The sequence below is a fragment of the Leifsonia sp. PS1209 genome, assembly GCF_012317045.1.
Classification (GTDB): Bacteria; Actinomycetota; Actinomycetes; order Actinomycetales; family Microbacteriaceae; genus Leifsonia.
The window spans coordinates 2,103,156-2,217,093 of the sequence record NZ_CP051154.1 but is presented as its reverse complement, the minus strand read 5'-3'; the positions used below and the strand labels follow the sequence as shown (position 1 = coordinate 2,217,093).

General features: G+C 69.1%; 109 protein-coding genes and 2 tRNA genes (2 of these 111 only partly in view). 68 read left to right on the top strand and 43 right to left on the bottom strand.

Going from position 1 to position 113,938, the window contains the following annotated elements; genetic code table 11:
• Positions 1–141, top strand: the 3' end of a protein-coding gene (locus tag HF024_RS10585; protein WP_168689533.1) for an ABC transporter permease. The gene continues 765 nt to the left of window position 1, outside the view; the window shows 141 of its 906 coding nt (coding positions 766–906); its start codon lies off the left edge, out of view; it ends in the stop codon at positions 139–141.
• An 8-nt stretch (positions 142–149) separates the two neighbouring features.
• Here the strand turns inward: HF024_RS10585 and HF024_RS10580 are convergent, their stop codons facing one another.
• The 3 genes from HF024_RS10580 to HF024_RS10570 are packed head-to-tail and all read right to left on the bottom strand — an operon-like array spanning position 150 to position 2,491.
• Positions 150–1,034, bottom strand: a complete 885-nt coding sequence (locus tag HF024_RS10580) for an EamA family transporter (protein ID WP_247597074.1) — start codon at positions 1,032–1,034, stop codon at positions 150–152.
• 17 nt (positions 1,035–1,051) lie between these two features.
• On the bottom strand, positions 1,052–1,633 hold the full coding sequence (locus HF024_RS10575; RefSeq protein WP_168689532.1) for a GNAT family N-acetyltransferase: 582 nt from the start codon (positions 1,631–1,633) through the stop codon (positions 1,052–1,054).
• A 9-nt stretch (positions 1,634–1,642) separates the two neighbouring features.
• The gene (locus tag HF024_RS10570) at positions 1,643–2,491 is read right to left on the bottom strand and encodes an alpha/beta hydrolase (RefSeq protein WP_168689531.1); all 849 of its coding nucleotides are present in this window, start codon (positions 2,489–2,491) and stop codon (positions 1,643–1,645) included.
• 55 nt (positions 2,492–2,546) lie between these two features.
• Here HF024_RS10570 and HF024_RS10565 point away from each other — a divergent pair, with 55 nt between their 5' ends.
• Complete coding sequence (locus HF024_RS10565) at positions 2,547–4,976, top strand: phosphoketolase family protein (protein ID WP_168689530.1); 2,430 nt, start codon at positions 2,547–2,549, stop codon at positions 4,974–4,976.
• A 22-nt stretch (positions 4,977–4,998) separates the two neighbouring features.
• On the opposite strand, the gene HF024_RS10560 is transcribed toward HF024_RS10565, so the two are convergent.
• Entirely contained in the window at positions 4,999–5,784 is a 786-nt protein-coding gene (locus tag HF024_RS10560) for an SGNH/GDSL hydrolase family protein (RefSeq protein WP_168689529.1), read from the bottom strand.
• Between the two features lie 72 nt (positions 5,785–5,856).
• On the opposite strand from HF024_RS10560, the gene HF024_RS10555 reads away from it, so the two are divergent.
• Positions 5,857–6,330: a VOC family protein gene (locus HF024_RS10555; protein ID WP_168689528.1), complete on the top strand. Its 474-nt coding sequence runs from the start codon at positions 5,857–5,859 to the stop codon at positions 6,328–6,330.
• A 25-nt stretch (positions 6,331–6,355) separates the two neighbouring features.
• On the opposite strand, the gene HF024_RS10550 is transcribed toward HF024_RS10555, so the two are convergent.
• Entirely contained in the window at positions 6,356–7,288 is a 933-nt protein-coding gene (locus tag HF024_RS10550) for a hypothetical protein (RefSeq protein ID WP_168689527.1), read from the bottom strand.
• Between the two features lie 89 nt (positions 7,289–7,377).
• A complete protein-coding gene (locus tag HF024_RS10545) occupies positions 7,378–7,920 on the bottom strand; it encodes a helix-turn-helix domain-containing protein (protein WP_168689526.1) in 543 nt (180 codons plus the stop codon).
• A gap of 75 nt (positions 7,921–7,995) precedes the next feature.
• Between HF024_RS10545 and HF024_RS10540 the strand changes: the two genes are divergently transcribed.
• From HF024_RS10540 to HF024_RS10530, 3 genes are read left to right on the top strand one after another with little or no spacing between them, the layout of a single operon-like run.
• Positions 7,996–8,343: a PLDc N-terminal domain-containing protein gene (locus tag HF024_RS10540; protein ID WP_210723941.1), complete on the top strand. Its 348-nt coding sequence runs from the start codon at positions 7,996–7,998 to the stop codon at positions 8,341–8,343.
• A complete protein-coding gene (locus HF024_RS10535; RefSeq protein ID WP_168689524.1) occupies positions 8,340–9,266 on the top strand; it encodes an ABC transporter ATP-binding protein in 927 nt (308 codons plus the stop codon). The genes HF024_RS10540 and HF024_RS10535 overlap by 4 nt, the downstream gene beginning before the upstream one ends.
• Positions 9,266–10,036, top strand: coding sequence for an ABC transporter permease subunit (locus HF024_RS10530; protein ID WP_247597430.1), 771 nt, complete (start codon positions 9,266–9,268; stop codon positions 10,034–10,036). Before HF024_RS10535 ends, HF024_RS10530 begins: the two co-directional genes overlap by 1 nt.
• A 16-nt stretch (positions 10,037–10,052) precedes the next feature.
• Here HF024_RS10530 and HF024_RS19975 read toward each other — a convergent pair whose 3' ends face one another.
• Complete coding sequence (locus tag HF024_RS19975) at positions 10,053–10,595, bottom strand: sugar O-acetyltransferase (protein ID WP_168689522.1); 543 nt, start codon at positions 10,593–10,595, stop codon at positions 10,053–10,055.
• A gap of 10 nt (positions 10,596–10,605) precedes the next feature.
• Positions 10,606–11,640 carry an LLM class flavin-dependent oxidoreductase gene (locus HF024_RS10520; protein WP_168689521.1) on the bottom strand — a complete coding sequence of 345 codons (1,035 nt, stop codon included), beginning with the start codon at positions 11,638–11,640 and terminating at the stop codon, positions 10,606–10,608.
• A 52-nt stretch (positions 11,641–11,692) separates the two neighbouring features.
• Here HF024_RS10520 and HF024_RS10515 point away from each other — a divergent pair, with 52 nt between their 5' ends.
• A complete protein-coding gene (locus tag HF024_RS10515) occupies positions 11,693–12,502 on the top strand; it encodes an MBL fold metallo-hydrolase (protein WP_168689520.1) in 810 nt (269 codons plus the stop codon).
• An 8-nt stretch (positions 12,503–12,510) separates the two neighbouring features.
• On the opposite strand, the gene trxA is transcribed toward HF024_RS10515, so the two are convergent.
• The gene (gene trxA / locus HF024_RS10510; protein ID WP_085367690.1) at positions 12,511–12,837 is read right to left on the bottom strand and encodes a thioredoxin; all 327 of its coding nucleotides are present in this window, start codon (positions 12,835–12,837) and stop codon (positions 12,511–12,513) included.
• A gap of 68 nt (positions 12,838–12,905) precedes the next feature.
• On the opposite strand from trxA, the gene HF024_RS10505 reads away from it, so the two are divergent.
• Positions 12,906–13,406 (top strand): FBP domain-containing protein, encoded by a 501-nt coding sequence (locus tag HF024_RS10505; RefSeq protein ID WP_085367689.1) that lies wholly within the window; start codon positions 12,906–12,908, stop codon positions 13,404–13,406.
• 127 nt (positions 13,407–13,533) lie between these two features.
• On the opposite strand, the gene HF024_RS10500 is transcribed toward HF024_RS10505, so the two are convergent.
• Both HF024_RS10500 and HF024_RS10495 read right to left on the bottom strand, forming a co-directional pair.
• Positions 13,534–15,537: a cell wall-binding repeat-containing protein gene (locus tag HF024_RS10500; protein WP_168689519.1), complete on the bottom strand. Its 2,004-nt coding sequence runs from the start codon at positions 15,535–15,537 to the stop codon at positions 13,534–13,536.
• A 127-nt stretch (positions 15,538–15,664) separates the two neighbouring features.
• A tRNA-Leu gene (locus HF024_RS10495) sits at positions 15,665–15,747 on the bottom strand.
• 38 nt (positions 15,748–15,785) lie between these two features.
• Between HF024_RS10495 and HF024_RS10490 the strand changes: the two genes are divergently transcribed.
• Complete coding sequence (locus tag HF024_RS10490) at positions 15,786–16,391, top strand: response regulator (RefSeq protein ID WP_055894059.1); 606 nt, start codon at positions 15,786–15,788, stop codon at positions 16,389–16,391.
• 79 nt (positions 16,392–16,470) lie between these two features.
• Here HF024_RS10490 and HF024_RS10485 read toward each other — a convergent pair whose 3' ends face one another.
• Positions 16,471–16,875 (bottom strand): hotdog fold thioesterase, encoded by a 405-nt coding sequence (locus HF024_RS10485; RefSeq protein ID WP_085367686.1) that lies wholly within the window; start codon positions 16,873–16,875, stop codon positions 16,471–16,473.
• 67 nt (positions 16,876–16,942) lie between these two features.
• Here HF024_RS10485 and polA point away from each other — a divergent pair, with 67 nt between their 5' ends.
• From polA to HF024_RS10370, 22 genes are all read left to right on the top strand, one after another.
• Positions 16,943–19,615 carry a DNA polymerase I gene (gene polA, locus HF024_RS10480; protein ID WP_168689518.1) on the top strand — a complete coding sequence of 891 codons (2,673 nt, stop codon included), beginning with the start codon at positions 16,943–16,945 and terminating at the stop codon, positions 19,613–19,615.
• A 147-nt stretch (positions 19,616–19,762) separates the two neighbouring features.
• On the top strand, positions 19,763–21,433 hold the full coding sequence (locus HF024_RS10475; protein WP_168689517.1) for a DUF885 domain-containing protein: 1,671 nt from the start codon (positions 19,763–19,765) through the stop codon (positions 21,431–21,433).
• Positions 21,434–21,440: 7 nt separating this feature from the next.
• A complete protein-coding gene (locus HF024_RS10470; protein WP_085367683.1) occupies positions 21,441–22,070 on the top strand; it encodes a DUF4166 domain-containing protein in 630 nt (209 codons plus the stop codon).
• A complete protein-coding gene (locus tag HF024_RS10465) occupies positions 22,067–23,050 on the top strand; it encodes a DUF1731 domain-containing protein (protein ID WP_168689516.1) in 984 nt (327 codons plus the stop codon). Before HF024_RS10470 ends, HF024_RS10465 begins: the two co-directional genes overlap by 4 nt.
• Positions 23,051–23,158: 108 nt before the next feature.
• Complete coding sequence (gene rpsA, locus HF024_RS10460; RefSeq protein WP_085367681.1) at positions 23,159–24,613, top strand: 30S ribosomal protein S1; 1,455 nt, start codon at positions 23,159–23,161, stop codon at positions 24,611–24,613.
• A gap of 96 nt (positions 24,614–24,709) precedes the next feature.
• Complete coding sequence (gene coaE, locus HF024_RS10455) at positions 24,710–25,306, top strand: dephospho-CoA kinase (RefSeq protein WP_168689515.1); 597 nt, start codon at positions 24,710–24,712, stop codon at positions 25,304–25,306.
• Between the two features lie 62 nt (positions 25,307–25,368).
• A complete protein-coding gene (uvrB, locus tag HF024_RS10450) occupies positions 25,369–27,435 on the top strand; it encodes an excinuclease ABC subunit UvrB (protein ID WP_085367679.1) in 2,067 nt (688 codons plus the stop codon).
• A 71-nt stretch (positions 27,436–27,506) separates the two neighbouring features.
• The gene (locus HF024_RS10445; protein ID WP_247597073.1) at positions 27,507–28,226 is read left to right on the top strand and encodes a DUF4129 domain-containing protein; all 720 of its coding nucleotides are present in this window, start codon (positions 27,507–27,509) and stop codon (positions 28,224–28,226) included.
• Positions 28,223–28,978 (top strand): hypothetical protein, encoded by a 756-nt coding sequence (locus tag HF024_RS10440; RefSeq protein WP_168689514.1) that lies wholly within the window; start codon positions 28,223–28,225, stop codon positions 28,976–28,978. The genes HF024_RS10445 and HF024_RS10440 overlap by 4 nt, the downstream gene beginning before the upstream one ends.
• Positions 28,975–30,057: a MoxR family ATPase gene (locus tag HF024_RS10435; protein WP_168689513.1), complete on the top strand. Its 1,083-nt coding sequence runs from the start codon at positions 28,975–28,977 to the stop codon at positions 30,055–30,057. The genes HF024_RS10440 and HF024_RS10435 overlap by 4 nt, the downstream gene beginning before the upstream one ends.
• The gene (locus HF024_RS10425) at positions 30,054–31,613 is read left to right on the top strand and encodes a DUF58 domain-containing protein (protein ID WP_247597072.1); all 1,560 of its coding nucleotides are present in this window, start codon (positions 30,054–30,056) and stop codon (positions 31,611–31,613) included. The genes HF024_RS10435 and HF024_RS10425 overlap by 4 nt, the downstream gene beginning before the upstream one ends.
• The gene (locus HF024_RS10420; protein WP_168689512.1) at positions 31,610–32,167 is read left to right on the top strand and encodes a hypothetical protein; all 558 of its coding nucleotides are present in this window, start codon (positions 31,610–31,612) and stop codon (positions 32,165–32,167) included. Before HF024_RS10425 ends, HF024_RS10420 begins: the two co-directional genes overlap by 4 nt.
• Before the next feature lie 179 nt (positions 32,168–32,346).
• Complete coding sequence (uvrA, locus tag HF024_RS10415; RefSeq protein ID WP_168690865.1) at positions 32,347–35,223, top strand: excinuclease ABC subunit UvrA; 2,877 nt, start codon at positions 32,347–32,349, stop codon at positions 35,221–35,223.
• A gap of 9 nt (positions 35,224–35,232) precedes the next feature.
• Entirely contained in the window at positions 35,233–37,239 is a 2,007-nt protein-coding gene (gene uvrC, locus HF024_RS10410) for an excinuclease ABC subunit UvrC (RefSeq protein WP_168689511.1), read from the top strand.
• Positions 37,240–37,275: 36 nt separating this feature from the next.
• On the top strand, positions 37,276–38,151 hold the full coding sequence (rapZ, locus tag HF024_RS10405) for an RNase adapter RapZ (RefSeq protein ID WP_085371156.1): 876 nt from the start codon (positions 37,276–37,278) through the stop codon (positions 38,149–38,151).
• A 58-nt stretch (positions 38,152–38,209) separates the two neighbouring features.
• Complete coding sequence (whiA, locus tag HF024_RS10400) at positions 38,210–39,190, top strand: DNA-binding protein WhiA (RefSeq protein ID WP_085371157.1); 981 nt, start codon at positions 38,210–38,212, stop codon at positions 39,188–39,190.
• A gap of 116 nt (positions 39,191–39,306) precedes the next feature.
• Positions 39,307–39,933 (top strand): superoxide dismutase, encoded by a 627-nt coding sequence (locus HF024_RS10395; protein WP_055894023.1) that lies wholly within the window; start codon positions 39,307–39,309, stop codon positions 39,931–39,933.
• A 103-nt stretch (positions 39,934–40,036) separates the two neighbouring features.
• Positions 40,037–41,047 carry a type I glyceraldehyde-3-phosphate dehydrogenase gene (gene gap / locus HF024_RS10390; protein ID WP_085371158.1) on the top strand — a complete coding sequence of 337 codons (1,011 nt, stop codon included), beginning with the start codon at positions 40,037–40,039 and terminating at the stop codon, positions 41,045–41,047.
• 15 nt (positions 41,048–41,062) lie between these two features.
• A complete protein-coding gene (locus tag HF024_RS10385; protein WP_168689510.1) occupies positions 41,063–42,280 on the top strand; it encodes a phosphoglycerate kinase in 1,218 nt (405 codons plus the stop codon).
• The gene (gene tpiA, locus HF024_RS10380; RefSeq protein ID WP_281727762.1) at positions 42,277–43,071 is read left to right on the top strand and encodes a triose-phosphate isomerase; all 795 of its coding nucleotides are present in this window, start codon (positions 42,277–42,279) and stop codon (positions 43,069–43,071) included. The genes HF024_RS10385 and tpiA overlap by 4 nt, the downstream gene beginning before the upstream one ends.
• A gap of 69 nt (positions 43,072–43,140) precedes the next feature.
• A complete protein-coding gene (secG, locus tag HF024_RS10375; protein ID WP_055894015.1) occupies positions 43,141–43,392 on the top strand; it encodes a preprotein translocase subunit SecG in 252 nt (83 codons plus the stop codon).
• 28 nt (positions 43,393–43,420) lie between these two features.
• Complete coding sequence (locus HF024_RS10370; protein WP_168689508.1) at positions 43,421–43,789, top strand: RNA polymerase-binding protein RbpA; 369 nt, start codon at positions 43,421–43,423, stop codon at positions 43,787–43,789.
• 78 nt (positions 43,790–43,867) lie between these two features.
• Here HF024_RS10370 and pgl read toward each other — a convergent pair whose 3' ends face one another.
• From pgl to tkt, 6 genes are read right to left on the bottom strand one after another with little or no spacing between them, the layout of a single operon-like run.
• A complete protein-coding gene (pgl, locus tag HF024_RS10365; RefSeq protein ID WP_085371162.1) occupies positions 43,868–44,638 on the bottom strand; it encodes a 6-phosphogluconolactonase in 771 nt (256 codons plus the stop codon).
• Positions 44,635–45,597, bottom strand: a complete 963-nt coding sequence (locus tag HF024_RS10360; protein WP_085371163.1) for a glucose-6-phosphate dehydrogenase assembly protein OpcA — start codon at positions 45,595–45,597, stop codon at positions 44,635–44,637. The genes pgl and HF024_RS10360 overlap by 4 nt, the downstream gene beginning before the upstream one ends.
• A complete protein-coding gene (gene zwf / locus HF024_RS10355) occupies positions 45,594–47,135 on the bottom strand; it encodes a glucose-6-phosphate dehydrogenase (RefSeq protein ID WP_085371164.1) in 1,542 nt (513 codons plus the stop codon). The genes HF024_RS10360 and zwf overlap by 4 nt, the downstream gene beginning before the upstream one ends.
• A 28-nt stretch (positions 47,136–47,163) precedes the next feature.
• The gene (locus HF024_RS10350; protein WP_168689507.1) at positions 47,164–48,774 is read right to left on the bottom strand and encodes a glucose-6-phosphate isomerase; all 1,611 of its coding nucleotides are present in this window, start codon (positions 48,772–48,774) and stop codon (positions 47,164–47,166) included.
• Positions 48,771–49,883: a transaldolase gene (tal, locus tag HF024_RS10345; protein ID WP_168689506.1), complete on the bottom strand. Its 1,113-nt coding sequence runs from the start codon at positions 49,881–49,883 to the stop codon at positions 48,771–48,773. Before tal ends, HF024_RS10350 begins: the two co-directional genes overlap by 4 nt.
• A gap of 26 nt (positions 49,884–49,909) precedes the next feature.
• Entirely contained in the window at positions 49,910–52,003 is a 2,094-nt protein-coding gene (tkt, locus tag HF024_RS10340; protein ID WP_168689505.1) for a transketolase, read from the bottom strand.
• A gap of 295 nt (positions 52,004–52,298) precedes the next feature.
• On the opposite strand from tkt, the gene HF024_RS10335 reads away from it, so the two are divergent.
• Positions 52,299–53,219 (top strand): heme o synthase, encoded by a 921-nt coding sequence (locus tag HF024_RS10335; RefSeq protein WP_168689504.1) that lies wholly within the window; start codon positions 52,299–52,301, stop codon positions 53,217–53,219.
• A 2-nt stretch (positions 53,220–53,221) separates the two neighbouring features.
• Positions 53,222–53,779 carry a GNAT family N-acetyltransferase gene (locus HF024_RS10330; protein ID WP_085371169.1) on the top strand — a complete coding sequence of 186 codons (558 nt, stop codon included), beginning with the start codon at positions 53,222–53,224 and terminating at the stop codon, positions 53,777–53,779.
• Here the strand turns inward: HF024_RS10330 and HF024_RS10325 are convergent.
• On the bottom strand, positions 53,750–54,697 hold the full coding sequence (locus tag HF024_RS10325; protein WP_168689503.1) for a COX15/CtaA family protein: 948 nt from the start codon (positions 54,695–54,697) through the stop codon (positions 53,750–53,752). The two genes, HF024_RS10330 and HF024_RS10325, sit on opposite strands and share 30 nt — an antisense overlap.
• Positions 54,698–54,989: 292 nt before the next feature.
• On the opposite strand from HF024_RS10325, the gene sufB reads away from it, so the two are divergent.
• The 6 genes from sufB to HF024_RS10295 all read left to right on the top strand — a co-directional run bounded on the left by sufB (position 54,990) and on the right by HF024_RS10295 (position 60,776).
• Complete coding sequence (sufB, locus tag HF024_RS10320) at positions 54,990–56,408, top strand: Fe-S cluster assembly protein SufB (RefSeq protein ID WP_168689502.1); 1,419 nt, start codon at positions 54,990–54,992, stop codon at positions 56,406–56,408.
• Positions 56,409–56,465: 57 nt separating this feature from the next.
• Positions 56,466–57,596: a Fe-S cluster assembly protein SufD gene (gene sufD / locus HF024_RS10315; protein ID WP_247597428.1), complete on the top strand. Its 1,131-nt coding sequence runs from the start codon at positions 56,466–56,468 to the stop codon at positions 57,594–57,596.
• Complete coding sequence (locus HF024_RS10310) at positions 57,593–57,919, top strand: non-heme iron oxygenase ferredoxin subunit (RefSeq protein ID WP_085371173.1); 327 nt, start codon at positions 57,593–57,595, stop codon at positions 57,917–57,919. Before sufD ends, HF024_RS10310 begins: the two co-directional genes overlap by 4 nt.
• Positions 57,920–57,922: 3 nt before the next feature.
• The gene (gene sufC / locus HF024_RS10305) at positions 57,923–58,717 is read left to right on the top strand and encodes a Fe-S cluster assembly ATPase SufC (RefSeq protein ID WP_085371174.1); all 795 of its coding nucleotides are present in this window, start codon (positions 57,923–57,925) and stop codon (positions 58,715–58,717) included.
• 9 nt (positions 58,718–58,726) lie between these two features.
• Positions 58,727–59,056 (top strand): metal-sulfur cluster assembly factor, encoded by a 330-nt coding sequence (locus tag HF024_RS10300; RefSeq protein ID WP_168689500.1) that lies wholly within the window; start codon positions 58,727–58,729, stop codon positions 59,054–59,056.
• Positions 59,057–59,177: 121 nt separating this feature from the next.
• Positions 59,178–60,776, top strand: coding sequence for an ABC-F family ATP-binding cassette domain-containing protein (locus HF024_RS10295; protein WP_168689499.1), 1,599 nt, complete (start codon positions 59,178–59,180; stop codon positions 60,774–60,776).
• 10 nt (positions 60,777–60,786) lie between these two features.
• Here the strand turns inward: HF024_RS10295 and HF024_RS10290 are convergent, their stop codons facing one another.
• The 3 genes from HF024_RS10290 to HF024_RS10285 are packed head-to-tail and all read right to left on the bottom strand — an operon-like array spanning position 60,787 to position 62,185.
• Positions 60,787–61,644, bottom strand: a complete 858-nt coding sequence (locus HF024_RS10290) for an SURF1 family protein (protein WP_210723940.1) — start codon at positions 61,642–61,644, stop codon at positions 60,787–60,789.
• Positions 61,641–61,874: a hypothetical protein gene (locus tag HF024_RS19665; protein WP_210723939.1), complete on the bottom strand. Its 234-nt coding sequence runs from the start codon at positions 61,872–61,874 to the stop codon at positions 61,641–61,643. Before HF024_RS19665 ends, HF024_RS10290 begins: the two co-directional genes overlap by 4 nt.
• Positions 61,871–62,185 carry a DUF3099 domain-containing protein gene (locus HF024_RS10285; RefSeq protein ID WP_168689497.1) on the bottom strand — a complete coding sequence of 105 codons (315 nt, stop codon included), beginning with the start codon at positions 62,183–62,185 and terminating at the stop codon, positions 61,871–61,873. Before HF024_RS10285 ends, HF024_RS19665 begins: the two co-directional genes overlap by 4 nt.
• Positions 62,186–62,245: 60 nt before the next feature.
• Here HF024_RS10285 and fabG point away from each other — a divergent pair, with 60 nt between their 5' ends.
• The 5 genes from fabG to HF024_RS10260 all read left to right on the top strand — a co-directional run bounded on the left by fabG (position 62,246) and on the right by HF024_RS10260 (position 66,063).
• On the top strand, positions 62,246–62,956 hold the full coding sequence (gene fabG, locus HF024_RS10280) for a 3-oxoacyl-ACP reductase FabG (RefSeq protein WP_168689496.1): 711 nt from the start codon (positions 62,246–62,248) through the stop codon (positions 62,954–62,956).
• Between the two features lie 160 nt (positions 62,957–63,116).
• On the top strand, positions 63,117–63,671 hold the full coding sequence (locus HF024_RS10275) for a TasA family protein (protein ID WP_085371180.1): 555 nt from the start codon (positions 63,117–63,119) through the stop codon (positions 63,669–63,671).
• A 30-nt stretch (positions 63,672–63,701) separates the two neighbouring features.
• The gene (locus tag HF024_RS10270; RefSeq protein WP_168689495.1) at positions 63,702–64,259 is read left to right on the top strand and encodes an LPXTG cell wall anchor domain-containing protein; all 558 of its coding nucleotides are present in this window, start codon (positions 63,702–63,704) and stop codon (positions 64,257–64,259) included.
• The gene (locus tag HF024_RS10265) at positions 64,259–65,428 is read left to right on the top strand and encodes a hypothetical protein (RefSeq protein ID WP_168689494.1); all 1,170 of its coding nucleotides are present in this window, start codon (positions 64,259–64,261) and stop codon (positions 65,426–65,428) included. Before HF024_RS10270 ends, HF024_RS10265 begins: the two co-directional genes overlap by 1 nt.
• Entirely contained in the window at positions 65,428–66,063 is a 636-nt protein-coding gene (locus HF024_RS10260) for a S26 family signal peptidase (protein ID WP_168689493.1), read from the top strand. The genes HF024_RS10265 and HF024_RS10260 overlap by 1 nt, the downstream gene beginning before the upstream one ends.
• Here the strand turns inward: HF024_RS10260 and serB are convergent.
• Together serB and HF024_RS10250 are read right to left on the bottom strand one after the other, a co-directional pair.
• Entirely contained in the window at positions 65,969–66,637 is a 669-nt protein-coding gene (gene serB, locus HF024_RS10255; RefSeq protein ID WP_168689492.1) for a phosphoserine phosphatase SerB, read from the bottom strand. The two genes, HF024_RS10260 and serB, sit on opposite strands and share 95 nt — an antisense overlap.
• A complete protein-coding gene (locus HF024_RS10250; protein ID WP_085370640.1) occupies positions 66,634–67,875 on the bottom strand; it encodes a glucose-1-phosphate adenylyltransferase in 1,242 nt (413 codons plus the stop codon). The genes serB and HF024_RS10250 overlap by 4 nt, the downstream gene beginning before the upstream one ends.
• Positions 67,876–67,921: 46 nt before the next feature.
• Between HF024_RS10250 and glgA the strand changes: the two genes are divergently transcribed.
• From glgA to HF024_RS10235, 3 genes are all read left to right on the top strand, one after another.
• A complete protein-coding gene (gene glgA, locus HF024_RS10245) occupies positions 67,922–69,106 on the top strand; it encodes a glycogen synthase (RefSeq protein ID WP_168689491.1) in 1,185 nt (394 codons plus the stop codon).
• A 22-nt stretch (positions 69,107–69,128) separates the two neighbouring features.
• Positions 69,129–69,926 (top strand): ABC transporter ATP-binding protein, encoded by a 798-nt coding sequence (locus tag HF024_RS10240; RefSeq protein ID WP_168689490.1) that lies wholly within the window; start codon positions 69,129–69,131, stop codon positions 69,924–69,926.
• Between the two features lie 118 nt (positions 69,927–70,044).
• The gene (locus HF024_RS10235) at positions 70,045–70,296 is read left to right on the top strand and encodes a type B 50S ribosomal protein L31 (protein WP_085370637.1); all 252 of its coding nucleotides are present in this window, start codon (positions 70,045–70,047) and stop codon (positions 70,294–70,296) included.
• A 63-nt stretch (positions 70,297–70,359) separates the two neighbouring features.
• On the opposite strand, the gene HF024_RS10230 is transcribed toward HF024_RS10235, so the two are convergent.
• The 3 genes from HF024_RS10230 to treS all read right to left on the bottom strand — a co-directional run bounded on the left by HF024_RS10230 (position 70,360) and on the right by treS (position 73,216).
• Positions 70,360–70,692, bottom strand: coding sequence for a DUF4190 domain-containing protein (locus tag HF024_RS10230; protein ID WP_085370636.1), 333 nt, complete (start codon positions 70,690–70,692; stop codon positions 70,360–70,362).
• 66 nt (positions 70,693–70,758) lie between these two features.
• The gene (locus tag HF024_RS10225; protein WP_168689489.1) at positions 70,759–71,445 is read right to left on the bottom strand and encodes a 3'-5' exonuclease; all 687 of its coding nucleotides are present in this window, start codon (positions 71,443–71,445) and stop codon (positions 70,759–70,761) included.
• A gap of 61 nt (positions 71,446–71,506) precedes the next feature.
• Positions 71,507–73,216, bottom strand: coding sequence for a maltose alpha-D-glucosyltransferase (gene treS / locus HF024_RS10220; protein ID WP_085370634.1), 1,710 nt, complete (start codon positions 73,214–73,216; stop codon positions 71,507–71,509).
• Between the two features lie 134 nt (positions 73,217–73,350).
• On the opposite strand from treS, the gene HF024_RS10215 reads away from it, so the two are divergent.
• Genes HF024_RS10215 through HF024_RS10205 form a run of 3 tightly spaced genes read left to right on the top strand, consistent with a single transcriptional unit; the run spans position 73,351 to position 77,460 of the window.
• Positions 73,351–74,265, top strand: coding sequence for an alpha/beta hydrolase (locus HF024_RS10215; RefSeq protein WP_168689488.1), 915 nt, complete (start codon positions 73,351–73,353; stop codon positions 74,263–74,265).
• Entirely contained in the window at positions 74,262–75,353 is a 1,092-nt protein-coding gene (locus HF024_RS10210; RefSeq protein WP_168689487.1) for a glycosyltransferase family 1 protein, read from the top strand. The genes HF024_RS10215 and HF024_RS10210 overlap by 4 nt, the downstream gene beginning before the upstream one ends.
• 55 nt (positions 75,354–75,408) lie before the next feature.
• Positions 75,409–77,460 (top strand): cell wall-binding repeat-containing protein, encoded by a 2,052-nt coding sequence (locus tag HF024_RS10205; protein WP_168689486.1) that lies wholly within the window; start codon positions 75,409–75,411, stop codon positions 77,458–77,460.
• Positions 77,461–79,284: 1,824 nt separating this feature from the next.
• Here the strand turns inward: HF024_RS10205 and HF024_RS10195 are convergent.
• Together HF024_RS10195 and HF024_RS10190 are read right to left on the bottom strand one after the other, a co-directional pair.
• On the bottom strand, positions 79,285–79,884 hold the full coding sequence (locus HF024_RS10195; RefSeq protein ID WP_168689485.1) for a histidine phosphatase family protein: 600 nt from the start codon (positions 79,882–79,884) through the stop codon (positions 79,285–79,287).
• A gap of 38 nt (positions 79,885–79,922) precedes the next feature.
• Positions 79,923–80,768 (bottom strand): Sir2 family NAD-dependent protein deacetylase, encoded by an 846-nt coding sequence (locus HF024_RS10190; protein WP_085370629.1) that lies wholly within the window; start codon positions 80,766–80,768, stop codon positions 79,923–79,925.
• Positions 80,769–80,889: 121 nt separating this feature from the next.
• Between HF024_RS10190 and HF024_RS10185 the strand changes: the two genes are divergently transcribed.
• Both HF024_RS10185 and HF024_RS10180 read left to right on the top strand, forming a co-directional pair.
• Positions 80,890–81,693: an RNA methyltransferase gene (locus HF024_RS10185; protein WP_168689483.1), complete on the top strand. Its 804-nt coding sequence runs from the start codon at positions 80,890–80,892 to the stop codon at positions 81,691–81,693.
• A gap of 48 nt (positions 81,694–81,741) precedes the next feature.
• Complete coding sequence (locus tag HF024_RS10180) at positions 81,742–82,983, top strand: D-alanyl-D-alanine carboxypeptidase (RefSeq protein ID WP_247597071.1); 1,242 nt, start codon at positions 81,742–81,744, stop codon at positions 82,981–82,983.
• 30 nt (positions 82,984–83,013) lie between these two features.
• Here HF024_RS10180 and HF024_RS10175 read toward each other — a convergent pair whose 3' ends face one another.
• Positions 83,014–83,796: an SGNH/GDSL hydrolase family protein gene (locus HF024_RS10175; RefSeq protein WP_168689482.1), complete on the bottom strand. Its 783-nt coding sequence runs from the start codon at positions 83,794–83,796 to the stop codon at positions 83,014–83,016.
• Between the two features lie 138 nt (positions 83,797–83,934).
• Between HF024_RS10175 and HF024_RS10170 the strand changes: the two genes are divergently transcribed.
• Positions 83,935–85,752, top strand: coding sequence for a DEAD/DEAH box helicase (locus tag HF024_RS10170; protein WP_168689481.1), 1,818 nt, complete (start codon positions 83,935–83,937; stop codon positions 85,750–85,752).
• A gap of 10 nt (positions 85,753–85,762) precedes the next feature.
• On the opposite strand, the gene HF024_RS10165 is transcribed toward HF024_RS10170, so the two are convergent.
• The gene (locus tag HF024_RS10165; protein WP_168689480.1) at positions 85,763–86,350 is read right to left on the bottom strand and encodes a dihydrofolate reductase family protein; all 588 of its coding nucleotides are present in this window, start codon (positions 86,348–86,350) and stop codon (positions 85,763–85,765) included.
• A 93-nt stretch (positions 86,351–86,443) separates the two neighbouring features.
• On the bottom strand, positions 86,444–87,796 hold the full coding sequence (gene gdhA, locus HF024_RS10160; protein WP_168689479.1) for an NADP-specific glutamate dehydrogenase: 1,353 nt from the start codon (positions 87,794–87,796) through the stop codon (positions 86,444–86,446).
• A gap of 177 nt (positions 87,797–87,973) precedes the next feature.
• Between gdhA and HF024_RS10155 the strand changes: the two genes are divergently transcribed.
• Positions 87,974–88,702 (top strand): VIT family protein, encoded by a 729-nt coding sequence (locus HF024_RS10155; protein WP_085370622.1) that lies wholly within the window; start codon positions 87,974–87,976, stop codon positions 88,700–88,702.
• Positions 88,703–88,719: 17 nt separating this feature from the next.
• A complete protein-coding gene (locus HF024_RS10150; protein WP_247597070.1) occupies positions 88,720–89,508 on the top strand; it encodes an AMP nucleosidase in 789 nt (262 codons plus the stop codon).
• A gap of 5 nt (positions 89,509–89,513) precedes the next feature.
• On the opposite strand, the gene HF024_RS10145 is transcribed toward HF024_RS10150, so the two are convergent.
• The 6 genes from HF024_RS10145 to HF024_RS10120 all read right to left on the bottom strand — a co-directional run bounded on the left by HF024_RS10145 (position 89,514) and on the right by HF024_RS10120 (position 97,182).
• Positions 89,514–92,906 carry an error-prone DNA polymerase gene (locus HF024_RS10145; RefSeq protein ID WP_168689477.1) on the bottom strand — a complete coding sequence of 1,131 codons (3,393 nt, stop codon included), beginning with the start codon at positions 92,904–92,906 and terminating at the stop codon, positions 89,514–89,516.
• A gap of 90 nt (positions 92,907–92,996) precedes the next feature.
• Positions 92,997–94,547: a DNA polymerase Y family protein gene (locus HF024_RS10140; protein ID WP_168689476.1), complete on the bottom strand. Its 1,551-nt coding sequence runs from the start codon at positions 94,545–94,547 to the stop codon at positions 92,997–92,999.
• Position 94,548: 1 nt separating this feature from the next.
• Positions 94,549–95,244: a hypothetical protein gene (locus tag HF024_RS10135; RefSeq protein ID WP_168689475.1), complete on the bottom strand. Its 696-nt coding sequence runs from the start codon at positions 95,242–95,244 to the stop codon at positions 94,549–94,551.
• Between the two features lie 364 nt (positions 95,245–95,608).
• On the bottom strand, positions 95,609–95,812 hold the full coding sequence (locus HF024_RS10130; RefSeq protein WP_055893908.1) for a cold-shock protein: 204 nt from the start codon (positions 95,810–95,812) through the stop codon (positions 95,609–95,611).
• 195 nt (positions 95,813–96,007) lie between these two features.
• The gene (locus HF024_RS10125; protein ID WP_210723938.1) at positions 96,008–96,844 is read right to left on the bottom strand and encodes a DUF3097 domain-containing protein; all 837 of its coding nucleotides are present in this window, start codon (positions 96,842–96,844) and stop codon (positions 96,008–96,010) included.
• 47 nt (positions 96,845–96,891) lie between these two features.
• On the bottom strand, positions 96,892–97,182 hold the full coding sequence (locus HF024_RS10120) for a DUF6504 family protein (protein WP_085370615.1): 291 nt from the start codon (positions 97,180–97,182) through the stop codon (positions 96,892–96,894).
• 87 nt (positions 97,183–97,269) lie between these two features.
• Between HF024_RS10120 and HF024_RS10115 the strand changes: the two genes are divergently transcribed.
• Positions 97,270–97,782 carry a DUF1707 domain-containing protein gene (locus tag HF024_RS10115; protein ID WP_168689474.1) on the top strand — a complete coding sequence of 171 codons (513 nt, stop codon included), beginning with the start codon at positions 97,270–97,272 and terminating at the stop codon, positions 97,780–97,782.
• Between the two features lie 10 nt (positions 97,783–97,792).
• Here the strand turns inward: HF024_RS10115 and HF024_RS10110 are convergent, their stop codons facing one another.
• The 4 genes from HF024_RS10110 to HF024_RS10095 all read right to left on the bottom strand — a co-directional run bounded on the left by HF024_RS10110 (position 97,793) and on the right by HF024_RS10095 (position 101,020).
• Positions 97,793–98,893 carry a VIT1/CCC1 transporter family protein gene (locus HF024_RS10110; protein ID WP_168689473.1) on the bottom strand — a complete coding sequence of 367 codons (1,101 nt, stop codon included), beginning with the start codon at positions 98,891–98,893 and terminating at the stop codon, positions 97,793–97,795.
• A 14-nt stretch (positions 98,894–98,907) separates the two neighbouring features.
• Positions 98,908–99,864 carry a YafY family protein gene (locus HF024_RS10105; protein WP_168689472.1) on the bottom strand — a complete coding sequence of 319 codons (957 nt, stop codon included), beginning with the start codon at positions 99,862–99,864 and terminating at the stop codon, positions 98,908–98,910.
• A 46-nt stretch (positions 99,865–99,910) separates the two neighbouring features.
• Positions 99,911–100,852 (bottom strand): cation transporter, encoded by a 942-nt coding sequence (locus tag HF024_RS10100; RefSeq protein ID WP_168689471.1) that lies wholly within the window; start codon positions 100,850–100,852, stop codon positions 99,911–99,913.
• Positions 100,853–100,935: 83 nt separating this feature from the next.
• Positions 100,936–101,020 (bottom strand) — tRNA-Leu (locus tag HF024_RS10095).
• A gap of 145 nt (positions 101,021–101,165) precedes the next feature.
• Between HF024_RS10095 and HF024_RS10090 the strand changes: the two genes are divergently transcribed.
• Positions 101,166–102,479 (top strand): M20/M25/M40 family metallo-hydrolase, encoded by a 1,314-nt coding sequence (locus tag HF024_RS10090; protein WP_168689470.1) that lies wholly within the window; start codon positions 101,166–101,168, stop codon positions 102,477–102,479.
• A 36-nt stretch (positions 102,480–102,515) separates the two neighbouring features.
• A complete protein-coding gene (locus tag HF024_RS10085; protein WP_085370609.1) occupies positions 102,516–103,379 on the top strand; it encodes an undecaprenyl-diphosphate phosphatase in 864 nt (287 codons plus the stop codon).
• 108 nt (positions 103,380–103,487) lie between these two features.
• On the opposite strand, the gene HF024_RS10080 is transcribed toward HF024_RS10085, so the two are convergent.
• On the bottom strand, positions 103,488–104,429 hold the full coding sequence (locus HF024_RS10080) for a PAC2 family protein (protein WP_085370608.1): 942 nt from the start codon (positions 104,427–104,429) through the stop codon (positions 103,488–103,490).
• A gap of 136 nt (positions 104,430–104,565) precedes the next feature.
• Here HF024_RS10080 and HF024_RS10075 point away from each other — a divergent pair, with 136 nt between their 5' ends.
• The 10 genes from HF024_RS10075 to lnt form a co-directional block, all read left to right on the top strand.
• A complete protein-coding gene (locus tag HF024_RS10075) occupies positions 104,566–105,204 on the top strand; it encodes an HAD family phosphatase (RefSeq protein ID WP_168690862.1) in 639 nt (212 codons plus the stop codon).
• On the top strand, positions 105,201–106,262 hold the full coding sequence (locus HF024_RS10070) for a tRNA (adenine-N1)-methyltransferase (protein ID WP_168689469.1): 1,062 nt from the start codon (positions 105,201–105,203) through the stop codon (positions 106,260–106,262). The genes HF024_RS10075 and HF024_RS10070 overlap by 4 nt, the downstream gene beginning before the upstream one ends.
• Positions 106,263–106,325: 63 nt before the next feature.
• Complete coding sequence (locus HF024_RS10065; protein WP_085370605.1) at positions 106,326–107,231, top strand: peptidylprolyl isomerase; 906 nt, start codon at positions 106,326–106,328, stop codon at positions 107,229–107,231.
• A gap of 17 nt (positions 107,232–107,248) precedes the next feature.
• The gene (locus HF024_RS10060; protein ID WP_168689468.1) at positions 107,249–108,277 is read left to right on the top strand and encodes a WYL domain-containing protein; all 1,029 of its coding nucleotides are present in this window, start codon (positions 107,249–107,251) and stop codon (positions 108,275–108,277) included.
• Positions 108,270–109,244 carry a WYL domain-containing protein gene (locus tag HF024_RS10055; RefSeq protein WP_168689467.1) on the top strand — a complete coding sequence of 325 codons (975 nt, stop codon included), beginning with the start codon at positions 108,270–108,272 and terminating at the stop codon, positions 109,242–109,244. The genes HF024_RS10060 and HF024_RS10055 overlap by 8 nt, the downstream gene beginning before the upstream one ends.
• Positions 109,245–109,273: 29 nt before the next feature.
• Complete coding sequence (locus HF024_RS10050; protein ID WP_085370602.1) at positions 109,274–109,624, top strand: hypothetical protein; 351 nt, start codon at positions 109,274–109,276, stop codon at positions 109,622–109,624.
• Positions 109,625–109,627: 3 nt separating this feature from the next.
• Positions 109,628–109,858, top strand: a complete 231-nt coding sequence (gene tatA, locus HF024_RS10045; protein ID WP_168689466.1) for a Sec-independent protein translocase subunit TatA — start codon at positions 109,628–109,630, stop codon at positions 109,856–109,858.
• A gap of 42 nt (positions 109,859–109,900) precedes the next feature.
• Positions 109,901–110,653, top strand: coding sequence for a twin-arginine translocase subunit TatC (gene tatC, locus HF024_RS10040; RefSeq protein WP_085370600.1), 753 nt, complete (start codon positions 109,901–109,903; stop codon positions 110,651–110,653).
• Positions 110,654–110,663: 10 nt separating this feature from the next.
• On the top strand, positions 110,664–113,093 hold the full coding sequence (locus HF024_RS10035) for a DEAD/DEAH box helicase (RefSeq protein ID WP_168689465.1): 2,430 nt from the start codon (positions 110,664–110,666) through the stop codon (positions 113,091–113,093).
• A 46-nt stretch (positions 113,094–113,139) separates the two neighbouring features.
• Positions 113,140–113,938, top strand: partial view of an apolipoprotein N-acyltransferase gene (lnt, locus tag HF024_RS10030; protein WP_168689464.1) — the 5' portion only. Its footprint extends 731 nt past the window's final position; the window shows 799 of its 1,530 coding nt (coding positions 1–799); the start codon lies at positions 113,140–113,142; the stop codon falls past the right edge of the window.

Genomic DNA, 113,938 nt, shown 5'->3' with positions numbered 1-113,938 from the left:
TGGTTCGGCTTCGCCGACTTCCTGCGCGACCCGGTGAGCTGGGACGCGTTCGGCAGCAACGCTCTACTGCAGCTCGGCTACGTCGCGGTGTTCGGCGCGCTGGCGGTCGGCCGGTTCACGACGAAGGACATCCTCTCCTAGGGCTCGCCCTACGGAATGGCTTCCGCGGCCGATTCGAGGTCGGACTTCGGGTGGTCGCGCTGCGTGGCGATGGTGACGCCCGCCGCGACGCAGACCACCGCGATCCCGAGCAGCTGGATTCCGCTGAACGACTCGTGCAGCACGAGCACGCCGAACAGGGTTGCGATGGCGGGCCCGAGGCTCGTGATGACCGCGTAGAGCCGCGGGGTGATCCTGCGCAGGATGAACGTGTCGAGGCTGTACGGGATGGCGGAGGACAGCACGCCCGCTGCCACGAGCATCCCGAGCACCGGCCAGTTGAGACGGCTGTAGTCGACCACGAACAGGGCGATCGGCAGCAGGATGATCGTGGCGACCACGCTCGCGACGCTCAGCCCTTCCAGCCCCGGCAGGCGTGTGGCGACGCGGCGCGTGAGCAGGATGTACGCCGCCCAGCTCGCGGCGGCCGTCAGGGCGAGCACGACCCCGAGCGGGTCGATCGCACCCTCCGTGCCGGTGAGCAGCACGACGCCGCCCGCCGCGAAGAGCGCGCACACCACATCCACGACCCGGCGGGAGCCGGCCAGCGCGAGCGCGAACGGTCCGAGGAACTCGATGGTGGCGGCGATGCCGAGCCCGAGCCTGCCGACCGCCTCGTAGAAGCTGAGGTTCATGGTCGCCAGCACCACGCCGAGCGCGATGGCCGGCCAGAGGCGCCGCCAGGTGAGTTCCGCCCGCTTCGGGCGGTAGAACGGGAGGACCGCGATGGCGGTGATGACCTGCCTGACCGCCACGACCACCACGGACCCGACGATCGGGATGAGCAGCCCGGCCACCGACGATCCGAAGTTGATGCTGACCTCGGTCGCGACCTGGGTGCCTGCGCCGATCAGGCGGTCGCGTCTGGGTGTCACCAGACGAGCTTATGGGGTCACGGCACCAGCTCACGCCGCATGATCGCGCGCGTGGCCGAGGGCCGCCGCACCACCGCGAACCCGGCGGACTCGAACAGCGAGACCGTGCCGTGGTAGCGCTCCGCAGCGCTGAGCGACGGCCGGACGCCCGGGTCGACCGGGTAGCCCTCGATCACCTCCGCGCCGCGCTCCGCCGCGTGCTCGACCGCTCCGGCGAGCAGCGCGCGGGCGACCCCGCGCTTGCGGTGGTCGACGCGCACGACGAAGCAGGTGACCGCCCACGGGTCGTCGGGATCGCCCGCCAGCCGTTTGGTGATCGGCGAGCGCCGCAGTCCCGGATACGCGGTGTACGGCTCCACGGCGGACCAACCGACCGGCTCGCCGTCGATGCGCGCGATGACGCCGGGGGATCCCTGCTCGACGGACGTGTGCAGCAGCGCGGTCTTCTCGTCGGTGGACGTCGCGCGGAACTCTCCGCCGCTCAGCTTGAACCACTGGCACCAGCATCCGGAGGGGTCCCCGCGCTCCCCGAACACGGTGCGCAGCTCGTCCCAGGTGTCCGCTCCGACGGATTCGACGGTGATCGACGGCTGTGTCATGCCGCCACGCTACCGCGCGTGCAGCGCCCCGGCGAGGATCGTGGGGTGCTCGACGTGCCCGAAGTGCCCGGTCGCCGGAATCACCACAGCGCGGAAGTCCGGGATGATCGCCGCCAGCCGGTCGTCGTCGTCCGCACCGACGAACACGTCCCTGTCGCCGTGCAGTGCCAGCACGGGGCACCGGATGCGCGCCCAGCGGGCAGCCGCGGGGTACGTCGTCGCGCAGTGCAGCGCCCGGAGGAACGCGCCGGGGCGCAGGTCGTGCGCGAGGTCGTGCACGGCCTGGCGGTCGACCACGGTGAACAGGGGAGCGGCCAGCAGTGTCAGGATCCCGCTGCCGTCGAGCGCGCGGACGAACCGCGCGGCGTACGGTCCGAGCCCCGCGAGCATCCGGATGCCCACGGCGAGCAGCATCAGCGGCGCGTAGTTCAGGAGGCGGCCGAGCGGGCCGAGGCGGTCGCCGCGGCCGCCGAACGTGGTCGCGGAGACCAGCAGCACGGACTCGGTGGCTGCCGGTTCGCGCACGGCCAGTTCGAGCGCGACGAAGCCGCCGAGGGAGTGGCCGACGAGACGCCAGCGGGTGTATCCGAGGGAGCGGGCGACCTGGGCCACCGCGTCGGCCAGGCCGGTCGCGTCGAGCGCCGACAGGTCGTCGACGGGGGAGTCTCCCCAGCCGGGCAGGTCGGGCACGACCAGGTCGGCCACGGAGCCTCCCGTCTCCGCGGCGCCGATGGCCGCGCGCCAGGTGGTCCAGGAGCCGGCGGCACCGTGCAGCAGGATCGTGGCGGTGTGCGACTCCCGGGGCGTGTGGCGCACGGTCACGGGTCCGAGCGCTGTGTCGACGGTGGAGACATCCATACCTGTTGTTCGGAGCGGTCCCCCCGTAGGATGCCGAGCGAGGGGAAGGAATCCTGTGACGACACCGACCACCACGCTCACTCCCGAGACTCTCGACCGATTGGATGCGTGGTGGCGAGCCGCCAACTACCTCTCGGTCGGCCAGATCTACCTGCTGGACAATCCGTTGCTGCGCGAGCCGTTGACCCGCGACCACATCAAGCCGCGGCTGCTCGGCCACTGGGGCACGACGCCCGGCCTGAACTTCATCTACGCGCACCTCAACCGGGTGATCCAGGAGCGTGACCTGGACACGATCTTCGTCGCCGGCCCCGGCCACGGCGGCCCAGGAGTGGTGGCGAGCGCCTACCTCGACGGCACGTACAGCGAGATCTACAGCGCGATCGACAGGAGCACGGACGGGCTCCGCCGCCTGTTCCGGCAGTTCTCGTTCCCCGGCGGCATCCCGAGCCACGCCGCTCCGGAGACGCCGGGGTCGATCCACGAGGGCGGCGAGCTCGGCTACGCGCTCTCGCACGCGTACGGTGCGGCGTTCGACAACCCGGACCTGCTGGTCGCCGCCGTCGTCGGCGACGGGGAGGCGGAGACCGGCCCGCTCGCGACCGCCTGGCACTCGAACAAGTTCCTCGACCCCGTCACAGACGGCGTCGTGCTGCCGATCCTGCACCTCAACGGCTACAAGATCGCCAACCCGACCGTGCTGGCGCGCATCCCGGAGAGCGAGCTGTTCGACCTGATGCGGGGATACGGCCACACGCCGTACCTCGTCTCCGGCGGCTTCGACGGGGAGGACCCGCGCGCCGTGCACGAGCGGATGGCGGAGACGATGGACCGCATCGTGGACCAGATCGCGGGCATCAAGGCGGCCGCCGCGGCGGGTGAGCTGACCGAGCGGCCGGCCTGGCCGATGCTCATCCTGCGCACGCCGAAAGGCTGGACCTGCCCGAAGGAGATCGACGGGCATCCGGCGGAGAACAACTGGCGGTCCCACCAGGTGCCGCTCGCCGATGCCCGCGACACCGAGGCGCACACGCGCCTGCTGGAGAGCTGGATGGCGTCGTACCGGCCGGAGGAACTGTTCGACGAGTCGGGAGCCCCGGTCGAACTCGTCACCGCGCTCGCGCCGGACGGCGACAGGCGGATGAGCGCCAACCCCGTCGCCAACGGCGGACTGCTGCGACGCGACCTGCGGCTGCCCGACTTCCGGGAGTACGCGGTGGATGTCCCGTCGCCGGGCGAGACCGTCGCAGAGGCGACGAAGGTGCTGGGCGAGTGGTTCAGGGACGTGATGGAGGCGAACCCGCGCGACTTCCGCCTGTTCGGGCCGGACGAGACGGCCTCCAACCGGCTGCAGGCCGTCTACGACGTGACCGCCAAGCAGTGGAACGCCGAGTTCTGGCCGATCGACGAGGACAACCACCTCGCCCGCTCCGGACGGGTGATGGAGATGCTCAGCGAGCACCAGTGCCAGGGCTGGCTGGAGGGCTACCTGCTCACCGGCAGGCACGGGGTGGTCAACTCGTACGAGGCGTTCATCCACATCGTCGACTCGATGTTCAACCAGCACGCCAAGTGGCTGAAGTCGTCCAGGGAGATCGAGTGGCGGCGGCCGGTGGCATCGCTCAACTATCTGCTCAGCTCGCACGTCTGGCGGCAGGACCACAACGGGGCGTCCCACCAGGATCCCGGCTTCATCGACCACGTGGTCAACAAGAAGGCCGACATCGTGCGGGTGTACCTGCCGTTCGACGCGAACACGCTGCTGTCGACGTACGACCACTGCCTGCGCTCCGTCGACTACGTGAACGTGGTGGTCGCCGGCAAGCAGCCGGCGCCGAACTGGCTGACGATGGAGGAGGCGATCGCCCACTGCACCCGCGGCATCGGCATCTTCGACTGGGCGGGCACCGAGGTGGACGGCGAGGAACCGGATGTGGTCCTCGGCTGCGCGGGCGACATCCCGACCCTGGAGGTGCTGGCCGCCGCGTCCATCCTGCGGGAGCGCATCCCGTCGCTGAAGGTGCGCGTGGTCAACGTGGTCGACCTGATGCGGCTGCAGAGCGAGGGCGAGCATCCGCACGGTCTCAACGACCACGCGTACAACGCCCTGTTCACCACCGACAAGCCGGTGATCTTCGCCTATCACGGCTACCCGTGGCTGATCCACCGCCTGACCTACCGGCGGGCCGGCCACGACAACCTGCACGTGCGCGGCTACAAGGAGGAGGGCACCACCACGACGCCGTTCGACATGGTGATGCTCAACGACCTGGACCGGTACCACCTGGTGATCGACGTGCTCGACCGGGTGCCGGGCCTCGCCGCCCGCGAGGGCGCGTTCCGCCAGGAGATGCAGGATGCGCGCATCGCCGCCCGCGAGTACACGCGGGCACACGGCGAGGACATCCCCGAGGTCGCGGAGTGGACCTGGGCGGGCGGCACGCGGACGACGCGCTTCGACACGACGGGTGGCGACAACGACTGAGGGCTGAGGACGACCTGCGCGGTCAGAGCGGGGAGGCCGCCGTCGGATCGACGACGGTGAGCTCGGCGATCTTCGCCGCCCGGCCGTCTCCGGAGGAGCGGCCGGTGAGCCTGCGGCCGATCCACGGCAGCACGTAGCGCCGGTAGTAGTCCGCGGTGCGGCGGGACCGCTCTCCCGGCGAAGCGGCGGCGACCTCCTCCACGCCCCACTCCGCGGGAACGGGGACGCCGAACGCGGTGAGCACATTGCTCGCGACGCGCGCGTGGCCGAGCGGGTTGAGGTGCAGGCGGTCCGGCGACCAGTAGCGCAGGTCCCAGAGGGTCTCGTCGGCCCAGTTGTCGACGAAGGTGACGTTCTCGAGCGGGAGGTGGCTGCGCACCGCATCGGCGAGCTCGTTGCCCCGGCGGCGCACCAGGCCGCCCATCGGCAGGTGCGCCGACGGGTTCGCGCCGCTCAGCAGCAGCAGGTGGATGCCCTCCGCGGTGACGCGCTTCGCCGCATCCACCAGCTGGGTCGCGACGCCGTCGATGGAGACGCGGGGCCGCATGATGTCGTTGCCTCCGCCGTTCAGGCTGATCAGCTGCGGGTGCTGGGCGATGGCGGGCGGCAGCTGCTCCTCGATCAGCGGGCTCAGCTTGCGCCCCCGGATGGCGAGGTTGGCGTAGCGCACGTCCTCGCCGTCCCTGCCGGCCGCGATGGCCAGCCCCAGCGCGACGAAGTCGGCCCAGCCGCGCGTGCGGCCGTCCGGCAGTTCGTCTCCGACACCCTCCGTGAAACTGTCGCCGACGGCGATATAGCTCGTGAACACATCGCTACGTTACCCGCCCGCTAGTAGCATGGGCGCCAGTTCAGCCAGTGCAGACGAGCAGAGGAGCCCACGATGTCCCGAGTCAGTCCCTTCCTGTGGTTCGACGACCAGGCGGAGCAGGCGGCGGAGTTCTACGTCTCGGTCATCCCGAACTCGCGGATGCTGGACGTCAGCAGGTTCGCACCGGATGCGCCCGGTCAGGCGGCCGGGGTGTCCAGGGTGCGGTTCGAGCTCGACGGCGTGGGGGTGATGGCGCTGAACGGCGGCCCGCTCTTCCCGTTCACCGAGGCGTTCTCGTTCTCGGTGACCGTCGACGACCAGGCGGAGGTCGACCGGCTGTGGGATGCGCTCACCTCCGACGGGGGAGAGCCAGGGCAGTGCGGCTGGCTGAAAGACCGGTGGGGCCTCAGCTGGCAGATCGTGCCGTCCGTTCTGGACGAGCTGATCAGCGATCCGGATCCGGCGAGGTCGAACCGCGCCGTGCAGGCGATGCTGAGCATGGGCAAGCTGGACATCGCCGCCCTGCGCGCCGCAGCGGATGGCTGATCCGGGCTGAGCCGGCCGGGCGCCGCTACTGCGCGATCAGCGCCTGCCAGGCGAGCAGGTGCTCCGCGGTGACCCCGCGGTATCCCGCGATCCCGGAGAGCTGCTGCCGCGCCAGCGCGGTCTGGGCTTCGAGGGCGACGGCGGTGTCGTCGCCGAACGTGTACTGCGGCCCTCCCGCGACGGCGGGCGTGTCCGTCTCGACGCCGACGGTGAACGGTACGGATCGCGCTGCGGCAGCGGTGGCGGCCGGCTGGGCGAGCGCGACGATCCCGTCGGCGACCGCCGCGTGATCGGAGAACGCGACGATCGCGACCGTGTCGAGGTGGGGGAGCAGGCTGTCGAACGCCGTGGAGGCTCCGTACGGCTTCGCTTCCAGCCACCACGGCAGGTCGGCGCCGATCGGCGTGCCGTTCGCGACGGCGGCCGCCGCGTCGAACATCGTGCTCAGCTGCGGCACGATGACGCCGAGGTCGGGTTCGCCTGCCGCAGACGCCCACGGCTCGACGTCGAACTGGATCGCGTCGAAGTCGGCCGTGGCGAGCGCATCGTGGGTCCACTGTGCGGCGAGCTGCGGCTGCCTGGCCCACTCCGGATCCCCGCCGAGCGCGGCGACGGTCGTCACGCCTGCACCGTGCAGCGCCTCGACGGCCTGGGGCAGCCAGGTGGCGAACGCGCCCTCCTGCGGCGCCCACGGCACGGACAGGTAGACGCTGGTCAGGTGATGCTCAGCGGCGAAGGCGGCGAGTGCATCCGGCTGGAACTGCTGCTGGCCGAGGCCACGGGCGTCGGTCGCCGGGTCGATGGGGTTGCCCCACGCCCACACGCTGGTGATCGCGGACGGCGACGAGCCCTCGGAGACGTTGGCGACCGCGTTCGCGGCGGCGGGTGCCAGCACGGCGGCCGCCAGAACGACGAAGCCTGCGCCGGCGATGGCCGACCTGATGCCTCGGATACGCATGCACACCCCTCTCCTGTTTCGTCAAGCGAATAAGGCGCTGTCATTTCGGGTGTGCAGCAGTCCCATTGTGGCAGGAGGTGCGGGGGACGTTAACCCTCATTCCGGGGTACATCCTGCGGGATGACCACGCTCGCGAACATCCGGAGCCGCCGGTCGTCGGTCGGGGTGTTTCCGATCCGGGAGGCGAAGACCTGTCCGAGCTCCGCGCCGAGTTCGGCGAACTCGGCGTCGCTCAGCCAGAGCCCGGACATGCTGTACCCAGCGCCGTCGGCGACCAGGTCGGGCGCCCCGGCGGCCAGGTACTCGTCGAACGCGGTGAGGAGGTGGGCGATGTACGCCCGGAACATCGCGGCGTGCTGCTCGGTGCTCAGGGTCGCCAGCTCGTCCGGCGTGACGCGTGCGGCATCCACGCGGAGGGCGAGGGTGCGCTCGACCCCGCCGCGGACCCGCCGCTCGGAGACCACCTCGAGGACGCCCGCGTTACTGAGAAGTGAGACGTGGCGGTAGAGCGTCGCGGTCGGCACGTCGGAGAGTTCCTCGGCGAGCTGGGCGGTCGTGAGCGTCCTGTCGCCGAGGAACGCCTGCACGATGCGCAGCCGCACGGGGTGGAGGAGGAGCTCCGAGCTGTTCATCCGCCCAGTCTAGAGGTTTTGTTCTCGCTCGTGATAATGTTCTCGCATTCGAGAACAATCGTGGAGGGATCGACGGTGCATGTGAATCTGGACCTCGGCTCGCTGCCCGTGGCCGTGCTCGTGATCCTGGGCATCGTCCTGGCCGCGCAACTGGTGCTGCTGGTGTGGGCGCTGGTCGATCTGGTGCGGAGGCCGACTGCCGCCGTGGCGTTCGGCAACAAGTGGGTGTGGGTGGCAATCATCGTTGTCGTCAACCTGATCGGGCCCATCCTGTACTTCATCGTCGGGCGCCTGCGGGTGGTGCAGGAGCAGCCGGTGCAGGCTCCGGTGGCCAGGGTGACGATGGCCGAGGTCGCCGACGCCCTCTACGGCAGGCGAGACGGCACACGGGACGACAGCCGAAACGATGGGGGAGACGCATGAGCGCCGCGCTGGAGCTGGTGGGGCTGACCAAGGAGTTCCGCGGGAAGCGCGCGCTCGACGCCGTGGACCTGAGCGTCGCCGACGGCTCGATCTTCGGCTTCCTCGGTCCGAACGGTGCGGGCAAGACGACGGCGCTGCGCATCGTCACCGGGCTTGCCCGGCCGACCAGCGGGACGGTGCGGGTGCTCGGCCAGGACGTCGCCACGGCGGGCAACGCCGTGCGCGCGCAGCTCGGATTCCTGCCGGATGTCCCCGCCTTCTACGAGTGGATGACGGCGCCGGAGTTCATGCGGTTCGTCGGCGGCCTGTTCGGGCTGGAGCACCGCATCCTGAACCAGCGGACGGCGATGCTGCTCGACATCGCCGGGCTCGCCGGGTTGACCACCAGGATCGGCGGATACTCGCGAGGGATGAAGCAGCGGCTCGGGATCGCGCAGGCGCTGATCAACGCGCCCCGTCTGCTGCTGCTCGACGAGCCGACGAGCGCCCTCGACCCGATCGGCCGCAAAGACGTTCTCGACATGCTCGACGCGCTGCGCGGCCGGGCGACGATCTTCTTCTCCTCGCACATCCTGGGCGATGTGGCGCGCGTCTGCGACACCGTCGCGATCCTGAACCACGGGCGCGTGCTCACCCAGTCGAGCATGCACGAGCTGAAGGAACGCCACAGCGGCCACCGGATCGTGCTCGAGGTCACGGACGGCGCGGATGCGCTGGCCGCCGCCATCACGGCGCAGCCGTGGGCCACGTCGGTCTCCCGTGGCGGCCACGGCACCATCGAGGTGCTGGTTGCCGACCAGGATGCCGCACAGCGCGAACTGCCGGCGCTCGTCGCCGCGCAGCACGCCGGGCTGGTGCGGCTGGAGGCGGTCGAACCCGGTCTGGAAGACGTGTTCGTCGAGCTGGTCGGGGAGGTGGCGTGATGCGCTCCGCCCTCGTGTTCGCCCGCAAGGAGGCGTTCGAGATCCTCCGCACCTGGCGCGTCTTCGTGCTCCCGGCCATTCTGCTGCTCTTCGCACTCACCGGCCCGCTGCTCGCCAAGTACACCCCGGAGATGCTCGCCGCGGTCGCCGGAAACCAGTTCTCCTCCCTGAAGCTGCCGCCTCCGACCGTGCTCGACGCATACGGCCAGTGGATCAAGAACCTCGGCCAGATCGGGATCTTCGCCCTGGTCATCATCTACGGCGGGATCGTGTCGGGCGAGCGACGCGGCGGCACGGCGATCCTCGTGCTCACCAAGCCGGTGTCGCGGGTGGCGTTCGTGGTGGTGAAGGCCATCGTCAACGCGGTCTACCTCGCGGTGCTGCTGGTGGCCGGGACCCTCGTGACCTGGGCGGTGACCGCCGCCGTGTTCGGCGAAGCTCCCGGGGGCGCCCTGTGGTCGTCCGCGCTGGTCTGGCTCGTGCTCGCGGTGTTCTACCTCGCCGTGATGACCCTGTTCTCGGTGCTCATCCCATCGGCGGCGGGCGCGGCGGGCGCTGGACTCGGTCTGTTCGCGGTGATCTCGGTCGCCGGCGTGTGGAAGCCGCTCGCCGACTGGTCGCCCGCGGGACTACTCGGCCAGGCCACGTCGCTGGCGGCCGGGGCGCCCACGGACGGCGACGCCGTGCTGTGGTCGGTGCTCATCTCGCTGGCCGTCGCCGTGCTGGCGGTGCTGGGCGCCGCCGCGCTGTTCCGGCGGCAGGAGCTGTGACGCGCACGGCGGGCCGCTAGAGGACCTTCCGCACCACCTGGCTGCCCGCCGTGACGACGGTCCGCGGTGCGACATCCTTCGCGATCACCGCGCCGGCCCCGATCACGGCGCCGTCACCGATGGTCACCCCGGGGGTCACGGTCACGTTCGCGCCGATCCAGACCTCTGCGCCGATCACGATGGGCGCGGCGGTGATGCCGTCGTAGCGCTCGGACGGCGCGACGGGATGCCCGGCCGTGCTGAGCGTGACGCCGGGGCCGATCATCGTGCCGTCGCCGATGGTGATGCCGCCGATGTCGTAGAACGAGCAGTTCTGGTTCACGAACACCCGCTCACCGAGGGTGAGCCCGAGTCCGTGGTCGCAGTAGAACGGGGGATAGACGGTCAGCCCGGCGGGGAGCGGGCCGCCGATGATCTCGCTCAGCAGCGCCGCCCGCCCGGGCTCGTCCGTGAACGGAAGAGCGTTGAGCCGCGACGTGAGACCGAGCACGGTCTGCACCCGCTCCGTCACCGCCCGCGACTCGGGGGTGCGCCGCGGGATGAGCCGCTCGCCGCTCATCGCCGACCGCTCATCGCCACCCGGCTGCCGGCGCGACATCCCGCACGATCGACTCCAGGATGCGCGCGTTGAACTCGACGCCCAGCTGGTTCGGCACCGTCACCAGTACCGTGTCCGCCGCCTGCACGGCCTCGTCCGCCGCGAGCGCGGCCGCGATCACGTCCGGTTCGCCGACGAAGCTGCGGCCGAATCGGGCGAGTCCTCCGTCGAGGTGACCGACCTGGTCGCTCGACTCCGCCACGGCGCTCGCTCCGAAGTAGCGGCGGGTCTCGTCGTCGATGATCGGGATGATGCTGCGGCTGACCGAGACGCGGGGCTCGCGCTCGTGACCTGCGTCGCGCCAGGCATCCCGGAACATCCGGATCTGCTCGGCCTGCAGCTGGTCGAACGGCACCCCGGTGTCTTCCGTGAGCAGGGTGGAGCTCATCAGGTTCATGCCCTGCTCGGCCGTCCACACCGCCGTGGCGCGGCTGCCGGCACCCCACCAGATGCGCTCGTCCAGGCCGGGAGAGCGCGGCTCGATGGCGAGCGGCTGCGAGACGCCGGTCATCTGCGGGTTGGACATCGCGATCCCGGCCCCGGCGATCGCGGCGCGGAACACCTCGGTGTGGCGGCGCGCCATGTCGGCGTCGGACTCGTCCTCCGCCGGCACGTAGCCGAACGACTCGTAGCCGTGCAGCGCCGTCTCCGGTGACCCCCTGCTGATGCCGAGCTGCAGTCTCCCGCCGCTGATCAGGTCGGCCGCCGCTGCGGACTCCGCGGCGTAGAGCGGGTTCTCGTAGCGCATGTCGATCACGCCCGTGCCGATCTCGATGGTGCTCGTGCGGGCGCCGATCGCCGCGAGCAGCGGGAACGGAGACGCCAGCTGCCTGGCGAAGTGGTGCACGCGCACGTACGCGCCGTCGACGCCGACCTCCTCGGCGGCGACCGCCAGCTCGATGGTCTGCTGCAGAGCGTCCGCCGCCGTGCGCGACACCGAGCCGGGGATCGGCTGCCAGTGGCCGAAGGAGAGGAATCCGATGCGTTTCACAGTGAACACAATCATGCCCCCGATCCGGGTATTCCGCAGGTCGCCTGCCGCGGCGTATCGTCGCAGGGTGGTCGACTGGTTGTGCGCTGCGTGCGCCGTGGAGTTCCCCGCGGGAGACGAACCTCCCGCTTCGTGCCCGATCTGCGAGGACGAGCGGCAGTACGTGCCGCCCGGCGGGCAGGAGTGGACGTCGCTGCAGGCGCTGCAGCGTGCGGGGGAGCGGGTGACCGTCACCGAGCTCGAGCCCGACCTGTACGCGCTGCGGTCCGAGCCGAAGATCGGCATCGGCCAGCAGAGCATGCTGCTGCGCACGCCCGAGGGCAACCTGCTCTGGGACCCGACGGGCTACGTCGACGAAGCCGCGGCCGCTGCCGTGCAGGATCTCGGCGGCGTCGCGGTCATCGCCACCAGTCACCCGCACATGTTCGGTGCGCAGACCTCCTGGTCCAGGATGCTCGGCGACCCGCCCGTGCTGGTTCACACTGCCGACCGCGACTGGGTGCAGCGGGACGAGCCGAGCATCCGGACCTGGAGCGGAGACGAGGAGGTGCTGCCCGGCGTGACGCTGCGCACGATCGGCGGCCATTTCCCCGGCAGCGCGATCGTGCACTGGGACCGCGGGGTGGTGCTCGCAGGAGACACGGTGTTCCCCGGCCCGTCGCAGCGCTGGGTGACGTTCATGCGCAGCTTCCCGAATGCGATCCCGCTGTCGGCCGCCGTCGTGCGGCGGACGGCCGACAGGGTCTGCGAACGGCCGTTCGCCCGGCTGTACGGCAACCTGGGCAACGTGGTGCCCGTGGATGCGCGCGCGGCGGTGCTGCGCTCGGCCGAGCGCTACATCGGCTGGGTGAGCGGCGTGTTCGACGAACTCACCTGAGCGGCGACCTACGCGAGATACGGGGCCAGCTCGAACTCGAGCGCCGGCTTCGGCTTCGCCCCGACGATGGTCTTCACCACCTCGCCGTTCTGGAAGACCTTCATCACCGGCAGCGACATCGCACGGTAGGTGGCCGAGGCCTGCGGGTTGTCGTCCGCGTTGATCTTCACGATGCTGATGCGGTCGGCGTGTTCGTCGGCGAGCTGTTCCAGGATGGGGCCGAGCGCGCGGCATGGGCCGCACCACTCCGCCCAGAACTCGACGATGGTGGTTCCGGATGCGGCGAGCACGGCCTCCGGGAATGTGGCGTCTGTGACGGCGTTGAGTGTTGTCATGCGGCGAGGCTAGACCGTGACCTCTGGGTCAGGGTCAAGCTGTGCGAGCATGGAATCCGGAGGTGCGCATGGAGACACTGACCCAGGAGCAGATCCGGGAGTCGTTCGTCAACTGTTCGAGGAGCGAGGCGGCCGAGCTGCCGTTGCCGCCCGGCATGCACGAGGTGGACTGGTCGAGGCGGGAGTACCTCGGCTGGCGCGACCCGCGCATCCCGCAGCGCGGCTATGTGGTGGTGCCGACCGAGAACGGCCCGGTGGGCATCGTGCTGCGCGCCTCCGACGCGTCGATGCGGTCGCACGCGCCGTCGATGTGCGGCTGGTGCCAGGATGTGCACGCCACCCGCGACGTGTACCTCTACGTGGCCAGGAGGGCCGGGCAGGCCGGTCGCAACGGCGACACGGTGGGCACGATGCTGTGCGGCGGCTTCGAGTGCAGCGAGAACGTGCGGAGGACGCCGCCTCCCGCGTACGTCGGGTTCGACGCCGACACGGTGGTCGCCGACAGGATCGCCGGGCTCGCCGAGCGGGCACGGCGCTTCGCGGCCACGGTCGTCGGCGCGCGCATCTGACGCATCCGCTGTCGCGGCCGCTGGATCGGGCCGGTGACTCCGGGCCGGGCACGGAAACGCCGGACCCTGGCGCGCCGCCCGGAAGATCCGGATGCGCGCTCAGAGCCCGGCATGACCGGACGGAGCCCTACTTCACCACGTAGCCGTTCAGCGCTGCGGCGACCGAGGCGCTGACGGCAGCCGAACCGCCGAGGATGACGATCTTCTTCGGCTTCAGGCGGGTCAGCTCAGCGGCGATCGACTGCGGGATGGCCGTCGACTGGGTGAGCAGCACCGGCGCGTTCGCGATGCCGGCGACCGGAGCCCCGGAGAGCGCGTCGGGGAAGTTCGTCCCGACCGCGATGTACGCGGCGGCAACGCCTGGCGCGAAGTTCGCCTGGGACACCTTCGCGCTGGTGATGTACCGATCGTCCCCGGAGATGCGCGTGACGGAGCCGGACGTGTACGACTTCAGCGCCGCCTCGACGGACGTGTTGATCGCGTCCGTCCCTCCGAGCACCACGATCTTGCCCGGACGCAGCCGCTGCAGTTCGCCGGCGACACTGGGCGGGATGCTCACACTCGTCACGAGCAGGAGCGGCCCGCTGTGCGCGGAGCCCGCCGCGACGGAGGCGCCGGTGAGGGCATCCGGGAAGTTCATCCCTGTCGCGATGTACGCGACGGACGGATTCGCCCCGAAGGCGCTCTTCGACACGGCGACGCTGGTCTCGAACCGGTCGGAGCCCGCCAGCCTGGTCACCCCGCCGGACGTGTATGCGCGGAGCGCGGACACGGTGCCGTCCGAGATCGCCGTCGGACCGCCGAGCACCACGATGCGCGCCGGTCTCAGGCGTTTGAGCTCCGTCGCGATCACGTCGGGGACGCCGTACGGCTGCACCAGCAGCACGGGTCCGCGCTGTTTACCGGCGGCCGGGCCCCCGGCCAACGCGTCCGCGTAGTTGTATCCGGACGCCACGTACGCCACGGGGACGCCGGGGGAGAAGGTGGACGATAATGCCGCGCTCGTGCCGAATGCGTCGGCGCCGGCGAGACGGTTGCCGAGGGCGAACGCCTGCAGGTCCTTCAGCGAGCCGTTGAACACATCCTGGTCTCCGGGGAACGGCCCGACGCCGTTCGCGAACTGCCAGATCGTGTACGAGCCCCAGCCCGGCGGAAGCGGAGGGGTGCTGATGTTGGAGTAGTTGGCGACGAACAGGGGGTACGCGCCGAAGGCCGCGCTCCCGCCCGTGCACAGGTTCCACCAGTTGGTGTTCGTGTAGATGGCGGGCGCGATGCCGGTCATCGCCGTGACGGTGTTCACGAAGTCGGCGACCCAGGCGACCATCTGCGGAGCGCTCAGGCCCCAGCAGGTGTTGCTGCCGCCGTACGGGTTGAACTCGATGTCGAGCAGTGGGGGCAGGGTCCGGCCGTCCGCCGACCAGCCTCCGCCGTTCTGCACGAAGAAGCGCGCCTGCGCGGCGCCCGACGAGGTGTTCGGCGTGGCGAAGTGGTAGGCGCCGCGGATGATGCCGACGTTGTACGCGCCGCTGTACTGCGTGGAGAACTGACTGCTCTTGTAGTCGAGGTCCTCCGTCGCCTTGATGTACGCGAAGCGTCCGCCGTCCGCCCAGACCTGGTTCCAGTTGATGTTGGTCTGCCAGCCGCTGACGTCCAGACCGCGGACGCCGGGCGGGAACGTGGTGGCCGCAGCGCTGAACGTGCGCGCCTGGCTTCCCGCATCGTTGCCCGCTGCCGCGTCGGCGGCAGCACCGCTGAGCGAGAACGTCGAACCCATCGAGTGGTTGCGGGCGGCGTTCATCTCCGCGAGGGCGGGATCGGCCGCGACGGTCGAACCGGGCGCTGCTGCGGTGGGCGCGGGCGCTGCGGGCGCGCTCGCATCCGGGGCTGCTGCCGGTGGAGTGGCGGGTGCCGCATCCGGTGTGGGTGTCGTCGTCGGCTGCGCGGTCGGAGCAGCGGTGGGCGCCGCCTCCGAACCGGAAGCAGGTGCCGCAGGCGACGTGGATGTCGTGGACGGTGACGGCGACGGCTCTTGCGCCGCAGTGGCGGGGAGCTGAGCTCCAGCCACGACGAGACCGACCGTCGTCACGAGTGTGAAGGTCGTGGCAAGGCCGACCCTGAGCCTGGAACGCATGGTTGTTTCTCCCCTGACCGCCTGTCGGTGCGGTCCCAGGCAGACTAGTTGAGGTTCGGCCGATGCACAGCCCTACGCGCGGGCTGTCCCCACATCCGGGGGTGCGTTTCCGGGGGCCAGGTCATTGTGCCGGTGGTGGGACTCGAACCCACACGCCCTCTCGGACAAAGCATTTTGAGTGCTCCGCGTCTGCCATTCCGCCACACCGGCGCACAACAACACCTGAACAATACCGTAGGCTTTTGTCCGTGACTGACCAGGAAGCTACACCCACCGCACCACGGCGCGTCGTCGTCGCCGAAGACGAATCCCTCATCCGGCTCGACATCGTCGAGATCCTCCGTGACAACGGATTCGAGGTCGTCGGAGAGGCCGGAGACGGCGAGACCGCCGTCGCGCTGGCCACCGAGCTGCGTCCCGACCTGGTGATCATGGACGTCAAGATGCCCCAGCTCGACGGCATCTCCGCGGCCGAGCGCCTCTCGAAGGGCCACATCGCCCCCGTCGTCCTCCTCACCGCGTTCAGCCAGAAGGAGCTCGTGGAGCGCGCGACGGAGGCGGGAGCCCTCGCATACGTCGTCAAGCCGTTCACGCCGAACGACCTGCTGCCCGCCATCGAGATCGCTCTCGCGCGCTACGCCCAGATCATCGCCCTCGAAGCCGAGGTGTCCGACATGGTCGAGCGCTTCGAGACCCGCAAGCTCGTCGACCGCGCGAAGGGCCTCCTCAACGAGAAGATGGGCCTCACCGAGCCCGAGGCGTTCCGCTGGATCCAGAAGGCGTCGATGGACCGCCGCCTCACCATGCACGACGTCGCCCAGGCGATCATCGAGCAGCTCGCTCCGAAGAAGTAGAACAGAGCCCAGAACGTTCAGAAGCGCGGCCCGGTACATCCGGGGCCGCGCTTCTGTGTTCGTGCGGGGGATGCTGGCGTCAGCGATCCTTGATCAGGTTCGTGATCCGGATGGTCGAGCAGCGGCGGCCCTGCTCGTCGGTGACCGCGATCTCGTGCGTCGTCAGCGTCCGCCCCAGGTGGATGGGGGTGCACACGCCGGTCACATAGCCGCTCGTCGCCGAGCGGGTGTGCGTCGCGTTGATCTCGATGCCCACCGCGAGCCGGTCGGCGCCGGCGTGCAGGTTGGCGGACATCGAGCCGAGGGACTCGCCGAGCACCACGTACGCGCCGCCGTGCAGGAGGTCGGCCGGCTGCTGGTTGCCCTCGACGGGCATCCTGGCCACGGCCCGTTCGATGGTGAATTCGAGGATCTCGATCCCCATCTTCTCGGCCAGTTTGCCGAGGCCCCTCTGGTTCACGTATGCGAGCGCGTCCTCGGTCATCGGCGGCCTTTCTCACCTTCGTCTGTCCGGTCGTCTGGGTGTCACAGGTGCCTTGTAGGCTGTCCTGGTGTCAGACTCCGAAAAGCCTACCCTCCTGATCATCGACGGCCATTCGCTGGCATTCCGCGCCTTCTATGCGCTCCCGGTGGACAGCTTCGTCAACCGCGAAGGCCAGCACACGAACGCCATCCACGGCTTCATCGCGATGCTCATCAACCTGCTCTCCCAGCAGCGTCCGACCCACATCGCCGTGGCGTTCGACATCTCGCGATACTCCTTCCGCACGAGGGAGTACCCGGAGTACAAGGGCACCCGCGGCGAGACGCCGTCCGAGTTCGTCGGGCAGATCCCGCTGCTGGAAGAGGCGCTGCACGCGATGAACATCACGACCATCGCCAAGGAGGACTACGAGGCCGACGACATCCTGGCCACGCTCTCCGCGCAGGGGGCCGAGCAGGGATACCGGGTGCTCATCGTGTCCGGCGACCGCGACACCATCCAGCTGGTCAACGACGACGTCACACTGCTCTACCCGAATGTCCGCGGCGTCTCGGAGCTGAAGGTCTACGACCCCGCCGCCGTGCGCGAGCGCTACGGCATCGAGCCGCACCAGTATCCGGAGATCGCCGCTCTCGTCGGCGAGACCAGCGACAACCTCATCGGCATCGACAAGGTGGGGGAGAAGACGGCGGTCAAGTGGGTGCAGCAGTACGGCACCGTCGAGAACCTCCTCGCCCACGCCGACGAGATCAAGGGCGTCGTCGGGCAGAACCTGCGCGACCAGCAGGAGAACGCGCTCCGCAACCGCCGCCTCAACAAGCTGCTGACCGACGTCGACCTGCCCGTCGGCCCCGCCGACCTCGAGCGCCGCCCGCTCAACGAGAACGCCGTGCGCGACATCTTCGCCAAGCTGCAGTTCAAGACCCTGCTCGACCGGCTGCTCAAGACCGCGGCGGAGGAGGGCCAGCTGGACGGCGCATCCGGAGCGAGCGCGGCGATCGAGACCGGCGCCATCGCCATCCCGCCGGTGCGCACGATGGTCGACGAGGAGCTCGCGAACTGGCTGGCCAAGGCGTCGGCGGACGGCAACGCCGTGGGCGTGCAGGTCGAGCTCGGCCCGGCCGGCGTCACCGGATTCGGTCTCGCCGCCGACGACGACACGGTGTACGTGCCGTGGGCGGCCGGCCGCAAGGACTACGACGCCCTCGAGGAGTGGTTCGCGAGCAGCGCGCCCAAGTATTTCTTCCGCGCCAAGCCGCAGTTCAAGGCGATGAGCCGCGCCGGGCTGATCGTGGACGGGCTCGCCTTCGACACGAGCATCGCATCCTGGCTGGTGCGTCCGGGCGCTGCCGCCCAGTCGCTCGCCGAGCAGGTGTACGAGGTGCTCGGCGAGACGCTGCCGGTGTCCGACCCCAACCAGCTGGTCGCGCTCACGGATGCGGTGAGCCCGGCGACCGAGGCCTGGTACATGCGGAGGGTCGCCGAGGCGCAGATGATCGCGCTCGACGACGGCACGCGTGCCGTGCTCGACGACATCGAGCTGCCGCTCGTCGCCGTGCTCGCCGAGATGGAGCTCACCGGTGTCAGCATCGACAGCGAGGTGCTCGCGCGTCTCCGCGGCGAGCTGACAGACAAAGCCAACGACTACGCCGCCCGCGCATACGCGGAGATCGGGCGCGAGGTCAACCTGGGTTCGCCCAAGCAGCTGCAGCAGGTGCTCTTCGACGACCTGCAGATGCCGAAGACGCGCTCCACCAAGACCGGATACTCCACCGACGCCGCGTCTCTGGCCGACCTGCAGGAGAAGAACCCGCACCCCTTCCTCGGTCTGCTGCTGCAGCACCGGGATGCGACGAAGCTCAAGCAGATCGTCGAGACGCTCGAGCGCGCCGTCGAGCCGGATGGGCGCATCCACACCACCTACGACCAGACCGGCACGAGCACCGGCCGCATCTCGTCCAACGACCCCAACCTGCAGAACATCCCGGTCCGCACCGAGGAGGGCAGGGAGATCCGCTCCGCCATCCGCAGCGGCGAGGGGTTCGAGACGCTGCTGACCGCCGACTACTCGCAGATCGAGATGCGCATCATGGCGCACCTCTCCGAAGATCCCGGCCTCATCGAAGCGTTCAACGCCGGGGAAGACCTGCACCGGTTCGTCGGCGCCCGCATCTTCGGCGTCGCGCCGGAGGAAGTCACCTCCACGATGCGGTCGAAGGTCAAGGCGATGTCGTACGGCCTCGCATACGGGCTGAGCGCGTTCGGGCTGTCGAAGCAGCTGCGCATCGAGACGTCCGAGGCGCGCCAGCTGATGACGGACTACTTCGAGCGGTTCGGCAACGTGCGCGACTACCTGCGCAACGTCGTCGAGCAGGCCCGCGTCGACGGGTACACCGAGACGATCTTCGGACGCCGCCGCCCGTTCGCCGACCTCACGAGCACCAACAGGGTGCTGCGCGAGAACGCGGAGCGCGCTGCGCTGAACGCGCCCATCCAGGGCTCGGCTGCCGACGTCATGAAGATCGCGATGCTCGGCATCGCGGGGGACCTGATCGACCAGAAGCTCGAATCCCGGATGCTGCTGCAGGTGCACGACGAACTGATCTTCGAGGTCGCGAGCGGCGAGTGGGACGCGCTGGAGGGCATCGTCCGCAACCGGATGGCGCACGCCGCCGACCTCCGCGTGCCGCTCGACGTGCAGGTCGGCCGCGGTCCCAACTGGGACGCGGCGGCCCACTGACCCTGCGGCTCCTGCCCATCCTGCCCGCCTCCGGCGGCCCGGCGAGATGCCAGCAACTGACGCGAATCCCGGGCGTTTCGCGACAGTTCCTGGCATCTCGCGGATCGGGCATGGTGAGGAGGCGGGGTGCCGCAATAGGGTCGAGGTATGACAGAAGAGAACCGCACACCCACTCCGGTCGACACGATCGCCGAGGAGTGGGTGGACACCCAGCTCGAGTTGTATCCGGAGTTCCACGTCTGGCTCGGCCGCCCAGGCCGGGAGGGCGAGTACGCCGACTATTCGCCGGCCGGTGCCGAGCAGGCCGTCGGCAAGGTCAGGGAGACCCTGGCCAAGATCCAGGCCGCCGAGCCCGTCGACGACATCGACAGGGTCACCAAGATGGACCTCACCCGCGACCTGCAGCTCACCGTCGAGAAGCACGAGGCCGGTTTCAACCAGCGCGACCTCAACGTGATCGCCTCTCCGGCCCAGGAGCTGCGCGACATCTTCGACCTCGTCCCCACCGACACGGAAGACGACTGGGCCAACATCGCGAAGCGGCTGCACAATCTGCCCGCCGCGATGGACGGCTACATCGAGACCCTGCGCAGCGGGATCGCGAGCGGGAACGTCCCGGCCATCCGGCAGGTGCGCGAGGTGCTCGCGCAGGCGAACAAGCAGGTGGCGGACACCGGCTTCTTCTTCGAGTTCACCGAGGGTGCGAAGGCCGGAGACGCCGAGCTTCCCGCATCCCTCTCCGCCGATCTGGCAGCGGGCGCGAAGGAGTCGGCGGCCGCGTACGCGAAGCTGGCCGGCTTCCTGAAGGACGAGCTCGCGCAGCACGCCCCCGAGAAGGATGCGGTGGGCCGCGAGCTCTACGCCCTCGCCTCGCGCAGCTTCCTCGGCGCCACGGTCGACCTCGACGAGACCTACGAGTGGGGCATCGAGGAACTCGCCCGCATGGTCGCGGAGCAGGAGTCGATCGCGCGCGAGATCAAGCCGGGAGCGACCGTCGCGGAGGCCATCGAGTTCCTCGACGGCGACGCCAGCCGCAAACTGCACGGCACGGACGCCCTGCAGCGCTGGATGCAGGAGACCAGCGACCGCGCCATCGAGGAGCTCGGTAAGTCGCACTTCGACATCCCCACCGAGATCCGCAGGCTCGAGTGCATGATCGCGCCGACCCAGGAAGGCGGCATCTACTACACCGGCCCGAGCGACGACTTCGCCCGCGCCGGCCGGATGTGGTGGAGCGTCCCGGAGGGCGTCACCGAGTTCGACACCTGGCGCGAGCTGACCACGGTCTACCACGAGGGCGTCCCAGGCCACCACCTCCAGATCGCGCAGGCCACCTACAACAAGGCGCAGCTCAACTCCTGGCGCCGCATCGCGGGCACCTCGGGCCACGCGGAGGGCTGGGCCCTGTACGCGGAGCGCCTGATGGAGCAGCTCGGCTACCTCGACGACCCGGCCGACAGGCTCGGGATGCTCGACGGTCAGCGGATGCGCGCCGCTCGCGTCGTGCTCGACATCGGCGTGCACCTCGAGAAGCAGCTGCCGGACGGCTCCGGCCCGTGGACGGGGGAGTACGCCTTCCAGTTCCTCGGCGAGAACGTGAACATGAACGACGGCTTCGTGCGCTTCGAGGTGAACCGCTACCTCGGCTGGCCCGGCCAGGCGCCGTCGTACAAGATCGGTCAGCGCATCTGGGAGCAGCTGCGCGACGAGTACGCGCGTCGCGAGGGGGCGTCCTTCGACATCAAGGCGTTCCACAAGAAGGCGCTCGACATCGGCGGTGTCGGCCTCGACACCCTGAAGTCGGCCCTGCTCGACTGAGCACCGGATGGCGACCTCGCCGTACCGGGTCGTCCTCGGTGACGCCTTCGACGGCCTGCATCCGCGGCTGAAGGCGTACTTCGACGGCATCCCGGAGGGTGGTCACGGCTTCGGCCGGGGCGTGTTCGACACGGTCGGCACGCCCCGGCGCTGGCTGTGGCCTGCACTGGCGGTGCTCGCCAGGGCGCACGTCGTGTTCCCCGTGTGGGAGCACGACGTGGCATTCACAGTGTGGAACGCGCCCGGCGTGACGGCCGGCGGCGTCCCGTCCGTGCGAGCGACGCGGGTCTTCCTGCTCGCCTCCGGGCGACGCGCGATGGTCGACGAGATCACCGTCGACGGCGGCGTCATCGTGGACACGCTCGGCCGACCCGCCCGCGTGTCGGCGCACTTCGCCGCCGCCGTGATCGACGGCGGGCTGACGCTCACGTCCACCAGGGTGGCGTTCCTGCTCGGGAGGGCGCGCATCCCGGTGCCGCGGCTGCTTGCTCCGCGGGTGCAGCTCACCGAGCGCTACGACGACGAACGGGATGCACAGCTCGTCTCGATCAGGCTCGACCTGCCGGGCGTCGGTAGGCTCTACGAATACGCGGGGACGTTCCGCTATCAGATCGAACAGGGGGAGCGGGACGCGTGAGCCACCGCATCGTCATCGCCGGGGCATCCGGATTCATCGGCCCGTACCTGACGGAGGCGTTCCGCGCATCCGGGGCCGTCGTGCAGACCATCGGACGCAGAGGCACTGATGCCACCTGGGCCGACCAGGACAGCATCCGGCGGGTTGTCGACGGTGCCGACCTGGTCGTCAACCTGGCCGGCAAGAGCGTCAACTGCCGCTACACGGACGCCAACCGCGCCGAGGTGTTCCGCTCGCGGCTCGACACCACCAGGGCCATCGGCGACGCGATCGCCGCGAGCGACAGTCCTCCTCCGCTCTGGATCAACTCGTCCACCGCCACCATCTACCGTCACGCGGAGGACCGCGCGATGACCGAGCGCGGCGGTGAACTCGGCACGGGATTCTCGGTGAACGTCGCCACGGCGTGGGAGAGGGCGTTCTTCGAGCGAGACCTGCCGTACACCCGCCGCGTCGCGCTGCGGATGGCCATCGTGCTCGGCGACGGGAGCGCGCTCGCCCCGCTGATCAGGCTCGCGCAGTTCGGGCTCGGCGGCCCGCAGGTCGACGGGCCGTGGTTCGCGACGGCCGCGCGCAGGAATGCCGGCACCTTCCACGAGTTCCGCGCCCGCGGAGGGCGGCAGCGGTTCAGCTGGGTGCACATCCGGGACGTGCTGGGTGTCATCGAGTTCGTGCGCGCGCATCCGGAGCTCGACGGCGTTGTCAACGTGTCGTCGCCGAACCCCACGGACAACCGCACCTTCATGGCCACGCTGCGACGCGTCCTGGGCGTGCCGTTCGGGTTCCCGGCATACCGGTGGATGCTCGAGGTCGGCTCGATCGCGATCCGCACCGAGACCGAACTCGTGCTGAAAAGCCGCTGGGTCGTGCCGGAACGGCTGCTCGAAGCCGGCTACGAATTCGCTCAACCGGACCTCGAGCCGGCACTCGCCGAGATCGTCGCCGCCCGCGGCTTGCCGCCCACCGCATTACACAGCTAGACTGGACTGTCACATTTGTGGCACCTCTATCCGCCTGCCGTTCGCGGAACAAAACAGAAGCACTATCGCGACCGGCCTGAATTATGTCCATAACGGAGCACTCACTACATGACAACCGCAACGACCGACAAGGCACCCAAGCAGGTCGCCATCAACGACATCGGATCTGCTGAAGACTTTCTTGCCGCGGTCGAAAAGACGCTGAAGTTCTTCAACGACGGAGACCTCATCGAAGGTACCGTCGTCAAGATCGACCGCGACGAGGTCCTCCTCGACGTCGGTTACAAGACCGAGGGTGTCATCCCCTCCCGCGAACTCTCCATCAAGCACGACGTCGACCCCACCGAGGTCGTCGAGGTCGGCGACACCGTCGAGGCGCTCGTTCTCCAGAAGGAGGACAAGGAAGGCCGCCTCATCCTGTCCAAGAAGCGTGCGCAGTACGAGCGCGCGTGGGGCGACGTCGAGAAGATCAAGGAAGCCGATGGCGTTGTCACCGGTACCGTGATCGAGGTCGTCAAGGGTGGACTCATCGTCGACATCGGCCTCCGTGGCTTCCTCCCGGCGTCGCTCATCGAGCTCCGCCGCGTGCGTGACCTCACGCCGTACCTCGGCCAGGAGATCGAGGCGAAGATCCTCGAGCTCGACAAGAACCGCAACAACGTGGTCCTGTCGCGCCGTGCCCTGCTCGAGCAGACCCAGTCCGAGAGCCGCACCACGTTCCTGAACAACCTGCACAAGGGTCAGGTCCGCAAGGGTGTCGTGTCGTCGATCGTCAACTTCGGTGCGTTCGTCGACCTGGGCGGCGTCGACGGTCTCGTCCACGTCTCCGAGCTCTCCTGGAAGCACATCGAGCACGCCTCCGAGGTCGTCGAGGTCGGTCAGGAAGTCACCGTCGAGATCCTCGAGGTCGACCTGGACCGCGAGCGCGTCTCGCTGTCGCTCAAGGCGACGCAGGAGGACCCGTGGCAGGTCTTCGCCCGCACCCACGCGATCGGTCAGGTCGCACCGGGCAAGGTCACCAAGCTGGTTCCGTTCGGTGCGTTCGTGCGCGTCGCAGACGGCATCGAGGGCCTCGTGCACATCTCGGAGCTGTCCGGCAAGCACGTCGAGCTCGCCGAGCAGGTCGTTTCGGTCGGCGACGAGGTCTTCGTCAAGGTCATCGACATCGACCTCGAGCGTCGTCGCATCTCCCTCTCGCTGAAGCAGGCGAACGAGGGCGTCGACCCCGAGGGCACCGAGTTCGACCCGGCGCTCTACGGCATGCTCACGGAGTACGACGACCAGGGCAACTACAAGTACCCTGAGGGCTTCGACCCCGAGACGAACGAGTGGAAGGAAGGCTTCGAGGCCCAGCGCGAGAAGTGGGAGCAGGACTACGCTGCAGCCCAGGCTCGCTGGGAGGCCCACAAGAAGCAGGTCGCCAAGGGTCTCGAAGAGGCCGCAGCCGAGGGCACCGCGTCCACCGGCGGTTCGACCTTCACCTCCGAGTCCACCTCGGGCGGAACGCTGGCCGACGACGAGTCGCTCGCCGCTCTGCGCGAGAAGCTCAGCTCGAACTCCTAAGCGGTTCATCCGGAACGGCCGGTCCCTCACGGGGCCGGCCGTTCCGGCGTTAACGCGAGCGTGCCGGCGGCGGCACGACGCGGCTAGCATGGTCTGGTGCAGCTGATCGGACTCACCGGTGGGATCGCCTCCGGCAAATCGACCATCGCCCGCCGCCTCGCCGAACACGGGGCCGTCGTCGTCGACGCCGACCGCATCGCGAGGGAGGTGGTCGAGCCGGGCACCCCGGCGCTCGCGCAGATCGCCGAGACGTTCGGGCCGCAGGTGATCCGCGGGGACGGCAGCCTCGACCGGCCGGCACTCGGTGCGATCATCTTCGCCGACGAGGATGCGCGGCTGCGGCTGAATGCGATCACCCACCCCGCGGTGCTCGACCTGTCCACCGAGCGTTTCCGTGCGGCGGGGGAGGCCGATCCGGATGCCGTCGTCGTCTACGACGTGCCCCTGCTGGTCGAGTCGGCCAACGAGTACCCGTTCGATCTGATCGTGGTGGCGCACGCGTCCGCGGACACGCGCATCCGGAGGCTGGTGGAGCTGCGGGGGACGGACGAGGCGGAGGCACGGCGCAGGGTCGGCTCGCAGGCGACCGACGAGGAGCGTCTGGCGGTTGCCGACGTGGTGATCGACACCGACGGCACCCTGGAGCAGACGCTCGCGCAGACCGACGCGCTGTGGGACAGGCTGCGCGGCTGACAGCCGTTCCGCTCAGAGCGCACACCGCCAGGAATGTCGGTGGTCCTTCCTAGACTGGACACATGCAACCCACGCGCGCCGTCCGTCCCTTCGAGGTCGTCAGCGAATACCAGCCGAGCGGCGACCAGCCGCAGGCCATCGCCGAACTCGCCGGTCGCATCAACGCCGGCGAGACCGACGTCGTGCTGCTCGGCGCGACGGGAACAGGCAAGTCGGCCACCACGGCCTGGCTGATCGAGCAGGTGCAGCGGCCGACGCTCGTGCTCGCCCACAACAAGACCCTCGCCGCCCAGCTGGCCAACGAGTTCCGTGAGCTCATGCCCAACAACGCGGTCGAATACTTCGTCTCCTACTACGACTACTACCAGCCGGAGGCATACGTCCCGCAGACGGACACCTTCATCGAGAAAGACTCCTCGATCAACGCGGAGGTCGAGCGGCTGCGGCACTCCACCACCAACTCGCTGCTCAGCCGTCGCGATGTCGTCGTGGTCTCCACCGTGTCCTGCATCTACGGCCTCGGCGCCGCGGAGGAATACCTCGAGGCGATGGTGGCCCTGCAGGTGGGGGAGAACGTCGGGCGCGACAAGCTCATCCGTCGTTTCGTCGGCATGCAGTACGAGCGCAACGACATCGACTTCTCGCGCGGCAAGTTCCGCGTGCGCGGCGACACCATCGAGATCATCCCGGTCTACGAAGAGAACGCGGTGCGCATCGAGCTCTTCGGCGACGAGATCGAGGCCATCTACACACTGCACCCGCTCACCGGCGAGATCATCTCCAAGGTCGACGCGATCTCGATCTTCCCCGCGACGCACTACGCGGCCAGCCCCGCCACGATGCAGCGCGCCATCGGCACCATCCAGACCGAGCTGCACGACCGGCTGGTCGAGCTGGAGCGCGAGGGCAAGCTGCTCGAAGCGCAGCGGCTCAGGATGCGCACCCAGTTCGACATCGAGATGATGGAGCAGATCGGCTTCTGCTCCGGCATCGAGAACTACTCGCGCCACATCGACGGCCGTCAGCCCGGCGAGGCGCCGAACTGCCTGCTCGACTACTTTCCGGACGACTTCCTCGTGGTCATCGACGAGTCGCACGTCACCGTGCCGCAGATCGGCGCGATGTACGAGGGCGACTCCTCGCGCAAGCGCACGCTGGTCGAGCACGGGTTCCGCCTGCCGAGCGCGCTCGACAACCGCCCGCTCAAGTGGAACGAGTTCAAAGACCGCGTCGGCCAGACGGTCTACCTGTCCGCCACGCCCGGCCGCTACGAGATGGGCATCGCCGACGGCGTCGTCGAGCAGATCATCCGCCCGACCGGTCTCGTCGACCCGGAGATCGTCGTGAAGCCCACCAAGGGCCAGATCGACGACCTGCTCGAAGAGATCCGGCTGCGCGTCGAGCGCGACGAGCGCGTCCTGGTCACCACGCTGACCAAGAAGATGGCGGAGGAGCTCACCGACTTCCTCGCCGAGGCCGGCGTCAAGGTCCGCTACCTGCACTCCGACGTCGACACCCTCCGCCGGGTCGAGCTCCTCACCGAGCTGCGCGCGGGTGTCTACGACGTGCTCGTCGGCATCAACCTGCTGCGCGAGGGTCTCGACCTCCCCGAGGTGTCGCTCGTGGCGATCCTGGATGCGGACAAGGAAGGCTTCCTGCGGTCGTCGACCTCGCTCATCCAGACCATCGGCCGCGCGGCGCGCAACGTCTCCGGCCAGGTCCACATGTACGCGGACGTGCTGACCGACTCGATGAAGAACGCCATCGAGGAGACCACCCGCCGCCGCGAGCGGCAGGTCGAGTACAACAGGGTCAACGGCATCGACCCGCAGCCGCTGCGCAAGCGCATCGCCGACATCACCGACGTGCTCGCCCGCGAGGGCGCGGACACGGCAGCGATGCTGGCCGGCCGCGAGGCGAAGAAGAAGAGCCCGACGCCCAACCTCCGCAAGGGCGGCATCGCCGCGCAGGGCGCGAACGAACTCGAGGCTCTCATCGCCGACCTCAACGGCCAGATGCTCGCCGCCGCCGGCGAACTGAAGTTCGAGCTGGCCGCGCGCCTCCGCGACGAACTCGGCGACCTCAAGCGCGACCTCCGCCAGATGGAGAAGGCGGGCCACCTGGGCTGAGTGGGCCTCGGGCTCTCCATCGGGCGACCGGTATACGGTGGCAAGGTGAGCGCGATGACGACGGCGGGGCGATGAAGCGTCATCGGATGCTGCTCGCCTGCTCGGCGCTCGCGCTCATCGCCGTGGTCGCGCTGGCCGTGCAGGGCGCCCCGGTCTTCTCCGGGATGCGCTGGGTCCCTCCCGCGGAATCCCAGCCCCCGCTCCCGCAGAACCTGACGGGCCCCACCGCCTCCGGGTCACCGGCTCCGCGCGAGCTGCAGCACGTCACGCGGTTCGACATCTCCTGGTTCGTGGTCGCCGCCGCCGTGATCGTGCTCGTCGTCGTCGCAGCACTCATCTGGCGAGCGGTCCGTCGCCGTCTCACCCTCCCGGAACGGGATGCGTTGCCGCTCCTCCCCGACGCCCTCGGCGACGCGCCACCCGAGGATGAGCCGACCCCGGAACCCGTCCAGGTCCGCCGCGGCCTCGACCTGGCCTACGACCGCCTGACCGAACCGCGCGAACCCCGAGACGCCATCGAACGCGCCTGGCTCGGACTCGAAGAGGCGGCCACAGACTCCGGGATGCGCAGACTCCCCGCCGAAACCCCCGGCGAGTTCACCACCCGCGTCGTCGTCCGCGTCGCCACCGACCGCGACGCCGCCACCACCCTCCTCGACCTTTACCTGCTCGCGCGTTTCAGCGCGGCACCGGTCACGGCCGACGAGGTCGCCCGCGCCCGCTCCGCAGTGGATGCGCTCCGCGCGTCCTGGACCACGGCGCCCCGCAGCGCAACCGGAGGCCCGCGGTGACCGGGGACGAGCGCGCCGCTGCGGCCGAGCACCTCGCGCCCGCGCGCGCCCCCAGCAGGCGTCTCCTGTTCTCCGTCGGTTTCCGCTGGCGCATCGCCGGGTGCATCCTGCTCGCGGCAGTCGCTGGCTTCGTCGCCTGGTTCTTCGGCCTCGACCCCGAGCACGCCATCGGTCTGGCCGCGATCATCCTGGCGGCCGGTGCCTGCGCGACGGTTCTCGGCGAGCAGGCGGGAGTGGACTGGCTTCCCGACCCCGTGCTCCCGCGCGACGGTGCCCGCCGCGACGTGTCCCAGCTCGGCTGGGCGCTGCACACCCGCGGCGGGGGAGTCGCGCCCGAGGCTGTCCGTCGCCTCCGCTCCGTCACGGCCAGCACCCTCGAACTCCACGGCCTCGACCTCGACAACCCCGCAGACGCCCCCGAGATCGCCCGCCTCCTCGGCCCCGACACGGTCCGTCTCCTCCGCCGGGGCACCGCCGAGTCCCCGAAGCCCGCCACCTTCGAGGCGATCGTCACCGCCCTCGCCCGCCTCGCCGAAGCCCCGATCGGCCCCGTCGACCCCGACGGCGACGGGGGCGACCACCACACGGTCGGCAGAGCCGAGCCACACGCAGCATCCACCGCCCCCACCGCGTCCACCGCATCCACAGCCCCCATCGCATCCACCGCCCCCATCGCATCCACCGCCCCCATCGCATCCACCGTCCCCATCGCATCCACCGCCCCCACCCCGCCCCAGGAGCCGCACCCATGACAGCCGCCACCCCCGACCTGCCCGCCGCCTCCCGCGACCTCCCCGCCGCACGACCCGCCGCACGTCCCGCTGCGCTCCCCGTCGCTGAGATCGCCCGGCTGAGCGGCGATATCCTCGACCGTGTCGGCAGCGTCGTCGTCGGGATGCGCCCGGCGCTCGAACTGGCACTGGCGACCATCCTCGCCGGGGGTCACGTGCTGTTCGAGGACGTCCCTGGCCTCGGCAAAACGCTCGCCGCGCGCAGTATCGCGTCGGCCATCGGTCTCGATTTCCGGCGCCTGCAGTGCACCCCCGACCTGCTCCCCGCCGACATCACCGGCTCCTTCGTGTACGCACCTGCGTCGGCCGAGTTCGTCTTCCGCCCGGGGCCGATCTTCACCGGCCTGTTCCTCGCCGACGAGATCAACCGCACCTCGCCGAAGACCCAGTCCGCGCTGCTGGAGGCGATGGCCGAGGGTCAGGTCACCGTCGAGGGCCAGAGCTTCCCGCTGCCGGAGCCCTTCCACGTGGTCGCCACCTCCAACCCCATCGAGTTCGAGGGCACGTACGCACTGCCGGAGGCGCAGCTCGACCGGTTCATGGTGCGGCTGAGCGTCGGCTATCCGGATGCGCAGGGCGAGAGCCGCGTGCTGCTCGCGCGGGTGAGCAGGCGCAGGGAGGTCGCGACGGTCGAGCCGGTGATCGACGCCGCCACCCTCCGTGCCATGCAGGACGGCGTCGAGCTGGTCGACGTCGACGAGGACATCGCCGCATACTGCGTCGCCCTCGCCGCGGCCACGCGTCGTCACCGGTCGGTGGAGGTGGGGGCGTCGCCGCGCGGTTCGCAGGGGCTGCTACTCGTCGCGCGCGCTCGCGCCGTGATGGCCGGACGCGACTTCGTGATCCCCGACGACGTCAAAGCCGTCGCGGTGCCCGTCCTCGCGCACCGCCTCTCGCTCACCGTCCAAGCCTGGACGAGCGGTGTGCAGGCCTCCCAGGTGGTCACCGAGGTGGTCAACTCGGTGCCCGGTCCTCCGTCGGTCGGAGCAGCACGGGATGCGGCCCGCGCGACTGTCCCGGATGCGGGGCTCCCCGGGTGACCGCCGAGGAGCCGGGCCGCCCGTCGCAAGCCCCTACGACGCCGACGACCGCCGCCACCCCAGCCGCCTCCGCGACCACTGCTGCCGCCGCGGCCACCGCCGCCACCGCGGCCACCGCTGCCGCCACCCCCGCCGCCACCCCCGCAACCACCGCGGCCACCCCGTGGGACCTCAGCCCGGCCGTCGTCGCGGCGCTGGTCGTCGCGCTCGTCTGCCTCGGCGCCGGTTTCATCGCGAGCAGGGTCGAGCTGGCCCTGGTCGGCGTCCCGTTGCTCATCGCGGCGGCCTACGGCTGGGACCGCCGCCCCGGCGACCGCATCCCGCTCGCGTTCTCGGCGTCGGTCGAGCCCGCACGCGACGGGTCCACTGGCCGCTCCCCAGCAGCTCCTGCTTCCTCCACCAGCCCGTCGATCCCCACGACCGAGACCACCGCGCCCACCCGCACCACTCAAGGCGCCATCGTGCGCGCAATCGGCTCCGTCACCACCCCCACCTCCACCGCGCCCACCCGCATCGACGCTGTCGGCGTCCGCATCGCGCTCCCGAACCGCCCGCCGCTCGATACCGTGCTCACCCCGCGTTCCGCGGCGCGCATCCCGGCCGACATCGTCGTCGTGCACTCCGGCCCCCAGCGGCTGCTGCGGCTGACCGCCCGCGTCATCGGCGCAGACGCGTCGTTCGTCGGCGACACCGCGGCGGCGCCCGCGCTCGACCGGGTGGTCCGTCCGCGGGTCGTGCCGGTGCGGAGTCTGCCGCTTCCGGCCCGGCTGATCGGGCTGACCGGGCCGCACCCGTCGGCGCGTCCGGGGGATGGGGGCGAGTTCCGGGATGTCGACCGTTTCCAGCCGGGGGACAGGCTGCGCCGCATCGACTGGAAAGCGACCGCCCGGCGGGCGCAGAGCGCCGGTGAGCTGTTCGTCCGCCGCACGATGGCCACCTCCGACGCCGCCGTCCAGTTCGTGATCGACAGCAGGGACGATCTCACCGGGAGCGTCGCGGACTGGGCGGCCATGCATCCACTGCCCGGCGTCTCGTCGCAGGATCTCGCGCGGGAGGCGGTCGTCTCGCTGGCCGGAGCGTACGTCGCGGCGGGGGACAGGGTCGGCTTCGACGACCTGGCGGACCCTGCCCGCGCCATCCCTCCCCGGGCGGGCGCCAGGCATCTGCACCGGGTGTCGCGCGCCGTCGAGCTCACCGGCCCGCGCGGTGCGGCCACCGAGCGGGTGCGCGCGCCGATCCTCGCCCCCGGCGCGCTCGTCTACGTGATGTCGACGTTCCTCGACGAGCAGCCGCTGCGCCTCGCGCTCGTCTGGCGGGCCGCCGGGCACCGGGTGATCGCGGTGGATGTGCTGCCAGCCAGGCTCACGCGCGACCTTCCCCCGAGGGAGCGGCTGGCGCTGAAAGTCGTCGAGGTCGAGCGCGCTCTGCGTTTCGGCCGGCTGGCCGCGGCGGGCATCGACGTGCTCGCCTGGCAGGACAGCGACGACAACGGAGCCGAATCTGGCACAAGGGATGCGCGCCTCCGCGAGCTGAGCAGGCCGAGGAGGTCCCGGTGAGCGGCGCAAACGCCACAGAACCCGTGCTCGGCGTCACCGTTCCCGGGTGGACTGTCCGTGCCCTCTTCGGCGCCATCGCCCTCGCGCTCTGCCTGACCGTCGCAGACTCCGGATTCTGGCTGGCCGTGTCGCTCGCCCTCACAGCCGCGGCCGTCGCGGTGCCGCGCTGGCTGACGGCGTGGTTCCTCATCGGGGCGCTCGCGTTCACCGTGCTGCTGCATCCGCAGTCCGTCGGCGAGTGGCGGGTGTACGCGCTGATCGCCGGGGCGCATGCTCTGCACCTGACGGCATCGTGGATGCTCGTGGTGCCGCCGCTCGCCCGGCTGCAGCCCGCCGTGCTGCTGCCGTCGCTGCTGCGGTTCGTGATCGTCCAGGTGTCCGTGCAGCTCGCCGCGGTCGGGCTGCTCGCGCTCACGACGAGTGCCGGGGGCGGTGCGACGGTGTGGCCGGCGGTGCTCACCGGGGTCGCGGTCGTGGCGCTCTTCCTCGTCGCGGCGCCTCTGCTGCTGCGCCGTCCGCACCGTCCGGCGGGGCAGCAGGACGATCCCCGGTAGCAATGTCGGTGGTCCGGCATAGACTCGGCGGCGAGCGGTGACAGGTCTGTCGATGAACCGGTACAATCGAACATATCTTCGATCTGTGCCGGCGTGCGATCTGCGCTGGGCGAACACAGCCGACCTGGGGCGACGAGTAGCGGAGAATTGATCGAGTGACTGAAATTGATCGGGTGGTTATGGGCAAGGTGACGGGTTCACACCTCAGCGTGCGAGGAGCGCGGGTGCACAACCTGCACAATGTCGACCTCGAGATCCCGAGGGACTCGCTCGTGGTCTTCACCGGGCTGTCCGGTTCCGGCAAGTCGTCGCTCGCCTTCGACACGATCTTCGCCGAGGGGCAGCGCCGATACGTCGAGTCGCTGTCGGCGTACGCCAGGCAGTTCCTCGGACAGGTCGACCGACCGGATGTCGACTTCATCGAGGGCCTGAGCCCCGCCGTGTCGATCGACCAGAAGTCCACCAACCGCAACCCGCGGTCCACGGTCGGAACGATCACCGAGATCTACGACTACATGCGTCTGCTCTGGGCGCGCATCGGCGTCCCGCACTGCCCGGTCTGCGGTGAGCCCATCCAGCGCCAGACCGTGCAGCAGATCGCCGACCAGCTGATGGAGCTCGAAGCAGGCAGGCGCTACCAGGTGGTCAGCCCCGTCGTCTCGCAGAAGAAGGGCGAGTTCGTCGACCTCTTCAAGGAGCTCGCGGCATCCGGATACTCGCGCGCCATCGTCGACGGCCAGCAGATCCAGCTCAGCGAGCCCCCGACGCTCAAGAAGCAGTACAAGCACGACATCTCGGTGGTCGTCGACCGTCTGGTCGCCGGGCCGGACATCCTGAGCCGCCTCACCGACTCGCTGGAGACCGCGCTGCGGCTCACCGACGGGCTGGTCCAGGTCAACTTCGTCGACAAAGAGGGCCCGGATGCGTGGCGCACGTTCAGCGAGAAGCTGTCCTGCCCCAACAACCACCCCATCCAGCTCACCGAGATCGAGCCGCGAACCTTCTCGTTCAACGCGCCGTTCGGCGCCTGCCCGGAGTGCTCCGGCCTCGGCACGCGCATGGCGGTGGATGAAGACCTGCTGCTCGGCGACGAAGACCTCAGCATCGCCGACGGCGTCATCGTGCCGTGGACCACGCAGGGCAAGGGACTGTTCCAGTACTACGAGAAGCTGCTCGACGGGCTCGCCCGCGACCTCAAGTTCTCGCTGAAGACGCCGTGGAAGAAGCTCCCGGACGAGGTGCGCAACGCGGTCATGCGCGGCGACAACTTCGAGGTCAAGGTCAAGTGGAAGAACCGCTACGGCCGTGAGATGAGCTACACCTCGGGCTTCGAGGGCGTCGTGCCGTACATCGAGCGCCAGTACCTGCAGGCCGAGACCGACACGCAGCGTGCGCGCTGGGCGGAGTACCTCCGCGAGGTGCCGTGCTCCGTGTGCGGCGGCAAGCGGCTGAAGCCCGAAGTGCTCGCCGTTCTCGTGCACGGCGCGAGCATCGCCGACGCCTCCGAGCTGAGCCTCAGCGACGCGCGCGTCTTCATGGACAAGCTGCACCTCACCGAGCGCGAGGAGAAGATCGCCGCCCAGGTGCTGCGCGAGATCAAGCTGCGTCTCGACTTCCTCATCCAGGTGGGGCTCAACTACCTCGACCTGTCGCGCGCAGCGGCCACTCTGTCGGGTGGCGAGGCCCAGCGCATCCGGTTGGCGACGCAGATCGGCTCTGGGCTCACCGGCGTGCTCTACGTGCTCGACGAGCCGAGCATCGGCCTGCACCAGCGCGACAACCGCCGTCTGATCGACACCCTCGTCGCGCTGCGCGACCTCGGGAACACGCTGATCGTGGTCGAGCACGACGAAGACACCATCCGCACGGCCGACTGGGTGGTCGACATCGGACCGGGCGCCGGCGTCAACGGCGGTCACGTCGTGCACTCGGGCTCGTACGACGAGCTGCTGGAGAACAGGGATTCGCTCACCGGCGACTACCTCTCCGGCCGCAAGGAGATCGAGATCCCGGCCAAGCGCCGCAAGATCGACAAGAAGCGCATGATCTCCGTGGTCGGCGCCGAGGCCAACAACCTCAAGAAGGTCACGGTCGACTTCCCGCTCGGCACGTTCGTCGCCGTCACCGGCGTGAGCGGGTCCGGCAAGTCGTCGCTGGTCAATGACATCCTGTATCGGGTGCTGGCCAACAAGCTCAATGGCGCACGCAAGCTGCCGGGCAAGCACAAGGCCGTCACCGGGCTCGAGAACCTCGACAAGGTCGTGCACGTCGACCAGGCGCCGATCGGACGCACGCCGCGCTCCAACCCGGCGACGTACACCGGCGTCTTCGACCGCATCCGCACGCTGTTCTCCGAGACGATGGAGGCGAAGTCGCGCGGCTACCTGCCCGGCCGGTTCAGCTTCAACGTCAAGGGCGGGCGCTGCGAGGCGTGCTCCGGAGACGGCACGATCAAGATCGAGATGAACTTCCTGCCCGACGTCTACGTGGCGTGCGAGGTGTGCGGGGGAGCGCGGTACAACCGCGACACCCTGTCCGTGCACTACAAGGGCAAGAACATCGCCGAGGTGCTCGACATGCCGATCAGCGAGGCGGCGGAGTTCTTCCGGCCGATCTCGGCGATCCACCGCTTCCTGCAGACCCTCGTGGATGTGGGGCTCGGCTACGTCAGGCTCGGCCAGAGCGCCACGACGCTCTCCGGAGGCGAGGCGCAGCGCGTCAAGCTCGCCACCGAGCTGCAGCGCCGCTCCAACGGGCGCAGCGTGTACGTGCTCGACGAGCCGACCACCGGTCTGCACTTCGAAGACGTCCGCAAGCTCCTGCTGGTGCTGAACGGGCTGCTCGACAAGGGCAACACCGTGATCGTCATCGAGCACAACCTCGACGTGATCAAGTCCGCGGACTGGATCATCGACATGGGGCCGGAGGGCGGAGCAGGCGGCGGAGAGGTCATCGCGACCGGAACGCCGGAGCGCGTGGCGGAAACGCCGGGCAGCCACACCGGATACTTCCTCAAGGAGATCCTCCAGGGCGAGAGCGCCCGGGGCGCCGCGTAGGCCGGGCGCGTGGCAGACACCGTCAGCTACCGGCCGAAAGCCGGTGAGATCCCGACCCAGCCCGGGGTGTACCGGTTCCGCGACGCCAACCGGCGCGTGCTCTATGTCGGCAAGGCCAAGAACCTGCGGGCGCGGCTGAGCAACTACTTCCAGCCGCTCCGCAGTCTGCACGAGCGCACCAGGCGCATGGTGACCACCGCAGCGTCGGTGGAGTGGACGGTCGTGGCGACCGAGTTCGAGGCGCTGCAACTCGAATACACCTGGATCAAGGAGTTCAATCCGCCGTTCAACGTGCAGTTCCGGGACGACAAGTCGTACCCCTACCTGGCGGTGACACTGGGGGACCGCATCCCGCGGGTGATGGTCACGCGCAACCGCGGCGTGAAGGACGCGCGATACTTCGGGCCGTACACGAAGGTCTGGGCGATCAGGGACACGGTCGACCTGATGCTCAAGGCGTTCCCGATGCGCAGCTGCTCCGACGGTGTCTACCGCAGGGCGGAGCTCACCGGGCGTCCGTGCCTGCTCGGCGACATCGGCAAGTGCGCCGCTCCCTGCGTCGGGCGGATCAGCCCGGAGGATCATCGCGAGCTGGCCGAGGACTTCGTCTCGTTCATGGCGGGCAACGACACCAAGTACATCCGGGTGATGACCGAGCGGATGAAGCAGGCCGCGAGCACACAGGACTACGAGGCCGCCGCCCGCCACCGTGACGCGATCCAGGCTCTCGAAGCGGCGATGGGCAAGAGCGCCGTCGTGCTTCCGGACAACGTCGACGCCGACGTGTTCGGCATCGCGCACGACGAGCTGGCCGCCGCCGTACAGCAGTTCATCGTGCGCGGAGGCCGCATCCGGGGTGTGCGCAGCTGGGTGGTCGACAAGGAGCTCGACGTCGAACTCGGCGACCTCGTCGAGACCGTGGTGCAGAACGCGTACGAGGGATCGGATGCTCCGCCGCGCGAGATCCTCGTGCCGGAGCTGCCGGACGACGCCATCGAACTCGAGCAGTGGCTCACGGCCCGCCGCCACGAGATCGGCGACCCTGGAGCACCGCGCGGACGCCTCACCGGACGGGTCGAGCTGCGGGTGGCGCAGCGCGGAGACAAGGCGGCGCTCGCCCAGACCGTCGAGATGAACGCCAAGAACGCGCTCGTGCTCTACAAGACGAGGCGCAGCTCCGACTTCGTGGCCAGGTCCAAGGCGCTCAACGACATCCAGGATGCGCTCGGCATGCCGGATGCTCCCCTCCGGATGGAGTGCTACGACGTCTCGCACCTCAGCGGCACCAACATCGTGGCCTCGATGGTCGTGTTCGAGGACGGGCTGCCGAGGAAGGACCAGTACCGGCGGTTCAGCATCCCGGAGTCGACGGACGACACGGAGTCGATCTACCAGGTGATCACGCGCAGGCTGGCGTACCTGAAGAACCCGGAGGCGGAGTTCGCCGAGCCGGGGGCGGAGGGCGCGCAGACGGGTGCTGCTCGCGCCGCCGCCGTCCAGACCGACGACGCCGGCGACGATCCAGAGATCGACATCGACGCCGAGCTCGCGGAGGCGGCGGAGAAGCGGCGCAAGAAGTTCGCGTACCCGCCCAACCTGCTCATCGTCGACGGCGGCCAGCCGCAGGTGGCTGCGGCCAGGCGCGCGCTGGAGGAGTCCGGCGTGCAGGGCATCCAGCTGGTCGGCATCGCCAAGCGTCTCGAGGAGATCTGGCTGCCGGACTCCGACTTCCCGGTGATCCTGCCGCGCAACAGCGACGCGCTGTTCCTCATCCAGCGCATCCGCGACGAGGCGCACCGGTTCGCCATCACGTACCAGCGCGCCAAGCGCAGGCGCGACATCGGCTCGGTGCTCGGCGAGATCCCGGGCCTCGGCCCGTCGAGGGTCAAGGAGCTGCTGAAGCATTTCGGCTCCGTGGCGCAGCTCAGGAAGGCGACTCCGGACGAGATCGCCGCCGTGCGCGGCGTCGGACCGACCCTGGCGTCCGCCATCCATGAACGACTCGCCAGTCGCTAGGCTTGGGGGACACCTTTCGAGCGGAGGACAAGGCTGATGAGCACCGACACCGAGCAGCAGGAAGTGCTGATCGTGACCGGGATGTCGGGAGCAGGGAGGTCGACGGTCGCCAACGCGCTCGAAGACCTCGACTGGTACGTCGTCGACAACCTCCCCCCGCAGATGCTCCGGCCGCTGATCGAGCTGGCCAATCGGGCTGAGTCCGGTCTGCCGCGCATCGCCGCGGTGGTGGATGTGCGCGGCCGCAACTTCTTCGTCGACCTGCGCGACCTCATCCAGAGCCTGCGCGAGGGCACCAAGGTGCGCGTGCTGTTCCTCGAAGCGACGGACGCGGTGCTGGTGCGGAGGTTCGAGCAGGTGCGGAGACCCCACCCGCTGCAGGGCGACGGCACGATCCTCGACGGCATCACTGCGGAGCGCACGCGGTTGCGCGAGATCCGCGAGGCGAGCGACATCATCGTCGACACCTCCGATCTGAACATCCACCAGCTCGCCACGAACATCACGGAGACCTTCGCCGCGGAGAACACAGCGGGTGTGCAGGTGACGCTGATGAGTTTCGGATTCAAGTACGGCCTGCCGGCCGACGCCGACCTGGTGACGGATGCGCGCTTCCTGCCCAACCCCTTCTGGAACCCGGAACTGCGGCCCTTCACAGGGCTCGACGCCGTCGTGCGCGACTTCGTCCTCGAACAGCGCGGCGCCGCGGAATTCATCGACGCATACGTCAGTGCTCTGCGCCCGATCCTCGACGGTTACCAGCGTGAGAACAAACGGCACGCCACGATCGCGGTAGGCTGCACGGGGGGAAAACACCGGTCCGTGGCGATTGCGGAAGAGCTCGCTACCCGGTTGAAAGAGATCCCTGGGCTCGCGGTGAACACAAAACACCGCGACCTCGGCCGTGAATGAAGCCGGCCACAGCCTCCACGGCCCCACGACAGGCCGTTCGAACAGAAAAGGAACCCGATTGGCTCTCACCGCCGACGTCAAAGACGAACTCACGAAGGTCGAGGTCAGCAAGACCACCGTCCGGGCAGCCGAACTCGCGACCATCCTGCGGTTCTCGGGTGGCCTGCACCTGATCAGCGGCCGCATCGCGGTCGAGAGCGAGCTGGACACTCCGGAGCTCGCCCGCCGCGTCCGTAAGGACCTCGCGGAGCTGTACGGCGTCCGCAGCGAGGTCTCCGTCATCTCCGCATCCGGTCTGCGGCGCACCAGCCAGTACCTCGTCCGCGTGCTCGACGGCGGAGAGACCCTCGCCCGCCAGACGGGACTGCTGGATGCGCGTCGCCGCCCGATCCGCGGCCTCCCGAACCGTCTCACCACGGGTTCCCGCGAGGAGCTCGCCGCCGTCTGGCGCGGTGCGTTCCTCGCCAGCGGATCCCTCACCGACCCCGGTCGCTCTGCCGCGCTGGAGATCACCTGCCCGGGCAACGAGTCCGCGATGGCGCTCGTCGGTGCCGCCGGCCGCCTCGGCGTGGCCGCGAAGGCCCGCGAGGTCCGCGGCGTGCACCGCGTCGTGATCCGCGACGGCGACGCCATCAGCGCCATGCTCGTGCACATGGGCGCGGCGAAGACTGTCGAGAACTGGGAGCAGCTGCGCCAGCGCCGCGAGGTCCGTGCAACGGCCAACCGCCTGGTGAACTTCGACGACGCCAACCTGCGCCGCTCCGCCCAGGCCGCCGTCGCCGCCTGCGCCCGCGTCGAGCGCGCACTCGAGATCCTCGGCGACGACGTGCCGGAGCACCTGCGGTACGCGGGGGAGCTGCGCCTCAACTTCCGCGACTCCAGCCTCGACGAGCTCGGCCACCACGCCGACCCGCCGATGACGAAGGACGCGGTCGCCGGGCGCATCAGGAGGCTGCTGGCGATGGCGGACAAGAAGGCCGTCGACCTCGGCATCCCCGGCACGGAGGCCAACCTCCCGTCCGACCTCGACGAAGTCTGAGTCTGTTCGACGGGGAAGCAACCCCTGGCCAACTCGGTTGGCGTTACTAGACTGGAAATGTCGCTCGAAGCCCGGTGTGAACGGATCGCGCCGGGAACCAAATGAGGAGATGAGTAATGGCTGACTACACGCTCGCAGACCTTCCATACGATTATTCGGCGCTTGAGCCGAACATCAGCGGTCGGATCATGGAGCTGCACCACGACAAGCACCACAAGGCGTACGTCGACGGTGCGAACACCGCCATCGCCAAGCTGGCCGAAGCACGCGACGCCGACGACCTCGGCAACGTCAACAAGCTCCAGAAAGACCTGGCGTTCAACCTCGCCGGTCACGTGAACCACACGGTGTTCTGGAACAACCTGTCGCCGGACGGGGGCGACAAGCCGACCGGTGAGCTCGCGGCCGCGATCGACGAGTTCTTCGGGTCGTTCGACAAGTTCCGCGCGCACTTCACGGCGTCCGCTCTGGGCATCCAGGGCTCCGGATGGTCGATCCTGGCCTGGGATTCGCTCGGCCAGAAGCTCATCATCGAGCAGCTGTACGACCACCAGGGCAACCTCGCAGCAGCCACCGTGCCGCTGCTGCTCCTCGACATGTGGGAGCACGCGTTCTACCTGGACTACGTGAATGTCAAGGCGGATTACGTCAAGGCGTTCTGGAACATCACCAACTGGGGCGATGTGCAGGAGCGCTTCACGCGGGCGCGCGAGAAGACCTCTGGCCTCCTGCTACTGTCATAGCGGGAACGGTGTCCCGGATGGTTCGCCGCCCGGGACACCGCCGTCCGCTCCCTACCCACAACACCGCGCCCGTCGGGCGCCCATCAAGTAACTGGAGACATCTGTGTCCGTAAAGATCGGAATCAACGGGTTCGGTCGCATTGGTCGTAACTTCTTCCGTGCCGCTCTGGCCAAGGGCAGCGACCTCGAGATCGTCGCCGTCAACGACCTGACCGACAACAAGGCGCTTGCGCACCTGCTCAAGTACGACTCGATCACCGGTCGTCTGGACGCCACGGTCGAGCTCGACGGCGACAACATCATCGTCAACGGCAAGGCCATCAAGGTCCTCGAAGAGCGCGACCCCGCCAACCTCCCCTGGGGCGAGCTGGGCGTCGACATCGTCATCGAGTCGACCGGCCGCTTCACCAAGTCGGAGGATGCGCGCAAGCACATCGCCGGTGGTGCCAAGAAGGTCATCGTCTCCGCCCCCGCGACCGGTGACGACGTCGCCACGATCGTCCTCGGCGTCAACGAGGAGACCTACGACAGCGCCGTGAGCGACATCCTCTCGAACGCGTCCTGCACCACGAACTGCCTCGCGCCGCTCGCCAAGGTCCTGCTCGACAACTTCGGTATCGAGCGCGGTCTCATGACCACGGTCCACGCGTACACCGCAGACCAGAACCTGCAGGACGGCCCGCACAGCGACCTCCGCCGTGCGCGCGCAGCCGCTGCCAACATCATCCCGACCTCGACCGGTGCCGCGAAGGCTCTCGGCCTGGTCATCCCGGAGCTCGTCGGCAAGCTCGACGGCTACGCCCTCCGCGTCCCGGTCATCACCGGCTCGATCACCGACCTCACGGTCGAGGTCGGCAGCCCGGTGACGGTCGAGCAGGTCAACGCGGCGTACAAGGCTGCTGCCGAGGGTCCCCTCAAGGGCATCCTCAAGTACACCGAAGACCCGATCGTCTCCACCGACATCGTCAGCGACCCGCACTCGTCGATCTTCGACGCCGGCCTGACCAAGGTCATCGGCGGCACGCAGGTCAAGGTCGCGTCCTGGTACGACAACGAGTGGGGTTACTCCAACCGTCTCGTCGACCTGACCGAGTACGTGGCCGAGCGCCTCTAACGACAGGGAACCGACGTGACGCTCCGCACACTTGATTCACTCGGTTCGCTCGCCGGCAAGCTGGTCATCGTCCGCTGTGATCTGAACGTCCCTCTGAAGGACGGCCAGATCACGGACGATGGCCGCGTGCGAGCGTCGATTCCCACCCTGAACGCCCTGATCAATCAGGGCGCGAAGGTGGTCGTCATCTCCCACCTGGGACGCCCGGAGGGCGCCCCGGATGCGAAGTACAGCCTGGCGCCGGTTGCTCAGCGGCTCTCCGAGCTGCTGGGCAAGCCGGTGACCTTCGCCAAGGACACCGTCGGCTCCGGCGCCCAGGATGCGGTCTCCGGCCTGCAGGACGGCGACGTCGCCCTGCTGGAGAACCTCCGGTTCAACCCGGGCGAGACTAGCAAAGACGAGGCGGAGCGCCAGGCGTTCGCGGCGAAGCTCGCCGCCTTCGGCGACGCGTTCGTCTCCGACGGCTTCGGTGTCGTGCACCGCAAGCAGGCGAGCGTCTACGAGCTCGCCAAGGCTCTCCCGAGCGCGGCCGGCCAGTTGATCGCCACCGAGCTGGATGTGCTCGACCGCCTCACCGAGAACCCGGAGCGTCCGTACGCCGTGGTCCTCGGCGGGTCGAAGGTCTCCGACAAGCTCGGCGTCATCGGCCACCTGCTCCCGCGCGTCGACTCCCTGCTGATCGGCGGCGGGATGCTCTTCACCTTCCTCGCCGCTCTCGGCCACAAGGTCGGGTCGAGCCTGCTCGAGGCCGACCAGATCGACACTGTCAAGGGTTACCTCGCCACGGCGAAGGAGCTCGGTGTCGAGATCGTGCTGCCACGGGATGTGGTCGTCGCGTCGAAGTTCGGCGCGGACGCCGAGCACGTCGTGCGCCCGATCGACGGCATCGAAGACACCGACTGGGGCTCTGCGGGGCTCGGCCTCGACATCGGCCCGGAGACGGGCACGCTGTTCGGCGAGTACATCCGCCGTTCGCGCACGGTGTTCTGGAACGGCCCGATGGGCGTGTTCGAGCTCGCGCCGTTCGCGGCGGGCACCAAGGCCGTCGCGAAGGCGCTCACCGAGGTCGACGGCCTCGGCGTCGTCGGCGGAGGCGACTCGGCGGCCGCCGTGCGCGCGCTCGGTTTCTCAGACGACCAGTTCGGTCACATTTCTACGGGTGGCGGTGCGAGCCTCGAGTTCCTCGAGGGCAAGCACCTGCCGGGACTGGAGGTCCTCGGATGGCAGCAGTGAGCTCTTCTGTGCGGCGTACGCCGCTCATCGCGGGCAACTGGAAGATGAACCTCGATCACCTGCAGGCGATCGCGTTCGTCCAGAAGCTCGCGTGGAGCCTGAAGGACGCCAACCACGACTTCGCCAGTGTCGAGGTCGCGGTGTTCCCGCCGTTCACCGATCTGCGCAGCGTGCAGACGCTCGTGTCCGCCGACAAGCTCCCGCTCGCCTTCGGCGCGCAGGACGTCTCCGAGCACGAGTCCGGCGCGTACACCGGCGAGATCTCCGCGACCTTCCTCGCACAGCTCGAGTGCCGCTACGTCATCATCGGCCACTCCGAACGGCGCACGCTGCACGGTGAGACCGACGAGCAGGTCGCAGGAAAGGTCGCCGCAGCGCTCGCGCACAACCTGGCGCCGATCATCTGCGTCGGCGAGACGGCGGAAGACCTGGAGGTCCACGGCGCGAGCGCCGTGCCCGTCGCCCAGCTGCGCGCCGCACTCGCGAACGTGTCCTCCGCGGCCGACCTGGTGGTCGCGTACGAGCCGGTCTGGGCCATCGGCTCCGGCCAGGCTGCCACGCCGGAGCAGGCCGAGCAGGTCTGCGCCGCGCTCCGCGCCGTGCTGGTCGAGGTGCTCGGTGAGGACGTCGCGGCCAAGACGCGCATCCTCTACGGCGGCTCCGTCAAGTCCGGCAACATCGCGAGCTTCATGCGCGAACCGAACGTGGACGGCGCCCTCGTCGGAGGTGCGAGCCTCGATGTGGCCGAGTTCGCGAGCATCGTGCGATACCAGAAGCACGTCGGACTCTGACCCCACCGGTTATACTGGTCGTTGGTCTTCCCGGGCGCTGAGCCCCGGGTGCTTTGCGAAAGGTACGTCGTGCAAATTCTCCAGGTCGTCCTGCAGGTCCTGCTGGGCATCACCAGCCTCCTGCTGACGCTGCTCATCCTCCTGCACAAGGGGCGCGGTGGCGGTCTCTCCGACATGTTCGGTGGCGGCGTCACGTCCAACCTCGGCGCATCCGGTGTGGCCGAGCGCAACCTGAACCGCATCACCGTGGTTCTCGGGCTCGTCTGGATCATCTGCATCGTCGTGCTCGGACTCATCACCAAGTTCGATTCCGGCGCGTAAGCGTCCATAGGTCACAACGAGGAGCAGCATGGCATCCGGAGGAAGTGCAATTCGGGGTTCGCGCGTCGGCGCGGGCCCGATGGGGGAGCAGGATCGTGGATTCCACGCTGAGCGCATCACCATCTCTTACTGGGACGCACTCGGCAACGAGACGGTCCGTCACTTCGCGGCGAACCTCCCCGAGGAGGAGATCCCCGAGGTCATCGATTCGCCGTCGTCGGGTCTTCCCGCCGGTCGCGACAAGGAGAACCCGCCGTCGGTGGCGAAGCTCGAGCCGTACAAGACGCACCTCGCATACGTGAAGGAGCGCCGCACGGAGGAAGAGGCGGAGCAGCTTCTCGAACACGCGCTCAACCAGCTCCGCGCGCGCCGCGGCAAGCTGAGCCCCACCAACTAGCAGCACGCACGAAGAAGCCCCGCCGGTCAGCGACCGGCGGGGCTTCTTCGTGGTGTGGCGGGTTGCCGTGGCGAGGTGTCAGTAGCTCGGAGCGATCAGGTTCTCCGGCACGTCGACGGCCGCATCCTGGTCGACGAAGAACACCGTGCGCTTGCGTCCCTTGGCTCCCGCGACGGGGACCTCGGTGTAGCTGGCGCCCGCGAGGGCGAGCCCGAGCGCGCTGGCCTTGTCGCTTCCGGCGAGCACCAGCCATATGCGGTCGGAGGCGTTGAGCACCGGACGCGTCAGGCTGAGGCGGGCGGGCGGAGGCTTGGGGGAGTCGCGCTCGGCGATCACCGTGGCCTCCGTCTCCCGGATGCCGGCGCGGTCGGGGAACAGCGACGCGATGTGACCGTCCGGACCGACGCCGAGGAAGGTGATGTCGAACCGGGGGGCGCGAGCGCCGTCCTGTGCGAACGCCTCCAGCTCGGCGGCGTACACCGAGGCGGCCTCGTCGATGTCGGCGATCTCATCCGACGCCGGGAACGGGTGGATGTTCTCCGGCGGCACGGCGATGTGGTCGAGCAGGGCTTCGCGGGCCTGTCGCTCGTTCCTGTCTTCGCTGGCCTTCTCGACGAACCGCTCGTCGCCCCACCAGAAGTGGACCTTCGACCAGTCGACGCTGTCCCTGGCGGGCGACGCGTTGATGGCTTCGAGCACCGCGATGCCGACGGAGCCGCCGGTCAGCGCGATGTTCGCCTCGTCCAGCTCGTCGAGGATGTCGACGGTCTTGGTGAGGAAACGCGCGGCGACCGATCCGGTGAGCGCCTGCTTGTCGGGGTGGACGAGCACCCTGCGTTCGTTGGTCATGCTGTGGCGCCCGCTCCCTGGTCGGCGGTCTCGAGCTGGTCGAGGCCTCTGGTGATCACCTCACCGTACAGATCATCAGGGTCCAGCCTACGCAATTCCTCGGCGAGGCAGTCGCGCAGGCTCCGGCGGGGCAGCGAGAGGTCGTGCGTCGGCTGGTTCGGCTGCGACAGCCTGGCGACGTTCGGGACCTCGCGCTCCAGTTCGATGACTCCGGATGCGCGCTGCATGCGCACACCGTGGATGCCGCTGGAGCCGGTGGCCCGCGAGGTCAGGTCGTACTGGACGGGCACCTGGAGCTGCAGCGCCAGCCAGGACGCGAGCAGCATGGTCGACGGGGAGTCGGCGGCGCCGGCGACCTCGACGGCCGTGATCGGCTCGTACGGCGGCTGGTCGAGCACAGCGGCGAGCTGGGCGCGCCACAGGGTGAGCCTGGTCCAGGCGAAGTCGGTGTCGCCGGGGGCGTACGTCTTCGACAGGTGACGCAGAGCGGACTGCGGGTCCGGCTGCGCTGAGGCGTCCGTAATGCGGCGGGTCGCTATGCGGCCGAGCGGAGACTTCGAGACCACCTCCGGGGCGATCCCGGGCCACCAGACGACCACAGGGGCATCCGGGAGCAGGAGCCCCGTCACGAGGCCCTCCTCGTCGCTGGCGGTCTCTCCGTATGCACGGAGCACGATGACCTCGCTCGCGCCGGCGTCTCCGCCGACGCGGATCTGCGCGTCGAGCCTGCCGTCGCCGTTGGAGGTGCGCTCCTCCTCGGTGGAGACGACGATCACGCGCATCGGGTGCTCGCGAGAGGCGTCGTTGGCGGCCTCGATGGCCTCCTCCTCCTGGCCGAGGTGCGTCGCGATCACCAGGGTGAGCACGCGGCCGAGAGCAACGGCGCCGCCCTCCTCACGGATCTTGACGAGGGCCTTCGAGATGTTGCTCGTGGTGGTATCGGGCAGATCGACGATCATGGACGCCTCCAAACGCGGCCGTCGCGGGCGAGAAGCTCGTCCGCGGAGCTCGGGCCCCAGGTGCCGGGCCGGTACTGCTCCGGCTGGCCCTGGGTCGCCCAGAATTCTTCGATCGGGTCGAGGATCTTCCAGGAGAGCTCGACCTCCTCATGACGGGGGAACAGGGGCGGGTCGCCGAGCAGCACATCCAGGATGAGCCTCTCGTACGCCTCGGGGCTCGCCTCGGTGAACGCGTGGCCGTAGCCGAAGTCCATGCTCACGTCGCGCACCTGCATGCCGGCGCCGGGAACCTTGGAGCCGAAGCGGATGGTGACACCCTCATCCGGCTGCACGCGGATGACGAGCGCGTTCTGACCAAGGGCCGACGTCTGGCTCTCCGCGAACAGCTGCTGCGGAGCGCGCTTGAAGACGACGGCGATCTCGGTCACACGGCGGCCGAGCCGCTTGCCTGCACGCAGGTAGAACGGCACGCCGGCCCAGCGGCGGGTGCCGATCTCCAGCTTGATCGCCGCGTAGGTCTCCGTGGTGGACTCCGGGTTCATCCCGTCCTCTTCCAGGAAGCCGACGACCTTCTCGCCGCCCTGCCACCCGCTGGAATACTGACCGCGGGCGGTGGAGGTGCCCAGATCCTTCGGCAGGCGCACCGCCGCGAGGATCTTCTCCTTCTCGGCGCGCAGGTCGGCCGCGTCGAAGGAGATGGGCTCCTCCATCGCGGTCAGCGCGAGCAGCTGGAGCAGGTGGTTCTGGATGACGTCGCGGGCGGCGCCGATTCCGTCGTAATACCCTGCCCGGCCGCCGACGCCGATGTCCTCCGCCATCGTGATCTGCACGTGGTCGACGTAGTTGGCGTTCCAGATCGGCTCGTACAGCTCGTTCGCGAAGCGCAGCGCCAGGATGTTCTGGACCGTCTCTTTGCCGAGGTAGTGGTCGATGCGGAACACCGAGTCGGCCGGGAAGACCGACTCGACGACGGCGTTGAGCTCGCGTGCCGTCTTGAGGTCGCTTCCGAAGGGCTTCTCGATGACGACGCGGCGCCAGCCGGTCTCCGACTGGTCGGCGAGGCCGGACTTGCGCAGCTGCTCGGTGACGAGCGGGAACGCCTTCGGGGGGATCGACAGGTAGAACGCGTGGTTGCCCATCGTTCCGCGTTCCTTGTCGAGCTCCTCGACCGTGTTCTTGAGACGCTCGAACGCGGCGTCGTCGTCGAACTCACCCGGCACGAACCGGATGCCCTGGGCCAGCTGCTTCCAGACGTCGTCTTCGAACGGCGTGCGAGCGTACTGCTTCACGGCGTCGTAGACGACCTTCTCGAAGTCCTGGTCCTCCCAGTCGCGGCGGGCGAACCCGACGAGCGAGAAGCCAGGCGGCAGCAGGCCACGGTTGGCGAGGTCGTAGACAGCCGGCATCAGCTTCTTGCGCGACAGGTCACCTGTCACGCCGAAGATGATGAGGCTGCTCGGGCCGGCGATGCGATTCAGTCGGCGATCGGAGGGCAACCGCAGGGGATTGAACTCCGGGGTGATTTCCACCGGGGACATTGAGCTCCTAGTCAGGACGATGACGCTGTTAGTTGACGGCCTCGAACAGCGAGACGACACTCGCCTCGGGGTTCGTCAGGTTCAGGGTCAGGACGGGACGGCCGTGCTCGCCGAGCACGCTCGCGTCGCCTGCCGCCTGGGCCTGGATGAGCTGGCCGAAGGTGAACGGACGGTCGGGGATCTCCAGGTCTTCCGGCGCGTCGGCCGTGATCTGCAGGAACACGCCGACGGCGGGGCCGCCCTTGTGGAACTGGCCGGTGGAGTGCAGGAAGCGGGGTCCCCAGCCGAACGTCACCGGACGCTTGGCCTTGGCGGCGAGGAGGTCGCGCATCCCGGCGAGCTGCGGGAGGGCGAGACGGTCGACGTATGCCTGGATGGAGACGTAGCCGTCCGGTCCGAGCTGGGCGAGCAGCGCATCCACTGCGGCATCGAGGGTGGTCGCGCCGTTCAGGAAGTCGCCCGTGGTGCGGACCTCGACGCCGTTCGCGACGAACGCGGGGGCGGCGGGCTCCGGACGGTTGTCGAGCAGTGCGCGTGCGGCGACCTTGGCGGCCTCCACGTCGGGCTGGTCGAACGGGTTGATCCCGAGCAGGCGGCCGGCGACGGCAACGGCGTACTCCCAGACGATGAGCTGCGCGCCGAGGCTGCCGGAGACGAGGATCTCGCCGTCGTGGCGGTTCGCGGGGAACAGGTGGTGAGCCTCCGCGTTGTCGACGAGCCGCACGATCTGCAGGTCGGGGAGGTTCTCTCCGACCTCGGGGGAGAGCGGGTCGAGGACCACGGGGAGGAGGCCGGTGCCTTCCTTGCCCGTCGATTCCGCGATCAGCTGCTCTGCCCAGTCGGCGAAGCCGACGATGTGCGTGCCGTCGGCGATGATGCCGAGCTTGTCCTTGAGCGGGTTCGTACCGGCGATCGCGGCGCCGAGCACGAGGCCCGGGTTCTCGTCGTTGTCGACGGCGAGCTCGATCAGTGTGGCCTCTGCCTCGTCGAGCAGCTCGGCGATGTCGACACCGGCGAGCCCGGACGGCACGAGGCCGAACGCGGTGAGCGCCGAGTATCGTCCGCCGACGTTGGGGTCGGCGTTGAAGACGCGGTAGCCGGCCTCACGGGCGGAGACATCCAGCGGCGATCCGGGGTCGGTGACGACGACGATGCGCTCAGCGGGGTCGATGCCTGCGTCGCGGAACCACTTCTCGTAGACGCGACGCTGGCTGTCGGTCTCGAGGGTCGAACCCGACTTGCTCGAGATGACGACGGCGGTCGCGGCGAGGCGGTCGCGCAGCGCGGAGAGCACCTGGCCGGGGTCGGTGGAGTCGAGCACGGTCAGCTCGGCCTCGGCCGTCCTGGTGATGACCTCCGGAGCGAGCGACGAGCCGCCCATGCCGCCGAGCACGATGTGGTCGACACCCTTGGCGTGGAGCTCCTCGCGCAGGGCGGTGATCTCGGCGACCAGCGGACGGGAGATCGCGACGGCCTCCGTCCAGCCGAGGCGCTTGGCCGCCTCGGCTTCGGCAGCAGGGCCCCACAGCGCGGGGTCCTGTGCGGTGATCCCGGACGCGACGCGGTCTGCGACGAGCTGCGGGACCACGGCCTTCACGGCATCGGCGGTGGCGCCGGTGACGTGGATGCGGAACGTCACTTCGCTGCCTCGAGAGCTGCGGTCACGGTGTCCAGCAGCTCGTTCCAGGAGACGACGAACTTCTCGACGCCCTCCTTCTCGAGGACGGCGGTGACATCGTCGTAGTCCACGCCGAGCGCTGCGAGCTTGTCGAGCACGCCCTGCGCGTCCGCGTAGTTGCCGGTGACGGTGTCGCCGGTGATCACGCCGTGGTCGAAGGTCGCGTCGAGCGTCTTCTCCGGCATGGTGTTGACCGTGTTCGGGGCGACGAGCTCGGTGACGTACAGGGTGTCGGGCAGGCTCGGGTCCTTGACGCCGGTGGACGCCCAGAGCGGGCGCTGCTCGTTGGCGCCCGCCGCGACGAGTGCCTTGGCACGGTCGGTCGCGAACGCCTCCTCGTAGACCTGGTACGCGAGGCGTGCGTTCGCGACGCCCGCCTTGCTCTTGAGCGCGAGCGCCTCGTCGGTGCCGATCGCGGTCAGGCGCTTGTCGATCTCGGTGTCGACGCGCGACACGAAGAACGAGGCGACCGACTGGATGCCGGAGAGGTCGATGCCTGCGGCCTGAGCCTTCTCGAGACCGGCGAGGTACGCCTCGATCACGCCGCGGTAGCGGTCGAGGCTGAAGATCAGCGTGACGTTGACGCTGATCCCGGCTCCGATGGTCTCCGTGATGGCCTCGAGGCCCTCGACGGTCGCGGGGATCTTGATGAGCACGTTGGGCTTGTTCACCTTGGCCGCGAGCTTCTTGGCCTCGGCGATGGTGCCCGCTGCGTCGTGCGCGAGGCCGGGCTCGACCTCGATCGACACGCGGCCGTCGGTTCCCTCGGTCTGCTCGAAGACCTCGTTGAAGATGTCGCTGGCGGTGGCGACGTCGTCCGTCGTGATCTCGAAGACCGCGTCGGTGACGCTGGTGCCGGCCGCTGCGAGCTCGCGCACCTGCGCGTCGTACGCCTCTCCGTTGGACAGTGCCGTTGCGAAGATCGTCGGGTTGGTGGTCACGCCGACCACGTTCTTCTCCGCGATGAGCTTCTGCAGTCCGCCGGAGTTGATGCGCTCACGCGACAGGTCGTCGAGCCAGATGCTGACGCCTGCGGCCGAAAGCTGGGCGGTGGGGGTGGAGTCTGTCATTTTCTTCTATCTCCTCTTGTCTCGCGTCAGAGCGACGCGAGCGATTCCTTGGCTGCGGCGACGGCGTGCTCGGTGGTCATCCCGAACTCGCGGAACAGCGTCTTGTAGTCGGCCGATGCGCCGAAGTGCTCGATCGAGACGCTGCGGCCGTGGTCGCCCACGTACGAGCGCCAGCTGAGCGCGAGGCCTGCCTCGATCGAGACGCGGGCCTTGACGGCGGAGGGCAGCACGGATTCCTTGTACTCGTCGCTCTGCTCTTCGAACCACTCGAGGCTCGGTGCGGAGATGACGCGGGCGTTGATGCCCTCTCCACGCAGGACCTCGCGGGTCTCGACGGCGATCTGGAGCTCGGAGCCCGTGGCGATCAGCAGCACGTCCGGGGTGCCGTTCGGCGCCTCGGCGAGCACGTACGCGCCCTTGGAGACGTTGGCGGCGGACGCGAACGTGTCGCCGCTCGCCTCGCCGTCACCGCGCTCGAACACCGGGATGTTCTGACGGGTCAGCGCGATGCCGGCCGGTCCCTTGCGGCGTTCCAGGATGGTCTTCCAGGCGTACGCGACCTCGTTGGCGTCGCCGGGGCGCACCACGTCGAGCTGCGGGATGGCGCGGAGCGTCGAGAGCTGCTCGATCGGCTGGTGCGTCGGGCCGTCCTCGCCGAGGGCGACGGAGTCGTGCGTCCAGACGAAGATCGACGGCGCCTTCATGAGCGCTGCCAGACGGACGGCGGGGCGCATGTAGTCGCTGAAGATCAGGAACGTGCCGCCGAACGGACGCGTCGGGCCGTGCAGCACGATGCCGTTCAGGATGGCCGCCATCGCGTGCTCACGGATGCCGAAGTGCAGGACGCGACCGTACGGGTTGCCCGTCCACTCGTGCGTCGAGTGCTCGGACGGGACGAACGACGCCGCTCCCTCGATGGTCGTGTTGTTCGACTCTGCGAGGTCGGCCGAACCGCCCCACAGCTCGGGGATGATCGGTCCGAGTGCGTTGAGCACCTTGCCGCTCGCCGCGCGGGTCGAGATGTCCTTGCCGGCCTCGAACACCGGGAGGGCAGCCTCGACGCCCTCGGGGAGTTCTCCGGTGAGCAGGCGGTCGAGGAGCTGCTTGCGCTCCGGGTTCGCTGCCGCCCAGGTGTCGAAGCCCTTCTGCCACTCCGCACGCTGCTCCGCGCCGCGCTCGACGGCCTTGCGGGTGTGCTCGATGACCTCGGGGGCGACGTCGAAGTTCTTGTCGGGGTCGAAGCCGAGAACCTCTTTGACGGCGCGCAGCTCGTCGGTGCCGAGAGCCGAACCGTGGATCTTGCCCGTGTTCTGCTTTTTCGGGGCCGGCCAGCCGATGATCGTCTTGAGGATGATCAGCGAGGGCTTGTCGGTGACGGCCTTGGCCGCCTCGATGGCGTCGTGCAGCTCCTGCACGTCTTCCTCGTAGACGCCCGTCTTCTTCCAGTCGACGACCTGGACGTGCCAGTGGTACGCCTCGTAGCGCGCCTTGACGTCTTCGGTGAAGGCGATGTTGGTGTCGTCCTCGATCGAGATCTGGTTGCTGTCGTAGATCGCGATGAGGTTGCCGAGCTGCTGGTGGCCGGCGAGCGAGGATGCCTCGCTGCTCACGCCCTCCTGCAGGTCGCCGTCGCCGGCGATGACGTAGACGAAGTGGTCGAACGGGCTCGTGCCCGCCTCTGCGTCCGGGTCGAACAGGCCGCGCTCGAAGCGGCTCGCGTATGCGAAACCGACGGAGGACGAGATGCCCTGGCCGAGCGGGCCGGTGGTGATCTCGACGCCGTCGGTGTGGCCGACCTCGGGGTGGCCCGGCGTGAGGGAGCCCCAGGTGCGGAGCTTCTCGAGGTCGTCGAGCTCGAGGCCGTATCCGCCGAAGTACAGCTGGATGTACTGGGTCAGCGAGCTGTGGCCCGCCGAGAGGATGAAGCGGTCGCGTCCGAGCCAGTGCTGGTCGTGCGGATCGCGGCGCATCACCTTCTGGAACAGCAGGTAAGCGGCCGGAGCGAGGCTCATGGCGGTTCCGGGATGCCCGTTGCCCACCTTCTCCACCGCGTCCGCCGCGAGAACGCGAGCGGTGTCTACTGCCTTGTTGTCAATGGGATCCCATTGCAGAGCTGCCACGTGAAAACTGACCCTTCGTAGATATGGTGAGGGCCGTCGTGGTCCCGCACCGGTGTAGGTAGTGCGCGCCGTGGACGTCATCGGCGCCGGACTGCATCCGTGCGACTCCTACAAAAGGATGCATGGATGTTCGGGTCCGGCTGGCGAGCACCTCCAAGTATAGGTAACACACCCGAAACGTGGGGTGTTCCCTCAGCCGGTTGTGGATAACCCGTCCCCGGAGTAGGCGGGGGAGGAGTCATCGGACGGGTATCCTAGAATCACTGGGGGAGTCGGACGAATCGTTAGAGGAGCAATGGACGTCGCTGTAGAAAGCCGTGTCGAATCGGGCCGAATCGGCGTCGCCCGCAAGGTCAAGGCCTACTTCTCGCTGACGAAACCGCGTGTCGTCGAGTTACTTCTCGTGACGACGGTGCCGACGATGATCCTCGCCGGCCACGGCATCCCGAACCTGCTGCTTGTGCTCGCGACGGTGGTCGGCGGATACATGTCCGCCGGTTCTGCCGGGGCGTTCAACTGCTACATCGACCGCGACATCGACCGCGTGATGAAGCGCACGAAGAACCGCCCGCTCGTCACCGGAGAGCTCAGCGACCGCGAGGCGCTGGTCTTCGCATACGCGCTCGGCGTCGCCTCCGTGCTGGTCCTCGGCTTCTTCACGAACTGGCTCGCAGCGGGGCTCTCGCTCGTCGCGATCCTGCTCTACGTGGTCTTCTACACGCTGATCCTCAAGCGCCGCACCCCGCAGAACATCGTCTGGGGCGGCATCGCGGGCTGCATGCCCGTGCTGATCGGCTGGGCGGCCGTGACCGGCTCGCTCGACTGGCCGGCGTTCATCCTGTTCGGCGTCATCTTCCTCTGGACGCCACCGCACTACTGGCCGCTGTCGATGAAGTACCGCGACGACTACAAGGAGGCGGGCGTCCCCATGCTCGCCGTCGTCCGCGGCCGCGCCGTGGTCGGCCTGCAGGTCATCCTCTACGCCTGGGCGATGGTCGCCTGCTCGCTGCTGCTCATCCCGGTGGCGCACATGGGTCTCGTCTACACCACGATCTCCGTGGTGGTCGGCGGCTGGTTCCTCTACGAGTCGCACCGGCTGTACAACCTGGCGATCCGCCACGCCGCCGTCTCGCCGATGCGCGTGTTCCACGGCTCCATCGCCTACCTGACGCTGATCTTCCTGGCCGTCGCGATCGACCCGCTGCTGCCGTTCTGACCATGACCGCGCTGCGCACGGAACGCCTCGTTCTGGATGCGCCGCGCGAGTCGGACATCGACGCGGTCTTCGCTGCGTGCAGCGACGCCGTCGTGCAGCAATGGATCCCGATCCCGTCTCCGTACACGCGGGAGGACGCGGAGTTCTTCGTCCGCAGCTACGTGCCGCACGGCGCGGCGAGCGGACGCTTCTGCGTCTGGGCGCTCCGGATCGACGACGGACCGCTGCTCGGCACGATCGAGGTGCGCAGGGACGAGGCCACGGGCTCCGCCTCCGTCGGCTGCTGGCAGGCACCGGATGCGCGGGGTCACGGCTACATGCGGGAGGCGCTCGCGCGCATCCTGTCGTACGCCTTCGCCCCGGAGGGACTGGGCCTCACCCGCCTGCGCTGGGAGTACCTGGTCGGCAACGAGGCGAGCAAGCGCCTCGCGACCGCGGTGGGCTTCGCGTTCGACGAGCGCAGCCCGCACGCCGTGGACATCCGCGGCGACGCCAGGGAGGCGCTGTTCGGCGTGCTCGAACGACCGGCGTCAGGCGACAGCGGCCCCGCGCTCGACTGACGTTGCGTCCGCCGCGGCGTTGCCCGCGACGGGCGCTTTCAGCGACAGCACCACGGCCGTCATCGCCGCGGCGAGGCTCGCGGCCAGCATCATGTGGACCCCGACCAGCACGCCGGGCAGCCCGGTGTTGGCTTGGATCAGGCCGACCGCGATCTGCACCAGCTCCACTACGAGAAGAAGGGCGGCGTAGCGACGGACCTTGGTGGCGGTGAAGCGCAGGGACGCGATGACGAGCACCAGCGTCAGCGCGAACGTGACGTAGGCCGGGATGGCGTGCACATGCTGCAGGATCTCGGGGTTCAGGTTGTTGCGGGGCGCCTTCGCGTCTCCGGCGTGCGGGCCGGATCCCGTGGTGAGGATGCCGACCAGGATCGTGACGGCGACCACGAAGCTGGTGATGTGGGTGACGATGGCGAACCAGGCGGGCACGGCGCGCATCCGGGGGCCGGGTGTCGTGTAGAGCCGGAAGAGGAAGGTCGTGCACAGGGCGACGAGAACGATGGACACCACGAAGTGCAGTCCGACGACGTACGGGTTCAGGTCGGTGAGGACGCTCAGACCGCCGATGACCGCCTGGGCCGGGATGCCGAGCCCGGCGAGCAGGGTGAGCCAGAACAGGTCCGGGCGCTCCTTGCGCAGCCGCAGGATGGCGACGAACGCGACGATGGCGACGATCCCGAGCAGGACGCCGAGAAGTCGGTTGCCGAACTCGATGACACCGTGGATGCCCATCTCGGGTGTGTTGACCAGCGAGTCGGCCGTGCACTTGGGCCACGTCGGGCAGCCGAGGCCGCTCGACGTCAGACGCACCAGACCACCCGTGCCGACCAGGATGATCTGCCCGACGAGGTAGATCCACGCGATGACCTTGAGCCGGACATCGACACGGTCGGGCAGCCAGGCGATGATGCGGTTCATTCTGGGTCTGGTTTCCTTGCTTCTGGATCGGATACTCGGGCAACGCGCAGGCGCGTCTCTACTATTACCGGTCTGCACCTGTAGAATTGGTGGGTTCGAGAAACGCGCTGGAAACGCGCGTGCCTGCAGTGCCATGCAGCCGGGGCGACGATGCCTGAGTCTCCGAACAGTTTAGGTACGCACACCAGCCACCCGCACAATCAGGACACTCGTGCCAGTCGTGAATTCGACCGGGGCGGGGGGAATGAGCCGGAATGATAGCCGGTTACGAGTGGAAGGAAACGAGGTAGATATGTCAGACATCCTGATCGACCGCCCCGAACTCGACAGCCTTGGGCAATACGAGTTCGGCTGGGCGGACTCCGACGCAGCCGGGCAGTCCGCGCGCCGAGGGATCTCGCCAGAGGTGGTGACCGATATCTCCGCGCTCAAGAACGAGCCGGACTGGATGCGCGAGCGTCGCCTCAAGGCGCTGCAGCTCTTCGAGCGCAAGCCGATGCCCACTTGGGGCGCCGATCTCTCCGAGATCGACTTCGACAACATCAAGTACTTCGTGCGGTCCACCGAGAAGCAGGCCCAGACCTGGGAAGACCTGCCGGAGGACATCCGCAACACCTACGAGAAGCTCGGCATCCCCGAGGCGGAGCGCCAGCGTCTCGTCGCCGGTGTCGCCGCCCAGTACGAGTCCGAGGTGGTCTACCACCAGATCCGCGAGGACCTGGAGCAGCAGGGCGTCATCTTCCTCGACACCGACACCGCTCTCAAGCAGCACCCGGAGATCTTCCAGGAGTACTTCGGAACGGTCATCCCGGCCGGCGACAACAAGTTCGCCGCGCTGAACACGGCCGTCTGGTCGGGCGGCTCGTTCGTCTACGTCCCCAAGGGCGTCCACGTCGAGATCCCGCTGCAGGCGTACTTCCGCATCAACACCGAGAACATGGGGCAGTTCGAGCGCACCCTGATCATCGCGGACGAGGGCAGCTACGTGCACTACATCGAGGGATGCACGGCCCCGATCTACAAGTCCGACTCGCTGCACTCCGCCGTGGTCGAGATCATCGTGAAGAAGAACGCGCGCGTCCGGTACACGACCATCCAGAACTGGTCGAACAACGTCTACAACCTCGTCACCAAGCGTGCAACGGCCGCTGAGGGCGCGACGATGGAGTGGATCGACGGCAACATCGGGTCCAAGGTCACGATGAAGTACCCGTCGATCTACCTGATGGGGGAGCACGCCAAGGGCGAGACCCTGTCCGTCGCGTTCGCCGGCCCCGGCCAGCACCAGGACGCCGGCGCGAAGATGATCCACATGGCTCCGTATACGCAGTCGTCGATCGTCTCCAAGTCGATCGCCCGCGGAGGCGGCCGCGCAGGCTACCGCGGTGAGGTGCGGGTGGATGCGAACGCGCACCACGCCGCGAACACCGTGCGCTGCGACGCGTTGCTCGTCGACTCGATCTCCCGTTCGGACACGTATCCGGCCATCGACATCCGCGTCGACGACGTGCAGCTCGGCCACGAGGCGACCGTGTCGCGCGTGAGCGAGGAGCAGCTCTTCTACCTGATGTCCCGTGGGCTTCCGGAGGACGAGGCCATGGCCATGATCGTGCGCGGGTTCATCGAGCCGATCGCCAGGGAGCTCCCGATGGAATACGCACTCGAACTCAACAAGCTCATCGAGATGGGCATGGAAGGCTCTGTCGGCTAAATGACCACCGCCACCCCGAAGACAATCGAAACCGAGGGAACGGCAGCGCCGAAGCACATGCGCAGCGCTGTGCCCGTTCAGACCCGCTCCGACCGTTTCAAGTCCACCGTCGTCTCCGAGTTCCCGGACGTCACCGGCCGCGAGGCCGTCTGGAAGTACACGCCGGTCGCCCGTCTCGCCGAGCTCATCTCCGGCGAGCTGGACGGCGCGCCGTACGTGTTCGACGCGAGCGTCGCACCCGGCGTCACCGCCGAGTGGGTCGGTCGCGACGACGCCCGCATCGGCAGCGCAGGAATCCCGGAAGACCGCGCGTCCGCCAACGCCTGGACCGCCTTCCAGGAGGCGCTGCTCATCTCCGTCACGGGAGACGACGCCAAGGAGTTCACCCTCACCAGGTCCGCCCTGGGCGGCGCACCCCGCGCAGCGCACACCATCGTCGAGGCGGCCCCAGGCAGCCGCGCGACGCTCATCCTCCAGAACAGCGGGGCGGCGCACCTCACCGAGAACGTCGAGTTCCTGCTCGGCGCAGGCGCCCAGCTCACCGTCGTGACCGTGCAGGAGTGGGACGACGACGCACTGCACGTCGCCACCCACTTCGCCACCATCGGCCAGGATGCGCTGCTCAAGCACGTCGCGGTCACCCTCGGCGGCGGCGTGGTGCGGCTCAACCCGTCCGCGCACCTCGCGGGCGAGCGGGCGGACGCCGAACTGTTCGGCGCATACTTCGCCGACGCCGGCCAGCACCTCGAACAGCAGGTGTACGTCTTCCACGACGCACCGGCCACCCGCAGCCGTGTCACGTACAAGGGCGCGCTGCAGGGCGACGGAGCGCGCACCGTGTGGATCGGCGACGTGCTGATCGGCCCGAAGGCCGTCGGCACCGACACCTACGAGCAGAACCGCAACCTCGTGCTCACCGACGGCGCCCGCGCAGACTCCGTGCCGAACCTGGAGATCGAGACGGGCGACATCGTCGGGGCGGGCCACGCCAGCGCGACCGGCCGTTTCGACGACGAGCAGCTGTTCTACCTGCAGTCCCGCGGGATCACGGAGGACGAGGCACGCCGACTGGTCGTGCGCGGCTTCCTCGGCGAGATCGTGCAGCAGATCGGCTCTCCCGCGCTGCAGGAGCGTCTGCAGGACGCCATCGAGGCCGAGCTCTCGTCCATCGTCACGGTGGGGAGCTGATGGGCACGCGCGTCTGCTCCGCCGACGAGCTGGTGGTCGACCAGGCCACCCGCGTCGTCGTCGACGGCACCCCCATCGCCGTCGTCAAGGACTCGGCGGGAGACATCCACGCCATCGGAGACACCTGCACGCACGGCGAGATCTCGCTGTCCGAGGGTTTCGTCGAGGGCGACACGCTCGAGTGCTGGGCGCACGGCTCGCAGTTCTCCCTGCTCACCGGCAAGCCCATGAACCTACCGGCGTACGAGCCGGTCCCCGTCTACCAGGTCGAGCTCATCGACGGTGACGTCTACATCGACCCGAACGCAACGAAAGAGATTTAGTCCATGTCAGTCCTTGAGATCCGCGACCTCCACGTCACCGTCGAGACGGAGCAGGGCGTCAAGCCCATCCTGAACGGCGTCGACCTGACCATCCGCGAAGGCGAGATCCACGCGATCATGGGCCCGAACGGGTCGGGCAAGTCCACTCTCGCGTACACGATCGCCGGGCACCCGAAGTACACCGTCACCGGCGGCACCATCACGCTCGACGGCGAAGACGTCCTCGCGATGACCGTCGACGAGCGCGCCCGCGCCGGCCTCTTCCTGGCCATGCAGTACCCGGTCGAGATCCCGGGAGTCACCAACACCAACTTCCTGCGCACCGCCAAGACGGCTATCGACGGCGAGGCTCCGTCGATCCGCTCCTGGGTCAAGGACGTCCGCGAGTCGATGGGCAAGCTCAGGATGGACTCGTCCTTCGCAGAGCGCAACGTCAACGAGGGCTTCTCCGGCGGAGAGAAGAAGCGCAACGAGATCCTGCAGCTCGAGCTCCTGAAGCCGAAGTTCGCCGTGCTCGACGAGACCGACTCCGGCCTCGACGTGGATGCGCTCAAGGTTGTCTCCGAGGGCGTCAACCGCGCCAAGGAGAACACCGGCCTCGGCATCCTCCTGATCACGCACTACACGCGCATCCTGCGCTACATCAAGCCGGACTTCGTGCACGTCTTCGTCGCCGGCCGTGTGGCGGAGCAGGGCGGCCCCGAGCTCGCAGAGCGGCTCGAGGAAGAGGGCTACGACCGTTTCGTGGATGCTCCGGAGCCGGCCAAGGCCGACGCCGCCGAGCTGACAGAGGCGTAGGCTTCCGGTATGCCCGCCACGCTGAGCTCCGCGCTCTTCGACCAGGTCGAAGAGGCGCTGAAGAACGTCATGGACCCCGAGCTCGGGATCAATGTCGTCGACCTGGGCCTCATCTACGACCTGGCCTGGGATGACGAGAACAACGCCCTCATCATCTCGATGACCCTGACGAGCGCAGGCTGCCCGCTCACCGACGTGCTGGAGGAGCAGACCGCAGAGTCGCTCGACGGCATCGTCGAGGCGTTCCGCATCAACTGGGTGTGGATGCCGCCGTGGGGTCCCGAGCGGATCACCGACGACGGGCGCGACATGATGCGCGCGCTCGGCTTCGCCATCTAGCAAGACACCGTGCGAGTGGTCCCGGACCGCCGCGAGCAGCAGCTCGCGCGCGCTCCGGGACCACTGGCGTGAACGACGCCTTCCCGAACGACACCTTCCCGAACGAACGAATGGATTGACTGTGCTTGCCGTGCAAGACCTCGAGCTCCGAGTCGGAGCCCGGTTGCTCATGGAGAACGTGAGCTTCCGAGTCGCGCCCGGCGACAAGATCGGTCTCGTCGGCCGCAACGGAGCGGGGAAGACCACGCTCACCAAGGTGCTGGCCGGCGACCTGCTGCCGAACGGCGGAAAGGTCGATCGCACGGAGGAGCTCGGCTACCTGCCGCAGGACCCGCGTTCCGGCAACCTGGAAGACCTGGCGCGCACCCGCATCCTGGACGCCCGCGGCCTCGGGTCGATCGTGCTCGGGATGCAGCAGGCGACGCTCGACATGGCGAGCTCGGACGAGAAGGTGTCCGCCGCCGGAATGAAGAAGTACGGGTCGCTGGAGGAGCGCTTCCAGATGCTCGGCGGGTATGCCGCCGAGGCGGAGGCCGCGTCGATCGCGAGCAACCTGAACCTGCCGGACCGCATCCTGGACCAGCCGCTGAAGACGCTGTCCGGTGGTCAGCGGCGTCGCATCGAGCTGGCACGCATCCTGTTCTCCGACGCGCGCACGATGATCCTCGACGAGCCGACCAACCACCTCGACGCGGACTCGGTGATCTGGCTTCGTGAGTTCCTGAAGAACTACACCGGCGGTTTCATCGTCATCTCGCACGATGTGGAGCTGGTGGGGGAGACCGTCAACCGCGTCTTCTACCTGGATGCGAACCGTCAGGTCATCGACATCTACAACATGGGCTGGAAGCACTACCAGCGCCAGCGCGCCGCCGACGAGGAGCGCCGCAAGAAGGAGCGCGCCAACGCGGAGAAGAAGGCGGGGGTCCTGCAGCTGCAGGCCGCCAAGTTCGGCGCGAAGGCGAGCAAGGCCGCCGCTGCGCACCAGATGGTCGCGCGCGCGGAGAAGCTGCTGGCCGGGCTCGAGGACGTGCGCGCCGTCGACCGCGTGGCCAAGCTGCGCTTCCCGACGCCCGCACCCTGCGGCCGCACCCCGCTGCAGGCCAGCGATCTCTCCAAGAGCTACGGCTCTCTGGAGATCTTCACCGCCGTCGACCTCGCGATCGACCGCGGCTCCAAGGTGGTCGTCCTCGGGCTGAACGGCGCGGGGAAGACCACGCTGCTCCGGATGCTCGCCGGCGTCGACAAGCCGGACACCGGCCAGGTGGAGCCCGGTCACGGCCTTCGCATCGGCTACTACGCGCAGGAGCACGAGACGATCGACGTCGACCGCTCCGTTCTGCAGAACATGATGTCCGCGTCACCGAATCTGGCCGAGACGGAGGCGCGCCGCGTGCTCGGCTCGTTCCTGTTCACCGGCGACGACTCGCACAAGCCGGCCGGCGTGCTGTCCGGTGGGGAGAAGACGCGTCTCGCCCTCGCGATGATCGTCGTCTCCGGTGCGAACGTGCTGCTCCTCGACGAGCCGACGAACAACCTCGACCCCGCGAGCCGCGAGGAGATCCTGGATGCGCTGGCGCACTACGAGGGCGCCGTCGTCCTGGTCAGTCACGACGAGGGTGCCGTCGAGGCGCTGAACCCCGAGCGCGTCCTCATCCTGCCCGACGGCGTCGAGGACCACTGGAACAGGGACTACCTGGAACTGATCTCGCTGGCCTAGCGCGTCGCGTCTAGCGGGTCGCGTCGATCAGTTCGTCCTCCACGTCGGAGTCCGTCCGCTTGAGCGCCCGCTTCCGCTGGCGCTCGGCGGCCTTCGCCTGCTCCTCCGGGGTGTGCTCGTTGCGCTTGCGGTACTCCGTGAGCAGCGCGTAGCCGAGGCCGAAGAAGCCGATCAGGGCGAAGATGATCCACTGGATCATGTACGACCAGTGCAGTCCCTCATCCTGGGTGGGCGGGTCGGTGACCGTGGGGGTCGGCGTCGACGCCGGTGACGGCTTCTGCGAGTCGAGCAGGCCGTACGCGCCCGTGTACACGTCGTCGGTGCCGAGCTTCTGCTTCACAACGGAGAGCTGGATGGTGCCCACCTGACGGCCGACGGCCGTGCGGCCCGGGATGGCCGGCTCGCTGGCCTTGAGGCGGGCGACGACGGTGACGGTGCCGGACGGGGCGGCGGGGACGCTGTCCGGCGCATCCGTGGTGTTGCCGGTCGGCACCCAGCCGCGGTCGATCATGAACAGGGCGCCGTCTGCCGTGCGCAGGGGCGTGAGCACCTCGAACCCGGGGCTGCCGTTGAACGGGCGGTTGCGCACCAGCAGCTCGTCGTCCTTCTGGTACGTGCCGGTGACCTGCACGCGCGTCCACTCCTGCTTCGGGGAGTACGCGTTGAGGGAGCCGAGCTCGTCGGTGAGCGGGACGGGCTTCGAGTAGAAGTTGTCGGAGATCAGCGCGTTGGCCGCCGCCGCCTCCTTGCTGCGGGCGAGCTGCCAGGCGGACAGGCAGCCGCAGGCGATCGCGAACGCGACGGCGAACGCCAGGTAGCCCAGCCAGCGACGGGAGAACGCGAACCGCCAGCCACCGCTGCCGCTCACGCCGTCGTCCTCTCGGCCACCGGGGGCACGACGGGATGCACGCTCAGTGGGAAGTCCCGCGCGCCCAGGAACTCTCTCAGATAGTCGACGTGCTCGTCGCAGGCGAGCCAGACCTTCACGCGGTCTTCCGAGTGGATCTTCGGGTTGCGCCATTCGATGCGCCAGGCGGCCTGCTCACGGCAGCCCGCGCGCGAGCACGTCAGGGGTTCCGGTTCACCGAAGCCGATCACTCGTGCGTGCCTCTCGAATCGTCGTCTGCGCGTCCCGCCGATGGTGGAGGGGTCATGGGAAGGATATTCCCCGGACGCTGAACTTCCGCTCGACGCGGGTCGGTCGAGACGTTCGCGACGACCACGGCGAAGTACGGCAGGAAAATGGCGCCGATCAGCGGGATGATCGCCCACCAGCCCGGAACGAACAGGATCGCGAAGATGCAGACCACACGGATGCCCATGGCGACCGAATACTTGATCATCCGGTGTCGTCGCTCTTCGTCGGGGGAGAGCGGAAGATTCGTGATCGACGGGTGTGGTTGCTTCATGTGCGTTCCACCAAGACTACGTCCATAAACTGGTGAGCGTTTCTATTGAGAGGAAAATGCATGACTACCCAGCGCACCGTGCTCGTCACAGGAGGAAACCGCGGCATCGGCTACGCCATCGCGGAGGAGTTCCTGGCCCAGGGCCACCGGGTGGCCGTCACGGCCCGCTCCGGGGAGGGCCCGGACGGCGCGCTCACCGTCCGCGCCGATGTCACGGACTCCGCGGCTGTCGACGCGGCGTTCGCGGAGATCGAGGAGAAGCTCGGGCCGGTGGAGGTCGTCGTGGCGAACGCGGGCATCACCCGCGACACGCTGCTGATGCGCATGACCGACGAGGACTTCGACACGGTGGTCGACACCAACCTCGGCGGCTCGTTCCGCGTCGTCAAGCGCGCATCCAAGGGGATGCTCAAGGCCAGGTTCGGCCGCATCGTCTTCATCTCGAGCGTCGTCGGGCTCTACGGCAGCGCCGGTCAGGTCAACTACGCGGCGTCGAAGGCCGGACTGGTCGGCATGGCCCGCTCGATCACCAGGGAGCTCGGCGGGCGCGGGATCACCGCCAACGTCGTGTCGCCCGGCTTCATCGAGACCGACATGACCGCTGCGCTGCCGGAGACGCAGCAGGCCGAATACAAGCGCAACATCCCGGCCGGACGATTCGCCACCGCCGGCGAGGTCGCGAAGGTCGTCGCGTGGGTCGCGGGGGAGGACGCCGGATACATCTCGGGCGCCGTTATTCCTGTCGACGGCGGTCTTGGTATGGGACACTAAACCTATATCGGAATACTGACATACAAATGGCAATGTAACTAGCTCTGTGGTCACCCCGCGGGATAGGTTGACGCGCAATCGGGATGCGGACGGCGAATCTTCGCCGGCACCTCCGCATCCCGTACAGCGCGACAGCGCTCGATTCAGAGGTGGCACAACAATGGCGAAGACGCTCACGCCCAGAGTCAAGGTCCTAGCGGCCATGGGCATCGTCCTGACGGCGGGCATCGGCATGACGCTCGCGGCGTTCACGGACACCGGCAACGTGGAGACGCAGTTCACGTCGGGCTCGCTCGACCTGAAGTTCGACGCGGATCAGGACGGCAATCCCACCAACTACCTGGTGGACTTCAGCGCGGGCTTCGACAACCTGGCCCCGGGTGACACGGTCGAGCGCGACCTGCAGGTCTTCAACTCCGGCACGATCGACGCGAACCTCGACCTCGGCGTGCCCCAGATCACGAACGACGCCGGCGCACCGGCTGCCGCGCTGGAGGACAGCCTGAGCATCGTGATCACCGACACGAGCGACGCGTCGACGCTCTACAGCGGACCGCTGACGGCCGCGGCGTTCTCGGCGCTCGACATCGCCTCCGGGGGATCGGTCAACGGGCGCACGCTGCATCTCGAAGTCACGCTCGACCCGACGGCAGCCACCGATGTCGCCGGCCAGAGCGTATCGGTGGTGTTCCCCTTCACTGCATCGCAGGCGTAGGCCGGCAGCGACGACGAGGAGGACGAGGGGATGACCATGGAGGCAGACCTGCCGGCCCAGCGGGCGTCGCTGATCTCAGACCCGCCGGGGCTGGTGTTCGGAGACCTGAAGCCCGGCGACTCGGTGGACGCGACGGTCACCGTGACCAACAGCGCACCGTACCCGGTCCGTCTGAGCGATCACGTGACACGTGACGGCCAGCTCTTCCAGGGCGCGCATCCCCTCGTCGTGTCGTTCACCGTGACCCCGGATGCGGGCAGCGCCCGGTGCGCAGCGCTGGACGACGCGCTGCCCGCTCACGCCACGGTGACCGTGCACGTCAGCGCCGCCTTTCCCCCTGAGGCGGGGAACGAGTACCAGGCGCAGAGCGGAACGGCGACGCTGTTCTTCACGGCGACGCAGGTCGCGCCGCAGCAGTGCGACGGCGCGGTCGTCGCGCGGCCCCCGCGCGCGGACACGCCACCGCACTTGCCGAACACCGGGATCGAGGTGTCCGGGGTGGTCGTGCTGGCCGTCGCCCTGCTCGTGCTCGGCGTCGCGGCACGGGCGGCGTTCCGGCGGAGGGAAGGACGGAGGGAGCACGAGTGATGGCACCACGGCGTGTCCACCTCCTGGCCGTGGCCGGGCTGCTGTTAGCCGCGCTGACTCCCGCCTCGTCGGCGGGGTTCGTCGACGGCGGGAGCGTGGAGACGCGCTTCGCGTCCACCGCGGGGGTACCGGTGCTGTTCGCCGGCGTCGAGGCCGGAGTGGACTTCTCCCTCGGCTGGACGGCGGCGGGGCAGCTGTACTCGTGGGGAACCAACGGCCTCGGGCAGCTCGGCCTCGGCGACACCGTCGCCCGGGATGTGCCGACCAGTGTGGCCATTCCCGGCGGCGCCGCGGTGGTGTCCGCGTCTGCGGGGGTCGACGGCTCCGTGGCGCTGACCGATACGGGGGATGTGTACACCTGGGGCAACAGCGAGTACGCGCCGAGCGGGGCCGTCCCCGGGCTCATCCCCGAACTCTCGGGGCAGGACGTGATCGGCGTCTCGGCCGGCGGGTTCTACTTCCTGGCGTGGACGAGCGACGGACGGCTGTTCTCGTGGGGGAACAACGGCGGAGGACGGCTCGGGCGGGCAGGCGCGGGAGTGCTGCCCGTCCCGGAGCAGGTGACGGCGCAGGGCCTCGCCGGCCGGTTCGTGACCAGCGCGGCGGCGGGGAGGCACTTCGGCACCGCGGTCACCGACGACGGAACGACCGTGCTGGGCTGGGGGTCGTTCTTCAACAACCAGCTCGGCGTGACGTTCAGCGGACTCCCGGCCGACGGGACGGTCGCGGGCGTCAACGCCGGGGACGCCTTCGTGTTCGCCTGGATGGCCGACGGGCGCCTGTACAGCTGCGACGGCACGTTCGTGTTCGCCCAGAACGCCACCCTCTCCGGCGTCCCCATCCGGCACGCCGTCGCCAGCCTGCCCCAGTCGGGCCCGAGCTCATTCTTCGCGTGGGGCGACGACCATGTGCTCTACGGCTGGGGGCTGAACAGCTCGGGGCAGCTCGGCCTCGGCGACTCCGTCGACCGTGCGACGCCGACCCCTGTGCCGCTACCCGGCGGAATGGATGTGGGCGATGTCGCGGAGGGCAATCAGCACTCGCTGCTCATCGGCACCGACGGCGTCTATTCGGCGGCCGGGTCGAACACGGCCGGGCAGCTCGGCACGCACGACACCGTCGGCAGGAACTCGTTCAGCTCACCGATCGTCGTCCACCGGTGGCCGTGATGCCGAGACGGCAGAGGCCGCTCGGGCGGATCGCACGGATCACGCTCAACGCCGCCGCCGTCGCCGGGGTGCTCTGCGTGGTGGTCGGCGCCGTCGCGTTCGTCACCGGGGTGCGTCCGATCATCTTCCAGACCGGGTCGATGGCGCCGGGCATTCCGGCGGGCTCCTTGGCGCTGACCGTGCCCGTCACCGCCGACGACATCCTGGTGGGAGACGTCGTCGGCGCGCCGCGCGTCGGCGACGGGAAGCTCGTGACGCACCGCGTGGTCGGTGCAGAGCGCCACGGCGACCTCCGGCTCATCCGGATGCGCGGCGATGCCAACGAGGCGGAGGACGCCACCCCGTACGACGTGACGGACGGCGCCCAGCGACTGGTGTGGTCGGTGCCGGGCGTCGGGGAGGCGATGGCGAGCATCCGGAGCCCGTGGCTGTTCGTCGGGCTGATCGCGCTGCTGGCGCTGATCGCCGTGCCGACGAGGCGCGCCAGGCACCGGGCGAAGAAGCGTGCATCCGCGCGCGCCACCCGGCGCGCGACGTGGATCAGCCTCGCAGCCCGAGCAGCGGAAGCACCTGGGACAGATCCTGGCGGTCCACCACCACATCGGCCGCTGCCCGCACCGCCGGCTTCGCGTTGAACGCGACGGACAGCCCGGCCACCGCCATCATCCGGAGGTCGTTCGCGCCGTCGCCGATCGCGACGGTCTGAGCCAGCGGGATGCCGGCGTCCTCCGCCCACGCGCGCAGCGCGGACGCTTTGGCCTCCGCATCCACGACCCCGCCGGTCACGGCTCCGGTGAGGACGCCGTCGACGACCTCCAGCCGGTTGGCGCGCCAGTGGTCGAGGCCGAGGCGTTCGCCCAGCGGGTCGAGCGTCTCGTGGAAGCCGCCGGAGACGACGCCCACCACCCCGCCCGCCGCGTGCACCCCGGCGATCAGCTCTGGGACGCCGTCCGTCACCGTGATGCGCTCACCGACCCGCGAGAACACGGAGGACGGCAGTCCGGCGAGTGTCTTGACGCGCTCGCGCAGGCTCTGCTCGAAGTCCAGTTCTCCGCGCATCGCGCGTTCGGTGACCTCCGCCACCTCCTGGCGTGCGCCGGCCTCCTCGGCCAGCAGCTCGATGACCTCGTCGTGGATGAGGGTCGAGTCTGCGTCGAGGACGACGAGGAAACGTGCTGCTGTTGTTGCTGTGGTGCTCCTCCCGGTCATGGAACGACGTGCACTCCCTTGCCGACAACGGTGAGCCCGGAGTCGGTGACGGTGAAGCCGCGTGCGCGGTCGCGCTCGGGGTCGACCCCGATGGATGCGCCTTCCGCGACCACCACGTCCTTGTCCAGGATCGCGCGGCCGACGAACGCGTTCGCGCCGATCACCGCGCGCTCGAAGACCACAGAGTCGACGACCTTGGCGCCGGAGTCGACGGTCGCCCACGGTCCGAGCACACTGCGCTCCAGGTGGGCGCCCGAGATCACGGAGCCGAGCGACACGATCGAGTCGATGGTCGTGCCGAGCGCTCCGCGGCCGTCGCGCACGATCTTCGCCGGGGGCGAGTTGAGCACCTGGCTGAAGATCGGCCACTCGCGGTTGTAGAGGTTGAACACCGGGAGGGCGGAGATCAGGTCTTGGTGGGCCTCGAAGAACGAGTCGATCGTTCCCACATCCCGCCAGTAGTAGCGGTCGCGGTCGGTCGAGCCCGGAACGTCGTTGCGGTTGAAGTCGTAGACGGCCGCCTCGTCGCGCGCCACGAAGTCGGGGATGATGTCTCCACCCATGTCGTGGTTGGAGTCCGGCCGGTCGCCGTCGCGCACGACCGCGTCGATCAGCGCGTCGGCGTCGAAGACGTAGTTGCCCATCGAGGCGAGCACCTCGCCGGGCGAGTCCGGCAGCCCGATCGGGTCGCTCGGCTTCTCGCGGAACGCGCCGATCCTGTCCGGGCGCTCCGGGTCGACCTCGATCACGCCGAACTGGTCGGCCAGGCCGATCGGCTGGCGGATCGCCGCGACGGACGCGGGAGCGCCGGATGCGATGTGCGCCTCGATCATCTGGCCGAAGTCCATCCGGTAGACGTGGTCGGCGCCGACGACGACCACGATGTCCGGCTTCTCGTCGCGCAGCAGGTTGAGGCTCTGCAGGATCGCGTCGGCCGAGCCGCTGAACCAGCGCTTTCCGAGGCGCTGCTGGGCGGGCACGGACGCGATGTACGAGTTGAGCATCCCGTCGAGCCGCCAGGTCTGCGAGACGTGCCTGTCGAGGCTGTGCGACTTGTACTGGGTCAGGACGACGATCTGGCGCAGCTGCGAATTGATGAGATTCGAGAGCGCGAAGTCGATGAGTCGATACTGCCCGCCGAACGGAACGGCCGGCTTCGCGCGGTCTGCCGTCAACGGCATCAACCGCTTCCCTTCGCCACCCGCGAGAACAATGCCGAAGATCTTCTTGCCTGCCATGCCACCACAGTAGAGGCAACATGCGACCTGTACTAGCGTTCACGACATGCGCGTTGATCTTCTGACCCGGGAATACCCGCCGGACATCTATGGCGGAGCCGGTGTGCACGTCACCGAACTCGTCCGGGCGTTGCGCACGGACACGGAGGTGCAGGTGCGCTGTTTCGGCGAGCCGCGCACCGAAGAGGACGTGCACGCATACCGCGTGCCGCATGAACTCGCCGGCGCGAATGCCGCGATCAGCACACTCGGCGTCGACCTGCAGATGGCGCAGGACTGCGGGGGAGCCGACCTGGTGCACTCGCACACCTGGTACGCGAACAGCGGCGGCCACCTCGCGAAGCTGCTGCACGGCATCCCGCACATCGTCACCGCGCACAGCCTGGAGCCGCTGCGGCCCTGGAAGGCCGAGCAGCTCGGCGGCGGATACCGCGTGTCGAGCTGGGCGGAGAAGACGGCGTTCGAGGCCGCGGACCGCGTGATCGCGGTGAGCGAGGGGATGCGCCGCGACATCCTGGCCGCATACCCCGCGCTCGACCCCGAGCGGGTGACCGTGATCTACAACGGCATCGACCTCGACCGCTGGCAGCCGCTCGACGACGACGACCGGGCGAGAGCGCTCGGCATCGATCCCGACCGTCCCGCCGTGATCTTCGTCGGCAGGATCACCAGGCAGAAGGGCCTGCCGTACCTGCTGCGCGCCGCCCGGATGCTGCCGAAGGAGGTGCAGGTCATCCTCTGCGCTGGAGCGCCGGACACGCCGGAGATCATGGCGGAGGTCAGCAGGGGCGTCGAGCAGCTGCAGGCGGAGCGCGACGGCGTGGTCTGGATCGACAGGCTGCTGTCACAGGAGGAGCTGCGGGTGGCGCTGACCGCGTCCACCGTGTTCGTCTGCCCGTCCATCTACGAGCCGCTCGGCATCGTGAACCTCGAGGCGATGGCCTGCGGGCTGCCGGTGGTCGGCACGGCGACGGGAGGCATCCCCGAGGTGATCGTGGACGGCGTGACGGGACGGCTGGTGCCCATCGAGCAGGCCACGGACGGCACGGGGACGCCCACCGATCCGGATGCGTTCGTCGCCGACCTGGCAGCGGCGCTGACCGAGGTGGTCGGCGACCCGGAGCGTGCGGCTCTGATGGGCAGCGCCGGCCGGCTGCGGGCCGAAACGGCGTTCAGCTGGGCCTCCATCGCGGAGCAGACACGGGAGCTGTACCGGTCCGTCCTGGCCTGATCGCGCCGCTAGGCTAGAGGGTATGTCCAGCGTTCTTCAGCTTCACGATGTGTCCGTCGTCCGCGACGGGAATGCGGTTCTCGATTCGGTGAACTGGACGGTGGAGCCCGACGAACGGTGGGTCGTCCTCGGCCCGAACGGCGCAGGCAAGACGACGCTGCTGCAGATCGCCGCCGCCGCGCTGCACCCCACCTCCGGTGAGGCGGAAGTGCTCGGCGAGCCGATCGGTCACAGCGACCTGTCGGAGCTGCGCCCGCGCCTCGGCTTCGCGTCGAGCGCGCTCGCCCGGCGCATCCCGCGCACGGAGACGGTGCTCGACGTGGTGATGACCGCCGCGTACGCCGTGACCGGTCGCTGGAACGAGGAGTACGAGGAGATCGACGAGAGGCGCGCCCGCCGCGTCCTCGGCGAGTGGAACCTCGACCACCTCGCGGAGCGCACTTTCGGCAGCCTGAGCGACGGAGAGCAGAAGCGCGTGCAGATCGCGCGGTCGGTGATGACCGACCCCGAGATCCTGCTGCTCGACGAGCCGGCGGCCAGCCTCGACCTCGGCGGTCGCGAGGAGCTGCTGCAGCTGCTCGGCGGATACGCGAGCGACCCGAGCTCTCCGGCGATCGTGATGGTCACCCACCACGTCGAGGAGATTCCGCTCGGCTTCAACAGGGCACTCCTGCTGGCCAACGGGGGCGTGGCCGCGCAGGGCACGCTCGACGAGGTCATCACGGCGGAGCGTCTCGGTGAGACGTTCGGCGTGGACGTGGAGCTGACCGAACTGGACGGACGCTACAGCGTTCGTGCGCGTCGCGGCTCCGCTGACTGAACATCTGCTAAACTCGATAGCTGGCCCACCAGCCGACCTACTTTCCGCGCTGGGCTCGATGCATTCCTTCGATGCTCAGGCCACAACCGACAATTCACTACGCAACAAGGAAGTCCTGATGAAGACTGACATCCACCCCGACTACGCTCCGGTGGTTTTCCGCGACCTGGCCTCGGGTGCGGTGTTCCTCACCCGTTCGACCGTCACGAGCGAGAAGACGATCGAGTGGGAAGACGGCACCGTTTACCCGGTGATCGACGTCGAGATCTCGTCCGAGTCGCACCCGTTCTACACGGGCAAGCAGCGCATCATGGACTCCGCCGGTCGCGTCGAGAAGTTCAACTCGCGCTACAAGAACTTCGGCAAGTAACTCACGCCAACGAGGAAGGCCCCGACCGTTACGGTCGGGGCCTTCGTCGTTCTGGTCGGTGGATCAGTAGGTGTACGTGTTGGGGTTCGCCGCGACGACCGCGACGAGGATCACGAAGAAGATGATGCCGAGGATGATCTCGGCGAAGCCGATGATGATCGCCGCGATGGCGAGGCCACGGCCCTGCTCACCGGTGCGCTTGATCTGCGAGAGGGCGACGAAGCCGAGGATGATGCCGACGATGTTGACGAAGAACGCCAGGATGAAGCCGACGATCGCCATCGTGTTGTAGCCGCGGGCGGCCGGAGCGCCCTGGTACGGCTGCTGGTATGGCTGCTGGCTCTGCGGCTGCTGCTCAGGAGGAAGTGGCTGCGGGTTGAGGTTTGAATCGCTCATACCCGTTATGGTACCAATCAGCAGATTCTAAGCCAACCGACAGAAATACATGTAGAGGCATGGACCTCAGCGGAGTGGCCAGGCTCCAGAGGTCGTGAAGCCGGGGTCGCGCACGCGGCGCATGTACTCCTGGAAGTCTGCGGCCTGCTCGCGGCACCAGTCCACCTGCATCCGGTGCAGCTCGGCGGCCTCGAAGGCGAGCGCCTCGGTGTGCACGCGGGCGAGCGCCTGGGCGACCCGTCCGGCGGCGATGGCGTCGGCTCCCGCGTCGTGGGCGTCGGTCAGGTCGACGCCGTAGTACGTGGCCGTGACCTCGAGGGTGCGCTTGCCCCTGCGGTACTTGTCGACCGCCTTGTCGATCACGAGCGGGTCGACGATGGGGCCGGGGGAGACGAGCGGGGAGACGCCGTGACGACGCGCCTCGCGGTCGAGCAGGGTGAAGTCGTACGGCGCGTTGTACGCCACCACCGGGATGCCGCGGCTGAAGAGCTCCCGCAGCGCATCCACGATCTGGGCGGTCGCGACGGCGGCGGGCATCCCGTTGGTGGAGGCGTGCTCGGTGGTGATGCCGTGTACGGCCGTGGCGCCGGCCGGGATCTCCACGCCGGGGTCGACGAGCCAGTCCTGGCGCTGCACGATCGTGCCGGTGTGGTCGAGGAGTCCGACGTGCGCTGTGACGATGCGCGCCGTCTCCACATCGATGCCGGTGGTCTCCAGATCGAAGACGCCCAATTCCTGATGCCACGTACTCATGGATTCAGCGTATGAGCGACCACCGTCAGGCCAGGGACCGACACGGCCCTCGCCAGGATGCTCAGCTGTGGCGGGGCTCGATGTGCAGCCAGTAGAAGTTCTGCGTGCCGAGCGTCAGCGTGAACCGGCCGTCCTCCGCGACGGTCGGGAACTCCGCGCCGCCGAACAGGTCGTACAGCGTCGCTCCGGCGAACTCCGGCGCCTCCAGCGAGACCGACACCGGGTTGTGCGCGAACGAGAACACGCACAGCACGTCCTCCGGCTGGTCGCCGAAGTGCGAACCGCTGCCCTCGTACGAGCGCACGAACGCCAGCACGGACTCGTGGTTGGTCTGCAGCACCCGGATCGTGCCGAGCCCGAACACCGGATGCGCCTTCCGCACGTGGATCACGTTGCGGATCCAGTGCAGCAGCGAGCGCGACTGGGCGAGCTGGGCCTCCACGTTCACCTGGTTGTAGTGGTACACCAGCGACTGGACGACGGGCAGGAAGAGCTTGCCGGGGTCTGCGGTGGAGAAGCCGGCGTTGCGGTCCGGCGTCCACTGCATCGGCGTGCGGGAGCTGTCGCGGTCGGGCAGCCAGATGTTGTCGCCCATCCCGATTTCGTCGCCGTAGTAGAGGAACGGGCTGCCTGGGAGGGAGAACAGCAGGGCGTGCGCCAGTTCGAGCTCGGCGCGCGAGTTGTCGAGCAGGGGAGCGAGGCGGCGCCGGATGCCGATGTTGGCGCGCATCCGTGGGTCGTACGCATACCAGCCGTACATGGCCTGCCGGTACTCCTCGCTGACCATCTCGAGCGTCAGTTCGTCGTGGTTGCGGAGGAAGACGCCCCAGGCGGAGCCGTCCGGCACGTCGAGCGTCTCGGACAGCACCCTCACCAGCTCGGCGGACTGCTGCGAGCGCAGCGCATAGAAGATGCGCGGCATGACGGGGAAGTCGAACGCCATGTGGCACTCCGGCTCCTCCTCCGTTCCGAAGAACGCGGCGACCTCGCGCGGCCACTGGTTCGCCTCGGCGACCATCATGCGGCCCGGGTACTCGCGGTCGACCATCTCGCGCAGCTTCTTGATGAAGTCGTGCGTCTTCGGCTCGCCCTCGCCGTTGCCCTCGTCGGACTCGTAGAGGTAGGGGATCGCATCCAGCCGGAAGCCGTCGACGCCGAGGTCGAGCCAGAACCGGACGATGTCGAACATCGCCTCGTGCACGGCCGGGTTCTCGAAGTTGAGGTCGGGCTGGTGCGAGAAGAAGCGGTGGAAGTAGTACTGGCGGCGCGCCTCGTCGAACGCCCAGTTGGAGTCCTCGGTGTCGACGAAGATGATGCGGATGTCCGGCCACTTGTCGTCGGTGTCGTTCCAGACGTAGAAGTCGCCGTACGGCCCCTCCGGGTCGGAGCGGGACTGCTGGAACCACTCGTGCTGGTCGGACGTGTGGTTCATCGGCAGGTCGATGATGATGCGCATGTTGCGCTCGTGGGCCTTGGTCACGAGGTCGCGGAACTCGTCGATCGTGCCGAACTCGGGGAGGATCGCGCGGAAGTCCGACACGTCGTATCCACCGTCGCGCAGCGGCGACTGGAAGAACGGCGGGAGCCAGAGCGCGTCGATGCCGAGCCACTGCAGGTAGTCGAGTTTCGAGGTGAGCCCGGCGAGGTCACCGGACCCGTCTCCGTTGCTGTCGACGAACGACCGCACCATGACCTCGTAGAACACCGACCGGCGGTACCACTGCGGGTCGAGGGTGAGCCCGGGCAGCGTGATGGGCGCAGTGAAACTCACGGTTCTCCTTCCGGCACGGTGGCCGACTGCAAGCGATTACAACCAGTCGAGTCTAGGTGGTCGCGATAGTGCCGTGTCCAGTCCTGCGAGCACATTGCCGGGGGTGGCATCCGCGCTGCCTAGACTGGTCTGCGATGAGCCCTTCCTCCGCACATACTGCTTCACCATACGCCGACGCGCTCGACCGTCTACCGGTGCGCACGGCCGAGGTGTCGATCCTCGGCGGCACCACCCGGTACTGGGACTACGGAGACCCGTCGGCGCCGACGACGCTCGTGCTGGTCCACGGCTTCCGCGGCGACCACCACGGCCTGGAGCCGGTGGTCGCCCAGCTGCCCGGCGTGCGGATGATCTCACCCGATCTGCCGGGCTTCGGAGCATCCACCCCTCTGACGCAGGCGAAGCACGACATCGACGGGTATGCGCGCTGGCTGCGGGCGTTCGCCGGGTCGCTCGGGATCGACGGCAGGTTCGTGCTGCTCGGCCACTCGTTCGGTTCCATCGTGGTGTCGGCGGCCCTGGCGGACGAGGCGGCACCGGATGCGCTGCACCCGAACGACGTCGTCCTGGTCAACCCGATCGGCCAGCCGGCGCTCGAAGGACCGCGCGGCATCATGACGCGCCTCGCGATCTTCTACTACTGGCTCGCTGCTGCGCTGCCCCGTGGCCTCGGCTTCGGCCTGCTGCGCAACCGCGCGATCGTGCGCGTGATGAGCGTGACGATGGCGAAGACCAAGGACAGATCGCTTCGGCGCTGGATCCACGACCAGCACGACCGCTACTTCAGCGCGTTCAGCGACAGGGATGTGGTGCTCGACGCGTTCACCGCCTCGGTGTCGCACGACGTCAGCGAGTACGCGGCGCGCATCCCGGAGCGGACGCTGCTGGTGGCGGCGCAGAAGGACGACATCACGCCCATCTCCGCCCAGTACCGGCTGCAGAAGCTGTTCCCGGATGCGCGGCTCGTCGTCATCCCCGGCGTCGGCCACCTCATCCACTACGAGACCCCGGCAGAGGCCGCCAGAGCGATCGAGGACTTCCTGGCATGAAGATCGTGTTCGACTGCCGTTACACCAGAATCGGCCGCCACGACGGGATCAGCCGCTACACGGCCGGGCTCGTCGGAGCCCTGGCGAAACGCCACCCCGTCACCATGCTGATCAGCGACCACCGCCAGCTGGAGATGCTGCCGAACCTGCCGTGGGAGCTGATCGGTTCTCCGACCAGCGCGGGAGAGCCGTGGGTGGCCAAGCAGGTCAACCGGCTGAAGCCGGACGTGGTGTTCACGCCGATGCAGACGATGGGCGGCTGGGGCCGCCGCTACCGGCTGGTGCTCACTGTGCACGACCTCATCTACTACCGAAACCGCACGCCACCGCGCGATCTGCCAGCGCCCATCCGGTTGCTCTGGCGGCTGTACCACCTGGCCTGGTGGCCGCAGCGGCTGCTGCTCAACCGGTCGGATGCGGTGGTGACGGTCTCGCAGACCACCAAGCAGCTGATCGCCGAGCACAAGCTGACCAGGCGGCCCGTGCACGTGGTGCCGAACGCGGCCGACATGCCGGAGCTCGACCCTGTCCGCGCATCCCGTACCAGCCCGGAGACGAAATCGCTGGTCTACATGGGCTCGTTCATGCCGTACAAGAACGTCGAGACGCTCGTGCGCGCCGCAGCGCTGCTTCCCGACTACGAGCTGCACCTGATGAGCAGGGTGAGCGACGCGGAGCGTGCCAGGCTGGCCGCTGTCGCCCCGGAGGCGCGGATCGTGTTCCACAACGGGGCGAGCGACGAGGAGTATGCGGACACGGTCGCTGCGGCGACGGCCCTGGTGTCGGCGTCGCACGACGAGGGGTTCGGCATCCCGCTGGTCGAGGCGATGACCCTCGGCACGCCCGTGGTGGTCAGCGACATCCCGATCTTCCGGGAGATCGGGGGAGAGGCCGCGCTGTTCTTCGAACCGGACTCCGCCGAGCAGGCCGCCGCGCGCATCCGGCACCTGGAGGAGGAGGGCGTCTGGGCCGCCCGATCGGCCGCGTCGAAACGCGAAGCGGAGCGCTTCACCTGGGACGCGTCGTCTGAACATCTTCTCACGGTGCTCACCGCGGCGGCTGCAAGGGCGAAACGAAAGCTCGATTGATGTCATAATCGCGTCGATGTGCAGTGGTGCACACTTCGAATGAGGGGGACGGGGAATGTCGATGCGACGCTGGGGGAGGACGGCCGCTGCCGTCGGGATCGTGGCGGTGACCGCGATGGCGGGAGCCGTGTTGGGGGCGCTGCCCGCGAACGCGAGCCAGGACCTGTACGGGGTGGTGAACACGATCCCTGTGGTTCCCGGTGGTGGCGACGGGATGGCGACCATCCCCACCATGGCGGTCGACCAGGGCACGAACACCCTGTTCGCGCTGGTGACGGAACGCGCGCACAGCGACCTCTCCGTGCTCGACCTCACCGACGGCTCTCTGACGAAGACGCTGCCTCTGCCGGTCATCCCGCTGGGGGTCGCCATCGACGAGGCGCGGCACCTCGTCTACGTCACGGTCGAGGACCTGAACGCCGGGACCACCTCGCTCGCGGTGTTCAGCACCACGAGCCTGACGCAGGTGGCGACCATCCAGCTCGGCGCTGTGCATCTGATCGGTTCCAGCGGGGACAGCGGGATCGCCGTCGACACCGCGACGGGCTCGGTCTACGTCGTCGGGGACCGGCAGGTGGGCGCAGCTCAGACGCCATCCTTCCTGGTGCTGACCGCCGCGCAGATCGCCACCGCGGTCGGCGGTACGGCTGTCACGCCGACGCCGGTCGCGCTCCCGGCCACACAGCAGCAACCGGCCGGGATCGCCATCGACCCCGCTGGCGGCGTCGTGTACGCGGTGACGTCGTCGCCGACGGACTCCACGCTGTTCTCGCTCAGCACGGCGACGAACACGGTGACACGCACCGTGCCGCTGACGGGGATCGCGCACGTCACGACGGTCGACCCGTCCACCGGCACCGTGTACGTCTCCCGTCGCACGTCGGCGTTCTCGTCCGCGTACGAGCTGGCGATCGTGCCCCGCGGGGGCTCGGCCGTGACCGCGACCATCGGCCTTCCCGCCCAGGCGGAGGCGCTCCAGGTCGACCAGACGGCCGGCACGCTCTACGTCGCCGTCTCGCAGCCGTTCGAGGGCGGAACCGCGAACGCGGTGCTCGCGGTCACCACCGCGTCGAAGACGGTGGTCGGCTATGTCCCCGTGCCGACGCCCGCCGGTCTCGCCGTGAACCAGGCGACAGGGTCCGTGTACGTCTCCGGTGCGAACTCGGGCAACACGCTCGTGTCCGTGGTGCGGAAGATCACCACCGACCGGGTGGCGGGCAGCGACCGCTTCGCGACCTCGGTGGCCGTCTCGAAGAAGGCGTTCCCCGGCACGGCGCCGGTCGTCTACGTCGCCTCCGGCCTGAACTATCCGGATGCGCTGGCGGCAGGACCGGCAGCGGTGAAGCGCGGCGGCCCGCTGCTGCTCACACCGCCGACCGGGCTCACGCCGGATGTCGCGGCGGAGGTTGCACGGCTCAAGCCGGCGAAGATCGTGGTCGCCGGTGGCGCAGCATCCGTCTCCGACCACGTGCTGAGCCAGCTGCGCTCGGCGGCGCCGTCGGCGACGGTGAGCCGCGCAGCGGGCGACGACCGCTTCTCCACCTCGCGCTCCGTGGTGACGGGGGCGTTCTCGTCCGCGACCACCGTGTACCTGGCCTCCGGGCTGAACTTCCCGGATGCGCTGTCGGCCGGAGGGGCTGCGGGGTCGAAGGGCGCTCCCGTGCTGCTCGTCAACGGCGCTGCGGACTCCGCTGACGCGGCGACGACGGCGCTGCTGAGGTCGCTCGGGGCGACGAAGGTCGAACTGGTCGGCGGAACGTCGGTGATCTCGAGCGGCGTCGAGTACTCGCTGACGCAGAGCGGCTTCGCGGTCAGCCGTCTCGCCGGATCGGACAGGTACTCCACGGCGGAGGCGGTCAACGTGACCACGTACCCCACCGCATCCACGGCGATCATCGCCACCGGCTTCGGCTACCCGGATGCCCTCGCGGCGAGCAGCTGGGCAGGCAAGACGTCCTCGCCGCTGTTCCTCGCTCCCGGCAGCTGCGTGCCGACTGGCGTGCTGGCCGACATGGGCCGCCTCGGCGTCCGTACCGTCACCCTGATCGGTGGCCCGACCGTCCTGACAACGGCGGTCGAGGGGCTCACGCCGTGCGGAGGGATGTAGCGGAGGGCTGAGCGCGGCTCAGAGTACCGACGCCGTGAACAGGTCCCTGTCCTCCGGGTGGAGGTTGAAGCGGTCGAGCGTGAGCGTGCCGTCCTCGTAGACGAACTCGTGAGATTCGGCGGAGACGAACTCGTTTTGAGCATGTATCCTGCGTTAGCGTGAAGTATTTCAACGAGTTGACGCTAATAGTTCAATGCTTCGAACGTGAGGTTAGGCGAGAGCGTGCCGCGGACCTGCGTAAGCCATGAGAGGCCAAAGTGCGCAGCATGCGATCAGGGCGACGGGAGCTCTGCGGCAATTTTGGGGCATCCTACGGATCACCCTTGCTCTTGACGCGATACTTCTGAATCTACTAGCTGTCCTCATCGGGATCTTCGGTGGATTTGCCCGCGCGTTCGATGGCGAATCGAGGAGTTCTCTTTCGGAAGGTGGTGTCCTGTCGTTGGGGGCGGCTGCTGCACAGGTGCCGCTGCGTTGGGCTCGCCAGATCCGTAGCGACGATGTCTGGGATCTAATCCTTGTCTTGTCGTCCTGTATCGTCGCGCTCGCGATAGCAACGCTCGGCGTTGAACGTTCCGACAGCGAGCTCGCGCGGCGCAGCCTGCGACAGCTGCGTGCTCTCGCGCAGTTCATCGGCTTCGTCACACTCAACCTCGGGCTAATGTTGCTTGCGCAAATCCGATCGAATGTGAGCTTCGTGACGTGCGCCGTCCTCGCTTGCGGTTTGATTTTGGCATTTGCGTGCGTCGCGGCCTCCCGAAGCTTGCAAGCCGATACCAGGAACCAACTCGTCCGAGAAAGACAAGCGGTTCTTGCCTCGGTGCGCCAAACGTTTCCTCTAGAAGCAAGTCGGCTTGAGAGAAAGGTCGACCAGGCACCAGGCAGCCGTCCCCCGGTCCTTCGTTACGTTCTGATCGCCGCGGGGTGGCTTGCTTTGGTGTTCGTCCTCACAGTCGGCAGTGCGACGGCTGCCATCACCACACATTACGGACTCTCGGCTTGGCCTACACAGGCGGTTTCTGCGTCCATTGGACTAGTGGTGGCGATCTTCTTCGTGTGGTGCCTGTTAATCTTCGTAGCCGCGGTTCTTGCCGAGATAGTTATCTTGGTACCGAATGCCCGCGAGAAGGGCTGCATAAACGTCCTCCGTTGGACGCCAAGTGTTGCAGTCCTCGTCTTAACTGGGCCTGGTGGTCTCGTGGTTGCTACGCAATCGGGTGAAGAGTCCTTGCAGGTGACAATTGGAGTGCTTCTATCCGTGGGCTGCTTCGCTACTCAGGCCATGGTTGCGTCGCCTCTGGCCTGGCTGTCGCGTGGGTCGAAGTCTGGCTGGACACCTCGTGGGGCTGCTCGCTTCGCCCGCGTCGGATTCGAATTGAGGAAGGCGGACCGACTTACACACCGAATCGAGGTTCAGAAAGAACTCTTTGGAAATAGGCGGGACCGTCTGCGAGCGCGATCGACAGGTCCTCGAAACTTCAATTCGAGTCGCGTGCCCAAACGCGTGAAGGTACTCCACGTCCGGAAGCCTTTCAGCAGCCGACGTCCAAGAAGTTAGATGTGGACTGGTTGTGGTTCGGCGTTGAACCCATTTGGGAAGTCCGCGTCCATGGGCAAAGGGCCGGGAGTGACCTTCTCGGCCGCGCACTTCATCGAGGCACCCTTTGTCGGACGCAGGGTGCTACCAGGTGTGGTGATCGAGTTGGACGCCTCATGCCGATTCGCTTCACGGCAGTTCAGTGATGCACGGCGTACGGGCCCCCACGACACCAGAATCTGCGTGGCTGTCGACCGAATCTCGGACACCGGAGGGCTGAGCGCGGCTCAGAGCACCGACGCCGTGAACAGGTCCCTGTCCTCCGGGTGGAGGTTGAAGCGGTCGAGCGTGAGCGTGCCGTCCTCGTAGACGAACTCGTGCACGGAGCCGTTCGGGATGACCTCGCCGGGGCCGGGCAGCGCGTGATCGGTGACGTGGCGCACCAGGGAGCCGATCACGCCGCCGTGGCTGACCACGATGACGGACTCGCCCTGGTGCCGCTCCCCGAGCTCCAGCAGGGCGGGGAGGGCGCGCTCGACGACCTGGTCGCGGGATTCGCGGCCGGGCACGGGCGTGCCCTCCGGCCAGCGGGCCAGGATTTCGGCGCCGGTGAGGCCCTCCGCGTCGCCGTAGCTGCGCTCCGCGACCTCGGGGAGCGGCAGGGGAGCATCCAGACCGGTGTGCGACGCGATGATGCTGGCCGTCTCGCTCGCGCGGCTCAGCGGGCTCGCGTAGATGGCGTCGTAGCTGCCGCCGGCGAGCGCGCGGCCCGTGGCCTCCGCCTGCTCGCGCCCCGTGTCGTTCAGCGGGATGTCGCTCGACCCCTGGATGCGTTTGGCGAGGTTCCAGTCGGTCTGACCGTGGCGAACAAGGGAGATTCTGGTCACGCGCGTCCTTTCACTGCGAGGACGCGGAGGCGGCTGGGCTAGGTGAGCCTGGCGGCGAGTTCGACGAGTGTCTCCGTCGTCCCTGCGTTCAGCTTAATGGTCGCGCGACCGTCGCCCTTGGTGTCGCCCCTGTTGATGATGACGATGGGCAGCTTGCGCCGCCTCGCCTCCTCCAGCAACCGGATGCCCGAGTTGACCGCCAGGGACGACCCGGCGATGATCAGCGCCTCCGAGCTGCGGACGAGCGCGCTCGCTTCCCGGTATTTCTCCGCAGGGATGAACTCGCCGAAGAACACCACGTCCGGCTTGAGGCGGCCGCCGCAGACCGTGCAGTCCGGAACCTGGAACGCATCCACGTCCGTGACGATCGCGTCGCCGTCCGGGGCGATCTCGACGGCGCCATCCGCATCCAGCCACGGGTTGGCCTTCTCGATGCGCGCGGCGATGGCCTCACGGGCGAAGATCTGGCCGCAGACCAGGCAGAGAACGCGATCCATCGCGCCGTGTAGGTCGACCACCTTGCGGGAGCCCGCCTGCTTGTGCAGGCCGTCGACGTTCTGGGTGATGACGCCGTTGGCCGCGCCGCCGAGCTCGAGCGCCGCGATGGCGCGGTGGCCGTCGTTCGGGGCCGCCGCGGCGAACCGGCGGTAGCCCAGGTGGCTGCCCGCCCAGTACCGCTTGCGGAAACCGTCGTCGGCGAGGAACTGCTGGAACGTCATCGGCGTGCGCTTCGGAGCGCCCTCGCCGCGGTAGTCGGGGATGCCGGAGTCCGTCGAGACGCCGGCCCCGGTGAGCATGGCGAAGCGGCGGCCGCTCAGCAGGTCGACCGTCGCGTCCAGGTCTCTGGCCAGTTCGGGAGAGAGCTCCGTCGTCACCGTTGCCACAGGCATCCTCCAGTCGGTTCTGTCAGAAGTCTAAACACGCGAGTTTTCCGGAATGTTTCCGACGACTGGCAATCTGTAAGCTGCACCGCGATTCTCCGGCGCAGGAAGAGAGGCACCAGCCGTGCGCATCCACCGCATCACCGACCTGACAGCCGACGGGCTCGCCGACTACTCGCGGCTCACCGACGTGGCCCTGCGCCGCGTCAGCGAGCCGGAGGGAGGCCTGTACATCGCGGAGTCGTCGAAGGTGATCACGCGCGCACTGGCGGCCGGGCACCGCCCGCGCTCCGTGCTGCTGCAGGAGCAGTGGCTACCAGACATCGAACCGCTACTGGCCGAATACCCGGACGTGCCGGTGTTCGTCGGAGAGAGCGGCGTGCTCGAAGAGCTCACAGGCTACCACCTGCACCGTGGGGCCCTGGCGGCGATGCATCGGCCGGTGCTGCCCGATCCCGCCGACCTGCTCAGGGATGCGCGGCGCGTCGTGGTGCTGGAGGACATCGTCGACCACACGAACGTCGGGGCGATCTTCCGCTCGGTCGCCGGCCTCGGCGCCGACGCCGTGCTGGTGAGCCCGCGCTGCGCGGACCCGCTGTACCGCAGGAGCGTGCGCGTCAGCATGGGCACGGTGCTGCAGGTGCCGTGGACGCGCATCCCGGAGTGGGACGAGGCAGCGCCGATCCTGCACGACGCCGGGTTCGAGATCGCGGCGCTCGCTCTCGCCGACGACGCCGTCGAGCTCGCGGCGTACGCGTCGGACGCTCCCGAACGGGTGGCGCTCGTGCTCGGGTCGGAGGGCGACGGGCTGAGCAGGAGGGCGCTGGCCGCGGCGGACACGGTGGTGACCATCCCGATGCTGCACGGGGTCGACTCGCTCAACGTGGCGTCGGCGAGTGCCGTCGCACTCTGGGCGTTGACGCGTTGACCGCGCGTTCTCAGCCGACGCCTCGGTAGCCCCGCATACAATTCTCGGGTGTCAGACCAGCCTCGCCGTGTGTCCCCCCAGGTGTACCGCCGTCGCCGGATCGTCGTCTTCAGCCTCGTCGGGGTCGTCCTCGCCAGCCTGATGTACCTGTCCGGCTCGCTGTTCGGGCCGGTGCCTGCGACCGCCGCCGTGGTGCAGCACGAGAAGAGCATCGCGCAGCCGGCGGCCCAGCTGGCTTGGCCGGGATGGGGTGCGAGCGCCATCTCCGCACCGGATGTGGACGGCGCCACCGAATACCACGGCAGCGACAAGAGCTTGCCGATCGCGAGCGTGACGAAGACGATCACCGCGCTCGTCGTGCTCGACGCGAAGCCGATCAGTGGAGGGTCGGAAGGCCCGACGATCGACTTCACCCAAAAGGACGTCGACATCTGGAACCGGGTGATCGCCGACGGCGGATCGTGGGCGCCGGTCGTGGCCGGCACCTCGATGACCGAGAAGCAGGCGCTCACCGCGATGCTGCTCCCGTCGGCGAACAACTACGCGATCTCGCTGGCCAACTGGGCGTACGGCTCCACGGACAAGTTCGTGAAAGCGGCGAACGGGTGGCTGGCGGACAAGAAGTTCACCGGCACCCGCCTCACCAGCCCGGACGGCCTGGACCCCGGCAGCGTCAGCACCACGAAAGACCTGATCGGCATAGGCAAGCTCGTGCTCGCCGACCCCGTGCTCTCCTCGATCGTGTCGCAGAAGTCCGCGACCCTCCCCGGCGCAGGCGCGCAGGACAACACGAACACGCTGCTCGGCTTCGAGGGCATCGACGGGATCAAGACGGGCAACACCGACGAGGCGGGCAACTGCCTCCTGTTCTCCGCGGAGATCGGCGTGGGAAGCAACAAGGTGCGCGTGGTCGGCGCCGTGCTCGGCGCACCGACCCACGACGACCTGTGGGCGGCCGTCAAGGCGCTGCTTGTCAGCATGAAGGGCGGCTTCCACCAAGTGGATGCGTCGACCGTCGGGCAGCAGTACGGCACGTACTCGACCCCCTGGGGAGCGAAATCCGCCCTCGTCTCCACCTCGACGAAGAGCTTCGTCGTGTGGTCGGACACGCCCATCCAGGTGGACATGCAGACGCGCACCATCCAGTCGGGCCGCAAGGGCGACGTCGTCGGTCAGGTGACCTTCACCCTCAACGGCAAGACCCAGACCGCCCAGCTCGCGCTCGCGAAGGACGTCCCTGACCCCGGCCTCGGCTGGCGCCTCGCCCACCCGGGCGGCCTCGGCGCCTGACCCGCGCGCGCCTCAGCTCGATCGGTGGGGCTAGGGGAGGCGGAAGGGGCCCGCGTCCGGACGCTTGGGGAGGACGTGGTCGCCGGAGGACTGGTGGCGGATGCGCCGGACCACCCAGGGCACGAGGTATTCGCGCGCCCAGGAGATGTCTTCCGAGCGCGCCTGGCGCCAGGTGCGCGGCGGCAGCGGCTCCGGCTGCAACGGCTGCAGGTCGTTGTCGACGTTGAGCGCCGCGAGCACCATGCGGGCGACGGTGTGGTGCCCGAGCGGGGCGAGGTGCAGGCGGTCCGGCGCCCACATCCGCTGGTCCTGGATCTCGGTCAGCGACCACTGGTCGGCCACGATCGCGTCGTACTTGGCCGCGACGGCGCGCACGTTCTCGTTGTAGATCGCGACCTTGCCGCGGATGCCGCGGAACACGGGGGAGAAGCCGACGTCGACACCGGTGAACACGACGACGGTCGCCCCGTCGGCGCTGAGCTGTGAGACGGCCTGGTCGAACAGCGCGGCGATCTGGTCGGGGTCCGTGCCGGGCCGGATGACGTCGTTGCCGCCGGCGGAGATGGTGATCAGGTCGGGACGCAGGGCGACCGCCGGGGCGACCTGCTCATCCAGGATCTGCTTGATCAGCTTGCCGCGCACGGCGAGGTTGGCGTATGCGAAGTCGTCGGTCTGGCTGCTCAGCACCTCGGCGACGCGGTCGGCCCAGCCGCGGTGTCCGCCGGGGCTGCCCGGCTCAGGGTCGCCGATCCCTTCCGTGAACGAATCGCCGATGGCGACGTAGCGGGACCACGGATGCTGCGCTTCGGACATACCTTCATTCTGCACCTTGGCATCCTGGGCGCACGTTCGGGCCGCACTCAGACGGGACGCAGGAGGCACGCAGACGGCACGCCCGGGCCGTTCCGCCCGGTGAGCGAGTGTCGGTGGGAGCCGGTAGATTTGATCCAAGTGGAACAGCCGACCGAACCCGATACCTCGCTTCGCCCTGGTGCGCACGCCGGAACCTTCGCTGCTGAACACCTGTCGCCCTCCTTCCCGGAGCGCGCGGCCTGGGGAACAGCGGGAAAACTGCGTGCGTGGCAAGCCGAGGCCCTCGACGCGTACTTCGAGAACGAACCCCGCGACTTCCTCGCGGCGGCGACCCCCGGCGCAGGAAAGACCACGTTCGCGCTCCGTCTCGCCACCGAACTGCTCGCACGGCGCGTCGTCGAGCGGATCACCGTCGTCGCCCCGACCGAGCATCTGAAGCGGCAGTGGGCGGAGGCGGCCGAGCGTGTCGGCCTGCACCTCGACCCCGAGTTCAAGAACTCCGACGGCCGGTACGCCCGCCACTTCAAGGGCGTCGCCGTCACGTACGCGCAGGTCGCGATGCGGCCCAGCCTGCACAAAGACATCACCGAGAACTACCGCACCCTGGTCATCCTCGACGAGGTGCACCACGGCGGGGATGCGCTCAGCTGGGGAGACGGCATCCGGGAGGCGTTCGAGCGAGCCACCAGGCGGCTCTCGCTCACGGGTACGCCGTTCCGCTCCGACACGGCGCCCATCCCGTTCGTGACCTACCTGCCAGACAAGGCGGGCATTCGCACCTCCCTCACCGACTACAACTACGGCTACGGCCGCGCTCTCGCCGACGGCGTCGTGCGTCCGGTGATCTTCCTCGTCTACGCCGGGCACATGCGCTGGCGCACCAAGACCGGCGACGAGATGGAGGCGCGACTCGGCGAGGGCAACACCAAAGACATCACCTCGCAGGCCTGGCGCACCGCCCTCGATCCGCGCGGCGAGTGGATCCCGGCCGTGCTGAACGCTGCGGACCGGCGCCTCACCGAGGTGCGCAACGCCATCCCGGATGCCGGCGGCCTTGTCATCGCCACCGACCACTACGCGGCGCGCGCGTACGCCGACCTGCTGCAACAGATCTCGGGGGAGCCGGTCACGGTCGTGCTCTCCGACGAGAAGGAGGCGAGCGACAGGATCGCGGCGTTCGCCGCAGGCACCTCCCGGTGGATGGTCGCGGTGCGGATGGTGTCGGAGGGCGTCGACGTGCCGCGGCTGGCCGTGGGCGTGTACGCGACCAGCGCATCCACCCCGTTGTTCTTCGCGCAGGCGATTGGACGCTTCGTGCGGGCCAGGCGTCGCGGCGAAACGGCGTCGGTGTTCCTGCCGAACGTCCCGACGCTGATGGCGCTGGCGAACGCGCTCGAACTGGAGCGCGACCACGCGCTCGACCGGCCGACCGACGAGAACGCCGAGGGCGACTTCTTCAACCCGGAAGACGCCATGATGGCGGAGGCGAACCGGCAGGAGCGCGCGTCCGAGGGCCTGATGGACGAGTTCTCGTTCGAAGCGCTCGGTTCCGAGGCCAACTTCGACAGGGTGCTCTACGACGGGCAGGAGTTCGGCAGCTTCGCCGTTCCTGGCAGCGACGAGGAGCTCGACTTCATCGGGCTGCCGGGCATCCTGGAACCCGAGCAAGTGCACGAACTGCTCACGCAGCGGCAGCAGCGGCAGGCGCGCCGCACCAGCTCCCGCCCGCAGTCCGCGGAGGGACACCCGCCCGCGCCGCTGTACCGCAACCTCAAGGAGCAGCGCAGCCTGCTGAACAGCCTGGTCGGGCTGTACTCGAAGAACACGGGGGAGCCGCACGGGCTCATCCACGCCGAGCTGCGCCGCGTCTGCGGCGGCCCCGCCGTCGCGCAGGCGAGCGTGACCCAGCTGCAGGCCCGCATCGACTACCTGCGCAAGCGGCTCGGACGCGCGTAGCCGGTCGCGCTCAGTCCAGCGGGCCGCGCACGCGGTAGCGCAGATGGAGCACGCGGTCGCCCTGGATCACCGCGGGGTCGTCCAGCAGGCGGTGCGCGTCGGCCGCGCCGAAATAGCGCTTGCCCGTTCCGAACACCGCGGGCGCGACGTCCATCCGCACCTCGTCGACCAGCCCGGCGGCGAAGACCTGGCCGCCCACGTCCCCGGCGGCCACCTCGACGACGCGATCGCCGGCGAGCCGCTGCGCCGTGGCCACAGCGGTCTCGATGTCGTGGACGAAGTGGAAGGGCGCTGCGGGATCCCAGCCGTCCGGTGCCGGCCGGTGCGTCACGACGACCACGTGGTCGACGCCGCTGGGCGGCCGGCCGTCCCAGCCGTCCGTCAGGTCGAAGACGTGGCGTCCGACGATCGTCACCGCGATGCTGTCCCAGTACGGCCGGACGTAGTCGTACGACGCCCGAGACACCAACAGCACGCCGCTCTCATCCAGGGGCACGTCCCCGCTGGTGAGCCAGTCGAACAGCGGCCCAGGCTGGTCGTCGCTGTCGGCGATGAAGCCGTCCGTCGACACCGAGGCGTACATGACCACCGAGCCCACGTGGTGCTCCTCTCCGTCTGAGTGCCCCCAGTATGCCAACGGGCGGCCGCAGTGCGCGACCGCCCGTCTGGCAGTTCCGGATGCGCGTGCCGCCTAGATGACGCCCATCGCGATCATCGCGTCCGCGACACGGGTGAACCCGGCGATGTTCGCACCGAGGACGTAGTCGCCCGGGGCGCCGTACTCGTCGGCGGTCTCCGCGCACCGGTCGTGGATGCCGACCATGATCTCGGCCAGACGGCTCTCGGCGTACTCGAAGCTCCACGCATCCCGGGACGCGTTCTGCTGCATCTCGAGTGCAGAGGTGGCGACGCCGCCCGCGTTCGCCGCCTTGCCGGGCGCGAACAGCACGCCCGCGGCGGTCAGGACCTTGACCGCCTCCGGGGTGCACGGCATGTTGGCACCCTCGACGACGGCGGCGACACCGTTGCTCGCGAGCGTCGTCGCGGCATCGCCGCCGAGCTCGTTCTGGGTGGCGCAGGGGATGGCGACGTCGATCGTCGTCTCGGCGGCGAGCGCCCAGATGTCGCCGCCCGCGCGGTAGTCGGAGGCGGTGCCGCGCGCCTCGGCGTAGTCGCTCAGCCGTCCGCGGCGCTGCTCCTTGATCTCGCGCAGGAGGTCGAGGTCGAGGCCGTCGCGGTCGTAGACGACGCCGGAGGAGTCCGAGCAGGCGACGACGGTTCCGCCGAGCTGCTGCACCTTCTGGATGGCGTAGATCGCGACGTTGCCCGATCCGGAGACGAGCACGCGGGCGCCGTCGAACGAGCGGCCGCGGGTGGACAGCATCCGGTCGGCGAACACGACGGCGCCGAAGCCGGTGGCCTCCGTGCGGACGAGCGAGCCGCCCCAGCCGATGCCCTTGCCGGTGAGGACGCCGGACTCGTAGCGGTTGGTGATGCGCTTGTACTGGCCGAACAGGTAGCCGATCTCGCGACCGCCGACGCCGATGTCTCCGGCGGGCACATCCGTGTACTCGCCGAGGTGGCGGTACAGCTCCGTCATGAAGGACTGGCAGAACCGCATCACCTCTGCGTCCGACTTGCCCTTGGGGTCGAAGTCGCTGCCACCCTTGCCTCCGCCGATGGGCAGGCCGGTGAGGGCGTTCTTGAAGATCTGCTCGAAGCCGAGGAACTTGACCGTGCCCAGCGTGACGGTCGGGTGGAACCGCAGACCGCCCTTGAACGGGCCGAGCGCCGAGTTGAACTCGACGCGGAAACCGCGGTTGATCTGCACGCGCCCGGCGTCGTCCGTCCACGGCACGCGGAAGATGATCTGGCGCTCCGGCTCGCAGAGCCGTTCGAGCACGGCGGCCTCGGCGTAGCGCGGGTTCCTGGCGATCACCGGGCCGAGAGAGTCGAAGACCTCCCTCGCGGCCTGATGGAATTCTGGTTCGCCGGCGTTCCGCTTCAGAACGTCGTCGAGGAGGGTTGTGAGGTCAGTAGTCACTCGCGGCCTTTCGATGGTGCACAAGATTTCTGAGTCTACTCTCAGACACCTGACCCTCTCCGCTGTGTGACGACGGCCGGTGCGCGGCTGGTTCGGGCCCGGTCGCGCCCGGCTCGCCGGGGTGAGGTGAGCCTGTGCATGCTGGCACAGCGGGCTCCGACTTCCTAGGCTGAGCGCATGACCGAGCGACAGGTGGACGGGCAGCACGCCGACGAACCGCACAGGGAGGGTCTGGCGCAGCGGCTCAACTGGCTGCGCGCCGGAGTGCTCGGCGCGAACGACGGCATCGTCTCCGTCGCCGCCGTGGTGGTCGGCGTCGCCGGTGCGACGAGGGACATCGCCCCGATCCTCACGGCCGGTGTCGCCGCCCTCGTCGGCGGCGCCATCTCGATGGCGCTCGGCGAGTACGTCTCGGTGAGCAGCCAGCGCGACAGCGAGCACGCCCTCATCGCGAAGGAGCGCAGGGAGCTCGCCGAGATGCCGGAGCAGGAGCTCGCGGAGCTGACCGGGCTCTACGAGGCCAAAGGGCTGAAGCCGGAGACGGCGCGGCAGGTCGCCATCGAGCTGACGGAGCACGACGTGCTCGCCGCCCATCTGTCGGCCGAGCTCGGGATCGACCAGGACGACGTGGTGAGCCCGTGGCACGCCGCGCTCGCCTCCGCCGTGGCGTTCACGATCGGCGGCCTGCTGCCGCTGCTGACCATCCTGCTGCTGCCGGAGGCGGTGCGCATCCCGGTCACGTTCGTGGTGGTGCTGGTCTCGCTCGCGATCACCGGATATGTCGCCGCGTACATCGGAGGGAGCCCGCGCGGCAAGGCGACGCTGCGGGTGGTGATCGGCGGTGCGCTGGCCCTGATCGTGACGTTCGCGATCGGCGCGCTGCTCGGCACGAGCGGAGTGGTGTGATGGCGGAAGGAGAGGCCATGGCCGGCTTGAAGGACAAGAGGGACATCGTCGCCAACTGGCTGCCCCGCTACACCGGGACCGCCCTGGAGGACTTCGGCGACCACATCCTGCTCACCAACTTCGGCGACTACGTGCAGCGCTTCGCGGAATGGTACGGAGCAGAGGTGCGCGGCGCCGACCGGCCGATGCCGAACGCCACCGCCGACGGCATCACGATCATCAACTTCGGGATGGGCAGCCCCAACGCCGCGACGGTGATGGACCTGCTGAGCGCGGTGCAGCCGAAAGCGGCCCTGTTCCTCGGCAAGTGCGGGGGAGTGAAACGCAAGAACCAGCTCGGCGACCTCGTCCTCCCCATCGCGGCGATCCGCGGCGAGGGCACGTCGAACGACTACCTCCCGCCCGAGGTGCCCGCACTTCCCGCCTTCCAGCTGCAGCGCGGCGTCTCCACCACGATCCGCGACTTCGGTCACGACTACTGGACGGGCACGGTCTACACGACGAACCGCCGCGTCTGGGAGCACGACGAGAAGTTCAAGGCGAGGCTGCGCGAGACTCGCGTGATGGCGGTGGACATGGAGACGGCGACGATCTTCGCCGCCGGCTTCGCCAACCGCATCCCGTGCGGCGCGCTGCTGCTGGTGTCCGACCAGCCGATGATCCCCGAAGGCGTGAAGACCGCCGAGAGCGACCGCGGGGTGACCGGGATGTTCGTGGAGCGGCACATCCGGATCGGCGTGGAGGCGCTCCGGCTGGTGCGGCGCAACGGCCGCAGCGTGCGGCACCTGCGGTTCGAGGACGAGTAGCGCCCCTACCGGAAGTCGCGCGACACCGTGCGCATCCCGGCGTCGAGCGGCTCCAGGCGGTCGGCGATCACGTTGACGACGCCTTCCTCGCTGCGTTCCAGCATGCCCCGGATGATCATGGCCGGGGCCTCGCGGGCGACGCGGCGGTAGCGGTTCCAGACGCCGACGGGGCAGATCACGTTGATCAGGCCGGTCTCGTCTTCCAGGTTGAGGAAGGTGACCCCGGCCGCCGTCGCCGGACGCTGCCGGTGGGTGACCACGCCGCCGACCTCGATGCGTCTGCCGGACTCCGCCGTGGCGAGGCCGTCGGCCGAGTAGACGCCGCGGGCGCGCAGGTGCGGGCGGAGGAAGCCGATCGGGTGGTCGTCGGTGGAGATGCCGGTGGCCCACAGGTCGCTCGCCAGCTGTTCGGCCGGGCTCAGCATCGGCAGCAGGGGAGGCTGCACGGAGATCGAGGTGCCCGCCAGGTACTCCGGCTTCTCCTGGGCGGCGTTCCCCGCCTCCCAGATCGCCTGGCGGCGGCTCAGCCCGAAGCTCTCGAACGCTCCGGCAGCGGCGAGCGCCTCCAGCTGGGCCACGTTCAGCCCGACGCGCCGAGCCAGGTCGCCGAGGCTCAGGTAGCGGCCACCGGATGCGCGCTCGGCGACGATGCGCTCCGCCAGCTTCTCGCCGATGGTCGTCACCCCCGCGAGTCCCAGCCGCACCACATGGCCGGCGTCCCTGCGGTGCAGCGCGTGGTCGAGCGGCACGCTGCGGTCGAACGGGGCGATCTCCGGCTGGTCGTGGTCCAGGCACGGGTCGGTCCCCGTCGGGCCGGCGGCGGCCGCATCCATCGGTTCGAGCACGGGGAACACCATCGAGCGTTCGATGTCCGGCCGCTCGACCACCACGCCGTGCCTGCGCGCGTCGGCGGTGAGGGTGCGCGGCGAGTAGAACCCCATCGGCTGCGCCCGCAGCAGGGCGGCGAGGAACGCGCCCGGGTAGTGCAGTTTCAGCCACGAGCTCACGTAGACGAGCAGCGCGAAACTGATCGCGTGGCTCTCTGCGAAGCCGAAGTTCGCGAACGCCTCGATCTTGGCGTAGATGGCGTCGGCGTCGTCGCCGACGATGCCGTTGCCCGCCATCCCCGCATACAGTTTGTCGCGCAGCGAGCCGATCTTCTCCTGCCCGCGCTTCGACCCCATCGCCCTCCGCAGCAGGTCGGCGTCCTCCGCCGTGCAGTCGCCGACGGCGACCGCCATCTGCATCAGCTGCTCCTGGAACAGCGGCACCCCCATCGTGCGTTCCAGCACGGGCACCAGCGCCGGATGCAGGTAGGTCACCTCCTCCTGGCCGAGCTTCCTGCGGATGTACGGGTGCACGGCGCCGCCCTGGATGGGGCCGGGACGGATGAGCGCGATCTCGATCACCAGGTCGTAGAACGCGCGCGGCTGCAGGCGGGGCAGCGTGCCGATCTGCGCCCTGCTCTCCACCTGGAACACGCCGATCGAGTCCGCGCGGCAGAGCATGTCGTACACCCCCTGCTCCTCCTTCGGGATGCTGTCGAGCGTCCACTGCTCGCCGAGCGACTGCGCGATGGTCGACATGGCGTAGTCGATGGCGCTCAGCATCCCGAGGCCGAGCAGGTCGAACTTGACCAGGCCCATCCAGGCGCAGTCGTCTTTGTCCCACTGCAGCACGGTGCGGTTCTCCATGCGGGCGTGCTCGATCGGGCAGACTTCGCCGACCGGGCGGTCGGTGAGCACCATGCCGCCGGAGTGGATGCCGAGGTGCCTGGGGAACTTGAGCACCTGGCTGGCCAGGCCGACCACCGCATCCGGGATGTCGTGGTCGGCCGTCGGCTGGATGGAACCCCACGAGTCGATCTGCTTCGACCAGCCGTCCTGCTGCCCGGTGGAGTATCCGAGCGCCTTCGCCATGTCGCGCACCGCGTTCTTCGGCCGGTAGGTGATGACGTTCGCCACCTGCGCAGCGTTGTGCCTGCCGTACTTGCGGTAGACGTACTGGATGACCTCCTCGCGCCGGTCGGAGTCGAAGTCGACGTCGATGTCCGGCTCCTCCTCGCGCATGCTCGACAGGAAGCGCTCGAACGGCAGCGCGTACTTGATCGAGTCGACGGCGGTGATCCCGAGCAGGTAGCAGACGGCGGAGTTGGCGGCGGAGCCACGACCCTGGCAGAGGATGCCCTGGCTGCGGGCGAACCGCACGATGTCGTAGACGATGAGGAAGTAGCCGGGGAAGTCTTTGGCCTCGATCACGTCCAGCTCCCTGGCGATGCGCTCCCGCTTGGCCTGGTCGGTGGCGATGTCCGGGTAGCGCTCCTCCGCGCCGCGCCAGGTGAGCTCGCGCAGCCAGCTCATCGGGGTGTGGCCGTCCGGCACCTCCTGCTTCGGCAGCTTCGGGCGGGCGCTGCGCAGCCGGAACTCGAGATCGTCCGCGACCTCCACCGTGCGCTCGACGGCGCCGGGGTAGCGGGCGAACCGCGTCGCCATCTCGCGGCCGGAGCGCAGGTGCGCCGCGTCGGAGGCGGGCAGCCAGCCGTCCATCTCGTCGAGGCTTCGGCGGGCGCGCACGGCGGACAGCGCGGAGGCCAGCGGGTATTGGGCGGGGGAGGCGTAGTGCACGTTGTTGGTGGCGACCACGGGCATCCCGAGCCGGGCGGCGATGCGGGCGAGCACGTCGTTGTCCGTGGTGTCGCGCGGGTTGCCGTGGTCGATCAGCTCGACCAGCACGTTGTCGCGGCCGAACAGCTCGCCGAGCCGCGCCACCTCCCGCTCAGCGGCCCGTTCGCCGTCGGAGGCGAGGGCGAGCCGCACGTCTCCTTTGCGGCAGCCGGTGAGCACCATCCACTCTCCGGATGCGCGCCGCGCCAGCTCAGCGACGTCGTAGACCGGCCGCCCCTTCTCCTCGCCGGCGAGCTGGCCGTCGGTGATCGCCGCCGCCAGCCGGTGGTAGCCCTCCTGCTTCTTGGCGAGCACGACGAGGTGGCTGCCCTCCGGATCGGCCTCTCCGTTCTGCGGGCGGCTGAGCTCCAGCGACAGCTCGGCGCCGAACACGGTCTTGACCCGCTCGTACGCCTCGGCGGCCTCCGCCAGGTGGACGACCCCGTACAGGCCGTCGTGGTCGGTGACGGCGAGGCCGTGCAGCCGCAGCCTGGTCGCCTCCTCCAGCAGTTCCTCCGGCGAGCTCGCACCGTCGAGGAAGCTGAAGTTGGTGTGCGCGTGCAGCTCGGCGTACGGCACGTGGCCGTCCGGCTCCTCCTCCTGCACGATCGGGGCCGGGGTGTACGCCGGTCGTTTCCTGGACGACGGCCGCTCGTCGGCCTGCTCGCTCGTGCGCCGGCCGGAGAGCCTCCGCTCGAACTCCGACCACGGGATCGGCGGGTTGTTCCAGCCCATCAGCGTTCTCCGCCCGGGTCAGTCTTACCCGGCAGGTCAGCCATCCCGCCCGGGTCAGCCATGCGCGGCAGGTCAGCCATGCGCGGCAGGTCAGTCATACCGCGCCTCCGCCTGCCACGCGCCGTCCGCGAGCACCAGCAGCCACGCGTTCCCGTCAGCGTCGACCACCTGGAAGCGATGCGCCGTGCGCGAGGCGGCAGCATCCCACCAGCGTTCCCGCACCGGCCACGGGCCCGCCCAGGAGTCGACGGGGCGCGCATCCCGTGCCGTGCCCGTCGACGAGAACCGGACGATCGGCTCCGTGACGACGCCGCGCCCCGTCACCCCGACCTGCTCGCCGTCCGCACCGAGCACCACCACGGGACGCGGCGCCTCGAACACGGTCGACGGCGCCGGGGCCGGCAGGCTGCCCGGCCACGGCTGGTCGGCGCGCGCCACCCCGACGGCGCGGTCGCCCCACGGCACGAGTACCTGCCGCTCCGCGAGCCCACGCCCGCCGCCGATGGTCGCCGTGAGCACCGCGTCGTGGCCCAGGATGCTCTGCACCCGCGACAGCCCGTGATGGATGCGCTCGTCCGCGCCCCCGCCCCACAGCCCCTCCTCGTGGTGGCCGATGTCGTCGACGGCCTCCGGCTCCACCAGCACCCGCGCGATCGGGGAGCCGAGCCCGCTCTCGATGCTGCCGGAGCCCTGCAGCTGCCAGCGCACCCTGTCGACCACGTCGGCCGCCGAGAACAGCCGGGGGTGCAGCCAGCTGCGCTCGCTCACCTTGCCGGACTCGTCCGTCACCTCGATGCGCAGCGCCGTGCACACCAGCCCCGCCTTGGTGAGACCGCCGATGAACGCCTCCGCCGTTCCCCGGAACGCGAACGTCACCTGGTCCACCCTGTCGAGCGGCGGCTCGAACTCGATCGCGCGTTCCAGCTGCTTCGGCGGCGTGCGCGGCACCACCGCCGTGCTGTCGAGCCCGCTCGCGATGGTGTGGCACCAGGCGCCACGCTCCCCGAACCGTTCCCGCACATCCGTCGCCCCGAGCGCGGCCAGGTGGCCGAGGGTGTGGATGCCCAGCCTGCGGAACAGCGGCGTCAGCTCGTCCTGCCCGAGCTGCGCGATGGGCAGGGGGGAGAGGAACGCGGGGGAGTCGCCGGGCGGGATGACCCTGATGCGCTCTGCACCGGTCGTGCGGGCCGCCTGCTCGGCGGCGAACGGGCCGTCCGCGATGCCGATGCGCGCGTCCGGGATGCCGAGCCCTTCGAGGCAGCGCAGCAGTTCGGCGGCGGCCTGCTCCTCTCCGCCGTAGTAGCGGGCTGGACCGCGGGCGCGCAGCACGCAGGTGCCGGGCCGGATGGGCTGGACGCCGGGGGTGATCTCCTCGATCGCGGCGAGCACGGGGTCGAAGGCCCGCGCATCCAGGACGGGATCGTACGGCAGCACCTGCAACTGGGTGCAGCGCGCCTGGGCCTCCCGGATGCGCAGGCCGCGCGTGACGCCCTCCGCGCGCGCTGCGGCGGAGCAGGCGAACACGAGGTTGCGGTCGAGGAGCGCCAGCGGGGTGTCCTGCGGCAGGTCGCCGGCCTGCAGGGCGGCGATCACCGGCCAGTCCGGGCACCACAGCACGATCGCGCGGGTGACGGCCGGCATCTCAGCTCACCGCTTCCAGGCGCGTGGTGCCGGACGCCGAGCGGAAGCTCTCGTCGAGGGCCGGCAGCCAGAGCTCCGCGCGGCGGAGCTGGCCGGAGCCGCCGCGCGGAGCGGATTCGACGGTCACGCGGCGGGAGGAGAGGTAGCCGGTTCCGCCTCCGAGCCCGTCCCAGCCGCTGCGGGAGACCGTGAGCGTCGCCTCGACCTGCGGCCAGTCTCCCACCACGATCAGGGTGGCCTCCCGCTGCCGCAGCCGGGCGTTGAGCCTGGCGATGTCGCCGTCGCGCGCCCGGCTGGTGGGGGCGACGACCACGACGCTCAGCACATCCACCACGGCGGCGGTGACGGTCAGCCACTGCTCGCCGGGGTGCGGGACGAGCACGAGCCGGTCGAGGTCGATCCCGAACCGCCCTGCCGCCTCCGCCCCGAAGTCCGGCATCCCGACCACGCCGCACCACGCACCGGATGCGCTCGGGCCGGCCAGCATGGCCATCACGAGCGTCGTCGACCCGCGCACCGCGTATGCGGCACCGGCCTTCAAGGCACCGCCGGGCAGCAGAGGGGAGAGCGCCGGGTGCGTCTCCAGTCGCCTGCTCTCCAGCGTGGTGGCCTGCATCTGCCGGATGCGCGACTGCAGCTCGTGCACCTGCGCGCGGTCGACGACCGGCTCGGCGACGGTGGCTGCTGAAGAATGCATGCCTCTATTTTCGAACATATGTTCGACGATGGCAAATGCATTTTCGGGCGGCGCCGGGCGCGTCCCATCCCGCGCGGCGCACTCCGCTCCGGCGGAGAACTGGCCGCTTTCACGTCGTTTCTCCGCTCCAGCGGAGTGCCGGACGGCGTGTCGAGGGGAATCTCCTGCGCAACGGATGCAGACCCGCGGCGCGCGCAACACCGGATGCGCGTGGCGACACGCCGCGCATCCATCCGCTCAAGCGGAGATGCGGCCGGGGGGCGCCGGAAACTCCGCTCAAGCGGAGATGAGGGCTGGAAAGCGGGCGGCGCCGGGCAAACGAAAACGGGGCCGCGCCGAAGCGCGACCCCGTTCGAAGCTCAGGTCAGAGCGGGCGGATGTTCTCCGCCTGCAGGCCCTTGGGGCCCTGCGTCACCTCGAACTCGACCTTCTGGTTCTCCTCGAGCGAGCGGTAGCCGCTCGAAGCGATCGCCGAGTAGTGGGCGAACACATCAGCGCCGCCGTCGTCGGGAGCGATGAAGCCGAAGCCCTTTTCAGCGTTGAACCATTTGACCGTACCAGTAGCCATATCTCCTCCAGGAGCGATATTCCTCGACCCCGACTGTCGGGGCCTCGTCGCGTGTTCTCCTGCTCCTGTAAAGCTGGCAACGCTCCGGGTTTGGGACGCACCTATCCAACACATGCAAAACACACGACTGGCCTTAGCCTAGCCGCCAACCGCGAAAAACACACCAGTGACGCAGAATCCGACCGTCGCGGTTCGTCACGGTTCGGTGACGAAGTCGATCAGGTGCTCCACCCTGCCGAGCAGTTCCGGCTCGAGATCGGTGAAGTTACGGACGCTGCCCAGGATGCGTTTCCAGGCGCGGGCGGTGTCCGCCTGGGTCTCGTGGGGGAGTCCGAGGGCGGCGCAGATCCCCTTCTTCCACTCGATCGAGCGCGGGATGCTCGGCCAGGCGTCCAGCCCGACGCGCGCCGGTTTCACGGCCTGCCAGATGTCGATGTACGGGTGCCCGACCACCAGGACGTGCTCTCCGTACGGCCCGCGCTTCACCGCGTCGGCGATCCTGCTCTCCTTGGAGCCGGGCACGAGGTGGTCGACGAGCACGCCGATGCGGCGGGACCGGTCCGGCGCGAACTCGCGCACGATCGCATCCAGGTCGTCGACGCCCTCCAGGTATTCGACGACGACGCCCTCCACGCGCAGATCGTCTCCCCAGACCTTCTCCACCAGCTCGGCGTCGTGCCGGCCTTCGACGAAGATGCGGCTGGCGCGCGCGACCCTGGCCTTCTGGTCGGCGACGGCGAACGATCCGGATGCGGTCCTCGCCCGCGCCCCTCCGCCCTTCGCGGCGTGCACCAGCGTGACGGGCGCACCGTCGATCAGGAAGGATCCGCTGAACGGGAAGACGCGCTTCTTGCCGAAGTAGTCCTCCAGCTCGACGGTCTGCCCTTCGATGCGGGTGACGGCGCCGCAGAAGCCGCTCACGGCATCCTCGATGACGAGGTCGCGCACCGCTTCGACCTCGGGCACGGCCACGCGGCCCGCGTTCTTCCAGTCGGTCGCCAGCACATCGGCTCCGTAGCGGTCGTCGTTCACCCGGAGAGACTAGAGGGTGCGGGGGAGGTGGAGGGGGAGCCACGCCATCAGTCGAAGATCCTCACCAGGTGCCAGCTGCGGCTGGTGTTGTCGTGCCGCACGTCGAACACGTGCGCGCATCCCGTGTCGTCGGTGGCCTGGAAGCGCCAGCCGCCGATCTCCCTCGGCAGGCTGCCGACGCCGTAGCGGTGCTCGCCGAACGGCCGCCACCAGGCGCAGACCTCCGCCCACACCGTCGGCGTGTCTGTCACGCGGTATCTGGTCGCCCGCCACACCAGCCTGGTCGGGATGCCGTCGTCCGTCGTCCACACCGCGACGGACTCTCCGATGTCGGTCATGCCTCTCACCTCGCTCGTTCGAACGTTTGTTCGATTAACGAGTGTAAAGCCATCGACCGACGAATGCACCTGCGCCATACTGTGTGCATGACCGACCTGACCGATCCTTCCGGCGCGGCCCTGCGACTCAGCAACGACGAGCGGGAGCGCGCCGTCGCCGCCCTGCAGGCCCACGCGGCGCAGGGGCGCCTGACCGACGCCGAGGTGCAGACCCGCGTGCAGTCCGCCCGCTCCGCCGTGACGCGCGGCGACCTCGCCCCGCTGTTCGCCGACCTCCCGGGGCGCGTCGACCTCGACGGCACGGGCGCCGCGGCAGGTGCCGGTGCTGCTGCAGGCGCTGGGGCAGGCGCCGCCTATCAGGCACCCGACTACGCCGCGCAGTCGCCCTCCGACCCGTACGAGCAGCGCTCCGGACGCACCGGGGACCGCCGCTGGGGTCTCGCGATCGTGTCCATCGCGCCGTTCGTGGCGCTCATCCTGTTCTTCGTGACGAGCTCGGTGTGGGGATACGCGTACAGCTGGCTCTGGTTCCTGCTGGTCCCGATCGCCGGGGCGCTCGTCTACGGCGGGGACGGCGGCAGAGGCCGCGACCGCCGCTAACCGACCGTCGCTAGCCGACCGTCGCGCCGAACAGCAGTCCGAGCAGGTACGTCGCCGCGGCGGCCCCGTACCCGATCGCCAGCTGGCGCAGCGCGCGCTTGAGCGGGGACGCCCCGGACAGCAGCCCGACGATGGCGCCCGTCCCGAGCAGCACGATCCCGACCAGCAGCGCGGCCACGAGCACCGCCGTCGTGCCCTGCAGGCCGAAGAGGTACGGCAGGATCGGGATGAGCGCTCCGGATGCGAAGAAGCAGAAACTCGAGAGCGCAGCGTTCCAGCCCGTGCCGACCGACTCGTGCTCGTCGATCACCTCGCCCGTCACGGCCTGCACCGACGCCGTCTCCACGGCGCGCGCATTCAGGCCGGCGAGCACCTCGGCGGCGTGCGCCTTCGCCTCGTCCGGCGCCATCCCGCGCGCACGGTAGACGAGCGTGAGCTCGTTGGCGTCGACGTCGAGGTCGGGCAGCGCAGACCGCGTCTCCGGGTTGGGGCTGGACGCTTCGAGCAGTTCTCGCTGCGACCGGACGGAGACGTATTCGCCTGCGCCCATCGACAGCGCGCCGGCGAGGAGGCCGGAGATGCCGGTGAGCAGCACCACGTGGGTGGCGACGCCGCTCGCGCTGATGCCGAGCACGAGCGCGAGGTTGCTGACGAGCCCGTCGTTCGCGCCGAACACGGCGGCGCGGAACGTGCCGGACAGCCGCTGCCGTCCCCGGGCGGCGAGCGCGCGGACGACCTCCTCGTGGATCTGCTCGTCCGCGGCCATCTGCGGCGTCGCATCCACGTCGTCGCTGTAGGGGGAGCGGGCCTCGGCGCGCTGCGCGAGCGCGAGCACGAAGACCGAGCCGAACCGGCGGGCCAGGAGGCCGAGGAGCCGGGTGCGGATGTCCCCGCGCAGCGGTCGGCCGACGTCGTCGCCGAGCAGGGTGAGCCAGTGCTGCTCGTGCCTGCCCTCCGCCTCGGCGAGCGCGAGCAGGATCTCGCGCTCCTCGCCGGTGCGGCGTCCGGCGAGGTCGCGGTAGACCGCGGCCTCCGCCCGTTCGTCGGCGAGGTAGCGGCGCCAGCGGCGGATGTCCGCTGGACTCGGGTTGCGCTCGGCTGCGGTCGTCATAACGGTTGGAAAGTCTAGGCGATGGATGCGCCGCTGAACCGTTCGCCCCACACCCTGGCCAGCTCGACGACCTCCGGCGGCGCGATCACCTGGAACGGCGCATCCGCGGCGGCCAGTCCGAACAGCGCCCACTCCGCACTGTCCGCAGACAGGTGCACGCGGGTGGTCTCGGCATCCACGGCCTCGGCCGTCGCCCACCGGCCGATCGCGCTCTCGACCTGCGCGACGGGCGCGTGCACGATCGCGTCGACCGCGAGCGTCTCCGTCGCGGCGCCGAGGGATGCGGAGACATAGCTGGCCGCGTCGTCGGCCGGCAGGGCACGCGGCCGGAACCGTTGCCCGGTCGTCCGCGGCTCGGCGAGCCTGTCGAGGCGGAAGCTGCGCCAGTCGAACCTGCCGAGGTCGTACGCCACCAGATACCAGCGCCGCTCCACAGATACCAGCCGGTGCGGCTCGACGTGGCGGTCGCTGCGCTCCCCGTCACGGCTGACGTACACGAAGTGGATGCGCTCCTCGTCCCTGCAGGCCTGCGCCACCACCGTGAGCACCCCAGCGTCCACGCTCGGCCCCTGCCGCATGGCACCGGCGACGGTCGCGGAACGGAGCGCATCCACCCGGCTGCGCAGCCGGGACGGCATCACCTGCACCACCTTGGCGAGGGCACGAACGGAGGCGTCCTCGATCCCGGCGATGCCGGACTGCGCTGCCGTCCGCAGGCCGACAGCGAGCGCGACGGCCTCCTCGTCGTCGACCACGAGCGGGGGAAGGGAGGCGCCGGCCGCCAGCTGGTATCCGCCGTCGACGCCACGGCTCGCATCCACCGGGTACCCGAGGTCGCGCAGTCGGTCGATGTCGCGGCGCAGGGTGCGCGGAGACACCTCCAGGCGTGCCGCGAGCTCCGGGCCCGGCCAGAAGCGGTGGGTCTGCAGCAGGGAGAGCAGTTGGAGAGTGCGCGATCCCGTGGTGTTCACCCTGCCATCATCCCGCCGATTGCGGACGAACGGTGTCCGCAATCGCTCAGTGCGGGACGAGCGGCGTCGCCCCCGGCCGGGACAGGGTGAGGATCGCCTCTGCGACGTGCGGGTCCGCCTCCAGCGCCCCGCCGATGGCGACGAGGTCGGCGGCCACGTCCGACTCGCGATCGTTTCCGACCAGATCGACGGCGGCGACCACGTAGATGCGCTCCGGCCCCACGTACTCCAGGTGCAGGTACGTCACCGTCTCCACCTCGGGATGCGCGAGCAGGGCAGCGAGCACGGCCTGCGTCGCCTGGTCGGAGCCCTGCTCGCCGAGCAGGAAGCGCCGGTTCCTGTCGATCAGCACGAGCGCGACGACGGCGAGCAGCACGCCGACCAGGATGGAGCCCAGCGCGTCGTACACCGCGTTCCCGGTCAGCTCGTGCAGCAGCAGGCCGAGGAAGGCGATCAGCAGACCGATCAGCGCGGCGGCGTCCTCGAAGAACACCGCGCGCAGCGTCGGGTTCGACGTGCGGAACACGTGCGAGAGCGTCCCGATGCTTCGCTCGTCCGCGCCCCGGCGCGCCTGCCGGTACGACTGCACGAACGAGAACCCCTCGAACACGAACGAGACAGCGAGCACGACATACGCGACGGCGTAGTCCGCGCCGCGGTCGGTCGCGCCCAGCTCCGAGACGCCGTGCGTGATCGACACCACGGCGCCCGCCGTGAACAGTCCGACCGCCGCGAACAGCGACCACACATACGCCTCGCGCCCGTACCCACCCGGATGCGCCGAGTCGCGCGGCCGGGACGCCGAGCGCTCCGCCTGCAGCAGGAACACCTCATTGCCCGCATCTGCCCAGGAGTGCGCGGCCTCGGCGACCATCGAGGCCGATCCGGTGAGCACCGCCGCGATGGTCTTCGCGACGGCGACGACGACGTTCGCGCCGAACGCGATGACGACCGTGAGGAGGCTCGATGAGGAGGGGGAGTCCGGCATAGCGGCAACAGTAATCCGCACGGCGGCCGTTCTGCCCCGTGAAATGACGAAAACCCCGGTCTTTCGACCGGGGTTTCTCTGTGTGTCCGAGGGGGGACTTGAACCCCCACGCCCTATACGGGCACTAGCACCTCAAGCTAGCGCGTCTGCCATTTCCGCCACCCGGACAGGTGTTTCATTCCAGCGACCGAACCGGCCGCCGAAGAAAGACATTAGCACGTCTGCAAGCACATGCTCGACCTGGCCGAGCATCCCGGGCGTGGCGTCGCGCTCCGCGTTGGCGACGGCCGGAAGCGCCGGTAGCGTTGGGCGTATGACGGATGCCCTGAGCGACGAGCAGCTGGACGAGACGGCCATCATCGCGCGCGATCTGATCCGCTTCGACACCACCAACTACGGTGAGGGGAAGTCGAACGGCGAGACGGATGCCGCGGAGTACGTGGAGGCCCGCCTCCGCGGGATGGGCCTGGAGCCGCAGCTGTTCGACTCCGACCCCGGCCGCACCAGCGTCGTCGCACGCGTGCCCGGCCGCAACGCGGACAAGCCGGCGCTCGTCGTGCACGGCCACCTCGACGTCGTGCCCGCCGACCCGCGCAACTGGTCGGTCGACCCGTTTGGCGGCGTCATCAAGGACGGCCTGCTCTGGGGTCGCGGCGCCGTCGACATGAAGAACATGGATGCGATGATCCTCACCGCTGTCGGCGATCTGCTCGCAGCGGGGGAGCAGCCGGAGCGCGACCTCGTCGTGGCGTTCTTCGCCGACGAGGAGGACGGAGGACGACGCGGCTCGCACTTCCTCGTCGACAACCACCCCGAACTGTTCGCCGGAGCGACGGAGGCCATCAGCGAGGTCGGCGGATACTCGATCGACCTCGACGGCCAGCGCGCATACCTGATGCAGACGGGGGAGAAGTCGCTCGTCTGGATCAAGCTGATCGCCCGCGGCCGCGCATCCCACGGCTCCCGCCTAGTGCGGGACAACGCGATCACCAGGCTCGCGGAGGCCGTGGTCGCCATCGGCCGCCGCGAGTGGCCCATCCAGCTCACCGATACCACCACGCAGCTGCTGGCCGAGGTCTCGCGCATCCTGGACATCGACCCGGAGCAGGTCGGGCCGGACGAGGTCGTGCTGCGCACGGGCACCGCCGCCGGGTTCATCCTGGCGACCCTCCGCACCACCACGAACCCGACGCTCCTCGACGCCGGATACAAGCACAACGTCATCCCGGACACGGCGGAGGCGCTCATCGACATCCGCACGCTGCCCGGCGAGGAGGACGCCGTGCTCGCCCAGGTGCAGGAGATCGTCGGCGACGACATCGAGATCAGGATCATGCACCGCGACGTCGGCCTGGAGGCCGCGTTCGGCGGCCCGCTGATCGACGCGATCGTCTCCACCATCGGCGAGCACGACCCCGGCGCGCCCGTGCTGCCGTATCTGCTCTCCGGCGGAACGGACAACAAGGCGCTGAGCAAGCTCGGGATCACCGGATACGGCTTCGCACCCCTGCAGCTGCCGAAGGAGCTCGACTTCCCCGGGATGTTCCACGGCGTCGACGAGCGCGTCCCCCTCGACGCGCTAGTGTTTGGCAGGTCCGTGCTGCGCGACCTCCTCCGCAGCTACTGACCGTTCCCCGCCTCACGTCAGCACCGAAAGCACCGCATGGAATTCATCAACGCCCTCATCCTGGGTCTCGTCCAGGGGCTCACCGAGTTCCTCCCGATCTCGTCGAGCGCGCACATCCGGATCGTCGGTGAACTGCTCGGCACGGGCGGCGACCCCGGCGCCCGGTTCACCGCGATCATCCAGCTGGGCACAGAGGCGGCGGTGCTGCTGTACTTCTGGAAGGACATCGTCCGGATCATCGGGCAGTGGTTCCGTTCGCTGTTCGGCAAGGTTCCGCGCAACGACCCGGATGCACGGATGGGCTGGCTGGTCATCCTCGGCAGCGTGCCGATCGTCGTGCTCGGCCTGTTCTTCCAGGACGCGATCGAGACCACGTTCCGCTCGCTCTGGATCGTGGCCGTCACGCTGATCGTGTTCGGCATCCTGCTCGGGATCGCGGACTACGTCGGCAGCAAGACCAGGCGGCTCAAGGAGCTCACCTGGGGTCACGGCATCATCTTCGGCCTCGCGCAGGCGCTCGCGCTCATCCCGGGCGTCTCCCGCTCCGGCGGCACGATCACGGCCGGGCTGTTCATGGGCTACCAGCGGCGGGCGGCGGCGCGATACTCGTTCCTGCTGGCGATCCCCGCGGTGTTCGGCAGTGGTTTCTACCAGCTCTACAAGGCCATCAAGGAGCCGTGCACGGAGGCGCTGGCCGCGGCGCACACCTGCACCGTCGAGGTGTTCGGCCCGGCGGAGACCGCCGCGGCGACCATCGTGGCGTTCGTGGTCGGCCTCGTGGTGATCGCGTTCTTCATGGGCTACATCTCACGACGCAGCTTCCTGCCGTTCGTGATCTACCGGATCGCGCTCGGCGCGCTCCTCATCGTCCTGCTCTCCACCGGAGTGCTGACCGCCTGACCCGCGGTCCCCGCGCTCCGAAGCAATCGAGCCGGGACTTATGCACGCGACACGCCGAGTGTGGGCGTACACAAGTCCCGGCTCGATGGCTTGGGGCTGTGGGGTGGGTCAGGAGCGCCAGGGCTCGTCGGGGCGTCCGCCGGCCTGGCCGTCGCGGCCGTCTCCGCGGCGGCGGAGGTAGCGCTCGAACTCCTGCGCGATCGCCTCGCCGCTCGCCTCGGGGGAGTCGACCGTGTCGCGCGCCTGCTCCAGCTGCTCGATGTACGCGGCCATCTCGTCGTCGTCGGCCGCGAGTGCGTCGATGCCCGCCTCCCACGCCGCAGCCTCGTCGACCAGCGTGCCGCGCGGGATGGTCACATCCACCAGCTCTTCGAGCTTGTCGATGAGCGCCAGCATCGCCTTGGGACTCGGCGCGTTGTGCACGTAGTGCGGGACCGACGCCCAGATCGTCACCGTCGGGATGCCGACCGCCTCCGCGCCCTCCGCGATGGCGCTCAGGATGCCGACAGGGCCCTCGTAGGTGGAGCGCTCGATCGACAGCTCGGCGCGCACGGCGGCGTTCTCGCTCGACGCGAAGATCGAGATCGGGCGGGTGTGCGGCACGTCGGCCAGCATCGCGCCGAGGAAGACGATCACGCCGATGTCCGACGCGAGGGCCGCATCCAGGATCTCGGCGGTGAAACTCTTCCAGCTGCGCGACGGCTCCGTGCCCAGCAGAAGGTAGATGTTGCCGACGTTGTCGCCGCTCACCCGCACAGCGTCGGCGGCGAGGTCGCCCGCCAGGTCGTGGGCGGCAGCACCGGGATGCGCAGGCCCGTACATCACGGCCGAGGGCCAGACGAGGTGGCGGTGCCCGTCGTCGTCGGTCACGACGGGCCGGTTGAACTGGAAGTCGAAGTAGAGCTCTGGATCGACCTCGGAGATGGGCACGACGTCGAGCACGTCCTTCAGCGTCTTGACGGCGCCGCTCGCTGCCTCTCCGGCGTCGTTCCAGCCCTCGAAGGCGACGACCAGGATGCGGCCGCCGAGGAAGTCGTTTCCGTCAGTCACAGTGGATGTACCTCTGTCCTCTCCAAGCGACCGTGCGGACGCCATCCATCCAGGATAGGCCCGCCGGTCACCGGTAGGCTTGTGGCCCGTGACCTCACTGACTCCTCCGAGCCCGCCGGCCGCCGTTTTCTGGGACATGGACGGCACCCTCGTCGACACCGAACCGTACTGGATGGCCTCCGAAGTGGAGCTCGTCTCCTCGTTCGGCGGCGTCTGGACGCACGAGGACGGCCTGCAGATGGTGGGCCTCGGCCTCTGGAACTCCGCCGAGATCCTGCGCGCGCACGGCGTCGACATGCCCGCGGACGAGATCGTGCAGTGGCTCACCAACCGGGTGCAGGAGAAGCTCGACAGCGACGGCGTTCCGTGGCGTCCCGGCGCGCGGGAACTGCTCGCCGACCTGCGTGAGCGCGGCATCCCGACCGCCCTCGTCACCATGTCCGTGCGCCGGATGGCGGAGCAGATCGTCGCGCACATCCCGTTCGAGGCGTTCGACGTGATCGTCAGCGGCGACGAGGTCACCGAGCCGAAGCCGCATCCCGAGCCGTACCTGCGCGCCGCTGAGCTGCTGGGCGTCGACCCGGTGGATGCGGTGGCCATCGAGGACTCGCTGGTCGGGCTCAGCTCCGCCGTCGCCTCCGGTGCGGCCACCATCGGGGTGCCGCACATGGTCGCCATCCCGGAGAGCGATCAGCACACCATCTGGGACACCCTCGACGGCAAGACCGCCGACGACATCGCGGCCGTCGCCGCAGCGAAGGGAGCGCTCCTGTGAGCGACGAGACGACCACGCAGCCGACCTACGCGCCGCAGCCGCAGAACAGCGGCCCGTTCCGCGCGGGCGACCGCGTGCAGCTGACGGGGCCGAAGGGCAAGCTCAACACCATCACGCTCGAGCCGGGCAAGGTCTTCCACACCCACCGCGGCATCCTGGAGCACGACACCATCATCGGCCTGCCCGACGGTTCAGTCGTGACCAACAACGTCGGCGTCGAGCACCTCGCGCTCCGCCCGCTGCTCAGCGACTTCGTCATGTCGATGCCGCGTGGCGCCGCGATCATCTACCCGAAGGACGCCGCCCAGATCCTGTCGCTCGCCGACATCTTCCCCGGCGCGAACGTCGTCGAGGCCGGCGTCGGCTCCGGCGCCCTCTCGCTCTGGCTGCTGCGCGCCATCGGACCCACCGGCACGCTGCGGTCGTTCGAGCGCAGGGACGAGTTCGCCGACGTGGCGCGCGCCAACGCGGCCACCTTCCTCGGCCACGACCCGGAGAACTGGACCGTCACCGTCGGCGACCTCCAGGACGCGCTCCCGGATGCGGTGACCGACCAGAGCGTCGACCGCGTCGTCCTCGACATGCTCGCCCCGTGGGAGTGCCTCGACGAGGTCACCGCCGCGCTCAAGCCGGGCGGCGTGCTGCTCTGCTACATCGCGACGGTCACCCAGCTGTCCCGCGTCGCCGAGGCGATCCGCGCCTCCGGCGACTACACGCACCCGCAGTCGAGCGAGACGATGGTGCGCGGCTGGCACGTCGAAGGACTCGCCGTGCGCCCTGACCACCGGATGATCGGCCACACCGGCTTCCTCATCACGGCGCGCCGTCTCGCCCCCGGCTCCGTCCTGCCCGAGCTGAAGCGCCGCCCGTCCAAGAGCGACTACAGCGACGACGACGTCGAGGCCTGGACGCCCGGAGCGCTCGGAGAGCGGCAGTCGAGCCCGAAGAGCCTGCGCAAGCGGGTCAGGGCGGCGGCCGCGAGCGCCGAGCTGGCGAAGGCCCGCTCCGCGGAAGCGGCGGAAGACGCCGCGCACGAGGACGACTCCACCATCAACTAGCATGGGGAGCCGGGCGACCATCGTGTCGTCCGGAATCCCACCGATCGCACCGAAAGAGGACTCGTGCGCAGAGCTACCGCACTCGTCGTAGCAGCAGGACTGCTGGCCGTCACGCTGACGGGATGCTCGTCAGACCCGAACGCGAACTGCGACACCGCGCTCAAGCCGGGTACGGCATCCAACCTCATCACCGCGACCGGAAAGCTCGGCTCGAAGCCGAAGGTGAGCTTCCCGACGCCGATCGACACCAAGACCTCGCAGAGCACCACGCTCATCGACGGTAGCGGCGAGCAGGTCCGCAAGGGCCAGATGGTCGAGATCCAGTACACGCTGCTCGACGGCGAGACCGGGGCGACCGGCAGCGCGAGCTCGTACTCGAAGTCCGAGCCGACCCTCATCCCGGTGGGCGCCACGAACATCCCCGGCATCAACGACGGGTTGCAGTGCGCCACCGTCGGCTCGCGCATCGCCATCGCGATCGCCCCGAAAGACAGCGGCTCCGACGGCGCAACCAGCTCGGTCGTCGCCGTGATCGACCTGGTCGGCGCGTTCCTGCCCAAGGCGGACGGCGCCGTGCGCCCGTCGGTCTCCGGCTTCCCGACCGTGGTCCTCGCACCCACCGGCCAGCCCGGCATCACCATCCCGTCCGGCTCGGCCCCCACGGCCGTCCGCAGCGAGACGCTGAAGGCCGGAGACGGCGCGACCGTGAAGAAGGACAGCACCGTCGTCCTGCACTACACGGCCGTCGGCTGGGATGCCAAGAACGTCGTGTTCAGCACCTGGCAGAACGGCGCGCCCGACCTCGTGGCGATGGCGTCCGGTCAGTCCAGCGCCAACCAGGCCCTCCCGCAGGCGATGCTCAAGGAACTCGTCGGCCAGAAGGTGGGCTCGCAGGTGGTCGTCGAGACGCCCAAGGACTCCAGCATCCCGGCAGCAGCGTGGGTCGTCGACATCCTCGGAGTGCGCTAGCCGATTAGGATGGACGGGTGCCTCCGTCCTCGTCTTCGCCCTCCCGTGTGCCGGTCGAAGAGCGGCTGTTCAGCCTCGTGCTCGCGCTGCTCGCGACCGAGACGGGTCTGACCAAGAACGAGATCCTCTCGACCGTGCAGGGCTACCGCCAGCGCTTCGTCACCCACGGTGACAACAGCAGCCTGGAGCGGCAGTTCGAGCGCGACAAAGACGACATCCGCGAGCTCGGCGTCCCGCTCGAGACCGTGGAGTCCCCGGGCGACTCCGGAAACAATCAGCTGCTGCGCTATCGCATTCCCAAGGGGGCATACGACCTTCCGGCCGACGTGACGTTCTCCCCGCAGGAGATCACGCTGCTCGGACTGGCCGCCACGGTCTGGAAGGAGGGCTCGCTGTCCGGCGAGTCCCGCAGGGCGCTGATGAAGCTGCGTTCGCTCGGCGTGGAGGCCAACGACCCGATCGTCGGATACGCGCCACGGCTGCGGGCGAGGGACAGCGCCTTCGACCCGCTGAGCCAGGCACTCGAACGCAACGCCATCGTGCAGTTCCCCTACCTCAAGCCGGGGGAGAGCGCATCCAGGACCAGGACGGTCGCGCCGCTCGCCCTGGTGCAGCACCAGGGCCGGTGGCACCTGCAGGGCATCGACCAGGATGCGCACGGCTCGCGCACCTTCCTGCTCTCGCGGATGGTCGGACCGGTCAAGGTCACGGCCCGCACCTTCGAGCCGGAGGGCTCCGATTTCGCCGCGAAGGCCCTGGCCGACCTGGAGAGCATCTGGCAGGCCAACGTCGCGACCATCGAGGTGACGGCGGGAACGGACGCGGCCACGCGACTCGGCAAGCGCTACGGCGACGCCGTCCCGACGAAGGGCGACGGCGAGTCGTTCGTGCTCACCGTCAACTACTCCGACATCAACATCCTGGCCGACCAGCTCGCGAGCTTCGGCCCGGAGGTGCTGGTGCTCGCTCCGGATGCGCTGCGCGACGCCGTGCGCGACCGTCTCGTCGCCACGGCGGCCGCCCACGAGAGGAACGACCGTGGCTGAGCGCCGCAAGCCCATGCAGGCGCAGGACAAGCTGGCCTTCCTGCTCGCCCTCGTGCCGTACCTGATGGACAGGGACAGGGTGAGCGTCGCGGAGGCGGCGGAGCACTTCGGCGTCGAGAAGGCGCAGCTGCGCGACGCCGTCCGGCTGATCGCCGTCTCGGGCGTGCCGGGGGAGACCAACCAGTACCAGCCGGGCGACCTGTTCGACATCGCCTGGGACGACTTCGAGGACAACGACCAGATCGTCCTCACCCACCAGGTGGCCATCGACGACTCCCCGCGGTTCTCCGCGCGGGAGGCCGCCGCGCTGATCGCCGGGCTGCAGTACCTTTCGGCTCTCCCGGAGAACGCCGACCGCGATGTGATCGGCTCGCTGATGGCCAAGCTCGCCCGCGGTGCCTCCGCCGCGCCCAGCCAGGTGGCGGTCGCCGGCTCGGAGACCGACGCCACGCTCGCCGTGATCCGGGATGCGGTGGCCGGCGGCACGCAGCTTGATTTCGACTACCTGAATTCCCGCGGTGAGCGGGAGCGTCGCAGGGTCGACCCGCTGCGCATCGAGTCCATCGACCAGGACTGGTACCTGCGCGGCTGGGACCACCTCCGCACCGCGATCCGCACCTTCCGGCTCGACCGCATCGACGACCTGCGGGCCACCGACCAGCCGATCACCTACCGGCCGGGCGACGTCACCCTCCCGGAGACCCTGTTCGAGGGCACGGAGGACGACCTGCTGGTGACCATCGAGGTGTCGGCCTCGGCTGTCCCGTTCATCGAGGACTACATCCCGGAGGGCGCATCACGGCAGGAGCAGGACGGGCTCGTGCGCACCAGCGTGCGCGTCGCGCACTTCCACGGTCTGAAGCGGCTGGTCGCCGGGCTGTCCGGCGTGCTCACCGTGCTCGACCCGCCGGAGGCCCGCGCTGTCGTCGCCGGCTGGGCGCGGGCTGGGGCCGACCGCTACCGGTAGCAGCCGCGGCCTGTCGCTATGCTGATGGCATGCCGTGGTGGTCGTGGGTCCTGATCTGGGTCGTGCTGGTGCTCGGCCTGCTCGGGATGCTCGCCTTCTTCGCCGTCCACCTGTTCCGCAAGGTCGTCGCGGCCGGAAGGGAGGCGTCTGCGCTCATCGAGAAGGCCGATGTCCTGTCCCGGCGTGCGGAGGACCTCACCGAGGCGGCGTTCCACCCCGCCGTCTTCGCGGACGCCAGCGCACTGCGCGCGGAGCGTGTGCAAGCCAGCGCCGATCGCGCGGTTGCGAGGCAACTTCGCAGGGATGCACGGGTCAAACGCGGTAAACTGCTCGTCAATGCCGACGCAGCTCGGTATTCCTACTTGATCACGAAGGACTAACTCATGCTCGGCGGCCTTACCGGATGGCACCTGCTCATCATCCTCGCAGTGATCCTGCTGCTCTTCGGTGCGCCGAAGCTCCCCGCCCTCGCCAAGAGCATCGGCCAGTCGATGCGCATCTTCAAAGGTGAGGTCAACGAGATGAAGAAAGACGGCGACAAGCCGGACGCCTCGTCGACCACTCCGGCCGACGGCAGCACCACCGCCTCGCCCGAGACGCACACGAAACCGTAATCGGTGGCCTCCACTAAGCGAGGCAAGAACCGCGAAGGACGGATGACGCTCGCCGAGCACTTCGTCGAGCTTCGCAAACGCCTCTACCGCTCTGCCATCGCGCTGCTCGTCGGCGCTGTCGCCGGCTGGTTCCTGTCCGGGTACCTCCTCGACGCGATGCGCGTCCCCATCACCGAGATCGCCACACAGCAGGGCCGCGTCGCCACGCTCAACTACGACAGCATCACCGGGGCATTCGACCTCAAGATGCAGATCGCCATCACCATCGGCGTCATCATCTCCAGCCCGGTCTGGCTCTACCAGATCTGGTCCTTCTTCGTCCCCGCGCTCAGCCGCAAGGAGCTGAAGTACGGCCTCGGCTTCTTCTTCACCGCCGTCCCGCTGTTCCTGATCGGCGCATACGTCGGCTGGCTGCTGGTGCCGCACATCGTGTCACTGCTGACCAGCTTCGCGCCGTCGGACGACTCGGCGATCATCTCGGCGAAGACGTACTTCGACTTCATCCTGAAACTGTCGCTGGCGGTCGGCGTCGCGTTCGTGCTCCCGGTGTTCCTGGTGCTGCTGAACTTCGTCGGGGTGCTGAGCGCATCCTCGATCATCAAGTCGTGGCGCTGGGCGATCATCCTGATCGTGCTGTTCACCGCCATCGCCACTCCGGCGGCCGATGTGCTGTCGATGTTCCTCCTCGCGGTGCCGATGGTCGTGCTCTATCTCGCCGCATACGGGGTCGCCTGGCTGCACGATCGGCGTGCCGCGAAGGCCGCCATGCGCCTGGAGGCCGAACTGGCGGCATAGGCTTGGTCGTGTGACCGATCAGCTGTCTCCAGCCGAACGCTACGCGGCGTCGCGCACGCGCACCCGCCAGCCTCTCGTCGAGGCCTTCCGTGCGGGGCTCCGCTTCGACCTCGACCCGTTCCAGCGCGAGGCCTGCGCGAGCCTCGAAGAGGGCAAGAGCGTGCTGGTGGCCGCTCCGACGGGAGCCGGCAAGACGATCGTCGCCGAGTTCGCCGTGTTCCTCGCGATGCGCGAGCCGAACGCGAAGGTCTTCTACACGGCGCCGATGAAGGCGCTGAGCAACCAGAAGTTCCAGGAGCTGGTGGACGAGTACGGGCCGGAGTCCGTCGGCCTCCTGACCGGCGACACCAACGTCAACTCCCGCGCGCGCATCGTCGTGATGACGACCGAAGTGCTGCGCAACATGCTCTACGCCGACTCCGACCTGCTGACCGACCTCGCATACGTGGTGATGGACGAGGTGCACTACCTCGCAGACCGGTTCCGCGGCGCGGTGTGGGAGGAGGTCATCATCCACCTTCCGCAGTCGGTCCGGATGGTCTCGCTGAGCGCGACGGTGTCCAACGCCGAGGAGTTCGGCGACTGGCTGCAGGCGGTGCGCGGCGACACGGACGTGATCGTGTCGGAGGAGCGTCCCGTCCCGCTGGAGCAGCACATCCTGATGCGGTCGAAGCTGATCGACCTGTTCGACTCGTCCGGCCTCGCGGCGACCAACCGGGTGAACCCGGAGCTCGTGCAGATGGCGCGCTACGGCGGCCGGGTGCTGAGCAGCAGGCAGATGCGGGACGTCGGGCGCTACCACTCCAGGGGCGGCCGTCCGGACACGTACCGGATGGACAGGGCCGACCTCGTCAAGCTGCTCGGCGAGCACAACCTGCTCCCCGCCATCTTCTTCATCTTCAGCCGCAACGGCTGCGACCAGGCCGTGCGCCAGACGCTCCGCTCCGGCGTGAAGCTGACCCAGCAACACGAGCGCGACGAGATCCGCGCGATCGTCGAGGAACGCTGCAGGACCCTGCTCGACGAAGACCTCGCCGTGCTCGGGTACTGGGAGTGGCTCGAAGGACTCGAGCGCGGTGTCGCCGCCCACCACGCAGGTCTGCTGCCCGCCTTCAAAGAGGTCGTGGAGGAGCTGTTCCGCCGCAAGCTGGTCAAGGTCGTCTTCGCGACGGAGACGCTCGCGCTCGGCATCAACATGCCGGCGCGCACCGTGGTGCTCGAGAAGCTGGAGAAGTTCAACGGGGAGGCGCGCGTCCCGATCACGCCGGGGGAGTACACCCAGCTCACCGGGCGCGCCGGCCGCCGGGGCATCGACGTGGAGGGCCACTCGGTCATCCAGTGGCAGGACGGCCTCGATCCGCAGGCTGTCGCCTCGCTCGCGTCCCGCCGCAGCTACCCGCTGAATTCGAGCTTCCGCCCCACGTACAACATGGCGGTCAACCTGATCGACCAGTTCGGGCGCGAGCGCACCAGGGAGATCCTGGAGTCGTCGTTCGCCCAGTTCCAGGCCGACCGTGCGGTGGTCGATCTGGCGCGCAAGGTGCGCCAGCAGGAGGAGTCGCTCGCCGGGTACGAGAAGGCGATGACCTGCCACCTGGGCGACTTCCGCGAGTATTCGGGCATCCGGCGCGAGCTGAGCGACCTGGAGCGCAAGGGCTCCTCGATGGAGCACGCCTCCCGGGCCGACCGCGACAAGCGCCAGCGTCGGCTGACCGCGCTGCGCAAGCGGATGAAGGAGCACCCGTGCCACCGCTGCCCGGACAGGGAGAACCACGCCAGGTGGGCGGAGCGCTGGTGGAAGCTGAAGCGCGAGACGGACGCCCTGAGCTCGCAGATCCGGTCGCGCACCGGAGCCGTCGCCAAGGTCTTCGACCGCGTCTCCGACGTGCTGCTCGAACTCGGCTACCTGAACCGGGAGGACGACGTCACGACGCTCACCGTGCACGGCCGCACGCTCAAGCGCATCTACGGCGAACGCGACCTGCTCGTGGCCGAGTGCCTGCGCAGGAACATCTGGAACCAGCTGGATGCGCCGAGCCTCGCAGCGATGGCCTGCGCCCTGGTCTTCGAGCCGCGCCGCGACGAAGGTCTCGCGCACGAGCGCACCCTCCCGCGCGGAGCATTCCGGCCTGCCCTCGACAAGACCATCGACATCTGGAGCAGACTCGACGACCTCGAACGCGAGAACAGGCTGCCGGGCAGCGAACCGCCGTCGACCAGCCTGGCGATGGCGATGCACGCGTGGGCGAAGGGCACCAGCCTGAACACGGTGCTCTCCGAGGCGGACATGGCCGCCGGCGACTTCGTGCGCTGGACGAAGCAGACCATCGACCTGCTCGACCAGCTCTCACTCGTCGCGCAGGGCCCGGTGGGACGCACGGCACGGCAGGCACTCGAATCGATCAGGCGCGGCATCGTTGCTTACTCATCCGTCGCCTAGCATTTCTGCGGCGAACGCCGAACCACGTCCTCTAAGCTCTCCACTCGTGACCCAGACCCCCCGCGCCGTGCTGCCCCTCTGGCTCGCACTGGTCCTGGCCGTGGGGGCCGGCCCCGTGCTGGATGCGGGATTCCCCGATCGCAGCTGGTGGCCGCTCACCTTCGTCGGCATCGCGATGGTGCTGCTCGCCGTGCGGGGACGCAGAGCCGGCAGCGCTTTCCTGGTGGCCTGGGTGGCGGGGGAGTCGTTCTTCCTGTTCCACGTGGCCTGGACGGCGCTGTACCTCGGGCCGCTCCCGTGGGTGGCGCTGTCGACGCTGGAGGCGATCTTCTACGGCCTCGGCGGGATGCTCATCGCGCTCGCGTACCGCTGGGTGCCGCGCGCCTGGCCGACCAGGCTGGGACGCCTCGGGCTGCTGCCGGTGATCGTCGGCGGCCTCTGGACGCTGCGCGAGTACGTGTCCGGCAACTGGCCGTACGGCGGGTTCTCCTGGGGCCGTGTCGCCGAGTCCCAGGCCGAGAGCCCGTTCGCGCCGCTCGTGGCGTGGCTCGGCATCTCCGGGCTCAGCTTCGTGATGGTGTGGCTGGTGGCGCTGCTGCTGGAGGTCTGTTTCGTGGCGGACCTGCGGGCCGCGTGGCGAGCATCCATCGCCATCGGCGCCGTCGCCGTCGTGCTGGTGGTGCCCGCGTGGCCCGCGACGACCAGCGGCACCACCAGGATCGCCGCCGTGCAGGGCAACGGCCCGGCGGGGTACTTCGACAACGCGCCACCGGATGCCGTGCTGAACTCGCAGATCGCCGAGACGGAGAAGATCGAGGACGAGAAGGCCGACATGGTCGTCTGGC

What these genes read in the sequence shown, in the direction of transcription:
- HF024_RS10370 (WP_168689508.1), top strand. Translation starts at nt 43,421, where the DNA reads ATGGCATCCGGAGGAAGTGCAATTCGGGGTTCGCGCGTCGGCGCGGGC.
- HF024_RS10150 (WP_247597070.1), top strand. Translation starts at nt 88,720, where the DNA reads ATGGCCGGCTTGAAGGACAAGAGGGACATCGTCGCCAACTGGCTGCCC.
- serB (WP_168689492.1), bottom strand. Translation starts at nt 66,637, where the DNA reads ATGACCGGGAGGAGCACCACAGCAACAACAGCAGCACGTTTCCTCGTC.
- pgl (WP_085371162.1), bottom strand. Translation starts at nt 44,638, where the DNA reads ATGACCAACGAACGCAGGGTGCTCGTCCACCCCGACAAGCAGGCGCTC.
- tatC (WP_085370600.1), top strand. Translation starts at nt 109,901, where the DNA reads ATGACGCTCGCCGAGCACTTCGTCGAGCTTCGCAAACGCCTCTACCGC.
- HF024_RS10270 (WP_168689495.1), top strand. Translation starts at nt 63,702, where the DNA reads ATGACCATGGAGGCAGACCTGCCGGCCCAGCGGGCGTCGCTGATCTCA.
- HF024_RS10530 (WP_247597430.1), top strand. Translation starts at nt 9,266, where the DNA reads ATGCGCTCCGCCCTCGTGTTCGCCCGCAAGGAGGCGTTCGAGATCCTC.
- sufD (WP_247597428.1), top strand. Translation starts at nt 56,466, where the DNA reads ATGCGCAGCGCTGTGCCCGTTCAGACCCGCTCCGACCGTTTCAAGTCC.
- HF024_RS10325 (WP_168689503.1), bottom strand. Translation starts at nt 54,697, where the DNA reads ATGAACCGCATCATCGCCTGGCTGCCCGACCGTGTCGATGTCCGGCTC.
- HF024_RS10300 (WP_168689500.1), top strand. Translation starts at nt 58,727, where the DNA reads ATGCCCGCCACGCTGAGCTCCGCGCTCTTCGACCAGGTCGAAGAGGCG.
- HF024_RS10090 (WP_168689470.1), top strand. Translation starts at nt 101,166, where the DNA reads ATGACGGATGCCCTGAGCGACGAGCAGCTGGACGAGACGGCCATCATC.
- HF024_RS10260 (WP_168689493.1), top strand. Translation starts at nt 65,428, where the DNA reads ATGCCGAGACGGCAGAGGCCGCTCGGGCGGATCGCACGGATCACGCTC.
- HF024_RS10050 (WP_085370602.1), top strand. Translation starts at nt 109,274, where the DNA reads ATGCCGTGGTGGTCGTGGGTCCTGATCTGGGTCGTGCTGGTGCTCGGC.
- HF024_RS10265 (WP_168689494.1), top strand. Translation starts at nt 64,259, where the DNA reads ATGGCACCACGGCGTGTCCACCTCCTGGCCGTGGCCGGGCTGCTGTTA.
- HF024_RS10210 (WP_168689487.1), top strand. Translation starts at nt 74,262, where the DNA reads ATGAAGATCGTGTTCGACTGCCGTTACACCAGAATCGGCCGCCACGAC.
- HF024_RS10285 (WP_168689497.1), bottom strand. Translation starts at nt 62,185, where the DNA reads ATGAAGCAACCACACCCGTCGATCACGAATCTTCCGCTCTCCCCCGAC.
- HF024_RS10360 (WP_085371163.1), bottom strand. Translation starts at nt 45,597, where the DNA reads ATGATCGTCGATCTGCCCGATACCACCACGAGCAACATCTCGAAGGCC.
- HF024_RS10545 (WP_168689526.1), bottom strand. Translation starts at nt 7,920, where the DNA reads ATGAACAGCTCGGAGCTCCTCCTCCACCCCGTGCGGCTGCGCATCGTG.
- HF024_RS10135 (WP_168689475.1), bottom strand. Translation starts at nt 95,244, where the DNA reads ATGCATTCTTCAGCAGCCACCGTCGCCGAGCCGGTCGTCGACCGCGCG.
- zwf (WP_085371164.1), bottom strand. Translation starts at nt 47,135, where the DNA reads ATGTCCCCGGTGGAAATCACCCCGGAGTTCAATCCCCTGCGGTTGCCC.
- tal (WP_168689506.1), bottom strand. Translation starts at nt 49,883, where the DNA reads ATGACAGACTCCACCCCCACCGCCCAGCTTTCGGCCGCAGGCGTCAGC.
- rapZ (WP_085371156.1), top strand. Translation starts at nt 37,276, where the DNA reads ATGAGCACCGACACCGAGCAGCAGGAAGTGCTGATCGTGACCGGGATG.
- HF024_RS10230 (WP_085370636.1), bottom strand. Translation starts at nt 70,692, where the DNA reads ATGAGCGATTCAAACCTCAACCCGCAGCCACTTCCTCCTGAGCAGCAG.
- HF024_RS10145 (WP_168689477.1), bottom strand. Translation starts at nt 92,906, where the DNA reads ATGGGCTGGAACAACCCGCCGATCCCGTGGTCGGAGTTCGAGCGGAGG.
- HF024_RS10330 (WP_085371169.1), top strand. Translation starts at nt 53,222, where the DNA reads ATGACCGCGCTGCGCACGGAACGCCTCGTTCTGGATGCGCCGCGCGAG.
- HF024_RS10475 (WP_168689517.1), top strand. Translation starts at nt 19,763, where the DNA reads ATGACAGAAGAGAACCGCACACCCACTCCGGTCGACACGATCGCCGAG.
- HF024_RS10505 (WP_085367689.1), top strand. Translation starts at nt 12,906, where the DNA reads ATGGAGACACTGACCCAGGAGCAGATCCGGGAGTCGTTCGTCAACTGT.
- HF024_RS10535 (WP_168689524.1), top strand. Translation starts at nt 8,340, where the DNA reads ATGAGCGCCGCGCTGGAGCTGGTGGGGCTGACCAAGGAGTTCCGCGGG.
- HF024_RS10520 (WP_168689521.1), bottom strand. Translation starts at nt 11,640, where the DNA reads ATGATTGTGTTCACTGTGAAACGCATCGGATTCCTCTCCTTCGGCCAC.
- HF024_RS10205 (WP_168689486.1), top strand. Translation starts at nt 75,409, where the DNA reads ATGTCGATGCGACGCTGGGGGAGGACGGCCGCTGCCGTCGGGATCGTG.
- HF024_RS10140 (WP_168689476.1), bottom strand. Translation starts at nt 94,547, where the DNA reads ATGCCGGCCGTCACCCGCGCGATCGTGCTGTGGTGCCCGGACTGGCCG.
- HF024_RS10395 (WP_055894023.1), top strand. Translation starts at nt 39,307, where the DNA reads ATGGCTGACTACACGCTCGCAGACCTTCCATACGATTATTCGGCGCTT.
- HF024_RS10100 (WP_168689471.1), bottom strand. Translation starts at nt 100,852, where the DNA reads ATGCCGGACTCCCCCTCCTCATCGAGCCTCCTCACGGTCGTCATCGCG.
- trxA (WP_085367690.1), bottom strand. Translation starts at nt 12,837, where the DNA reads ATGACAACACTCAACGCCGTCACAGACGCCACATTCCCGGAGGCCGTG.
- HF024_RS10110 (WP_168689473.1), bottom strand. Translation starts at nt 98,893, where the DNA reads ATGACGACCGCAGCCGAGCGCAACCCGAGTCCAGCGGACATCCGCCGC.
- HF024_RS19975 (WP_168689522.1), bottom strand. Translation starts at nt 10,595, where the DNA reads ATGAGCGGCGAGCGGCTCATCCCGCGGCGCACCCCCGAGTCGCGGGCG.
- HF024_RS10445 (WP_247597073.1), top strand. Translation starts at nt 27,507, where the DNA reads ATGAAGCGTCATCGGATGCTGCTCGCCTGCTCGGCGCTCGCGCTCATC.
- HF024_RS10555 (WP_168689528.1), top strand. Translation starts at nt 5,857, where the DNA reads ATGTCCCGAGTCAGTCCCTTCCTGTGGTTCGACGACCAGGCGGAGCAG.
- uvrB (WP_085367679.1), top strand. Translation starts at nt 25,369, where the DNA reads ATGCAACCCACGCGCGCCGTCCGTCCCTTCGAGGTCGTCAGCGAATAC.
- glgA (WP_168689491.1), top strand. Translation starts at nt 67,922, where the DNA reads ATGCGCGTTGATCTTCTGACCCGGGAATACCCGCCGGACATCTATGGC.
- rpsA (WP_085367681.1), top strand. Translation starts at nt 23,159, where the DNA reads ATGACAACCGCAACGACCGACAAGGCACCCAAGCAGGTCGCCATCAAC.
- HF024_RS10120 (WP_085370615.1), bottom strand. Translation starts at nt 97,182, where the DNA reads ATGACCGACATCGGAGAGTCCGTCGCGGTGTGGACGACGGACGACGGC.
- HF024_RS10435 (WP_168689513.1), top strand. Translation starts at nt 28,975, where the DNA reads ATGACAGCCGCCACCCCCGACCTGCCCGCCGCCTCCCGCGACCTCCCC.
- sufB (WP_168689502.1), top strand. Translation starts at nt 54,990, where the DNA reads ATGTCAGACATCCTGATCGACCGCCCCGAACTCGACAGCCTTGGGCAA.
- sufC (WP_085371174.1), top strand. Translation starts at nt 57,923, where the DNA reads ATGTCAGTCCTTGAGATCCGCGACCTCCACGTCACCGTCGAGACGGAG.
- HF024_RS10115 (WP_168689474.1), top strand. Translation starts at nt 97,270, where the DNA reads ATGACCGACCTGACCGATCCTTCCGGCGCGGCCCTGCGACTCAGCAAC.
- fabG (WP_168689496.1), top strand. Translation starts at nt 62,246, where the DNA reads ATGACTACCCAGCGCACCGTGCTCGTCACAGGAGGAAACCGCGGCATC.
- HF024_RS10235 (WP_085370637.1), top strand. Translation starts at nt 70,045, where the DNA reads ATGAAGACTGACATCCACCCCGACTACGCTCCGGTGGTTTTCCGCGAC.
- HF024_RS10130 (WP_055893908.1), bottom strand. Translation starts at nt 95,812, where the DNA reads ATGGCTACTGGTACGGTCAAATGGTTCAACGCTGAAAAGGGCTTCGGC.
- HF024_RS10575 (WP_168689532.1), bottom strand. Translation starts at nt 1,633, where the DNA reads ATGACACAGCCGTCGATCACCGTCGAATCCGTCGGAGCGGACACCTGG.
- HF024_RS10570 (WP_168689531.1), bottom strand. Translation starts at nt 2,491, where the DNA reads ATGGATGTCTCCACCGTCGACACAGCGCTCGGACCCGTGACCGTGCGC.
- HF024_RS10215 (WP_168689488.1), top strand. Translation starts at nt 73,351, where the DNA reads ATGAGCCCTTCCTCCGCACATACTGCTTCACCATACGCCGACGCGCTC.
- HF024_RS10500 (WP_168689519.1), bottom strand. Translation starts at nt 15,537, where the DNA reads ATGCGTTCCAGGCTCAGGGTCGGCCTTGCCACGACCTTCACACTCGTG.
- HF024_RS10175 (WP_168689482.1), bottom strand. Translation starts at nt 83,796, where the DNA reads ATGTCCGAAGCGCAGCATCCGTGGTCCCGCTACGTCGCCATCGGCGAT.
- HF024_RS10335 (WP_168689504.1), top strand. Translation starts at nt 52,299, where the DNA reads ATGGACGTCGCTGTAGAAAGCCGTGTCGAATCGGGCCGAATCGGCGTC.
- HF024_RS10470 (WP_085367683.1), top strand. Translation starts at nt 21,441, where the DNA reads ATGGCGACCTCGCCGTACCGGGTCGTCCTCGGTGACGCCTTCGACGGC.
- uvrA (WP_168690865.1), top strand. Translation starts at nt 32,347, where the DNA reads ATGGGCAAGGTGACGGGTTCACACCTCAGCGTGCGAGGAGCGCGGGTG.
- HF024_RS10225 (WP_168689489.1), bottom strand. Translation starts at nt 71,445, where the DNA reads ATGAGTACGTGGCATCAGGAATTGGGCGTCTTCGATCTGGAGACCACC.
- HF024_RS10250 (WP_085370640.1), bottom strand. Translation starts at nt 67,875, where the DNA reads ATGGCAGGCAAGAAGATCTTCGGCATTGTTCTCGCGGGTGGCGAAGGG.
- HF024_RS10085 (WP_085370609.1), top strand. Translation starts at nt 102,516, where the DNA reads ATGGAATTCATCAACGCCCTCATCCTGGGTCTCGTCCAGGGGCTCACC.
- HF024_RS10155 (WP_085370622.1), top strand. Translation starts at nt 87,974, where the DNA reads ATGACCGAGCGACAGGTGGACGGGCAGCACGCCGACGAACCGCACAGG.
- HF024_RS10075 (WP_168690862.1), top strand. Translation starts at nt 104,566, where the DNA reads ATGGACGGCACCCTCGTCGACACCGAACCGTACTGGATGGCCTCCGAA.
- tatA (WP_168689466.1), top strand. Translation starts at nt 109,628, where the DNA reads ATGCTCGGCGGCCTTACCGGATGGCACCTGCTCATCATCCTCGCAGTG.
- HF024_RS10275 (WP_085371180.1), top strand. Translation starts at nt 63,117, where the DNA reads ATGGCGAAGACGCTCACGCCCAGAGTCAAGGTCCTAGCGGCCATGGGC.
- HF024_RS10550 (WP_168689527.1), bottom strand. Translation starts at nt 7,288, where the DNA reads ATGCGTATCCGAGGCATCAGGTCGGCCATCGCCGGCGCAGGCTTCGTC.
- HF024_RS10240 (WP_168689490.1), top strand. Translation starts at nt 69,129, where the DNA reads ATGTCCAGCGTTCTTCAGCTTCACGATGTGTCCGTCGTCCGCGACGGG.
- HF024_RS10485 (WP_085367686.1), bottom strand. Translation starts at nt 16,875, where the DNA reads ATGACCGAGGACGCGCTCGCATACGTGAACCAGAGGGGCCTCGGCAAA.